General features: G+C 64.1%; 104 protein-coding genes, 7 tRNA genes and 1 pseudogene. 69 read left to right on the forward strand and 43 right to left on the reverse strand.

Annotated elements, in window-relative coordinates; genetic code table 11:
• Positions 1-257 precede the first annotated feature (257 nt).
• On the reverse strand, positions 258-2,849 hold the full coding sequence (locus tag FVF58_RS33895) for a DUF6600 domain-containing protein (protein WP_149674105.1): 2,592 nt from the start codon (positions 2,847-2,849) through the stop codon (positions 258-260).
• 205 nt (positions 2,850-3,054) lie between these two features.
• On the reverse strand, positions 3,055-3,768 hold the full coding sequence (locus FVF58_RS33900; RefSeq protein WP_149674106.1) for an ArsR/SmtB family transcription factor: 714 nt from the start codon (positions 3,766-3,768) through the stop codon (positions 3,055-3,057).
• A gap of 221 nt (positions 3,769-3,989) precedes the next feature.
• Between FVF58_RS33900 and FVF58_RS51685 the strand changes: the two genes are divergently transcribed.
• Positions 3,990-4,127 carry a hypothetical protein gene (locus tag FVF58_RS51685; RefSeq protein WP_188131002.1) on the forward strand — a complete coding sequence of 46 codons (138 nt, stop codon included), beginning with the start codon at positions 3,990-3,992 and terminating at the stop codon, positions 4,125-4,127.
• A gap of 180 nt (positions 4,128-4,307) precedes the next feature.
• Positions 4,308-4,814: an acyl-CoA thioesterase gene (locus tag FVF58_RS33905; RefSeq protein WP_149674107.1), complete on the forward strand. Its 507-nt coding sequence runs from the start codon at positions 4,308-4,310 to the stop codon at positions 4,812-4,814.
• Positions 4,815-4,980: 166 nt separating this feature from the next.
• On the opposite strand, the gene fumC is transcribed toward FVF58_RS33905, so the two are convergent.
• The 5 genes from fumC to FVF58_RS33930 form a co-directional block, all read right to left on the reverse strand.
• On the reverse strand, positions 4,981-6,381 hold the full coding sequence (gene fumC, locus FVF58_RS33910) for a class II fumarate hydratase (RefSeq protein WP_149674108.1): 1,401 nt from the start codon (positions 6,379-6,381) through the stop codon (positions 4,981-4,983).
• 15 nt (positions 6,382-6,396) lie between these two features.
• Positions 6,397-7,977, reverse strand: a complete 1,581-nt coding sequence (locus tag FVF58_RS33915; RefSeq protein WP_246217287.1) for a phospholipase D family protein — start codon at positions 7,975-7,977, stop codon at positions 6,397-6,399.
• Between the two features lie 372 nt (positions 7,978-8,349).
• Complete coding sequence (gene panS, locus FVF58_RS33920) at positions 8,350-9,309, reverse strand: ketopantoate/pantoate/pantothenate transporter PanS (RefSeq protein WP_149674110.1); 960 nt, start codon at positions 9,307-9,309, stop codon at positions 8,350-8,352.
• A gap of 427 nt (positions 9,310-9,736) precedes the next feature.
• Positions 9,737-11,149: an MATE family efflux transporter gene (locus tag FVF58_RS33925; RefSeq protein ID WP_149674111.1), complete on the reverse strand. Its 1,413-nt coding sequence runs from the start codon at positions 11,147-11,149 to the stop codon at positions 9,737-9,739.
• Between the two features lie 286 nt (positions 11,150-11,435).
• Positions 11,436-11,657 (reverse strand): RNA-binding S4 domain-containing protein, encoded by a 222-nt coding sequence (locus FVF58_RS33930; protein WP_149674112.1) that lies wholly within the window; start codon positions 11,655-11,657, stop codon positions 11,436-11,438.
• A 289-nt stretch (positions 11,658-11,946) separates the two neighbouring features.
• Here FVF58_RS33930 and FVF58_RS33935 point away from each other — a divergent pair, with 289 nt between their 5' ends.
• From FVF58_RS33935 to FVF58_RS33945, 3 genes are all read left to right on the forward strand, one after another.
• Positions 11,947-12,411 carry a hypothetical protein gene (locus tag FVF58_RS33935; RefSeq protein ID WP_149674113.1) on the forward strand — a complete coding sequence of 155 codons (465 nt, stop codon included), beginning with the start codon at positions 11,947-11,949 and terminating at the stop codon, positions 12,409-12,411.
• A 131-nt stretch (positions 12,412-12,542) separates the two neighbouring features.
• Positions 12,543-12,806, forward strand: a complete 264-nt coding sequence (locus FVF58_RS33940) for a hypothetical protein (RefSeq protein ID WP_149674114.1) — start codon at positions 12,543-12,545, stop codon at positions 12,804-12,806.
• 312 nt (positions 12,807-13,118) lie between these two features.
• The gene (locus FVF58_RS33945) at positions 13,119-15,248 is read left to right on the forward strand and encodes an ATP-dependent helicase (protein ID WP_149674201.1); all 2,130 of its coding nucleotides are present in this window, start codon (positions 13,119-13,121) and stop codon (positions 15,246-15,248) included.
• Positions 15,249-15,441: 193 nt separating this feature from the next.
• Here the strand turns inward: FVF58_RS33945 and FVF58_RS33950 are convergent, their stop codons facing one another.
• From FVF58_RS33950 to fdxA, 8 genes are all read right to left on the reverse strand, one after another.
• Positions 15,442-16,212: a DUF4088 family protein gene (locus FVF58_RS33950; RefSeq protein ID WP_149674115.1), complete on the reverse strand. Its 771-nt coding sequence runs from the start codon at positions 16,210-16,212 to the stop codon at positions 15,442-15,444.
• 415 nt (positions 16,213-16,627) lie between these two features.
• A complete protein-coding gene (locus FVF58_RS33955; protein ID WP_149674116.1) occupies positions 16,628-16,951 on the reverse strand; it encodes an AzlD domain-containing protein in 324 nt (107 codons plus the stop codon).
• The gene (locus tag FVF58_RS33960) at positions 16,948-17,709 is read right to left on the reverse strand and encodes an AzlC family ABC transporter permease (protein WP_149674117.1); all 762 of its coding nucleotides are present in this window, start codon (positions 17,707-17,709) and stop codon (positions 16,948-16,950) included. The genes FVF58_RS33955 and FVF58_RS33960 overlap by 4 nt, the downstream gene beginning before the upstream one ends.
• Positions 17,710-18,070: 361 nt before the next feature.
• Positions 18,071-18,901 (reverse strand): AraC family transcriptional regulator, encoded by an 831-nt coding sequence (locus FVF58_RS33965; protein ID WP_149674118.1) that lies wholly within the window; start codon positions 18,899-18,901, stop codon positions 18,071-18,073.
• Between the two features lie 99 nt (positions 18,902-19,000).
• Positions 19,001-19,477 carry a CreA family protein gene (locus tag FVF58_RS33970; protein WP_149674119.1) on the reverse strand — a complete coding sequence of 159 codons (477 nt, stop codon included), beginning with the start codon at positions 19,475-19,477 and terminating at the stop codon, positions 19,001-19,003.
• Between the two features lie 266 nt (positions 19,478-19,743).
• A tRNA-Asn gene (locus FVF58_RS33975) sits at positions 19,744-19,819 on the reverse strand.
• Between the two features lie 62 nt (positions 19,820-19,881).
• A tRNA-Asn gene (locus FVF58_RS33980) sits at positions 19,882-19,957 on the reverse strand.
• A 116-nt stretch (positions 19,958-20,073) separates the two neighbouring features.
• Positions 20,074-20,397 carry a ferredoxin FdxA gene (gene fdxA / locus FVF58_RS33985; protein ID WP_149674120.1) on the reverse strand — a complete coding sequence of 108 codons (324 nt, stop codon included), beginning with the start codon at positions 20,395-20,397 and terminating at the stop codon, positions 20,074-20,076.
• Between the two features lie 301 nt (positions 20,398-20,698).
• Between fdxA and pncB the strand changes: the two genes are divergently transcribed.
• The 5 genes from pncB to FVF58_RS34015 all read left to right on the forward strand — a co-directional run bounded on the left by pncB (position 20,699) and on the right by FVF58_RS34015 (position 26,712).
• Entirely contained in the window at positions 20,699-21,895 is a 1,197-nt protein-coding gene (pncB, locus tag FVF58_RS33995; RefSeq protein ID WP_149674121.1) for a nicotinate phosphoribosyltransferase, read from the forward strand.
• A gap of 164 nt (positions 21,896-22,059) precedes the next feature.
• Entirely contained in the window at positions 22,060-22,722 is a 663-nt protein-coding gene (locus FVF58_RS34000; RefSeq protein WP_149674122.1) for a LutC/YkgG family protein, read from the forward strand.
• A 70-nt stretch (positions 22,723-22,792) separates the two neighbouring features.
• Positions 22,793-24,223, forward strand: a complete 1,431-nt coding sequence (locus FVF58_RS34005; RefSeq protein WP_149674123.1) for a sodium:proton antiporter — start codon at positions 22,793-22,795, stop codon at positions 24,221-24,223.
• 54 nt (positions 24,224-24,277) lie between these two features.
• Positions 24,278-25,267, forward strand: coding sequence for a 2-hydroxyacid dehydrogenase (locus tag FVF58_RS34010; protein ID WP_149674124.1), 990 nt, complete (start codon positions 24,278-24,280; stop codon positions 25,265-25,267).
• Positions 25,264-26,712 (forward strand): DNA recombination protein RmuC, encoded by a 1,449-nt coding sequence (locus FVF58_RS34015; protein WP_149674125.1) that lies wholly within the window; start codon positions 25,264-25,266, stop codon positions 26,710-26,712. The genes FVF58_RS34010 and FVF58_RS34015 overlap by 4 nt, the downstream gene beginning before the upstream one ends.
• Before the next feature lie 45 nt (positions 26,713-26,757).
• Here the strand turns inward: FVF58_RS34015 and FVF58_RS34020 are convergent, their stop codons facing one another.
• The 6 genes from FVF58_RS34020 to FVF58_RS34045 all read right to left on the reverse strand — a co-directional run bounded on the left by FVF58_RS34020 (position 26,758) and on the right by FVF58_RS34045 (position 34,209).
• Entirely contained in the window at positions 26,758-27,258 is a 501-nt protein-coding gene (locus tag FVF58_RS34020) for a GNAT family N-acetyltransferase (protein WP_149674126.1), read from the reverse strand.
• Positions 27,258-27,533, reverse strand: a complete 276-nt coding sequence (locus FVF58_RS34025) for a hypothetical protein (protein ID WP_074764961.1) — start codon at positions 27,531-27,533, stop codon at positions 27,258-27,260. The genes FVF58_RS34020 and FVF58_RS34025 overlap by 1 nt, the downstream gene beginning before the upstream one ends.
• 68 nt (positions 27,534-27,601) lie before the next feature.
• Entirely contained in the window at positions 27,602-28,903 is a 1,302-nt protein-coding gene (gene moeA / locus FVF58_RS34030) for a molybdopterin molybdotransferase MoeA (protein WP_149674127.1), read from the reverse strand.
• Positions 28,904-28,963: 60 nt separating this feature from the next.
• The gene (mobA, locus tag FVF58_RS34035) at positions 28,964-29,590 is read right to left on the reverse strand and encodes a molybdenum cofactor guanylyltransferase MobA (protein WP_149674128.1); all 627 of its coding nucleotides are present in this window, start codon (positions 29,588-29,590) and stop codon (positions 28,964-28,966) included.
• Between the two features lie 11 nt (positions 29,591-29,601).
• On the reverse strand, positions 29,602-30,711 hold the full coding sequence (moaA, locus tag FVF58_RS34040) for a GTP 3',8-cyclase MoaA (RefSeq protein WP_149674129.1): 1,110 nt from the start codon (positions 30,709-30,711) through the stop codon (positions 29,602-29,604).
• Between the two features lie 195 nt (positions 30,712-30,906).
• The gene (locus FVF58_RS34045) at positions 30,907-34,209 is read right to left on the reverse strand and encodes an Rne/Rng family ribonuclease (protein ID WP_149674130.1); all 3,303 of its coding nucleotides are present in this window, start codon (positions 34,207-34,209) and stop codon (positions 30,907-30,909) included.
• A gap of 733 nt (positions 34,210-34,942) precedes the next feature.
• Between FVF58_RS34045 and FVF58_RS34050 the strand changes: the two genes are divergently transcribed.
• Genes FVF58_RS34050 through FVF58_RS34065 form a run of 4 tightly spaced genes read left to right on the forward strand, consistent with a single transcriptional unit; the run spans position 34,943 to position 38,054 of the window.
• A complete protein-coding gene (locus FVF58_RS34050) occupies positions 34,943-35,968 on the forward strand; it encodes an RluA family pseudouridine synthase (RefSeq protein WP_149674131.1) in 1,026 nt (341 codons plus the stop codon).
• On the forward strand, positions 35,961-36,620 hold the full coding sequence (locus tag FVF58_RS34055) for an HAD-IA family hydrolase (RefSeq protein ID WP_149674132.1): 660 nt from the start codon (positions 35,961-35,963) through the stop codon (positions 36,618-36,620). The genes FVF58_RS34050 and FVF58_RS34055 overlap by 8 nt, the downstream gene beginning before the upstream one ends.
• The gene (locus tag FVF58_RS34060) at positions 36,617-37,021 is read left to right on the forward strand and encodes a Rieske (2Fe-2S) protein (protein ID WP_149674133.1); all 405 of its coding nucleotides are present in this window, start codon (positions 36,617-36,619) and stop codon (positions 37,019-37,021) included. Before FVF58_RS34055 ends, FVF58_RS34060 begins: the two co-directional genes overlap by 4 nt.
• Positions 37,022-37,049: 28 nt before the next feature.
• On the forward strand, positions 37,050-38,054 hold the full coding sequence (locus tag FVF58_RS34065; protein WP_149674134.1) for a S49 family peptidase: 1,005 nt from the start codon (positions 37,050-37,052) through the stop codon (positions 38,052-38,054).
• Between the two features lie 92 nt (positions 38,055-38,146).
• Here the strand turns inward: FVF58_RS34065 and FVF58_RS34070 are convergent, their stop codons facing one another.
• Together FVF58_RS34070 and FVF58_RS34075 are read right to left on the reverse strand one after the other, a co-directional pair.
• Positions 38,147-38,866, reverse strand: coding sequence for an SAM-dependent methyltransferase (locus tag FVF58_RS34070; RefSeq protein ID WP_149674135.1), 720 nt, complete (start codon positions 38,864-38,866; stop codon positions 38,147-38,149).
• Positions 38,863-39,474, reverse strand: coding sequence for a Maf-like protein (locus FVF58_RS34075; protein ID WP_149674136.1), 612 nt, complete (start codon positions 39,472-39,474; stop codon positions 38,863-38,865). Before FVF58_RS34075 ends, FVF58_RS34070 begins: the two co-directional genes overlap by 4 nt.
• A 247-nt stretch (positions 39,475-39,721) precedes the next feature.
• Between FVF58_RS34075 and FVF58_RS34080 the strand changes: the two genes are divergently transcribed.
• The 22 genes from FVF58_RS34080 to nagZ all read left to right on the forward strand — a co-directional run bounded on the left by FVF58_RS34080 (position 39,722) and on the right by nagZ (position 59,904).
• Positions 39,722-40,366: a DUF177 domain-containing protein gene (locus FVF58_RS34080; RefSeq protein ID WP_149674137.1), complete on the forward strand. Its 645-nt coding sequence runs from the start codon at positions 39,722-39,724 to the stop codon at positions 40,364-40,366.
• Positions 40,367-40,467: 101 nt separating this feature from the next.
• A complete protein-coding gene (gene rpmF, locus FVF58_RS34085) occupies positions 40,468-40,647 on the forward strand; it encodes a 50S ribosomal protein L32 (protein ID WP_006051932.1) in 180 nt (59 codons plus the stop codon).
• A gap of 172 nt (positions 40,648-40,819) precedes the next feature.
• Positions 40,820-41,926: a phosphate acyltransferase PlsX gene (gene plsX, locus FVF58_RS34095; protein WP_149674139.1), complete on the forward strand. Its 1,107-nt coding sequence runs from the start codon at positions 40,820-40,822 to the stop codon at positions 41,924-41,926.
• Positions 41,926-42,915 carry a beta-ketoacyl-ACP synthase III gene (locus FVF58_RS34100; protein WP_149674140.1) on the forward strand — a complete coding sequence of 330 codons (990 nt, stop codon included), beginning with the start codon at positions 41,926-41,928 and terminating at the stop codon, positions 42,913-42,915. Before plsX ends, FVF58_RS34100 begins: the two co-directional genes overlap by 1 nt.
• 104 nt (positions 42,916-43,019) lie before the next feature.
• Entirely contained in the window at positions 43,020-43,955 is a 936-nt protein-coding gene (gene fabD, locus FVF58_RS34105) for an ACP S-malonyltransferase (protein WP_149674141.1), read from the forward strand.
• 103 nt (positions 43,956-44,058) lie between these two features.
• Positions 44,059-44,805, forward strand: a complete 747-nt coding sequence (fabG, locus tag FVF58_RS34110) for a 3-oxoacyl-ACP reductase FabG (RefSeq protein WP_149674142.1) — start codon at positions 44,059-44,061, stop codon at positions 44,803-44,805.
• Between the two features lie 154 nt (positions 44,806-44,959).
• Positions 44,960-45,199: an acyl carrier protein gene (acpP, locus tag FVF58_RS34115; RefSeq protein ID WP_004197638.1), complete on the forward strand. Its 240-nt coding sequence runs from the start codon at positions 44,960-44,962 to the stop codon at positions 45,197-45,199.
• A gap of 219 nt (positions 45,200-45,418) precedes the next feature.
• Complete coding sequence (gene fabF / locus FVF58_RS34120; protein ID WP_149674143.1) at positions 45,419-46,657, forward strand: beta-ketoacyl-ACP synthase II; 1,239 nt, start codon at positions 45,419-45,421, stop codon at positions 46,655-46,657.
• A gap of 14 nt (positions 46,658-46,671) precedes the next feature.
• On the forward strand, positions 46,672-47,157 hold the full coding sequence (locus FVF58_RS34125; RefSeq protein WP_342802424.1) for a protein YgfX: 486 nt from the start codon (positions 46,672-46,674) through the stop codon (positions 47,155-47,157).
• A gap of 101 nt (positions 47,158-47,258) precedes the next feature.
• The gene (gene rpoE / locus FVF58_RS34130) at positions 47,259-47,858 is read left to right on the forward strand and encodes an RNA polymerase sigma factor RpoE (protein ID WP_006051939.1); all 600 of its coding nucleotides are present in this window, start codon (positions 47,259-47,261) and stop codon (positions 47,856-47,858) included.
• Between the two features lie 83 nt (positions 47,859-47,941).
• A complete protein-coding gene (locus FVF58_RS34135; RefSeq protein ID WP_149674144.1) occupies positions 47,942-48,571 on the forward strand; it encodes a sigma-E factor negative regulatory protein in 630 nt (209 codons plus the stop codon).
• Between the two features lie 4 nt (positions 48,572-48,575).
• Positions 48,576-49,619, forward strand: coding sequence for a MucB/RseB C-terminal domain-containing protein (locus FVF58_RS34140; RefSeq protein ID WP_149674145.1), 1,044 nt, complete (start codon positions 48,576-48,578; stop codon positions 49,617-49,619).
• Positions 49,620-49,654: 35 nt separating this feature from the next.
• Positions 49,655-51,166 carry a DegQ family serine endoprotease gene (locus tag FVF58_RS34145; protein WP_149674146.1) on the forward strand — a complete coding sequence of 504 codons (1,512 nt, stop codon included), beginning with the start codon at positions 49,655-49,657 and terminating at the stop codon, positions 51,164-51,166.
• Positions 51,163-51,426, forward strand: coding sequence for a glutaredoxin family protein (locus tag FVF58_RS34150; RefSeq protein WP_149674147.1), 264 nt, complete (start codon positions 51,163-51,165; stop codon positions 51,424-51,426). Before FVF58_RS34145 ends, FVF58_RS34150 begins: the two co-directional genes overlap by 4 nt.
• A gap of 203 nt (positions 51,427-51,629) precedes the next feature.
• Complete coding sequence (lepA, locus tag FVF58_RS34155) at positions 51,630-53,423, forward strand: translation elongation factor 4 (protein WP_149674148.1); 1,794 nt, start codon at positions 51,630-51,632, stop codon at positions 53,421-53,423.
• Between the two features lie 18 nt (positions 53,424-53,441).
• Complete coding sequence (gene lepB / locus FVF58_RS34160) at positions 53,442-54,335, forward strand: signal peptidase I (protein ID WP_149674149.1); 894 nt, start codon at positions 53,442-53,444, stop codon at positions 54,333-54,335.
• 174 nt (positions 54,336-54,509) lie between these two features.
• Positions 54,510-55,739, forward strand: a complete 1,230-nt coding sequence (rnc, locus tag FVF58_RS34165; protein ID WP_149674150.1) for a ribonuclease III — start codon at positions 54,510-54,512, stop codon at positions 55,737-55,739.
• 54 nt (positions 55,740-55,793) lie between these two features.
• Complete coding sequence (gene era / locus FVF58_RS34170) at positions 55,794-56,693, forward strand: GTPase Era (RefSeq protein WP_149674151.1); 900 nt, start codon at positions 55,794-55,796, stop codon at positions 56,691-56,693.
• A complete protein-coding gene (gene recO, locus FVF58_RS34175) occupies positions 56,680-57,585 on the forward strand; it encodes a DNA repair protein RecO (RefSeq protein ID WP_149674152.1) in 906 nt (301 codons plus the stop codon). The genes era and recO overlap by 14 nt, the downstream gene beginning before the upstream one ends.
• On the forward strand, positions 57,582-58,346 hold the full coding sequence (gene pdxJ, locus FVF58_RS34180; protein WP_149674153.1) for a pyridoxine 5'-phosphate synthase: 765 nt from the start codon (positions 57,582-57,584) through the stop codon (positions 58,344-58,346). Before recO ends, pdxJ begins: the two co-directional genes overlap by 4 nt.
• Positions 58,347-58,372: 26 nt before the next feature.
• Entirely contained in the window at positions 58,373-58,804 is a 432-nt protein-coding gene (gene acpS / locus FVF58_RS34185) for a holo-ACP synthase (RefSeq protein WP_149674154.1), read from the forward strand.
• 71 nt (positions 58,805-58,875) lie between these two features.
• Positions 58,876-59,904, forward strand: coding sequence for a beta-N-acetylhexosaminidase (gene nagZ / locus FVF58_RS34190; RefSeq protein ID WP_149674155.1), 1,029 nt, complete (start codon positions 58,876-58,878; stop codon positions 59,902-59,904).
• Between the two features lie 112 nt (positions 59,905-60,016).
• On the opposite strand, the gene FVF58_RS34195 is transcribed toward nagZ, so the two are convergent.
• The 6 genes from FVF58_RS34195 to earP all read right to left on the reverse strand — a co-directional run bounded on the left by FVF58_RS34195 (position 60,017) and on the right by earP (position 64,407).
• Positions 60,017-61,411 (reverse strand): sigma-54-dependent transcriptional regulator, encoded by a 1,395-nt coding sequence (locus FVF58_RS34195; protein ID WP_149674156.1) that lies wholly within the window; start codon positions 61,409-61,411, stop codon positions 60,017-60,019.
• Positions 61,412-61,747: 336 nt separating this feature from the next.
• On the reverse strand, positions 61,748-61,954 hold the full coding sequence (locus FVF58_RS34200) for a CsbD family protein (RefSeq protein WP_149674157.1): 207 nt from the start codon (positions 61,952-61,954) through the stop codon (positions 61,748-61,750).
• Positions 61,955-62,043: 89 nt separating this feature from the next.
• Positions 62,044-62,184, reverse strand: coding sequence for a hypothetical protein (locus tag FVF58_RS51690; RefSeq protein ID WP_188131003.1), 141 nt, complete (start codon positions 62,182-62,184; stop codon positions 62,044-62,046).
• 54 nt (positions 62,185-62,238) lie between these two features.
• Positions 62,239-62,796, reverse strand: coding sequence for an elongation factor P (efp, locus tag FVF58_RS34205; protein ID WP_074764902.1), 558 nt, complete (start codon positions 62,794-62,796; stop codon positions 62,239-62,241).
• Entirely contained in the window at positions 62,793-63,038 is a 246-nt protein-coding gene (locus FVF58_RS34210) for a hypothetical protein (protein ID WP_149674158.1), read from the reverse strand. Before FVF58_RS34210 ends, efp begins: the two co-directional genes overlap by 4 nt.
• A 178-nt stretch (positions 63,039-63,216) precedes the next feature.
• Positions 63,217-64,407 (reverse strand): elongation factor P maturation arginine rhamnosyltransferase EarP, encoded by a 1,191-nt coding sequence (gene earP, locus FVF58_RS34215; protein WP_149674159.1) that lies wholly within the window; start codon positions 64,405-64,407, stop codon positions 63,217-63,219.
• 271 nt (positions 64,408-64,678) lie between these two features.
• On the opposite strand from earP, the gene uvrC reads away from it, so the two are divergent.
• The 9 genes and pseudogenes from uvrC (at position 64,679) to FVF58_RS34260 (ending at position 70,955) form a co-directional block, all read left to right on the forward strand.
• On the forward strand, positions 64,679-66,868 hold the full coding sequence (gene uvrC, locus FVF58_RS34220) for an excinuclease ABC subunit UvrC (RefSeq protein WP_149674160.1): 2,190 nt from the start codon (positions 64,679-64,681) through the stop codon (positions 66,866-66,868).
• A gap of 202 nt (positions 66,869-67,070) precedes the next feature.
• Positions 67,071-67,664, forward strand: a complete 594-nt coding sequence (gene pgsA / locus FVF58_RS34225; protein ID WP_149674203.1) for a CDP-diacylglycerol--glycerol-3-phosphate 3-phosphatidyltransferase — start codon at positions 67,071-67,073, stop codon at positions 67,662-67,664.
• Between the two features lie 222 nt (positions 67,665-67,886).
• Positions 67,887-67,962 (forward strand) — tRNA-Gly (locus FVF58_RS34230).
• Positions 67,963-68,024: 62 nt separating this feature from the next.
• A tRNA-Gly gene (locus FVF58_RS34235) sits at positions 68,025-68,100 on the forward strand.
• 112 nt (positions 68,101-68,212) lie between these two features.
• Positions 68,213-68,286: transfer RNA gene (locus FVF58_RS34240), tRNA-Cys, on the forward strand.
• 27 nt (positions 68,287-68,313) lie between these two features.
• Positions 68,314-68,733 carry a hypothetical protein gene (locus FVF58_RS34245; RefSeq protein WP_149674161.1) on the forward strand — a complete coding sequence of 140 codons (420 nt, stop codon included), beginning with the start codon at positions 68,314-68,316 and terminating at the stop codon, positions 68,731-68,733.
• Positions 68,734-68,803: 70 nt separating this feature from the next.
• Positions 68,804-69,289: pseudogene (locus FVF58_RS34250) on the forward strand (hypothetical protein); the annotation flags it as partial.
• Between the two features lie 260 nt (positions 69,290-69,549).
• Positions 69,550-70,299 (forward strand): TraB/GumN family protein, encoded by a 750-nt coding sequence (locus FVF58_RS34255; protein WP_149674162.1) that lies wholly within the window; start codon positions 69,550-69,552, stop codon positions 70,297-70,299.
• A 155-nt stretch (positions 70,300-70,454) separates the two neighbouring features.
• Positions 70,455-70,955, forward strand: coding sequence for a GNAT family N-acetyltransferase (locus FVF58_RS34260; protein ID WP_149674163.1), 501 nt, complete (start codon positions 70,455-70,457; stop codon positions 70,953-70,955).
• A gap of 84 nt (positions 70,956-71,039) precedes the next feature.
• Here FVF58_RS34260 and FVF58_RS34265 read toward each other — a convergent pair whose 3' ends face one another.
• The 3 genes from FVF58_RS34265 to FVF58_RS34275 are packed head-to-tail and all read right to left on the reverse strand — an operon-like array spanning position 71,040 to position 72,983.
• The gene (locus FVF58_RS34265) at positions 71,040-71,927 is read right to left on the reverse strand and encodes a cytochrome c oxidase assembly protein (protein WP_149674164.1); all 888 of its coding nucleotides are present in this window, start codon (positions 71,925-71,927) and stop codon (positions 71,040-71,042) included.
• A 9-nt stretch (positions 71,928-71,936) separates the two neighbouring features.
• Positions 71,937-72,398: a copper chaperone PCu(A)C gene (locus FVF58_RS34270; protein ID WP_149674165.1), complete on the reverse strand. Its 462-nt coding sequence runs from the start codon at positions 72,396-72,398 to the stop codon at positions 71,937-71,939.
• Between the two features lie 18 nt (positions 72,399-72,416).
• Positions 72,417-72,983, reverse strand: coding sequence for an SCO family protein (locus FVF58_RS34275; protein WP_246217288.1), 567 nt, complete (start codon positions 72,981-72,983; stop codon positions 72,417-72,419).
• A gap of 541 nt (positions 72,984-73,524) precedes the next feature.
• Between FVF58_RS34275 and otsB the strand changes: the two genes are divergently transcribed.
• Positions 73,525-74,274 carry a trehalose-phosphatase gene (gene otsB, locus FVF58_RS34280; RefSeq protein WP_149674167.1) on the forward strand — a complete coding sequence of 250 codons (750 nt, stop codon included), beginning with the start codon at positions 73,525-73,527 and terminating at the stop codon, positions 74,272-74,274.
• 55 nt (positions 74,275-74,329) lie between these two features.
• Positions 74,330-75,790: an alpha,alpha-trehalose-phosphate synthase (UDP-forming) gene (otsA, locus tag FVF58_RS34285; protein WP_149674168.1), complete on the forward strand. Its 1,461-nt coding sequence runs from the start codon at positions 74,330-74,332 to the stop codon at positions 75,788-75,790.
• 125 nt (positions 75,791-75,915) lie between these two features.
• On the opposite strand, the gene FVF58_RS34290 is transcribed toward otsA, so the two are convergent.
• On the reverse strand, positions 75,916-77,751 hold the full coding sequence (locus tag FVF58_RS34290; RefSeq protein ID WP_149674169.1) for an ABC transporter ATP-binding protein: 1,836 nt from the start codon (positions 77,749-77,751) through the stop codon (positions 75,916-75,918).
• Between the two features lie 694 nt (positions 77,752-78,445).
• Between FVF58_RS34290 and FVF58_RS34295 the strand changes: the two genes are divergently transcribed.
• The 3 genes from FVF58_RS34295 to FVF58_RS34305 all read left to right on the forward strand — a co-directional run bounded on the left by FVF58_RS34295 (position 78,446) and on the right by FVF58_RS34305 (position 81,236).
• Positions 78,446-79,510, forward strand: coding sequence for a glycosyltransferase family 4 protein (locus FVF58_RS34295; protein WP_149674170.1), 1,065 nt, complete (start codon positions 78,446-78,448; stop codon positions 79,508-79,510).
• Between the two features lie 254 nt (positions 79,511-79,764).
• Positions 79,765-80,619 carry a hypothetical protein gene (locus FVF58_RS34300; protein WP_149674171.1) on the forward strand — a complete coding sequence of 285 codons (855 nt, stop codon included), beginning with the start codon at positions 79,765-79,767 and terminating at the stop codon, positions 80,617-80,619.
• A gap of 152 nt (positions 80,620-80,771) precedes the next feature.
• Complete coding sequence (locus FVF58_RS34305) at positions 80,772-81,236, forward strand: DUF2214 family protein (RefSeq protein ID WP_149674172.1); 465 nt, start codon at positions 80,772-80,774, stop codon at positions 81,234-81,236.
• Positions 81,237-81,390: 154 nt separating this feature from the next.
• Here FVF58_RS34305 and FVF58_RS34310 read toward each other — a convergent pair whose 3' ends face one another.
• The 5 genes from FVF58_RS34310 to FVF58_RS34330 all read right to left on the reverse strand — a co-directional run bounded on the left by FVF58_RS34310 (position 81,391) and on the right by FVF58_RS34330 (position 85,956).
• Complete coding sequence (locus FVF58_RS34310; protein ID WP_149674173.1) at positions 81,391-83,271, reverse strand: ABC transporter ATP-binding protein; 1,881 nt, start codon at positions 83,269-83,271, stop codon at positions 81,391-81,393.
• Positions 83,272-83,687: 416 nt separating this feature from the next.
• Positions 83,688-83,762, reverse strand: a tRNA-Val gene (locus FVF58_RS34315).
• 48 nt (positions 83,763-83,810) lie between these two features.
• Complete coding sequence (gene dnaQ / locus FVF58_RS34320) at positions 83,811-84,545, reverse strand: DNA polymerase III subunit epsilon (protein WP_149674174.1); 735 nt, start codon at positions 84,543-84,545, stop codon at positions 83,811-83,813.
• A 98-nt stretch (positions 84,546-84,643) separates the two neighbouring features.
• Positions 84,644-85,090 (reverse strand): ribonuclease HI, encoded by a 447-nt coding sequence (gene rnhA, locus FVF58_RS34325; protein ID WP_149674175.1) that lies wholly within the window; start codon positions 85,088-85,090, stop codon positions 84,644-84,646.
• The gene (locus FVF58_RS34330) at positions 85,087-85,956 is read right to left on the reverse strand and encodes a class I SAM-dependent methyltransferase (protein ID WP_149674176.1); all 870 of its coding nucleotides are present in this window, start codon (positions 85,954-85,956) and stop codon (positions 85,087-85,089) included. The genes rnhA and FVF58_RS34330 overlap by 4 nt, the downstream gene beginning before the upstream one ends.
• A gap of 19 nt (positions 85,957-85,975) precedes the next feature.
• Here FVF58_RS34330 and gloB point away from each other — a divergent pair, with 19 nt between their 5' ends.
• From gloB to FVF58_RS34365, 7 genes are all read left to right on the forward strand, one after another.
• Entirely contained in the window at positions 85,976-86,767 is a 792-nt protein-coding gene (gene gloB / locus FVF58_RS34335; protein ID WP_149674177.1) for a hydroxyacylglutathione hydrolase, read from the forward strand.
• Positions 86,768-86,923: 156 nt separating this feature from the next.
• Positions 86,924-88,618: a transglycosylase SLT domain-containing protein gene (locus FVF58_RS34340; protein ID WP_149674178.1), complete on the forward strand. Its 1,695-nt coding sequence runs from the start codon at positions 86,924-86,926 to the stop codon at positions 88,616-88,618.
• A gap of 200 nt (positions 88,619-88,818) precedes the next feature.
• Entirely contained in the window at positions 88,819-90,060 is a 1,242-nt protein-coding gene (locus FVF58_RS34345) for an MFS transporter (protein WP_149674179.1), read from the forward strand.
• Positions 90,061-90,512: 452 nt separating this feature from the next.
• Complete coding sequence (gene carA / locus FVF58_RS34350; protein ID WP_149674180.1) at positions 90,513-91,667, forward strand: glutamine-hydrolyzing carbamoyl-phosphate synthase small subunit; 1,155 nt, start codon at positions 90,513-90,515, stop codon at positions 91,665-91,667.
• A 206-nt stretch (positions 91,668-91,873) separates the two neighbouring features.
• Positions 91,874-95,128, forward strand: coding sequence for a carbamoyl-phosphate synthase large subunit (gene carB / locus FVF58_RS34355; RefSeq protein WP_149674181.1), 3,255 nt, complete (start codon positions 91,874-91,876; stop codon positions 95,126-95,128).
• A 155-nt stretch (positions 95,129-95,283) separates the two neighbouring features.
• Complete coding sequence (greA, locus tag FVF58_RS34360; protein WP_149674182.1) at positions 95,284-95,760, forward strand: transcription elongation factor GreA; 477 nt, start codon at positions 95,284-95,286, stop codon at positions 95,758-95,760.
• Positions 95,761-95,779: 19 nt separating this feature from the next.
• Positions 95,780-96,289, forward strand: coding sequence for a DUF4149 domain-containing protein (locus tag FVF58_RS34365; protein ID WP_149674204.1), 510 nt, complete (start codon positions 95,780-95,782; stop codon positions 96,287-96,289).
• 152 nt (positions 96,290-96,441) lie between these two features.
• Here the strand turns inward: FVF58_RS34365 and FVF58_RS34370 are convergent, their stop codons facing one another.
• Entirely contained in the window at positions 96,442-96,969 is a 528-nt protein-coding gene (locus FVF58_RS34370; protein ID WP_149674183.1) for a YhbY family RNA-binding protein, read from the reverse strand.
• A gap of 190 nt (positions 96,970-97,159) precedes the next feature.
• Here FVF58_RS34370 and FVF58_RS34375 point away from each other — a divergent pair, with 190 nt between their 5' ends.
• The 11 genes from FVF58_RS34375 to phoR all read left to right on the forward strand — a co-directional run bounded on the left by FVF58_RS34375 (position 97,160) and on the right by phoR (position 109,477).
• Entirely contained in the window at positions 97,160-97,822 is a 663-nt protein-coding gene (locus FVF58_RS34375; RefSeq protein WP_149674184.1) for an RlmE family RNA methyltransferase, read from the forward strand.
• A 189-nt stretch (positions 97,823-98,011) separates the two neighbouring features.
• The gene (gene ftsH, locus FVF58_RS34380) at positions 98,012-99,901 is read left to right on the forward strand and encodes an ATP-dependent zinc metalloprotease FtsH (RefSeq protein WP_006051983.1); all 1,890 of its coding nucleotides are present in this window, start codon (positions 98,012-98,014) and stop codon (positions 99,899-99,901) included.
• Positions 99,902-99,983: 82 nt separating this feature from the next.
• Positions 99,984-100,901, forward strand: coding sequence for a dihydropteroate synthase (gene folP / locus FVF58_RS34385; RefSeq protein WP_246217286.1), 918 nt, complete (start codon positions 99,984-99,986; stop codon positions 100,899-100,901).
• A 6-nt stretch (positions 100,902-100,907) separates the two neighbouring features.
• Positions 100,908-102,266, forward strand: coding sequence for a phosphoglucosamine mutase (gene glmM, locus FVF58_RS34390; protein ID WP_149674185.1), 1,359 nt, complete (start codon positions 100,908-100,910; stop codon positions 102,264-102,266).
• A 397-nt stretch (positions 102,267-102,663) separates the two neighbouring features.
• On the forward strand, positions 102,664-103,695 hold the full coding sequence (pstS, locus tag FVF58_RS34400) for a phosphate ABC transporter substrate-binding protein PstS (RefSeq protein ID WP_149674187.1): 1,032 nt from the start codon (positions 102,664-102,666) through the stop codon (positions 103,693-103,695).
• Between the two features lie 136 nt (positions 103,696-103,831).
• Positions 103,832-104,833: a phosphate ABC transporter permease PstC gene (pstC, locus tag FVF58_RS34405; protein ID WP_149674188.1), complete on the forward strand. Its 1,002-nt coding sequence runs from the start codon at positions 103,832-103,834 to the stop codon at positions 104,831-104,833.
• A complete protein-coding gene (pstA, locus tag FVF58_RS34410) occupies positions 104,830-105,726 on the forward strand; it encodes a phosphate ABC transporter permease PstA (RefSeq protein ID WP_149674189.1) in 897 nt (298 codons plus the stop codon). The genes pstC and pstA overlap by 4 nt, the downstream gene beginning before the upstream one ends.
• Before the next feature lie 17 nt (positions 105,727-105,743).
• Positions 105,744-106,592: a phosphate ABC transporter ATP-binding protein PstB gene (pstB, locus tag FVF58_RS34415; RefSeq protein WP_149674190.1), complete on the forward strand. Its 849-nt coding sequence runs from the start codon at positions 105,744-105,746 to the stop codon at positions 106,590-106,592.
• Positions 106,593-106,620: 28 nt separating this feature from the next.
• A complete protein-coding gene (gene phoU, locus FVF58_RS34420) occupies positions 106,621-107,325 on the forward strand; it encodes a phosphate signaling complex protein PhoU (RefSeq protein WP_074764835.1) in 705 nt (234 codons plus the stop codon).
• A gap of 26 nt (positions 107,326-107,351) precedes the next feature.
• A complete protein-coding gene (phoB, locus tag FVF58_RS34425) occupies positions 107,352-108,053 on the forward strand; it encodes a phosphate regulon transcriptional regulator PhoB (RefSeq protein ID WP_149674191.1) in 702 nt (233 codons plus the stop codon).
• A 110-nt stretch (positions 108,054-108,163) separates the two neighbouring features.
• Complete coding sequence (gene phoR, locus FVF58_RS34430; protein WP_149674192.1) at positions 108,164-109,477, forward strand: phosphate regulon sensor histidine kinase PhoR; 1,314 nt, start codon at positions 108,164-108,166, stop codon at positions 109,475-109,477.
• Positions 109,478-109,579: 102 nt separating this feature from the next.
• Here the strand turns inward: phoR and ppk1 are convergent, their stop codons facing one another.
• Entirely contained in the window at positions 109,580-111,643 is a 2,064-nt protein-coding gene (ppk1, locus tag FVF58_RS34435; RefSeq protein WP_149674193.1) for a polyphosphate kinase 1, read from the reverse strand.
• Between the two features lie 202 nt (positions 111,644-111,845).
• Here ppk1 and ppx point away from each other — a divergent pair, with 202 nt between their 5' ends.
• Positions 111,846-113,471: an exopolyphosphatase gene (ppx, locus tag FVF58_RS34440; protein ID WP_149674194.1), complete on the forward strand. Its 1,626-nt coding sequence runs from the start codon at positions 111,846-111,848 to the stop codon at positions 113,469-113,471.
• 93 nt (positions 113,472-113,564) lie between these two features.
• Here ppx and FVF58_RS34445 read toward each other — a convergent pair whose 3' ends face one another.
• The 3 genes from FVF58_RS34445 to FVF58_RS34455 all read right to left on the reverse strand — a co-directional run bounded on the left by FVF58_RS34445 (position 113,565) and on the right by FVF58_RS34455 (position 115,338).
• Entirely contained in the window at positions 113,565-114,377 is an 813-nt protein-coding gene (locus tag FVF58_RS34445) for a GNAT family N-acetyltransferase (protein WP_149674195.1), read from the reverse strand.
• A gap of 200 nt (positions 114,378-114,577) precedes the next feature.
• On the reverse strand, positions 114,578-115,036 hold the full coding sequence (sixA, locus tag FVF58_RS34450; RefSeq protein WP_149674196.1) for a phosphohistidine phosphatase SixA: 459 nt from the start codon (positions 115,034-115,036) through the stop codon (positions 114,578-114,580).
• 225 nt (positions 115,037-115,261) lie between these two features.
• Positions 115,262-115,338: transfer RNA gene (locus FVF58_RS34455), tRNA-Pro, on the reverse strand.
• Positions 115,339-115,343: the final 5 nt, after the last annotated feature.

Genomic DNA, 115,343 nt, shown 5'->3' on the forward strand with positions numbered 1-115,343 from the left:
CCGTGTCGGCTGAACCACCTCCTGGACAACCTCGACTTCGTCCATCATGTACACCTGTCCATTTAAAATTTGAATGGACATGATCGTCGGGCTGCCCGGCTTGCCGTTCAAGATGCCTTCGCCGGGTGCTTACATTTGAGCGCGCGACGGCGGCCGGTTTCGGTCGTGCAACGAAAAAACCCGCGATGTGAATCGCGGGTTTTTTTATGCTGCCGTTCGCGTGCGCCGTTACGCGCGGGATCTTTGGTCGGCCGTGCTCAGCTCTTGTGATGCTCGTCGCGGTTGCCGCCGCCGGAATGCTGCTCGGCGTGTTGCTGCTGCGGTTGCGGACGCGGCTGCTGCACCTGCTGCGGACGCGGTTCGGGGCGCGGCTGTTGTACCGGCTGCGGCCGTGGTTCAGGACGCGGTTGCTGAACCTGCTGCGGTCGTGGTTCGGGGCGCGGCTGTTGCACCTGCTGCGGCCGTGGTTCAGGACGCGGTTGCTGAACCTGCTGCGGTCGTGGTTCGGGGCGCGGCTGTTGCACCTGTTGCGGCCGTGGCTCAAAACGCGGTTGCTGCTGTTGCACCTGTTGCGGCTGCGGCTGCGGCTCCGGCCGCGCCATCTGCATCGGTTGTGGACGAGGCGCCTCACGCCGCTGCTGTGCCTGCGTTTCAGCTTGCCGTTGCGCCTGCTGCCGCGCCTGAAACTCCTGCTCACGCGCCTGCTGCTGCATTGCCGGATTTTCCCCCGGACGCGGCACGGCATGCTGTTGCATTCCCGCGTTCGCCTGCACGTTGGGACCGGGCTGCTGGCCGAAACCTGGCCGCCCCGGCTGTTCCGGCGGACCGCCCCGCTGCTGCGCCATCGGCGCATGCGGCTGCGTCCAAACCGGCTCGTGGCCGCCATTCGCACCCGGCTGCCGACCCGCCTGCTGCGGCATCCCCATCCCATGCTCCTGCGCATAACCCGCCGGGTTGCCGCCACCCGCTTGCGGCGGCCGCGGCACACCATTCGTCGGATGCGCCATTTGGCCCGGCTGCTGCGGGCGCTGATTGCTGACCATCTGCGGTGGCATCCCCGGTCGAGCTTGCGGCTCGCCCGCATGCGGCACCTGACCGGCGCCAGCGCCTTCGCCCGGCCGCTGTCCCGCCTGCTGCATGGCATTGGGCGCACCAGGCATCGGTGCACCCGCCGCCGCGCCCGGCGGCCGTCCCGCGATATGCGACTGCACGACCCGCACGTTCTGCGCCGGCAGCGCGCCTGGCCCGCCCGCCATATGCGCGGGCACCGAGGTCCGCACGATAGGCTGACCGCCGCCCGGCACCCGTCCGCCGCTTTGCGCGAAACGCTGGGCGAGGCTGTCGTGATAAGCGGCCGGCATCGCGGGACTGCGCGTCGCCACCACCGGACGCGTGATCACGCCCGCCGGCGGCCGGTAATTCGCGTTGCGCAGACCCGGCCCGAAGCTCTCCCGCACCGGCGCGATCCCCGGCCCGCCCGGGTTGAACCGCGCGTTGTGCCATTGCCCCGGATCGACCTTCTGCGCGAAGCGTCCGACCGGCTGCCCGTGCACGAACGCCGTCGCCGGCACGGCAGTCAGGCCGCCGCGCGCGCGATAGTTGACGTACGTGTTGTGGATGTTCACGTTGCGGTTGTACTGGTTGACGAACGTGTTCCGGTTGACGCGGTTGTAGTAACCCTCGCTCCAGTGATCGTGGCCGCCCCAATGCGGATGCCACCGTTCGCCCGGGCCGAGCGGGAACCACGCGACGCCGGCCGCCACGATCCCGCCGACCGCCAGATTCACGCCCCAGTCGGGCACGCCACCGCCTTCGTCGTCGCCGACGAAGGCGACCAGGGCCGGCGCATAGACCGGCGGCGCGTCGGTTACGACCGGTCCCGGCACCCACGCCCACGTGTCGTCCATCTGCACCCAGCGGCCGTAGTGGTACGGCGCGAAGCCCCACGGCTGGTCGTCGACCCAGGTCCAGCCCCACGGCGCCTGCCAGACCCAATGGCCGTCATGATAGGGCGCCCAGCCGGCGGGCGTGGCGCGCGGCACCCATACTTCGCCGTATTGCGGGCTGCTGCGCCACGTGCCGTTGGCGTCGAGATCCTGATAGCCGGGCACGTCGCGCGACACATACTGTGCCGACACCGAGCGGTCCTCCGCGGCGTCGCGGCTCACGGCCCATTGATCGAGGCTGTCGAGGCCGGGCACCTGGTTGTCGGCAAGCTGTTGCAGGCTGGTGCCGCCGAAGCGTATCTGCCGGCCGGCCGTAACGGGCACCTCGCCGCTGTCGCCGTACACGGTCGCGCTGCCGCTGCGCACGGTGACGGTGGTGCTGCTGCCGTCCGGTGCGACGTCGACGCGGTAGTCGCCGGGCCCGTTCACGCCGAGCGCGATGTTCGGCGTGTCGATTTCATACGACGAACCCGGTGGCAGTTCGCGCACGCGGGTCGACAAGGTGCCCTGCGCGACTTTCAGCTGGGCGCTGTTGTCGTCGAGATTGAGCACGTCGAGGCTGGTGGACTCGCCGAGCCGCACCGCTGTCGAGCCGATGTGCATCTCGGAGCGCGCGTTCTGGTCGTTCCAGAGCTGGTCGCCGCTGGTGAGCGGGCGGTTGATCTGTGCGTAGGACCAGTCGGTGGCGCCGGCGGGCTCGGTGGTCACGGTGCCCGCCGTGTAGTTCAGCCGCGCGATGCGCCCTGGCGGGTCGGTATTCTGGCTGGTCGCGGCGTCCTGGGGCGCAGATGGCATGTCCTGCGCCAAGGTGGCTTGCGTAGCGCACAGCAGGACAGCGGCGGCGATCAGCGTGTAGCCCGGCAAGCGGTGCGTCGAAAGGGGGTGGGCGGTGACTGTTCTCATGACTTATCTCCAACGGACACAGCGATCTGCTCGGTCCGTAAGTCACTCTACCCGCGGCGTTTGTTTCAAGGCCCCCACTTTTGTAAGGCCGCGGCATCGGCGTGTAACAAAAAGTCTCGCGTCCGGCCGTCCGCCGGTTTTGATACGGCAGTTGACCCGATTCACGGCGCAACTGTCGGGGTCGCCGCTCGCACCGGCGGGCGACTCACGCCCCCAGAAACGCATCGAAATGACGGTGGCCCGCCGGCGTGACGCGCAGAATGCGCGGCCGCTCGGTCCGTTCGACCCAGCCGTGCATCGACCACGCGTCGAGCAACGCCGCGCCGAGCGCGCCGCCAAGATGCGGACGCCGCTCGCTCCAGTCGGGGCACGTGCACGCGAAGCGGCGCCGGCGGCTCCTCTGGGCGGACAGGTCGATGCCCCATTCGGCGAAGCGCGCGGCGCCGTCGGCGGTGGCCTCGAGCGTGGTGCCGTGCAGCGTCAGCAGACCGCGCTCGACCAGCCGCTCGAACACCTGCACCGACAACTCGCCCGCCATGTGGTCGTAGCAGGTGCGGGCGTAGCGCATGTCGAGCGGCACCGTGCGCGCCGGACGCGGCGTCGCGCGCTGCGGCGCGCTGACTTGCGCGACGTTGGCGAGCGCCTCGATCGACGCGGCAATGTCGGGCGATGCGATCCGGAAGTAGCGATGCCGGCCGCGCACTTCGAGCGCGAGCAGGCCGCCGTCGGTGAGGCGCGCGAGATGCGCACTGGCCGCCGACGGCGAGAGTCCCGCGATCATCGTCAGTTCGCCGGCGGGGCGCGCGCTGCCGTCCATCAGCGCCCACAGCATCGCGGCGCGGCCCGGATCGGCGAGCAGCGCGCCGATCCGGCTGAGGCCTGGAAAATGGTTCGGTTCGTCGGTGAGGGTGGCGGCCATCGGGCGTCTCCAAGGGCGGCGCGCGAAGCGCCATAGAGTCCACTGTAATGGGCTTCGCTATTCGATGTTTCAGCTTAGCGTGAACAATGGCATGCCGAGGCTACGAAAATCCGGCAGTGCTGGGCGGGGTTCGTATCGGCCTGGACTGCCGCGCTGCGCCGCGGCGTCGCGACCGCTTGCCAGGCTAGAATCGAAGTCTGTCTTTGCAGGAACACGTTGTCATGAAAACTTTTCTTGCCGTCGCCGCCGCGGTCCTGCTGTTCTCCGCCTGCGCGCTGGGCGGCGCCGGGTCCGGTGCCGGCTCCGGCAGCATCAACATGTACGGCACGATCGACGAAGGGATCAGTTTCCACAAATAGGCGCACGATCCAGCGCGAGCGCCGCTCACCTCAAGCGGAAATTTCATCGAAAGCTAGTCGAAAGACTCGCGCGCTCACCGGCAAAGATTCGGCGGCGCAGGCCGTCCAAAGCCGCCACGCCGTCAATATTGCGCTCGTATAATCGCCCCCTTTCAATGCATCCGATTGACCGGAGTCAAGATGAGCACCCCTCCTGTAGCGCCGCTGGACCGTTCGGAAACCACTTTCCGCTTTCTTGCCGAGCCGAGCTCGGTCAACTTCGGCGGCAAGGTGCACGGCGGCGCGCTGATGAAGTGGATCGACGAGACCGCGTATGCGTGCTCGGCGGTATGGTCGGGACGCTATTGCGTGACGGTCAGCGTGGGCAATATTCGCTTTCGCCGGCCGATTCTGGTCGGCAATCTGGTCGAATTACGCGCGCGGGTCGTGGCGACGGGCCGCACCAGCATGCACATTCACGTATCGGTGCAGGCGGGCGACCCGAAGGGCGGCGAACTGCTGCAAACCACCGATTGTCTGATCGTGATGGTCGCCGTCAACGAGAACGGCCAACCGGTGCCGGTACCCGCTTTCGTGCCGCAGAGCGAGGAGCAGAAACGCCTCGCAAAGTACGCGATAGACGTGAAGGAAGCGCTCGACGCCATCGTCGAACTGAAGCCGGACGAAGTGGCGCAGGGCAAGATTTAAGCGGCGCATTCGAGGGGCGCTGTTCCAAGGCCCCTGAAGGCCCGCGAGGGCCGCGCGAACCGTGGCGTTCGCGCAGCCGTTGATTCAACGTCATTTGCGGCGGGCGCGAAGCCCGCGCATGAGGGACCAGACCGTCACGCCGGCAGCGCGACGGCTCGCCCCGGCATCACACCGCCGAATTCCCAACCATATCCTTCGGCCGCACCCATTCGTCGAACTGCTGCTCGGTGACGAAGCCGAGCGCGAGCGCCGACGCCTTCAGCGTGGTGCCTTCCTTGTGCGCCTTCTTCGCGATCTGCGCGGCCTTGTCATAGCCGATGTGCGGATTGAGCGCCGTCACCAGCATCAACGACTCGTTCAGCAAAGTATCGACGCGCTCGCGGTTCGGCTCGATGCCCACCGCGCAGTTGTCGTTGAAACTGTGCGCGCCGTCGGCGAGCAGACGAACCGATTGCAGCACGTTGTGCGCGATCATCGGCCGGAACACGTTCAGCTCGAAGTTGCCGCTCGCGCCGCCGATGTTCACCGCGACGTCGTTGCCGAACACCTGTGAGCACAGCATGGTCAGCGCTTCGGACTGGGTCGGGTTGACCTTGCCCGGCATGATCGAACTGCCCGGCTCGTTCTCCGGAATCGACAGTTCGCCGAGCCCGCAACGCGGGCCGCTCGCGAGCCAGCGAATGTCGTTGGCGATCTTGTTCAGGCTCGCCGCGACGGTCTTCAACGCGCCGTGCGCGAACACCAGCGCATCGGCCGCGGCCATCACCTCGAACTTGTTCGGCGCCGACACGAACGGCAGGCCGGTCAGCTTGCCGATGGCGGCCGCCACCTTGTCCGCGAACTGCGGATGCGCGTTCAGACCCGTGCCGACCGCGGTGCCGCCTTGCGCGAGTTCGTACAGATGCGGCAGCGCCGATTCCACGTGACGGATGCCGTGCTCGAGTTGTGCGACGTAGCCCGAAAACTCCTGGCCGAGCGTGAGCGGCGTGGCGTCCTGCAAGTGCGTGCGGCCAATCTTGACGATATCGGCAAATGCCTTCGCCTTGCCGTCGAGCGTGTCGCGCAGCGTTTTCAGTGCCGGCAGCAGATGCTTGACGATCGCGTACGCGGCGGCCACATGCATCGCGGTCGGGAACACGTCGTTCGACGACTGGCCGCGATTCACGTCGTCGTTCGGATGCACCTTGCGCGCTTCGCCGCGCTCGCCGCCGAGCAGCTCGCTCGCGCGGTTCGCGATCACCTCGTTGAGGTTCATGTTGGTCTGCGTGCCGGAGCCGGTCTGCCAGACGGCGAGCGGAAATTCCTCCGGATGCTTGCCGTCGATGATCTCGTCGGCGGCCTGCATGATTGCGCGAGCCTTGCTTTCGTCGAGCACGCCGAGGCCGAGGTTCACCTCGGCGGCCGAGCGTTTAATGACGGCCAGCGCGGTGATCAGCTCGGGCGACTGCTTCTCGGTCGAAATACGGAAGTTCTGCAGCGAGCGCTGAGTTTGCGCGCCCCACAGACGCGCGTTCGGCACGGCGATTTCACCGAACGTGTCACGCTCCATTCGTACGTCTTCGGTCATGTTTCACTCCGCTTCTCAAAGTTCTGCGTTGACAGGCAATAGGGAGAATAGTCCCGTTAGCACGTTCCGGTATAACCCGGCTTGTGGATCGAAAATGTAGGTGCGGCGCGTGCCGTTCTCGACGTCGCTCCACACGAGCGGCGAGAGCGGCGCGCCGATCGAGCGCAAATAGGCGAGCTGGGCGTCGTCGGCCAGCGTGACGCGATAGCTTTCCTCGGGCGACGTGCCGTGCTCGAAGATGCGCGCGACCTGGTCCGCGAGCTGCGCACTATGGATCACCAGCGCCAGTTCGGTGTTCAGATGGGCCGAGCGGGGGTCGAGGTTCATCGAGCCGATCACCAGAATCTGGTGGTCGATCACGTAGGTTTTCGCATGCAGGCTGGCGCGCGAACGCGAGCCGGCGATGCCCGCGGTCGGGGTTTCCTGGCGCGGCTTGAATTCGTATAGCTCGACGCCTTGTTGCAGCAGCGGCACGCGATACGGACTGTAGCCCGCCTGCACGGCGACCGCGTCGGTCGCGGCGAGCGAGTTGGTCAGCACGGCGATGCGCACGCCACGGTGCGTGAGTTCGCCGGCCGCCTTGACGCCGGCATCGTGCGGCACGAAGTACGGCGACACGATCAGGAAGTCGTGGCGCGCGTCGTGCATCAATTCATGCAGCCGCTGCATCGGTGGACTGACGTAGTCCGGCGACGGATGCTCGATCTTTTCCGGCAGGTCCGCCTTGAATTCGGCGGGCGCCCAGATGAGGCCGAGTTGCTCGCTCGTGATCTGCGACGCGAGCGGCGTCGCGTTCAGGGGTTTCGCGTTGTACGGATCGGCGTTGGTGCGCCAGTGCTGGCGCAATTCGTCGCGTGTCTGATCGAGTTCCTTCGCGTCGAACTTCTGTTTGTTCAGCGCCCGCAGCGGATACGAAAGGCTGCTGTTCCAGTAGTCGTCGAAACTCGCCGAGATGTCGGCGGTGATCGGGCCGGCGGCCAGCACGTCGAGGTCGCGGAACTGCAGCGTTTCGCTCGCGCTGAAATACTCGTCGCCGAGATTGCGGCCGCCGACGATCGCCAACTGGTTGTCCGCGATCATCGCCTTGTTGTGCATGCGGCGCGTGAAGTGGCCGATCTGTGTGAACAGGTTCGTAGTGCGTTCGAACATGCCTTCCTGCGCGCTGCCGAACGGATTGAACACGCGGATCTCGATGTTGTCGTGCGAGTTCAGGCCCGCCATCACCCGGTCGATGTCCTTGAAGTTCAGATCGTCGACCAGCATGCGCACCCGCACGCCGTGATCGGCCGCGTACAGCGCGGCGCCGAGCAGCAGCTTGCCGGTGGTGTCCTCGTTGGCGATGTAGTACTGCATTTCGAGGGTTTGGGTCGCCGCGCGCGCGAGTGCGATGCGCATCTGCAACGCGTCGGTGCCGTTCGACAGCACACGAAAACTCGATTGCCCCGGATGCGCGGCTTCGAGCGGCGCGAGCGCGGTGCGCAGCGGGGTGGTCGCGGTGGCGGGCAGCGCGTGGGTGACCGGACGGTCGAACGCGGTGGCGGGCGGCTTGCTTGCGCAGGCGGTCAGTATTGCCGCCGCGCAGCACAGCAGGAAAATATGTCTCGTGGTCCCCCAGGGGGACTTCGTTCTGGGTGTGCTGAATGCGCGCTTGCCTTGTAGTGCGCTTCGGTTCTGTTCGTGATGCCCCGGCACGCTGTCGTCCCCTTGTTTGCAAGCTTCTCGTGACGGCAGCGCGGATGCTTGCTCACGTTGTCGAGAAAACCATTCTAAGGGGAATTGGGGGCAGGCGGTTTCGTGCTGCCGTGTGAGCGCGGTGACGGGACTTCTATGGCGGCCAGATTGCGCGGCGGCCTTTGCCGGCACGTGATGAGCGTGCCGACAAAGAGCGCAGTTGAGTCTATGCGCTCATGTCGAGCGCTGCCGCAACCGCCTTTTTAAACTGTGATCGCGGCGCGCGCCGCGTGCGCGTTAGCCGCGCCCGGCGTTCAACGCGTGCTCGCCGTCCGCATGCGTGGAGCCTTTCGCGGGACGTCCCGCCCAGTGGCCCGCGAGCAGCGAGCCGGACAGGTTGTGCCACACCGAGAACAACGCACCCGGCAAGGCTGCGATCGGCGTGAAATACAGCTTGCCGAGCGTCGCGGCGAGGCCCGAGTTCTGCATGCCCACTTCGATCGCGAGGGTGCGGCAGACGGCTTCGTCGAAACCGAGCAGACGCCCGCCCCAGTAACCGCCGAGTAGGCCGATGCCGTTATGCAGCACCACGCCCAGCATCACGACCAGGCCGACCGACGCGATGCTCTTCTGCGTGCCGCCCACCACCGCGCCGATGATCAGCACGATCGCGACCATCGAGACCAGCGGCAGGATCGGTTCGATCTTGCGCACCGTCTTGCTGAACAGATGGTTGATGATCAGGCCGACCACGATCGGCAGCGCGACGATCTGCAGGATGCTCATCAGCATGCCGTGCACGTCGACGGCGATCGACGCGTCCACGTAAAGACGCGTGAGAAGCGGCGTCGCGAACACGCCGACGAGCGTCGACAGCGCGCTGATCGTCACCGACAACGCGACGTCGCCGCGCGCCAGATAGATCATCACGTTCGACGCCGTACCGCTCGCGACGCTGCCCACCAGCACCATGCCGGCGGTCAGGTCCGGCGGCATGCGCAGGGCCTTGGCGATCACCCAGGCGGCGAGCGGCATCACGAGGTAGTGCAGCACGATGCCGGCGAGCACCGGCGCGGGCCGCGTGAAGACGCGCTGGAAATCGGCCACGGATAACGTGACGCCCATCGCCAGCATGATGATCGTGAGCAGCGTGGTGACGTGCGGCGCGATGCCCGTGAACGACGCGGGCGAGAAGTACGCGGCGATCGAAACGAGCACGGCCCAGAGCGGAAATAAGCGGGTGACGCGGGCAAGCATGACGGGTGGTCCTTGGTTATGTTTTATCGCGAGAATCGAGGGTGCGTCGAGCGGCCGAGTGGGCCAGCCGCAGCGGCGGCGTTCGGAAGTCCGCCGCGCGAACGCGGCGAACCGGGCGGGCAGTGGTGAGCCTGCGGGCGGCGCTGGCCTTTGTGGGGCGTGCCAAGCGGAATCCCGGCGCGTGGCGCGGGTGGGCGCCGGTGGGCCGGGATTGGCATTTTACCTATTGGCGGCCGGGCGGCTGTGGAGGACGGGTCGGTCCTTGTTGAGGGCGTTGCGGTGGCTGGATTGAATGAGGCGCTGGTGATGCTTCGTCGTTTGGATGTCTCGCGCGAACGAGTCGGCACGAGCGCATCCGAACTGGCAAACGGCAAACGGCAAACGGCAAACGGCAAACGGCAAACGGCAAACGGCAACCCGCCCGCGCTCAACCCGATCCAACAGGCGGCGTCACAGCCGCCGCCGGCACGCGCCGCAAGCTCAGCCTATGAAACCGCAGCGTCATCAGAAGCGCGACGCTCGCGAGGCCGGCCGCGAGCCCCCACCACAAACCGCGCGCGCCGAGGCCAAAGTGAAACGCCAGCGTATAGCCGGTCGGAAAACCGATCACCCAATAACCGAACGCCGCGGCGATCATCGGCACCCGCGTGTCCTTCAGCCCGCGCAGGCAGCCCGAACCGACCGTCTGCATGCCGTCGACGATCTGGAATATTGCCGCCACGCCCAGCAGCGAACTCGCCAGCGCGACGGTCGGCGCGTTGGCCGGGTCGTCGAGATGCAGATAGAGGCCGACGATCCAGTGCGGCGCGGCAATCAGCACGATCCCCGACAGCGTCATGAAGCCGACGCCCAGCGCCAGCGCGACGAAGCCCGCATGGCGCGCGGCCAGCGGCTGCCCGGCGCCGGCCCAGAAGCCGACCCGGACGTTGGCCGCCTGGCCGATCGCGAGCGGCACCATGAAGGCCACCGACGCGACGTTCAGCGCGATCTGATGCGCGGCCAGCTGCGACTCGCCGAGCAAGCCGACCATCAGGCCGGTGGCGAGAAAGAGCGTCGACTCGACGCCATAAGTGATCGCGACCGGCCAGCCGATGCCGAACAGTTCGCCCATCAAAGGCACGTTCGGCCGCGTCGCGACGACGAAATGGCGGAAGCGCGGCCGCAGATGGAGCAGCGCCATCAGCACGAGCGCGGTCAACCAGACGGTGATCGAGGTCGCGGCCGCCGAGCCCAGAAAGCCGAGCCGCGGCAGCCCATAGGCGCCGTGGATCAGCCCGTAATTCAGGAACGCGTTGACGCCGACGCTTACGATCGACACCCACAGCAGGCGTCGCGCCGCGCCGATCGCCGGCAGGAACGAGCGCATCAGGCCGACGCCGATCAGGCTGGCGGGCGCGCCCCAGCGCAGCACCGCCGCGTATTCGCCGACGTTGTGCGCGAGTAGGCCCGGCTCGCCGAACGCGAGCAGGATCCGCGACGCGAACGACAGCAGGATGAACGCCGGCACCGACAGCAGCACCGACAGCACGAAACCGGTCCAGTAGATATGCGGCACGCGGCCATCGTCCTGCGCGCCGCGCGCGTGCGACACGCTCACGCTGACGGAAGTCAGCACGCCCTGCAGCAGCGTCACCACGACGAAGAACAGGTTCGCGCCGAGCCCGCCGGCGGCGAGCGCATCGGGGCCGAGCGAGCCGAGCAGGATGGTGTCGGTGACGCTCATCGCCATTTGCGAGAGCTGCGCGATCGCGAGCGGCGCGGCGAGCCGGGCGGTGTCGGCCGCGTGGCGGGAGTAGGTCGGCGGCCGGGCGGCCACCCGGGTGAAGCCGGATTGAGTCATGAAGCGCTTGACGGCGGAAGTGGCGGCAGTGTCACGGGGCAGGCGTGCGGCGCGCGTCGCTCGCTTCGCCCGCTGGCGGCGGCGCGTTGCAGCGGCCGCGCGTTCAGCTGTGGAGAAGGAAAGCGCGCTGCGTTCGCGAGCCGCTCGTGCTGGCCAAAGGGTTTGTCTGTCGAAACCAACAGCTTATTGCGTCGCCCCGGCGATGTCGATGGAAGACGCACGATTCTGGTGCGCCCGGTGCTGCGAATTTCCGGACTGCCGGTGGGGCGGGGCGGTGGACGCAGCCTCAGTGGGCCTCGTGGACCGCGATCCGCGTATCGCCGAGCAGCACGACCTGGCCCGCGCGGATTTTGCAGGTCTTACGAGTCTCGACCTGTCCGTCGACGGTTACGGCGCCGTCCGCGACCATCATTTTGGCCGAGCCGCCGCTGTCCGCGAGCCCCGTTATCTTCAGGAGATTGTGCAGTTCGACGTAGTCGCCGGTGAGCGTGAAATCGAGGTTGGGCATGGCGTTTGCACCTTCAGGCAAAGGGTTCGCATCATAAGGCACAAGCTTGCCCTGGATGAAGCTCGCGGTGTGCGCGGCCCCCGCGCAAGCAAATGCAAGCAGTTGTTATCCGATTGTCGGAAAGTGAAACGTTGCGTAACACGGATCGTACATCGCAGAGTTCGCTCGTAAAGTGCGGAAACGTAGCAGAGATTGCTGGGTTTTCATCGAAACCCCCAGCGACCAGAAGACCGGGCGAGGTAGGCCGGACACGACGCCCGCGTTACGACAACCTTAGAGAGGATTAGCCATGACCCAGATTCGTTCGCTCCTGATCGGTACCGCCCTCACGGCTTTTGCCGCCACCGCCGCTGTGGCACAGACCGCGCAACCGGCAGCAGGGCTCGGTGGCCAGGCTCAGATGCAGACGCAAGGCGCCGATGTCGCGCCTGCCGCTCCCGCCGCGCAGGGCGTGCAGCCGGTGACGCCGGTGACGCCGGCGCCGACCCGCCTGACGGCGTCGGGTTCGACCGACCCGCTGGTGCAAAAGCGTGATGCCAACGCGAAGGCGAATGCGGAATATCGCGCGTCGAAGAAGGCGTCGAAGGCGGAAATGAAGGATCAGCAGAAGGCCGCCAAGACGCAGTACAACGAGCAGGTGCGCGACGCGAAGATCAATCAGAAGGCGGATAAGCAGGCCGCCAACAACGAAATGAAGATGAACATGGAAGGGCAGGCTGCGGCTCAGGCCGATGGCGCTGATGTGAAGCACTAAACCGGCGGCCACGCGGTGAAGCGTCGGGGTGGCGGGAGGCGTTCGCCGTCACGCCGTGCTTTCCTCTGGTCGGGATGCAACTGTCGGGCGGGGGGCGCAGCGCTTCGCACTACGTTTGAGGGAGGTGTCGGATGAGTATCACCAGGTCCACGAAGAACCGGATTTATGCCGCGTTGATTGCGGGTTGTCTGTCGTCGGTCGCATTCGCGCAGGCGAGCGACCCGGCGGCGGCGCCCGTCACCCACGCTGACAAGAAGGCCGCGAAGGAGCAGTCGAAGGCGGACAAAAAGGCCGCGGTCGCGCAGGCCAAGGCGGACAAGACGAAAACCGACGCTCAGGCCGACGCCGACAAGGCCAATGCCGATGCCAATCTGAAGGACGCGAAGAAGCAGTAGGTGTGCGCGCCGCAAGCTGGGAAGGTCGATGTCACGTCGTCCGCTTCGCTTGCGAAACAATGAACGGCCCGTGGCGCGAAAAGGCGCGCACGGGCCGTTTTCTTTCCGGGTCTGTGCCTCCGCGTGAAGTCCGACCTCGCGTACTTTGCCGCGACTCGCGCGGGGCCTATCCCCGTCGAGCCATCGCAGTTACAAGCCGGTTCGGCTCCGCTCCCAGATAGTCGTCAAAAAAAGGGTCGCTTGTCGCCGATGGTTGTATGGATATACAGTATGCGTCGCCATCCTGTATCCATCCAAACGTCCAGACCCACCGTGCTCTCCGTCGCCGAATCTCCGCCGCCGTCCGACACCGCCGCCTGGCTCGCGAAGCTCAACGACGCCCAACGCGAAGCCGTCGAGTATGGCGCCGACACGCCCAACGCGCCCCCCGGCGCGCTGCTGGTGATCGCGGGCGCCGGCTCCGGCAAGACCAACACGCTCGCGCATCGGGTCGCCAATCTGGTGGTCAAGGGCGCCGATCCGCGCCGCATCCTGCTGCTGACTTTTTCGCGCCGGGCGGCGCTCGAAATGACCCGCCGCGTCACGCGCATCGCCGGCGCGGCGCTCGGCGCGCGGGCCGCGCTCGCGCAGGGGCTCACGTGGTCGGGCACGTTCCACAGCGTCGGCGCGCGGCTGCTGCGCGAGTACGCCGATCTGATCGGTCTCGCGCCATCCTTTACGATCAACGACCGCGAAGATTCCGCCGATCTGATGAACCTGGTGCGCCACGAACTCGGGCTGTCCGCGAAAGAGCGGCGCTTCCCGGCCAAGGGCACGTGCTTTGCCATCTATTCGCGCGTCGTGAACACCGGGGCGTCGCTCGGCCAGGTGCTCGACAACGCGTTTCCGTGGTGCCGCGAATGGGAAGCCGACCTGCGCATGCTGTTCGCCGCGTATGTCGACGCGAAACAGAAGCAGAGCGTGCTCGACTACGACGATCTGCTGCTCTACTGGTCGCACATGGCCGCGGAGCCGGCCATCGCGGCCGACCTGTCGGCGCGCTTCGACCACGTGCTGGTCGACGAGTATCAGGACACCAACCGTCTGCAGGCGTCGATCCTGCTCGCACTGAAGCCGGACGGGCGCGGCCTGACCGTGGTCGGCGACGACGCGCAGTCCATCTACTCGTTTCGCGGCGCGACCGTGCGCAACATTCTCGATTTCCCCGCGCAGTTCGACCCGCCCGCACGGCAGGTCACGCTGGAGCGCAACTACCGTTCGACCGCGCCGATCCTGGCCGCGTCGAACGCGGTGATCGAACTGGCCAGCGAGCGTTACACGAAAAATCTGTGGACCGACAAGGCGTCGGCGCAACGCCCGCGTCTGGTCACGGTCGCCGACGAAGCCGACCAGGCCCGCTATATCGTCGAACAGGTGCTCGAAGCGCGTGAGCAGGGGATGAAGCTGAAGTCGCAGGCGGTGCTGTTTCGCGCTGCCCACCACAGCGCCGCGCTGGAGATCGAACTGACCCGGCGCAACATTCCGTTCGTCAAGTTCGGCGGACTGAAGTTTCTCGATTCGGTGCATGTGAAGGACGTGCTCGCGGTGCTGCGCTGGGCGGAGAATCCGCGCGACCGCGTCGCCGGTTTTCGCGTCGTGCAGTTGCTGCCGGGGGTGGGGCCGGCCACCGCGGCGAAGGTGCTCGACGAGATCGTTGCGCGCGCGGGCGGCGGCAATCCCGTCGACACCGCCGCGAGCGCACTCGCCGCGTTTGCCGCGCCCGCTCGCGCGCAGGAGGACTGGCATCCGTTCGTCAAGCTGATGTCGAGCGTGTACGGACGGCAGACGCCGTGGCCCGCCGAGTTCGAGATGGTGCGGCGCTGGTACGAGCCGCATCTCGAACGCAATCACGAGGACGCTGCGATCCGTCATGCGGACGTGTTGCAGATGGAAAGCATCGCGGGCACGTATGCGTCGCGCGAGCGCTTTCTGACCGAACTGACGCTCGATCCGCCCGATGCCACCAGCGACGAATCCGGCGTGCCGCTGATCGACGAGGACTACCTGATCCTGTCGACGATTCACTCGGCGAAGGGGCAGGAGTGGCGCAACGTGTTCGTGCTGAACGGTGTCGACGGCTGTATTCCGTCCGATCTCGGCACCGGCAGCGAGGATGAGGTCGACGAGGAACGGCGGCTGTTATACGTGGCGATGACGCGGGCGAAAGAGGATCTGCACATCGTGGTGCCGCAGCGCTTTTACGTGCACAACCAGACGCATATGGGTGATCGTCATGTGTGGGCGTCGCGCACGCGCTTCATTCCTGCGCATCTGATGCCGCTGTTCGACGCTTATGCGTGGCCGCGCGTGCCGGTGCCGAGCGCGCCGACGGCAGCGGGGCTCGCGGCGGCCGCGAAGGCGAAGGTCGAGATTGGCGCGAAGCTCAGGAAGATGTGGGATTGAAGCGCGAGGCGGGGGTTGGGGTATCGGGCGCAGGCGAAGTATGGCGTAAGCGCTTGCGTCGCAGAACCGGGGCGAGTTCTTTGGGCCGCGGAACCGCAGAACCGCAGAACCGCAGAACCGCAGAACCGCAGAACCGCAGAACCGCAACGCTGTAGCCCAGCCGATGTCCGCTGCCGCCCCCCCAAGCTCGAACTCAGCGCGACTGTCGTTGCTGCTGTTGCTGCGGCACGGGACGCGGCGGCACGAAGAAGTTGCGCAGCCACGCCGCGAGGCGTGAAAACACGTCATACGGCTCTTCGACGAAAATCTCCGGCTTGAGCAGGCGTAGATACTCCATGATCTGCTGCGCTTCCTGCTTCTGGAACGAGCCATGCGAGATGCCCAGCCGCAGCAGCCCGCGCAGTTCGCCGAGCTTCTCGCGCGCGGTGCTGCCCACGTTCGTCTCGCACGCCACTTTGGCCTCATAGACCCGCTGACGCAACGATTCCACCAGCCGCCATGCGGGCGTCTGCATGACTTCCTCGAGTGCCTGGATGTCCTGCGCCGCGCTTTTGATCTGCGCGGCGAGCGGGTCCACCAGCGCTGCATCGCCTTCCGCTTCCTTGACGATCGCCGCCGCCCAGTCGCGGCATTGCTTGGCCAACTCGTCCGGCGTCCATTCCGAGCGCGCTGCAAAGCCGAAACCGAACTCGCCCGCCTGCCGCATCAGAATTGCGACGACATCCGGGAATTCCTTGTCGAGCGTGCGCTTGGCCCATGCGTACTGGCCGCCCTGCAGCATCCGTTGGACCGCGTGTTCGGTCAGCGGCACCATGTTGTCGAGCAGCTTGGCGCGCAAGAAGTCCTCAAACGACGGCGTCGCGAACTGCGGGTCGAGCTTCAGCGAAACCCGCAGAAAAGCGTCGAAGTCCTTGCGCAGCGACGCAAGGGTCTCGTCCTTGAGCTTGAGGGTGATTTGACCCATGTGTTATCCCGTTTGGTCCTGCCGCACGGCCTCGTCACGTCGTCCGGCCGCGCGGACTTTGGGCGACGCGACGCCAGATGCCGACGCGGTTGATTCCTGCCTGTTGCCGCGTAACCAGCGGGATGAATCCCGATGCGCGGACCTCGACTTCTTATCGGCGGATTGGACGGAAACTTGAGGGGGTGCGGGTGGTGGCGGGGCGCATTAGAGGGATGCGTCGTTAGCTGGATGGGTCGCTTGCCGCGTGTCGCGGGTCACGCAAGCCGGCCGATGTGGGTGTTGAGGCCGTGCGGGCGGCGGGCGAAGGCTTTGGAGGGAGGGGAGGCGCCGCGAACTGGGTGCGTCGCTGTCGTGCGTAGCATGTGACGCGGGGTGGACGGCACATGTGTCGACGCCGCCGCGCGGCGGCACGTACCTAATTGAGCACGACGCATTGCCAGACAAAGAACACTGTCAGGCCGACCGCGATGGTCAGCAGTGGCCGCCGCGTCAGCGCGCTGACGACGACAGCGGCCAGCGCGCCGACCAGCTGCGGATTGCGCCAGCTCAGTTCGGCATGGGTGCCGTGCGGCGAAACCGCCATCGGCACGATGAGCGCCGTCAGCACGGTAACCGGCACGAAACCCAAGGCCGTGCGCACCAGTGGCGAAAACACCAGCCGGTCGCCGAGCACGAACACGGCCGCGCGGATCACCCACGTGATGACCGCCATGCCGAGGATCAGAACGACGTAGTTCATCGGGCGGCCTCCACGGTTTCGCGCGAGCCGCGCAGGTTGGGGCGCGACATCGACAGCAGCACGCCGACCGCCACGCCCGCGAACACCGCGCCGAGCAAGCCCAACTTGTACGGCCACGCCTGCCAGAAAAAGGCCAGCGTGCCCGCGGTCGCGGCGGCCGCGATGTAGCGCACCGCGACGAGTTGCGGTACGACGATCGCGATGAAGGTGGCGACCATCGCGAAATCGAGCCCGAGCGATTGAAGGCCGGGGAAGGCCGCGCCGAACAGCAGGCCGGCGATGGTCCACAGCTGCCAGTTCAGGTACATCGCGAGACCCGCACCGAAGAAATAGTGTGGACCGACCGTGCCGGGTTCGCGATGCCGGTAGTGTTCCCACGCGACCGCGAAGACCTCGTCGGTGAGCAGCGCGCCGAGCGCCCAGCGCCAGCGGGCCGGCAGATGCGCGACGTAGGGCGCGAGCGTCGCGCTATACAGCACGTGACGCAGATTGACGACGAGCGTGGTGGCCCAGACCACGGCGAAACTCGCGTGGCCGGCTATCAGGCCGAGCGCGATGAATTGCGCGGAGCCGGCGAACACGACGAGCGACATCAACTGGCCGTGCCACAGATGCAGCGGGCCGGATGCGACGAGCGTGCCGAAAATGACGCCGAACGGCGCGGCGCCGACCATCATCGGGATGATGTCGCGTGCGCCGGCCGTGAATTCCTTGATGTGGCCTGTGCTGACGGGCTGGCCTTGGGGTGAGTGGGTCAATCCTGCCTCCTTGATTTGGCAAGGATAGCCAAGGGGGGTAGGGCGGGCTTGTACGTTCTTGCGCTGAATGGGCGTGCGCGCGCGGTTCGGGGTGATGGTAGCGATGGGCGGCGGTGGCGAGGAATGGTGGAAGTGCGGCAAGCGGAGTGCGAGGGGCACGGGACGGGGGAAGAGGCAGGATGGGAGGCGAGAGGATGAGAGGCGAGGGAGCGAAGGCGAGGGAGCGAAGGCGAGGGGCGCAGGGCGGAGGAGCGGAGGCGAAGGGCGGGGACAAGCGGCAAGAGGGCAAGAGGGCAAGGGGCAAAAGCGCCGAAGCCAGCCCGCAACGCGTAGCGCCCCGCCCCCACGCTTCAACGCCGCCTCAAACCCCCTGCCACCGACCAGGCGGCACCCCGAACATGCGCCGGAAATGCCGCGTGAAATGGCTCTGATCGGTGAAGCCGCTAGCCGCGGCGACATCCGTTACCGAAACCCCCGCGCGCAATGGCGCCAGCGCGCGTTGCAAACGCACCTGATTGCGCCACGCGTGAGGCGGCAAGCCGGTCGCGCGGGTGAAAAGGCGCGCCGCGTGAAACGGCGACAACCCCGCTGTCCGCGCCACCTCCGCAAGCGTAACCGGCTCGACGAGATCGCCAGTCAGACGCTCCTGCATGATCGCGACGCGAGCATCATCGGCGGCGATATGCATGGCCGCCGGTTGTGTGCGCGAGTAGCGGACCAGCAGCGTGGACAGCGCGTCGAGCATCGCGGCTTCGGCGGCAAGCGCATCGTCGCCCGTCTCCAGCAGTCGATGCGCGCACGCGAGCCGCATTGCCAGATCGGGGTCGCGAATCACACCGGGCGCAAACCACGGCTGCGCCTGCGGCTTGCCGCCGACTTCATTGGCGAGGTCGTGGATGAAATCCACCGGCGCATACAGCACGCGATACCGCCAGCCCGCCTCGACCGCCTTCGAGCCCGTGTGCAGTTCGCCGGGATTGATGATCGGCACGCTGCCGGCCTCGGCGACATAGTCGGAACCGCGATATCGATAACCCTCCGCACCCGCGACGATCACCGGGATCGTGTATGCATCGTGCCAATGCGGCGTGAATTCGTGATCGTGATATTCGGCCGTGAGCAGGTCGGCGCCGGGCAGAAGCGGCGTGCGCCAGTAGCGGGCGGAATCTCGGAAACGATGGGCGGCTGTCATGATGAAGGTCCGGCTGGACCGGTCAGTGTAGCGCGTCGCGAGCGCTCGCGGCGTGGGCCATTTGCTTGCGCCGCGAGGCGTCTCGCCGTAAGCCGGCGCTTACTTGACGGGGATCGTTGTGCCGGACGGCATCGGCACGGCGCTCACGCTGTTTTTCGCGCTGCCGCTGACGACCCGGTCGCTATAGGTGAGGTACACGAGCGTGTTGCGCTTCGCGTCGACCACACGCACCACATGCAGCGACTTGAAGATCAGCGACATGCTCACGGAGAACACGTCGTCTTGCTGCTTCACCGGGCCGGTGAAATGAATCGCACCGACCTGGCGGCATGCGATTGACGCCTCGGTCGGATCTTCAGCAATCCCGAGCGTGCCCTTGACGCCGCCGGTGCGCGCGCGCGACACATAGCAGGTCACGCCTTGAACGATCGGATCGTCATAAGCCTCGACGACCACCCGGTCGGAGCCTGTGATGTGGAAGTTGGTATTGACGCTGGCGACTTCTTCGCTGTGTGCTGAAGACAGTAGCATGGCGGTGGCGGCTGCAAGCGCGATGCGCAATGAGATGGGTTTCATGGATTGCCTGCCGAGGTGAGCGCCTGGGTTGGGCGCGAGACGCGCCGGGATACCGCCATCGTATAACGGCATGCTCCGAAGAGGGTCGGGGCCTATGAGCCAGATGACGCACGCTGGCTCGCGGCCGGCTCATCAACAAGTTAGCGGGCGGCAAAAACGTCAGCGGCGAGCGAGTCACGCCGCGATCCGCCATCGAGAAATACGTGACGCGCAAAACTGACCGTGCAAAACAAAAGGCCCGCACGGATGCGGGCCTTTCAAAATTTTGGCTCCTCGACCTGGGCTCGAACCAGGGACCTACGGATTAACAGTCCGGCGCTCTACCGACTGAGCTATCGAGGAACAGCAGTACAACTTGATCTACATAAAAAAACCCGTCTTGGTTAACGGGCTTTTGCAATTCTTGGCTCCTCGACCTGGGCTCGAACCAGGGACCTACGGATTAACAGTCCGGCGCTCTACCGACTGAGCTATCGAGGAACAGAACAACAACAGCAGAGAAGCGAAATTGTAGGGGCAGCTTTTGCACCTGTCAATACCCTGCGTTCATCTCTATTTTGTCGGATTGCCGCGGGGCGTGCGACAGGCGGTTGCGCTCAGCGCGCGAGCAGCGCGAGCTTTTCCTTCACGTCCTTGAACTCGTCGGCTTCCGGCAGCGGCGCCTTGGTCTTGGTGATGCTCGGCCAGCTCTTCGCCAGATCGGCATTCAGCTCGATGAAGTCCTGCTGGTCGCCCGGCACATCTTCTTCGGCATAAATGGCGTTCACCGGGCATTCGGCTACGCACACGGCGCAGTCGATGCATTCATCGGGGTCGATCGCGAGGAAGTTGGGACCTTCGCGAAAGCAGTCCACCGGGCACACATCGACGCAGTCGGTATAGCGGCACTTGATGCAGCTTTCGGTCACAACGTGAGTCATTCAGGCAGCTCCTGCATGCGGAATCAGGGAAGGCGCAAACGCCAAAAGCGCTATTGTAACGTAACGTCAAGTGGCGCATGCAGCATCGGCCAACGCCTTTTATATGTTTTCGTGATTAGTTTATGACCCCCGGCAAGGGACTTTCTTCAGGCGCCCAGCTAGAGCCCGCCGGCGCGCTGAAGCCTGACGCATTCGGGTAACATGCGACAGGTCGGCGCATGGGTGCGCCACAGGCGCACGGGTGAGTCAGGCCTTTTGAGTCGGGCCTTTTCGTTTTTTCAGCGATCCAGTTCGCACCATCATGATTATTACTTCGCTGCTCGATACCGATCTGTACAAGTTCACGATGATGCAAGTGGTGTTGCATCATTTTCCCGCCGCGAACGTGGAGTACCGTTTCCGCTGCCGCACGCCGAATGTCGATCTCGTGCCGTATATCAGCGAGATTCGCGACGAAGTGCGCAAGCTCTGCGACCTGCGCTTCACCGACGACGAGCTCGACTACTTGCGGCGCATGCGCTTCATCAAGGGCGACTTCATCGAGTTTCTCGCGCTGTTCCATCTGAACGAGAAATACATTTCGATCGAACCGTCGCCGAAGGGCAATGGCGAAATCGACATCGAGATCAAGGGGCCGTGGCTGCATACGATCCTGTTCGAGATTCCGATGCTCGCGATCGTCAACGAGGTCTATTTCCGCAACACGCAGCAAACGCCCGACTACAGCGAAGGGCGCGGGCGTCTCGTCGAAAAGATGCAATTGCTGGGCGCGCGGTCCGAATTCGCCGACTGCAAGATCGCCGACTACGGCACGCGCCGCCGCTTCTCGAAGCAATGGCACGAGGAAGTGATCCTCACGCTGAAAGACGGTCTCGGCGAGCAGTTCGCCGGTACCAGCAACGTCTTCTACGCGATGAAGCACAATCTCACGCCGCTCGGCACGATGGCGCATGAATACCTGCAGGCCTGCCAGGCGCTCGGCCCCCGGTTGCGCGACTCGCAGACCTTCGGCTTCGAAATGTGGGCGAAGGAATATCGCGGCGACCTGGGTATCGCGCTGTCCGACGTGTACGGCATGCAGGCTTTCCTGCGCGACTTCGACATGTACTTCTGCAAGCTGTTCGACGGCGCGCGTCATGATTCCGGCGACCCGTTCGACTGGGGCGAGCGCCTGCTCAAACACTACGAGGCGAACCGCTGCGACCCGCGCACCAAGGTCCTCGTGTTCTCCGACGCGCTCGACATTCCGAAGGTGCTGCAACTCTACGAGCGCTTTCGCGGCCGCTGCAAGCTGGCCTTCGGCGTCGGCACCAATCTGACCAACGACCTCGGCTATAACCCGCTGCAGATCGTCATCAAGATGGTTCGCTGCAATGGTCAGCCGGTGGCGAAGCTGTCGGATTCGCCGGGCAAGAACATGTGCGAAGACAAGGCCTACCTCGCGTATTTGCGGCAGGTGTTCGGCATCGCCCAGCCTGACGAAGAGGCGGCGAAATAACGCGCTTCACGCGCTGCGCGGGTTCATGCAACGGCTAGCGTGGTCATCACTTTGAACGCGCGGGCGCCGCCTCGCAATATGCCGTTCGGCCAGGGTGTTCGCGCGAAGGTCGGCCGGTATAATCCTCGTCACTTCGCACGGCTGTCGACATGAGGATCTCGCATATGGACACATCGATTGCCCGCCGCAACATCCTGGCGCGCATCCGCGCCGCGCAAGGACGCGAGCCCGAGCCGTCGGCTGCCGAGCGCGACGCCGCGGCGGACTATCTCGAGCGTCATCCAGCCGGTCCGCGTCCGGAGATGTCGGCCGACCTGAGCGCTCGCTTCATCGAAGAAGCGCAGAAATTGGCGACCACGGTCGACACCGTTCAGACGCTTGCCGATGTGCCGGCCGCAGCGCATCGCTACCTCACGCATCACGGGTTGCCGCTCCAGGCTATCGCGTGGCAAACGCTGCAGGATCTGCAGTGGGCCGAAGCCGGCCTCACCGTTGAATTCCGCAAGCCGCAAGACGGTGACCTGGTCGGTCTCACCGGCTGCTTCTGCGCCACCGCCGAGACCGGCACGCTCGTGCTGCTGTCCGGGCCGCAAACCTACGCATCAGCCGGCCTGCTGCCGGAAACGCACATTGCCATCGTGCCGGCTTCGCGCATCGTCGCGGGGCATGAGGAAGCGTTCGGCCTGATCCGCAAAGAGCGCGGCGAACTGCCCCGCGCAGTCAATTTCGTCTCCGGGCCCTCGCGCACCGGCGATATCGAACAGACCATCGTGCTCGGCGCGCATGGCCCGTACCGGGTGCATGTGATCGTCGTGCAGGGTGCCTGAGCGAGTAGCGCGGCTACGCTCCAGCGCGCGTGGCCGCTCGCAATACTCGCAATAAAAGGAATTCAAGAATATGAAAGGGCATGCCGTGTGGGCGAGGATGTCGCTCGCCGCCGCACTGACGCTGGTTGCGTGGTCTCAACCGGTGTCTGCCGCGACGCTCGACGGCGCGAGCCTGTCGGCGCTGTGGGGCCTGCCATTCGCCGGCGTGCTGCTGTCGATTGCGGTATTTCCGCTGGTCGCGCCCGCGTTCTGGCATCACCATTTCGGCAAGATCGCGGCCGCGTGGGCGCTCGCGTTTCTCGTGCCGTTCGCGCTCAGCTTCGGTGTGCACGAGGCTTTCGGCGAGCTGGTGCATGCCATGCTTGCCGAGTACGTTCCGTTCATCCTCCTGCTGACGACGCTTTACACGGTCGCGGGCGGCATCTGCGTGCGCGGCAATCTGCACGGCACACCGCGCGTGAATACCGCGATCCTCGCGCTCGGCACGCTGCTGGCGAGCGTGATGGGCACGACCGGCGCGGCGATGCTGTTGATCCGTCCGCTGCTGCGCGCCAACGACAATCGCCGGCACGCGGTCCATGTGGTCGTGTTCTTCATTTTTCTCGTGGCGAACGTGGGCGGTTCGCTGTCGCCATTGGGCGACCCGCCGCTCTTTCTCGGCTTCCTCGAGGGCGTCAGCTTTTTCTGGACCACGGTGCACCTCGCGCTGCCGATGCTGTTCGTCAGCGCCGTGCTGCTGGCCGGTTTCTATGCGCTCGATTCGTACTACTTTCATCAGCGTGAAGAGGAGCGCTCGCGCTTTCTCGATCCGACGCCCGAGGGCGCGCCGCGCGGCATCGACGGCAAGATCAATTTTCTGCTGCTCGCCGCGGTGATCGCGCTCGTGCTGATGAGCGGGCTATGGCGGCCGGGGGTGTCGTTCGACGTGTTCGGTACCCAGGTGGCGTTGCAGAATGCGGTACGCGATGTCGCGCTGATCGCCGTCACGCTGCTGTCGCTCGCGCTGACGCCGCGCGCGGCGCGCGCGGGCAACGACTTCAACTGGGCGCCGATCGAGGAAGTGGCGAAACTGTTCGCCGGGATCTTCGTGACGATCGCGCCGGTCATCATGATGCTGCGCGCCGGCGAGGCCGGTGCGTTCGCGGGCGTCGTCCATCTGGTCAACGATCCTGCCGGCCAGCCGCGCGACATCATGTACTTCTGGGCGACTGGCCTGCTATCTTCGTTTCTCGACAACGCGCCGACCTATCTCGTGTTCTTCAACCTGGCCGGCGGCGACGCGCAGACGTTGATGACCACCGGCGCGACCACGCTCGCCGCGATTTCGGCCGGCGCGGTGTTCATGGGCGCGAACACGTATATCGGCAACGCGCCGAACTTCATGGTGAAAGCGATCGCACAGTCGCGCGGCGTTCGCATGCCGAGTTTTTTCGCTTTTATGGGCTGGTCCGGCGCGGTGCTGCTGCCGCTCTTCGCGCTCACCGGCTGGCTGTTTTTCTGACGCTGATTTCGACGCCGAGGCATTTCCGCTCGACGCGCCATACGGAGAATTGCAATGCAGAAAATCCTCGTCGCCCGTTCGATCTTTCCCGATGTGATTGAACGGCTCAAACAGTATTTCGACGTCGACAGTAACCAGGGCGACGTGCTGGCCGCCGACGAACTGAAGCGCCGTCTCGCGGATAAGGACGGCGCGCTGACCGCGGGCGAGCCGATCGACGCGAGCGTTCTGGCCGCGGCGCCGCGTCTGCGCGTGGTGTCGAACATGGCGGTGGGCTACAACAACTTCGACATGGCCGCGTTCAACGCCGCGAACGTGCTTGGCACCAACACGCCGGACGTGCTCAACGAGTCGACCGCCGACTTCGGCTGGGCGTTGATGATGGCCGCGGCGCGGCGTATCGCCGAATCGGAGCACTGGCTGCGCGCGGGCAAATGGCAGAAGTGGAGCTACGACGGCTTTCTCGGCAACGATCTGTACGGCTCCACGCTCGGCGTGATCGGCATGGGCCGGATCGGCCAGGCGCTGGCGCGTCGCGCGAAGGGCTTCAACATGCAGGTGCTCTATCACAACCGCTCGCGCGTGGCGCCGGAGATCGAGGCCGAGCTGAACGCGGAATATGTATCGAAGCAGGACCTGTTGCGCCGCGCCGATCATGTCGTGCTGGTCGTGCCGTACTCGAAGGAAAGCCATCACACGATCGGTGCGGCCGAACTCGCGCTGATGAAACCGACCGCTACGCTCACCAACATCGCACGTGGCGGCATCGTCGACGACGCGGCGCTGGTCGAAGCCCTGCGCTCGAAGCAGATCGCGGCGGCCGGTCTGGACGTGTACGAAGGCGAGCCGCATCTGAATCCGGGTCTGCTGAGTGTGCCGAACGTCGTGCTGACGCCGCATATCGCGAGCGCGACCGAAGCCACGCGCCGCGCGATGGCGAACCTCGCCGCGGACAACCTGATCGCCGCGCTGGGCGAAGGGCCGCGCGCCGGCCAGGCGCCGAATCCGATCAACCCGGATGTGATCGGCAAGGCGCGTTCATGATGATGATTCTGGTGGCGGCCGTCGCGGTGCTGGCGGTCGCATGGGTCATCGCGGTGGCGCTGCTGCTGCGCGTTCAGGGCCGCGCGGACGACCACGAACAGTTCGAACTGCTCAACGAACGTCTCGATGTTGCCGCGGACACGCAAGCGCACGCGTACGAGCGTCTCGAACGGCAACTGCGCAACGATATCGCCGAGACGGCGCGGGTGTCGCGCACCGAGCAGAGCAGCGGCTTCGCGCACTTTCAACAGACGCTCGCCGCGCAGTTCAGCAGCATGACCACGGTGCAGAGCGGCAAGATCGACGGTTTCGCGCAGCAGCTCGACGCGGTGCGTCACAGCCTGCAGGCGCAAGCCCAGCAGGCCCGCGACGAACAGGGCCGCACGCTCAAGCAGTTCGGCGACACGCTGAGCCTGCAACTGGGACACCTCACCGAGGCGAACGACCGGCGCTTCGCCGAAGTGCGCGCGACCATCGAACAGCGGCTGAAGGATATCGAGGCGAACAACTCGGCCAAGCTCGAGGAAATGCGCCGCACGGTCGACGAAAAGCTGCACGCCACGCTCGAACAGCGCCTGGGCGAATCGTTCAAGCAGGTGTCCGACCGGCTCGAACAGGTGCATCGCGGGCTGGGCGAGATGCAGACGCTGGCGGCCGGCGTGGGCGATCTGAAGAAGGTGCTCACCAACGTCAAGACACGTGGCACGTGGGGCGAAGTGCAACTGGAAGCGTTGCTCGAACAGTTGCTCACCGCCGATCAATACGCGAAAAACGTCGCGACGGTACCCAAGAGCGCGGAGCGGGTCGAGTTCGCGATCCGCTTGCCGGGACGCGCGGAGCAGGGCGCCGCGGCGGCGCCCGTCTGGCTGCCGATCGACGCCAAATTCCCGCGCGAAGACTACGAGCGTCTGATCGAAGCGCAGGAGCGCGCCGATCCGGTCGCGGTGGAAGAGGCGTCACGCGCGCTCGAAGCGCGGATTCGCGCGGAGGCGCGTGCGATCGCCGAGAAGTATGTGGCGCCGCCGCACACCACCGACTTCGCGCTGCTGTTCCTGCCGACCGAAGGCCTGTATGCGGAAGTGCTGCGCCGGCCTGGACTCACGGATCTGCTGCAGCGCGACTATCGCGTGACGATTGCGGGTCCGACCACCCTGACCGCGTTGCTCAATAGTTTGCAGATGGGCTTCCGCACGCTCGCGATCGAAAAGCGGTCGAGCGAGGTGTGGCAGGTGCTCGGCGCGGTGAAAACGGAGTTCGGCAAATTCGGCGACGTGCTGGCGAAGACCAGGGCGCAGCTGGAAACCGTCACGCGTTCGATCGAAGCGGCGGAAACACGCACCCGCGTGATGAGCCGCAAGCTGCGTGACGTCGAGGCGTTGCCGGGAGAGGAGGCGAGCGGCCTGCTCGGCGATGCGCTGTCGAGTGTGGACCCCGAGGAGCAATAAGGCTGCAACGAGGCTGAGCGTCGAGCGGGCGGCCCGGCGCGAAGCTTAGACGCCGTCGGCTCTAACCGCGCCCGCGGCCAACTGTTGAAGCGCATCGCCTGTCACCCGCACCACGCGCCAGTCCGGCAACACGGTCGCTCCCATCTTCTGATAGAAGTCGATCGCGGGCTGGTTCCAGTTCAGCACCGTCCACTCGAAACGCGCGCATTGCCGCTCCACCGCCAGGGCCGCAAGGCGCCGCAGCAACGCGGTGCCGAGGCCGCTGCCGCGTTGCGAGGGTTGCACGTACACGTCTTCCAGATACAGCCCGCGCCTGCCGGCGAAACTCGAATAATTATGGAAGAACAGGGCATAGCCGACGATGCGTCCGGCGTGTTGCGCGACCAGCGCTTCAATCGACGGCCGCGCGCCGAATAGCGCGTCGAAGAGACCCTCTTCGGTCGCGACAAAGACGTGCGTGAGGCTTTCGAATTGCGCCAGTTCGTACGTCAGCGCGAAGATGGCGCCGGTGTCCGCGGGCGCGGCGGCGCGGATCGTCGCGGGCATTACGCCTCTTCCGGCGCGTCGGTCAGATGAATTTCAATGCCGCCGAAGCGCGATGCAACCCAGTTGTACGCGTGACAGGCGATCCACAGCAGCACGAAGCCGAGGATCGCATTCAGCAACAGCGCGCTGAACACCGTGCTCAATTCCACCGAGCCGTAGCGAATGAACGCGACCAGCACGCCCAGCAGCACGATCGGCACCGAGAACGTCAGATACACGAGGATGAGCGCTTTGGCCGTCTGTCCAGGTGCAATGAACGAGATCTGTTTTTTCATGTAGGTCCAACCCGTGTGTCGTTGTGGTAATGAATGGGTAAAGCTGCAAACGGCCGCTCGCGCAAGCGTTATACGAGGCCGTCGAATAGCATGATCGCGACGCGTTCTCCCTCGGCAATCGCGCCTTCGTCGTGTCCGAGCACGATGAAGCAATTGGCTTCGCTCATCGAACTCAGCACGCCGGAGCTTTGCGAGCCGGTCGGCGTGACGCGCCAGTATCCGTGCGCGTCCTGCTCCGCGATGCCGCGCTGGAACTCGGTCCGGCCGGCGCGTTTGCGGATGGCCTGGCGGCTTTTCGCGTGAATCGTCGGCAGCGGGCGCGGCGTCGCGCCGGACATCAGCAACAGCACTTCCCGCACGATCTGATAGAACGCCACCATCACGGCGACCGGATTGCCCGGCAACCCGAAGAATAGCGCCGGCTGCCCGACGCCCGGCCGCGCGCCTGACCAGATCCGGCCAAACGCGAGCGGCCGGCCTGGCCGCATCGCCAGACTCCAGAACGCGACGTCGCCGAAGGTCTGCAGCAGTTGCCTCGTGAAATCAGCCTCGCCGACCGACACGCCGCCCGAGGTCAGCACCACGTCGGCGCTCGCCGCGGCGCTGCGCAACGCGGCGTCCAGCGCGGCGGGCTCGTCGCGCACCACGCCGAGATCGAGGGCGTCGACGTTCAGGCGCCGCAGCATCGCAAACAGCGTGTAGCGGTTGCTGTCGTAGACGGAGCCCGCATCGAGCGGCTCGCCAAGCGAGCGTAATTCGTCGCCGGTCGAGAAGAACGCGACGCGCAGGCGCCGCCGTACATTCACTTCGCCGATCCCGAGCGACGCCAGCAACCCGAGGTCCGATGCCTGCACGACGCGGCCGGCCCGTAGCGCGGCATGGCCGCGGGCGAGATCTTCGCCGGCGAGGCGGCGATTGGCGCCGGGCGAGACGGCGTCGGCCGCGAAACGGATCGTCGTCGCATCCGCGCTGCGCTCGACCAGTTCCTGCGGCACGACCGTGTCGCAGTCTGCGGGCATGCAGGCACCGGTCATTACGCGCACGCATTGGTTCGCCTCGACGCGGCCCGCGAACGGATGCCCGGCCAGCGCCTTGCCGACGATGGTCAGATCGATGGCGGATGCTTCCGTTGCCAGCGCCGCGCGCTTGAACGCGTAGCCGTCCATCGCGGAATTGTCATGCGAAGGAACGTTGATCGGCGACATGATATCGGCGGCGAGCACGCGGTCGAGCGCGTCGCGCAACGCCACGCGTTCGACGGCCGTGACCGGTGCGGCCCACTGGCGAACAATGGCCTGGGCAGCCGGAACGGGTAGCGCGTGAGGATCGTATTGCGCGACGCAGCGGGAAAATTCGTTAAGCGTGGTCATGAAGGGCTGGGCGTCGCGACCGGAGAAGGGCGCGGCTGTTGCCGTGCGGTCGGGCGGAGATCAACCGGGGCCTCGATCACCTTCGAGGTCGGCGAGTTCTTGTAACGAGTTGGCATTGTAAAACGCGCGCTCGTCGGTAAAGACGACTTCCACCGTCCTGTGGCGTGCGTACCACGCGCGGACTTTGCGCTCGCCGGCGTCCAGAAACTCCGAGAGGTCGTCCGCGAGTCCGGTGCGCAGCAGCGCGAAGACAGGGTGGAGGGACGTGTTGCCGTCGGCGTCGACGGTCGTGGCGGTGGCGATGTCGGCCTGGTTCGCGTTTAGCGCGTGCGCGAGGCGCGCGGCGAGATCGGCGGGCAGCCAGGGTGAGTCGCAGGGCGCGCTCAGCAGATAGGGGGTCGCGCTCGCGCGGAGCCCGGCGAGCAAGCCCGCCAGCGGTCCCGGGAAGCCGGGCAGCGTATCGGCCACGATCGCCGCGCCGAATGGCGCGCCGAGGGCGGCATAGGTGTCGGGATGGCGATTGGCGCTGATTACCAGCGCGCCGGCTTGCGGCGCCAGGCGCCTCAGCACATGGGCGGCCAGCGGCTCGCCGTGCAGTGTCTGCAGGCCCTTGTCGACCCCGCCCATGCGCATGCCGCGACCGCCCGCCAGCAGCAGGCCGGTGATCTGTTCGCGCGTGATTTGCATGCGTCGGCCGCTCAGCCGCCGATGTACGACATTTCGACGCGGCGGCCAGCGTGCTCGCGAGAGTCGGCCGGATAGCTGCCGCGCAGTTGTGAATAGCGGTCGCTGCGGCCCTGCCAGATTTCCGCGATGGCGGTGGCGATCTCGGCGTCGCTCGCGCCGCCGCGCAGTAACGCGCGCAGGTCGTGACCGGACGATGCGAACAGGCACAGGTACAGCTTGCCTTCGGTCGACAGCCGCGCGCGCGTGCAACTGCCGCAAAACGCGCGCGTGACGCTCGAAATCACGCCGATCTCGCCGCTACCGTCCACGTAACCCCAGCGCTGCGCGGTCTCGGCGGCGCTGTGCGCTTCGAGCGGCACGAGTGGGAACTGCTCGGCGATGCGCGTCACCACGTCGGCCGACGGCAATACTTCGGCCATGTTCCAGCCGTTCGATGTGCCGACGTCCATGTATTCGATAAAGCGCAGCACCGTGCCCGAGCCTTTGAAGTGGCGCGCCATCGGCAGGATTTCGCCGTCGTTGGTACCGCGCTTGACGACCATGTTGACCTTGAGCGGCGCTAGCCCCACCGCGTGCGCCGCGGCGATACCGTCCAGCACGTCGGCGACCGCGAAGTCGGCGTCGTTCATGCGGCGAAACAGCGTGTCGTCGAGCGCATCGAGACTGACGGTGACGCGGGTCAGTCCGGCGTCTTTCAGGCTCCGCGCCTTGCGTTCCAGCAGCGAGCCGTTGGTGGTCAGCGTCAGGTCGACTGGGCGGCCCGCCGGGGTGGTCAGTTGCGCGAGCCCTTCGATCAGGAATTCCAGATTTTTGCGCAGTAGCGGCTCGCCACCCGTCAGACGAATCTTTTCCACACCATGTGCGACGCTAAGTCGCGCCAGCCGTTCGATTTCCTCGAAGCTCAACAACGCGCTGTGCGGCAGAAATGCGTAGTCCTTGTCGAACACCGCGCGCGGCATGCAGTAGACACACCGGAAATTGCAGCGGTCCGTTACCGAAATGCGCAGGTCCCGCAGCGGACGCGACAACGCGTCGTGCAGCACGCCACGGGGCGTCTGCACAGGGCCGGCAATGACCGGCGCCGCGCTGAGATCGGCAACTGGGATGATGCGTCGGGACATGGCGTGCTTCTTCGGGTGCTTGAGTGGACGGCTAGATACTCATTCTATCGGAAATGCTTTTGACGACAGCTGGGAGCCGGGCCTCGTCGGGTATACAGGGAGCGGCATGTCACAGCGCGTCCGGCCTGCCGGTTGCACCCATAAAAGCAAAAAGCCCGCCGGGTAGGGCGGGCTTTTTGAGTGGGGCGGGCTAGCTTACTGCGGGTGCTTCCCCGTTTCCACTTGTTGCATCGGCGCGCTGTCGAGCGGTGGCAACGGCTTGCGCTCACGCACCACGCGGGTCGGCTTGGCGGTCTGCGCAGCGGCTTCCTGCGCGGCACGCCATTTTGCGGTGTCGGTGTTCACCCACACGAGACCGGCCTGTTCCAGCACCGGCTTTAGGGCTTCCGCCGACACGGCGCCGCGCGGCGCCTGCGCTGCTGCAACGACTGGTGCCGGTTCGATCGCAACGTGCTGCGCCGCAGCTTCGGCCTGGACCGGCGGCGCTTCGACGATCTCGGCTTGCGGCGCCGGCGTGGCCGCCGGTGCTTCGATCATCGCCGCCGGAGCCGCGGTCTCGATCGAAGCCGGAGCGGCCGGCGCTTCGACTGCCGGCGCTTCGCCATGCGCCGGTGCCGGAGCTTCGGCACGGGCGACCGGTTCGACCGGCGAAACCGTCTCGCTGGAGGCCGGAGCGGCTTTTGCCGCCGGCGCTTCCGCAACCGGCTCAACCGCTGCCGGCTCGACCGCAACCGGCTCGACCGCGACCGGCTCGATCGCAACCGGCTCAACTGCCGCCGGCTCAACCGCAACCGGCGTGACCGGCGCTTGCTCAACCGGGACCGTCGCTTCCGTCTTCGCAGCCATCTCGGCGGCGAGAGCCGGCGTTTCGGTTGCCGCGTGCAGTTCCGTCACGACGGCGGTTTCGGTCGCGACAGCCGCGACTACCACTTCCACCGGCGTCACTTCCTTCGCTTCGCTGACTTCCGCCTTGTGCTCGACCGGCTGTTGAGCCGTGCGCACCGGTGCGTCGTCGCTGACGCTGAGGTTGTCACCTTCGGCTTCCGCGACGTCCGCTGCGAGGTTGCCGTTCACGTCCTCTTCGCGCTCACGACGGCCACCGCGACGGCCGCGACGGCGGCGACGGCGCTCTTCGCCGTCACGCGCGACCGCTTCCTGATCGATCGGCGCGCCGTTTTCGCCCAGCGCGGCCTGGCTGCGCACCAGTTCGTCCACCGGTTGCGCTTCGGCTTGCGTGCTCAGTGCATCCGTGGTTTCCGCTTGCGGCTTGCGACGTTCGCCGCGCTCAGCACGCTCGCCACGTTCACGGCGCTCGCCGCGTTCCTGGCGTTCGCCACGCTCGGCGCGCGCTGCGCCTTCCACCGTTTCAGCGCGCTCAGCACCGCGACTATCGCGATCACGGTTTTCGCGACCCTCGCGAGCTTCACGCGGCTCGCGTGCTTCGCGCGGTTCACGGCCTTCGCGGGCCTCACGCGGCTCACGCGCTTCACGATTGCCACGCGGCTCGCGAGCCTCGCGGCCTTCGCGTGCTTCACGCACGTCACGGCCTTCACGCGGTTCGCGTTCTTCCCGACGCGGCGACGGCTGCTGGCCTTGAGCCTGACGGCCGCCGGCCGTGCCTTCGCCGCGGCCCGCCGTGCCGCCACGGCGATTGCGGTTGCGATCGCCGCCGCGTTCGCCGGTGCGCTCGCCGCGCTCCGTGCGTTCGCCGCGTTGCGCACGCGCCTGCTTCTCGGTTGCGGCCGGTGCGACAGGCGCCGGCGCAGCCGGCTGCATGCCGAACAGGTTTTTCAGCCAGCCGATGAAACCGCCGCTCGCCGGCGTCACAGCGACCGGAGCCGGGGCCGCCGCCGGGCGAACCGGTGCGCTCGGCGCCGGCTTTTCAGGCGTGATGCCCTTGACCGCCGCTTCCTGCTTCGGCTTGACTTCCTCGATGCGCTTGCTGTAACCGGTTTCCGATTCCAGTTCACGGGCCGCTTCTTCGGCCATCTTCCACGACGCGCGCGGGTCGTCGAGGCGCGCGTCGTCGTGACGCAGGCGCTCGAGCTTGTAATGCGGCGTATCGAGGTGCTTGTTCGGAATCAGGACGACATTGACCTTGAAGCGCGATTCGATCTTGTTGATTTCGGCGCGCTTTTCGTTCAGCAGGAAGGCGGTCACCTCGACCGGCACCTGGCAATGGATTGCCGCAGTGTTTTCCTTCATCGCTTCTTCCTGAATGATCCGCAGCACTTGCAGCGCGGACGATTCGGTATCGCGGATGTGGCCCGTGCCGTTACAGCGCGGGCAGGTCACGTGGCTGCCTTCCGACAGGGCTGGGCGCAGACGCTGACGCGACAGCTCCATCAGGCCGAAGCGCGAGATCTTGCCCATCTGGACGCGCGCGCGGTCGTGCTTGAGCGCATCTTTCAGGCGCTGCTCGACTTCGCGCTGGCTCTTGGCCGACTCCATGTCGATGAAGTCGATCACGATCAGACCGCCCAGGTCGCGCAGGCGCAACTGGCGGGCGACTTCGTCGGCGGCTTCGAGGTTGGTGCGCGCGGCTGTTTCCTCGATGTCCGCGCCCTTGGTGGCGCGCGCCGAGTTCACGTCGATCGCGACCAGTGCTTCGGTGTGGTCGATCACGATCGCCCCGCCCGACGGCAGCGGCACCGTGCGCGAGTACGCCGTTTCGATCTGGTGTTCGATCTGGAAGCGCGAGAAGAGCGGCACGTCGTCGTGATACCGCTTCACCTTGCTGACATTGTCCGGCATCACGATGTCCATGAAGGCGCGGGCCTGGTCATGGATTTCGGTGGTGTCGATCAGGATTTCGCCGATGTCCGGCTGGAAATAATCGCGAATCGCGCGGATCACGAGGCTCGATTCGAGATAGATCAGCATCGGCTGGCCGCTCGAACCGCTTTGCGACGCGGCTTCGATCGCGCGCCACAGCTGCATCAGGTAGTTCAGGTCCCACTGCAGTTCTTCGGCGCTGCGACCGATGCCGGCCGTGCGCGCGATGATGCTCATGCCTTCCGGCAATTGCAGTTGCGCCATGGTTTCGCGCAGTTCCTGACGGTCGTCGCCTTCGATCCGGCGCGACACGCCGCCGCCGCGCGGGTTGTTCGGCATCAGAACGAGATACCGGCCGGCGAGCGAGATGAACGTGGTGAGGGCCGCGCCCTTGTTGCCGCGCTCTTCCTTTTCGACCTGAACGATCAGTTCCTGGCCTTCCTTCAGCGCGTCCTGAATGCGCGCGGAGCGCATGTCGACGCCGTCGCGGAAATACTGACGGGCGACTTCCTTGAACGGCAGGAAGCCGTGGCGGTCTTCGCCGTAGTTGACGAAACAGGCTTCGAGCGAAGGCTCGATGCGGGTGATGATGCCTTTGTAAATATTGCCTTTGCGCTGTTCGCGGCCGGCGGTTTCGATGTCGATATCGATGAGTTTTTGCCCATCGACGATGGCGACGCGCAGTTCTTCCTGCTGCGTCGCATTGAACAACATTCGTTTCATTGAACGACTCCAGAGCGGCTTAGCCTGCCCTCCAGCAGCGCGGTTGTCAGTCGCGAGAGCGAAGAGGGCAGCGGCATGCCGCGCCTTATTGTGTTTTCACAAGCACGCTGGAGCGGGAAAGATGGCGGGAGAATTGCCTGAGAGGGCCCGGCCCCATTAAAAAATGGGCGCGGTGCCGCAGGGCACATGCGAACACGGCTTCAAATAACGACCCGACACGCCGCGGGTTCTGCCGGCAGACCTTCATAAGCCTTTGTCCCTCTCGCCGGTGCGCCAACTGGGCGCGTGACCGGAAGGTCGAAGGCTGCGGGTCTTGCCGCAGCGGGAAGTTCGCGCAGGCGGCGCGTCTTTTCCTGCTGGGGGTGTCTCGCCTCATTTTGACGTCGCCATGTCTTGTACTTTCTACAAGACGCCTCGGGCGCACGCCGTATTTTCGCAACCCGCAGCTTCGTACAGCAGGGCGTCAGACCGCCCGATTTCGAAGCTGAAGGTTAAATTCTTTTTTACCAAAATTCCGTTACCGTCGAAGCCGACCTTGACCGAACGCGCCTGTGGGCGCCGTCCCTGCCGGGTACTGACTTCGTGCGTGCAACTCGTTGCATCTCAAATTGAGGGTGAGCAACCAGACCCCGGCGCAAGTAAAATAACCGTTTATCGCTTGCACCTGCGCAATCCGCCCGAATTCCGGTCACTGCGCCGGCCGCCGCAGACTGCTGGGCAAATTATATTCAGAATGAAAGAGTTAGGCAAAATATCCCAGAAATCGGTCGCAAGCGACCAGGTCTCCGTCATCGAGATCGACGACAGCGCGGCCGGACAGCGCATCGACAACTTCCTGTTGCGCGTCTGTAAAGGCGTGCCCAAGAGCCATATTTATCGCATCCTGCGCAGCGGCGAGGTGCGCGTCAATAAGGGCCGGATAGATGCGCAGTACCGGCTCGAACTCGGCGATCTGGTGCGCGTGCCGCCCATCCGCGTCGCGCAACCGAACGAGGCGACCGCGCACGCGAGCGTGCCGAGCGCCAATTTCCACATCATTTTCGAAGACGATCACCTGCTCGTCATCGACAAGCCGGCCGGCGTCGCGGTCCATGGCGGCAGCGGCGTCGCGTTCGGCGTGATCGAGCAGATGCGCGAAGCGCGGCCGCAGGCCAAATTCCTCGAACTGGTGCATCGGCTGGATCGCGAAACCTCCGGCATCCTGATGCTCGCCAAGAAGCGTGCGGCGCTCGTCAATCTGCACGAGCAGATCCGCGAGAACAAAATGGACAAGCGCTACTATGCGTGCGTGCATGGCGAGTGGGCGAGCGACTGGGGACGCCGCCGCGCGGTCAAGGCGCCGCTGCACAAGTACCTGACCGCGGACGGCGAGCGCCGCGTGCGCGTGCAGGACGACGGTCTGGCATCGCATACCGTTTTCAATCTGATCGACAGCTGGTCCGACTATGCGCTGCTGGAGGCGGAGTTGAAGACCGGCCGCACGCATCAGATTCGCGTCCATTTGCAGCATCTGGACCTGCCGATCGTCGGCGACGCCAAATACGGCGATTTCGCGCTGAACAAGGCACTGGCGCGCGCCAACGCGAAGCCGGGTCTGAAGCGCATGTTCCTGCACGCATACCGGCTGAAGCTCACGCATCCGGCCACTGGCGCGCCGCTGCAGTTCGAGGCGCCCATGCCATCCGAGTGCCGCAGCTTCATCGCGCAGCTCAACGAACTACGAAATGGGTCCAACCCGGAGACGACACTGCATGGCTAGAGAGCAATTTGACCTGATCGTTTTCGACTGGGACGGCACGCTGATGGATTCGACCGCGCACATCACGCGCAGCATCCAGGCGGCCTGCCGTGATCTCGGCCTGCCGGTGCCCGCCGACGAGGCCGCGAGCTACGTGATCGGTCTGGGGCTGCGCGAAGCGCTGCAGATTGCCGCGCCCACGCTCGACCCGGTCGACTACCCGCGACTCTCCGAGCGTTACCGCTTCCATTATCTGGTGAAGGATCAGACCACCGAGCTGTTCGCCGGCGTGCGCGAGATGCTGCAGGATTTGCGCGATCAGGGCTACCTGCTCGCGGTGGCGACGGGCAAGAGCCGCGTCGGGTTGAACCGCGCGCTCGACCAGTCGCGCCTGATGAGCCTGTTCGACGGCACGCGCTGCGCCGACGAGACGTTCTCGAAGCCGCATCCCGCGATGCTTCACGAGCTGACGCGCGAACTGGGGCAGGATCCGGTGCGCACGGTGATGGTCGGCGATACCACGCACGATCTGCAGATGGCGATCAACGCGGGTGTCGCGGGGATCGGCGTGACTTATGGTGCGCATCCGGCGGGCGCGCTGAGCGCGCTATCGCCGAAATTCGTCGCTTCCAGCGTGAGCGCGCTATCCGGCTGGCTGCGAGAGAACGCATGAGCGCGGACCCGGCGGCAACGGCGGCGCAAGCCGTGCGCATTTGCGCTGCGGACGACCTGGTGGACGGCGGCGCGGGCGTACGCCGCGCCGCGCGGCTTGGCGGCGGCGATGCGGTGGTGTTTTTCGTTCGCTACGAGGGCCGTGCCTACGGTTATCTGAACCGATGCGCGCACGTGCCGATGGAGCTCGACTGGGCCGAAGGGCAGTTCTTCGAATCGTCCGGTTTATACTTGATGTGCGCTACACATGGCGCGATTTACGCGCCTGATACCGGCAAATGTGTCGGTGGTCCGTGCCGCGGCGGCAGATTGCGTCCCGTCCAGGTCGAGGAGCGGGACACGCCGGAGGGCCGCGCCGTGTTCTGGCTGCCTGACGGCGAACTGCATCCGGCCACGCTCTGATTTCTCCCTTCATCTTTCCACAGCCCGCATGTCCGACAATTTGACTCCCGAGCCGAAGGACCCCTCCCTGACCGGCCGCGCCCGCACGTCCGCCGATGAACCCGGTTGGGAGCGGGCGGCGCTCGAACGCATCGCGCTTGCGGCGATCGCCGAACAGCGCACGGCGCGGCGCTGGAAGATTTTCTTCCGCTTTCTTTTTCTGATCGTGCTGTTGCTGCTCGTATGGGGCGCCATCACTTTCTCCGGCGACCGGGTGACCGTCACCGGCCGTCACACGGCGATGGTGACACTTGACGGGGAAATCTCTGCCGATACCAATGCGAACGCCGAAGATATCAGCGCTGCATTGGATAGCGCGTTCGACGACTCCGGCACTGCCGGCGTGATCCTGCGCTGCAACAGCCCGGGCGGCAGTCCTGTGCAGGCGGGCATCATTTACAACGAAATCCGGCGTTTGCGGACCAAATATCCGTCAATTCCGCTGTATGTCGTGATCGGCGACATGTGCGCATCGGGTGGCTACTACGCCGCTGCAGCGGCGGACAAGATCTACGTGGACAAGGCGAGCATCGTCGGTTCGATCGGCGTGCTGATGGATAGCTTCGGTTTTACCGGTCTGATGGATAAACTGGGGATTCAGCGCCGGCTGCATACATCGGGTGAGAACAAGGGTTTTTTCGATCCGTTCTCGCCGGAAACGCCGAAAATGGACGAACATGCACAGCACATGCTGGATCAGATCCACGCGCAGTTCATCGACGCAGTGCGTCAGGGCCGCGGCAAGCGTCTGCATGAAACGCCCGATATGTTCTCCGGGCTTTTTTGGACCGGCCAGAAAAGCGTCGAGCTAGGCCTCGCCGACGGCTTCGGCGACACGAATTATGTCGCCCGTGAGCTGTTCAAGGCGCCAGATATCGTCGATTACACGGTGAAAGAGAGCATTACGGATCGCGTCGCGCGCAAATTCGGCGCGGCGGTAGGCAGCGGCGCCGTTCACGCGATGGCGCTGGGCGGGAAATACAATCTGCGTTGATCGGCTCTATGTAGTAGTAAAAAGCCCCGCGTAATCGTCATGGATTGCGCGGGGCTTTTTTCGCGGCCCCTATCTACCAAGCGGGCCTGCCGTCAAACCGCCAGCATGAGGAAGATGGCGGGCCGCTTGTGCAGGTCAATCGCGGGCTTCTTCTTCCAGTCGGCCACGCTGTGGCTGGCGATGGTTTCGGTCTCCAGCGTCAGGTCGACTGCCACGCACACGAGCGTGGACAGCGCGCACGTCGCCAGCAAGGTATCGAGCAATGGACGGTTCCGGTAGGGCGTCTCGATGAAAATCTGTGTTTGCTTGCCCTTGCGTGACTGCTGTTCCAGGTCGCGCAGACGCTTGGCGCGTTCGGCGGCGTCGACCGGCAGGTAGCCGTGAAACGCGAAGCTTTGCCCGTTCAGCCCCGAAGCCATCAAGGCCAGCAGAATCGAACTCGGGCCGACGAACGGCACGACCTTCACGCCGCGCTCGTGCGCGCGGCGCACCAGCAACGCGCCGGGGTCCGCGACCGCCGGACAGCCCGCCTCGGAAACAAGTCCAGCGTCGGTGCCTGCGAGCAGCGGCGCGAGCAGCTTGTCGATTTCGCCCGCCGGCGTGTTGACGTTCAGTTCCCGGATCTCGATTTCCTGGATCGGCCGCTGGGTGCCGACTTTCTTCAGGAATGCGCGCGTGGTTTTGGCGTTTTCGCCGATGTAATAGTGCAGCGATGCCGCGCGCGCCCGCACTGGGGCGGGCAGGACGGCGTCGAGCGCGGCGGCGTCGCCTTCGCCGAGCGTGTTCGGAATCAGGTAGAGCGTGCCGCTCATGATGCCCCCAGAAGTGGATAACCGGCCGCCAGCAACATGCGCGACAGTGCGATCAACGGCAGGCCGACAAGGGCGGTGGGATCGTCGGAATGGATGGCTTCGAGCAGCGCGATGCCGAGGCCTTCGGATTTGGCGCTGCCCGCGACGTCGTAGGGCGTTTCGGCTCGCAGATAGGCTTGGAGCGCGGCGTCCGGCAAGTGGCGGAACTGCACGCGGGTCACGACGTCGACGGTTTGCGCCGCGCCCGAGCTGGTATCGAACAGACACAGCGCGCTATGGAACAGCACTTCGCGGCCGCGCATCGCCTGCAATTGCGCCAGCGCGTTTGCGTGCGAGCCCGGTTTGCCGACCTGCAGGCCATCGTAAGTGGCCACCTGGTCGGAGCCGATCACCAGTGCGGCGTCGTCGAGTGAGCTCGCGACCGCGCGCGCTTTGGCTTCGGCAAGTCGCAAAGCGGTGACTTCGGGTGTTTCGCCGGCGAGCGGCGTCTCATCGATCGCTGGCACGACGACGTCGAACGGCACGCGCAGGCGTTCGAGCAACTCGCGCCGATACGGCGAACTCGACGCCAGAATGAGGCGTGGCGGGCGTTTGGGGGAATCTGGCATGATCAACCAACGGCTAGGGAGGCGGGGCGTACGGGGCTGCGCGGAGCTCGCGCGCGTACGGGCTTAAGTGTTTGACTCGAAAAGACAAAACGGATATGATTTCGGGCTTTTCATCGGTATGCCTTGCGCTAGGCGGGTCTTTGGTGTGTTCGATTGAGCACGCCGCTGAGGGCTCCGCGAACTGTCTTGCACACCGATTAACCTGGCGGTTTACCCCGGCGAAATCCTTGCCGACGCAGGAGCGCACATGACTCAACATCTTGGCAACCCTGCAGGTCTGCCCGACCCGCATGAGCTCGATCTGTTCGAATTTGCGCGGAGTGGGCGCCAGGCCGCGGGTGTCGTGCGCGTCTCGCAACTGCCGCGCATGTTAAACGAAGTCCCGGCAGAAGCGCCAGACCGCGATACCGCGTTCACCTGGCAAGCGGAAGGGGCGACGCAACCGGAATTGCAGGATGACGGCACCGAGGGTCCCCAGCCTTATTTGAGGATGGCGGTTCACGGCGCTGCATGGCTCGAATGTCAGCGGTGCATGACGCCGTATTCGCAGGCGTTCAACGTCGATGCAACTTACCGGATCGTCAACACTGAGGCGGAAGCCGAAGAGTTTCCGCTCGACGAGGATGAAGTCGAAGTGATCGTGGGCTCGCGCCAGTTCGATCTCATCGACTTGATCGAAGAAGAGTTGCTGCTTTCCTTGCCGCTCGTGCCCAAGCACGAAGTTTGTCCCGAAGTGCACGAGAGTCTCGTCTCTGGTGTGGCCGGTGCCGAAGGCGAGGGCGAAGAAGCCGCAGCGGACGAGGCTGGCGAAGGCGATGAGCCGCAGCGGCCCAATCCGTTCGCGGCGCTCGAAAGTCTCAAGCGCGGTGAGCCGGGCGACAAGAAGCACTGAACAGTTGCATTGGAGCGCGATGCGGGCGCATTGGCCATTTGGCCGATGGCGGAGACCGGGTCGGGCTGTGTTAGAATTCGGAAAATTTTTAGGAGTAAGTCATGGCAGTTCAACAAAATAAGAAGTCGCCGTCGAAGCGCGGCATGCACCGTTCGCACGATTTCCTGACGGCAGCGCCGCTGGCCGTCGAACCGAGCACGGGCGAAGTGCATCTGCGTCACCACGTTAGCCCGAACGGCTACTATCGCGGCAAGAAAGTCGTCAAGACGAAGAACGACTAATCGTTTCACTGCGTTGCGCCCTTTGGCGTTTCGCGTGGCGATCGGCTCGCTTGACATTTTCCCGGCTCGGCAAAAAGGCGGCATTCAACTGCCGCTTTTTTGTGTCGATCGCAGTTGGAGCTTTGGCGCTTGCTGCGATCCCATGCAGAGCGCCTGAAATTCGTCGCACTCCATGACAGTAAAGCTCACGATAGATTGCATGGGAGGCGACCACGGCCCGTCCGTGACCGTTCCCGCTGCCGTCAACTTCGCTCGTTCGCATCCCGACGCGCAGCTGTTGCTCGTCGGCATTGAAAGCGCGATTCGTGCGCAGTTGAAGAAGTTGAAGGCTCAGGACCTGCCGGCGCTGACCGTTGTGCCCGCTTCCGAGATCGTCGCGATGGACGATCCGGTTGAAGTCGCGCTGCGCAAGAAAAAAGATTCGTCAATGCGCGTGGCGTTGAACCGCGTCAAGGAAGGCGAGGCGCAAGCCTGCATTTCCGCCGGCAACACCGGCGCGCTGATGGCGGTCTCGCGCTACGTGCTAAAGACGCTGTCGGGCATCGAACGCCCGGCCATCGCGTCGGCGCTGCCCAATCCCAATGGCTACACGATGATGCTCGACCTGGGCGCCAACGTCGACTGCGAGCCGCAGCATCTGCTGCAGTTCGCGGAGATGGGGCACGCGCTCGTCTCCGCGCTCGAGGGTCGTGAGCGGCCCACCATCGGGCTGCTCAACATCGGCGAAGAAGTCATCAAGGGCAATGACACCATCAAACGCGCCGGCGAACTGCTGCGCGCGAGTACACTTAACTTTCACGGCAACGTCGAAGGTAACGACATCTTCAAGGGCACGGTCGACGTGATCGTCTGCGACGGTTTCGTCGGCAACGTCGCGCTGAAGACGTCGGAAGGTCTCGCGCAAATGTTGTCCAACATCATCAAGGAAGAGTTCGGCCGTTCATGGCTCACCAAGGTGATGGCGGTGCTCGCATTGCCGGTATTGATGCGTTTCAAGAAACGCGTCGATCATCGGCAATACAACGGCGCCGCGCTGCTCGGTCTGCGTGGGCTGGTGATCAAAAGCCACGGTTCCGCCGACGCCTACGGGTTTGAGTGGGCTATCAAACGCGGGTATGATGCCGTCAAAAACGGCGTGCTGGAGCGCCTTGCGCGAGCAATGGAAGAGAACGCAGGTTCTCTCGAACAGGCTGCGCGCGACGCTAGCGGTGCGGGTCACGCAAGCCCGATCGCAGGCCAGCCTGCCGAGCCCTACGCTGCGCAATCCTCGAAGGCATAATGGCTCAATCCACAATTTATTCCCGGGTGCTGGGTACCGGCAGCTATCTGCCGCCTAACCGCGTCACCAATCAGGATCTGGCTGAACGTCTCGCCAGCCAAGGCGTCGAGACGAGCGACGAATGGATCGTTGCGCGCACGGGCATCCATGCGCGCCACTTTGCCGAACCTGATGTCACGACCAGCGATCTGGCATTGATCGCGGCGCAGCGCGCGATCGAAGCGGCGAATATCGACCCGCAATCCATCGATCTGATCATCGTCGCAACATCCACGCCGGACTTCGTGTTTCCGAGCACGGCGTGCCTGTTGCAGAACAAGCTCGGCATCAAGAACCACGGCGCTGCGTTCGACGTGCAGGCCGTCTGTTCGGGATTCGCCTATGCGGTCGCGACGGCGGACAGCTTCATTCGCAGCGGCCAGCATCGCACGGCGCTCGTGATCGGGGCGGAGACCTTCTCGCGCATTCTCGACTTCAACGATCGCACCACCTGCGTGCTGTTCGGCGACGGCGCCGGCGCGGTGATCCTGCAGGCGTCCGAGCAACCGGGCGTGCTCGCGAGCGCATTGCACGCGGACGGCAGCCATTCGAACATTCTCTGCACGCCGGGCAACGTGAACGGCGGCGTGGTGGCCGGCAGCGCGTTCCTGCATATGGACGGGCAGGCGGTGTTCAAGCTCGCCGTCAACGTGCTCGAAAAGGTCGCGATCGAGGCGCTCGAAAAGGCCAATCTGAAAGCGGAGCAGATCGACTGGCTGATTCCGCATCAGGCCAACATCCGCATCATGCAAAGCACCTGCCGCAAGCTCGGCTTGCCGCAGGAACGCATGGTCGTCACGGTGGGCGAGCACGGCAATACGTCGGCTGCGTCCATTCCGCTCGCATTCGACGTCGCGGTGCGCGACGGCCGCATCAAGCGCGGCCAGAACGTGCTGATCGAAGGCGTCGGCGGCGGCTTCACCTGGGGCGCGTCGGTTATCCGCTTCTGATAGCGGCGACGCATCGAGAGGCGCTGCCCGGCAGCGCCCGCGCGCTGGCGTCCTGTCGACGCCGCGCGCCACCCACATCTGATTAAATCGATTTTGGGGACGATATGAAATTTGCGTTCGTTTTTCCTGGACAGGGTTCGCAGGCGGTCGGCATGCTCAACGCATTCGCCGATCACGCGATCGTGCGCGAGACGGTTCAGGAAGCGTCCGACGCGCTCAATCAGGACCTCGGCAAACTGATCGCCGAAGGCCCTGTCGAAGATCTGAACCTCACCGCCAATACCCAGCCGGTCATGCTGACCGCGGCCTATGCGATCTATCGCGCATGGCAGCAGGCGGGCGGCCCGAAGCCCGCGATCGTCGCAGGCCATAGCCTCGGCGAATACACCGCGCTGGTCGCGGCCGGCGCGCTCGCGTTTCGCGATGCCGTGCCGCTCGTGCGTTTTCGCGCGCAGGCGATGCAGACGGCAGTGCCGGTCGGTGAAGGCGGCATGGCCGCGATTCTCGGCCTCGACGACGACACGGTGCGCGCGGTCTGCGCAGAAGCGTCGGTGGCGGGTGTCGTCGAAGCGGTGAATTTCAATGCGCCGGCGCAAGTCGTGATCGCCGGCCACAAGGCCGCGGTCGAAAAGGCTTGCGAGGTCGCCAAGGCAAAGGGCGCGAAGCGCGCGTTGCCGCTGCCGGTGTCGGCGCCGTTCCACTCGTCGCTGCTCAAGCCTGCGTCGGATCAGCTGCGCGAGTATCTGGCGAGCGTCGATGTGCAGGTGCCGGCGATTCCAGTCATCAACAACGTCGATGTCGCCGTGGTCAACGAGCCGGCCGGGATCAAGGACGCGCTGGTACGCCAGGCGGCCGGCGCGGTGCGCTGGGTCGAAAGCGTTCAGGCGATGGCCGCGCAAGGCGTCACGCACGTGATCGAGTGCGGTCCGGGCAAGGTCCTTGCGGGTTTGACCAAGCGCATCGACGGCAACCTGGTCGGCGCGTCGGTGCTCGATCCGGCGTCGCTCGAAGAAACACTGAAGCTCGTGACGGCAGGCTGAAGCCTCGTCGTACCGCCAGCGCCGGAAGACCGGCGCTGAACGGTCGCCTCACGCAACGGCATCAGGAATCAATCAGCCCTCCGAAGGGCATTCGGACTGACAGATGGAAAAGACTCTCGACAAGCAGATCGCAATCGTGACGGGCGCTTCGCGCGGCATCGGCCGTGCGATCGCGATGGAACTGGCGCGCCAGGGCGCGACGGTGATCGGCACCGCGACCAGCGAAAGCGGCGCAACGGCGATCACCGAAGCGTTTAACGCAGCCGGCTTAAATGGCCGCGGCGCGGTGCTCAACGTGAACGACGCGGCTGCGGCGGACGCGCTGATCGACGGCACGGTGAAGGAATTCGGCACGCTGCATGTGCTGGTGAACAACGCCGGCATCACGCAGGACCAGCTCGCCATGCGCATGAAGGACGACGAATGGGATGCGGTGATCGACACCAATCTCAGGTCGGTGTTCCGTCTGTCGCGCGCGGTTCTGCGTCCGATGATGAAGGCGCGCGGCGGTCGCATCATCAACATCACGTCCGTGGTCGGCTCGTCGGGCAATCCCGGCCAGGCCAACTATGCCGCGGCCAAAGCAGGCGTCGCGGGTATGACGCGCGCGCTCGCACGCGAGATCGGCAGCCGTGGCATCACCGTGAATTGCGTCGCGCCGGGCTTCATTGATACCGACATGACCAAGGGCTTGCCGGCAGAGCAGCAGACCGCGCTGAAAACGCAGATTCCGCTGGGCCGTCTCGGCAGTCCGGAAGATATCGCGCATGCTGTCGCGTTCCTCGCGTCGCCGCAAGCGGGTTATATCACCGGCACGACCTTGCATGTGAACGGCGGAATGTACATGTAGTCACCAAATTCGGTTACTATCCGCGCCTTGACGCGTTTGCAAAAGCGTAAGGCGCATGCCTTGACAGGAACCCGATGCGCTGCTTTTTTGCCGGGTCAAACCTGATAAAATGCGCGCACCTGTATTTTTGAACTTCTTTTCCCTTGGAGGGGTAATGGACAATATCGAACAGCGCGTCAAGAAGATCGTCGCAGAACAACTGGGCGTTGCAGAAGCTGAAATCAAGAACGAAGCTTCGTTCGTGAACGACCTCGGCGCCGACTCGCTCGACACCGTTGAGCTCGTGATGGCCCTCGAAGATGAATTCGGCATGGAAATCCCGGATGAAGAAGCCGAGAAGATCACCACCGTTCAGCAAGCGATCGACTACGCTCGCGCGAACGTCAAGGCCTAAGGTCATTCGCGCCTGCGTTTCTGCGTTGGCGGCGTATGACGCCCTGTCGTGTCGGTTGCCGACGCCAGCAGGGTTGGCGCTTTTTGCCGTGCAGGAGCAAGCGATGTTGACAGCGCAACTTTTCGCGCGATTGCCGACTTAACAGCCACAGGGCACACAGGGCAGATTCCTGTGGCCGCTGTGGCTTTTGCTTTTGTCATCTATGAAAAAGGGGTTACCGTGAGCCGCCGTCGTGTTGTTGTTACAGGCCTGGGGCTGATTTCGCCTGTTGGCAATAATGTTGCCGACGGCTGGGCCAATCTGGTCGCCGGCAAGTCGGGTATTGCCAATATCACGAAGTTCGATGCGTCGAACTTCTCGACTCGTTTCGCCGGCGAGGTGAAGGGCTTCAATATCGAGGACTACATCCCCGGTAAGGAAGCGCGCCACATGGATACGTTCATCCATTACGGCGTGGCCGCAGGCATCCAGGCGATGCAGGACAGCGGTCTCGAAGTCACCGACGAGAATTCGGAGCGGATCGGCGTCGTGGTCGGTTCGGGCATCGGCGGCTTGCCGATGATCGAAGTGACGCAAACCGAGTTGCTCAATCGTGGTCCGCGCCGTATTTCGCCGTTCTTCGTGCCGGCGTCGATCATCAACATGATCTCCGGCCATCTGTCGATCAAGTTCGGCATCAAGGGTCCGAATCTCGCCATCGTCACGGCCTGTACCACGGGTCTGCATTGCATCGGCGAGGCTTCGCGCCTGATCGAATACGGCGACGCCGACGTGATGATCGCGGGCGGAGCGGAATCCACCGTGTCGCCGCTCGGTATCGGCGGCTTTGCGGCGGCGCGCGCGCTGTCGCAACGCAATGACGATCCGGCCACCGCGAGCCGTCCGTGGGACATCGATCGCGATGGTTTCGTGCTGGGCGAGGGCGCCGGCGTGATGGTGCTCGAAGAGTACGAACATGCGAAGGCGCGCGGCGCGAAGATTTACGCCGAAGTCGGCGGCTATGGGATGAGCGGCGACGCCTATCACATGACCGCGCCGCTGGAAGACGGCGACGGCGCACGCCGCTGCATGCTGGCCGCGATGAAAAACGCGGGCATCAATTCCGATCAGGTGAATTACCTGAACGCGCACGGCACGTCCACGCCGCTCGGCGACCTGGCCGAAACGACCGGCATCAAACGCGCTTTCGGCGATCACGCGAAAGACATGGTCGTGAACTCGACCAAGTCGATGACGGGTCACCTATTGGGCGGCGCAGGCGGACTGGAGTCGGTGTTCACCGTGCTGGCCGTGCATCATCAGGTGTCGCCGCCGACCATCAACATCTTCAATCAGGATCCGGCCTGCGATCTCGATTACTGCGCGAACACCGCGCGGGAGATGAAGATCGACGTCGCGCTGAAGAACTCGTTCGGGTTCGGCGGCACGAACGGCACGCTGGTCTTCAAGCGCGCCTGATCGCCTGATTGCGGGTGACGCGCCAGTCGACGACGCCGGCGTTGCCGGCGTTCCACCTTGAGCCGGAAACGTCCGAAAGAGCGACGCAGCGAATCGCGCTGCGTCGCTCTTTCGCCATGCGTGGCGCGTTGGGGATCTTCGTGCTGACGGCGACGTGGGCCGCCTATGCCTGTTTAGCGTCGCACCTGGGCGCGTGGCAGGCGCTTCCGTTGACGCTCGCCGTGGCCGCGTCGCTGATGCTCGGCGCGAGGCGGCACGAGCGTGCGCAGCCGGCCGCGCTGAAGATCGGGCAGGACGAGCTGTCCGTGTGGGGCGGGGCCGGCACCCTGCTGATACGGGGACGTATCACCGGTTGTTCGCAATGGAGCGGCCGCTTGCTGATCCTCGCGCTCCAGCCGGAAGCGGGGCGCGCGCGCAGCTTGCTGATTACCGCCGACGCGCTTCCCGCGCCCGTTTTCCGGCAACTTTCGGTGCTGGGCCGGCGCGCCGCCGGCGCCTGACTGTAACGACTGTAACCGCTGTTACCGGCGTAACGTGCCCCAAAGTTGGGGACGCTACAATGGTGCCCCGCCATGCGCCCTATAGTTAACGGATTTATCAGGTGAGCGAAAAAGAAATTGATCAGGTGCTGGTCGAACGCGTCCAGAAGGGCGACAAGGCCGCGTTCGAGCTTCTGGTCTCCAAGTACCACCGCAAGATTCTCCGGCTGATCTCGCGCCTCGTGCGCGACCCCGCCGAGGTGGAAGATGTCGCGCAGGACGCCTTCATCAAGGCCTACCGGGCGTTGCCGCAGTTTCGCGGGGAATCGGCGTTTTATACATGGTTGTACCGAATTGCGGTCAATACGGCAAAGAACTACCTTGCCACCCAAGGCCGGCGCGCGCCGACCTCGACCGAAGCAGATGCTGAAGAAGCTGAAACTTTCTCCGATGCCGACCAACTAAGGGATATCAACACGCCTGAGTCGATGTTGATGAGCAAGCAGATCGCTGAGACGGTCAATGCTGCGATGGCGGTTTTACCGGAAGAGCTGCGCACCGCCATTACTCTTCGTGAAATTGAAGGTTTGAGTTACGAGGAAATCGCTGAGATGATGGGTTGCCCAATCGGCACAGTCAGATCACGAATTTTCCGCGCTCGCGAAGCCATTGCGGCAAAATTGCGTCCGTTGCTTGACACACCTGAAGGCAAGCGCTGGTAAATACCCAGTCGGCCCACCGGGGCACGGGTGCAATATCTGGATTAGTGGTGTCACTACGGGGTATTTGTAAGATGGGGAGCATCATGGGGTCGGTCTCGATGCAATCGCAAGACGGTTCGCGCGGCGAGCGTCTGTCCGCTTTTGTCGACGGTGAGCTGTTCGGCGAAGAGCATCTGAATCTGGACAAGTTTATTTCTGGGCTGGACGGTGAAGATCGTTCCGCGTGGTCGCGCTATCACCTGATCGGCGACGCGCTGCGTTCCGACGACCTGGCAATCAGCGCCGCAACGAGCAGCGCGTTCATGGGCGGTTTCGCCGCGCGCCTGGAAAGCGAGCCGCACATGCTCGCGCCCGCCGCGATGCCGGTTGCGCGGCGCTTGCTCGCACTGCGCCGTCGCGTGGTGCCGGCTTTTGCCGTCGCTGCCGCCGCTGCTACGTTGACATGGATCGTCGTGCCGCAACTGCAAGGCGTGCCGGGCGGTCCGGGGGCGCAGATCGCGTCGCTCCAGGCGCGTGGCGATGCGGTGCAGCGCGTGGCAATGGCGTCGGTGCCGCTGGCAACGGCCCAGCCTATCGCGCAGGACGCGAACATCATCCGCGACGCAAGTCTCGATCAATATCTGGAAGCTCACCAGCAATTCGCGCAACAACCGGTCATGGCGGGCTCGATGCCGGTGATTCGCGCTGCCTCTGTCTCTACGCAAGGCCAATAGTTTGATGCAGACTCTGCGGTTGAATAAAACGACTATCTGGGGGCGGCTGCCGGCATTTCTGTTCTGCGCAGCCGTATTGTTGTCCGCTACACCGCGGGTCTTTGCTCAAACTACCGATCCGCTCGTCGCCCGTCGGACGGCTGCGGATCTGCTCGATCGGATCCATCAGGCTGCCCAGCAGCAGAACTACGAGGGCGCGTTCGTCTATCAGCGCGGTAACTTCGTTCAGACGTCCCGGATCGCGCACTACTCGACCCGTACTGACGGCGAATTCGAACAGCTCGAAAGCCTCGACGGCAAGCCGCGTAAAATGCTGCGTCATAACGACGACCTCTACACGTTCGTGCCGGAGCGGCGTCTGCTGGTGCTCGAGAAGCGTCAGAATAAAGACGCATTCCCGGCGCTGCTGGCCGTGAGCGGCGAGCAGGTCCTGTCCGTCTATGAACCCAAACTGCTCGGCGACGACCGCGTCGCGGGCGTCGACAGCCAGGTGATCGAACTCGATCCGAAAGACGCCTATCGGTTTGCCTATAAGCTTTGGGCCGACAAGAAGACCGGCTTGCTGCTGCGTGCGCAGACGCTCGATCCGAGCGGCCAGGTGCTCGAACAGTTGTCGTTTTCGCAAATCCGCATCGGCGTGCCGGTCGACAAGGCGGGCATCGTCAACGGCATTCGTAATACGGCAGGGTGGACCGTCGTGCGTCCGCCGGTCGAGCCGGTCGACATGACCGCGCAAGGCTGGCAGATCGCGCCGACGGTGCCGGGCTTTCGCATGATTCGACAATTGCGCCGGCCGATGGCCGCGCGCGAAGCGGGCCAACCGACCATTCCGGTGGACCAGGCGGTGTTCTCCGACGGCCTCGCGGCCATTTCGGTCTTTGTCGAGCCGGTCGAGAACAACACGCGCAAGGAGGGCTCCGGCAGCAGCGGCGCCACGCACGTGCTCGTCAAGCGGCGGGGCGACTTCTGGATTACCCTCCTCGGTGAAGTGCCCCAGACCACATTGCAGCAATTCGCCGCTGCCATAGAATACAAAGCTCCGAAGTAACCCTCCGAATCCTGAATCCCTCGGCTTGCTACGATATGACGACTCTCTCGGTGCGTAAATTCCTCGCGGCCGCGCTGGTAGCGGCGTGTTTGCCGCTCGCGCCGCACACGGCGTCGGCGGCCCCCGCCGCCAATCTGCCCGACTTCACTGATCTGGTCGACAAGGTCGGACCTGCGGTCGTCAACATTCGCACCACCACGCGCGTGTCGAACAGCGGTCCCCGCGGCGGCCTGCCACCGGGTATGGACGACGGCGACATGTCGGAGTTTTTCCGCCGCTTCTTCGGCATTCCGTTGCCGCAGTCGCCGCAATCACCGGGTTCGCCGCGTGGTGGCGACAATGGCGGCGGCAGCGGTGGCAGCCAGGACACGCCGGATAGCAACGATCCTGAACAGAACAGCGGTGTTGGCTCGGGCTTCATCATCTCGGCCGACGGTTACGTGATGACCAACGCGCACGTCATCGACGACGCTGACACGATCTACGTCACGTTGACCGACAAGCGCGAATTCAAGGCGAAGCTGATTGGCGTGGACGACCGGACCGACGTCGCGGTCGTGAAGATCAGCGCGGCCAATCTGCCGACCATCACGATCGGCGATTCGAACAAGGTGCGCGTGGGCGAATGGGTGGTCGCGATCGGCTCGCCGTTCGGTCTGGAGAATACGGTGACGGCCGGCATCGTCAGCGCGAAGGGGCGCGATACCGGCGACTATCTGCCGTTCATCCAGACCGACGTGGCCGTCAATCCGGGCAACTCGGGCGGTCCGCTGATCAACATGCAGGGCGAGGTGATCGGCATCAACTCACAGATCTACAGCCGCACCGGCGGTTTTATGGGCATCTCGTTCGCGATTCCGATCGACGAGGCGATGCGCGTGGCCGATCAGTTGAAGAGTTCCGGCAAGGTGGTGCGCGGCCGTATCGCGGTGGCGATCGGCGAAGTCACCAAAGACGTCGCCGACTCGCTCGGTCTGCCGAAGGCGCAGGGCGCGCTGGTCAGCAGCGTCGAACCGGGCGGTCCGGCGGACAAGGCCGGCGTGCAGCCGGGCGACATCATCCTGAAGTTCAACGGTCACTCGGTCGACACGGCAACGGACTTGCCGCGCATGGTCGGCGACACGAAGCCGGGCACCAAGTCGACGATCACGATCTGGCGCAAGGGGCAAACGCACGAGCTGCCAGTCACGATCGCCGAAATGCAGCCGGACAAGACGACCAAGGCGGATCAGAAGAAGCCGCAGCCGCCGAAGCAGCGCGCGACGAATGTGCTGGGCCTCGCCGTCAGCGACATCCCCGCCGATCAGCTGAAGGCATTGAAGCTTCACAACGGCGTGCAGGTCGACGCGGCGGACGGTCCGGCGGCTCGTGTCGGGCTGCAGAAGGGCGACATCATTCTGCGCGTGGGCGATACGGACGTCACGAGCGCGAAGCAGTTCGACGATCTGACCTCGCACCTCGACTCGACGAAGATGGTCGCGCTGCTGGTTCGTCGCGGTGAGAACACGCAGTTCGTGCCGGTCCGCCCGCGCAGCGTCCAGAAATGACGAAGGCGGCGCCCCTCACGCTCTATGGGCGCGCGTGGTGCCACCTTTGTGAAGACATGCGCGCCGCCCTCGAGCCGTTGCTGGCCGAATTCGGCGCGCAAGTCGACGTGATCGACGTCGACGCCGACCCGCTGCTGGAAGCCCGTTACAACGAACTGGTGCCGGTTCTGGTCTGCGACGGCGTCGAGTTGTGCCACTACCAGCTCGACGTAGCGCGGGTCCGTGCCGCATTGGCCGCACGTGTCGAGGCGGCCTCCTGAGATTGACCGGGACTTCGAGCAGCGCGCCGAACGGCCGCTGTTCACACCGGGTTTCACGCCTCTCCAAAGCCGTCTTTTCTCCCGGCCTTCGCAAGATGCGCCGGGCGATAGCCTTTTCGGCTAAAATAGATAGGTTTTTCACCTACTTACAAGGCGTGCTCCGCTATTGTCCGAGCGCGCCTTTTTTGCTTGATCGGCACTGAATGGATCATATTCGTAACTTCTCGATCATTGCGCACATCGACCATGGCAAGTCGACGCTCGCCGATCGCATCATCCAGATCTGCGGTGGTTTGTCCGACCGCGAGATGGAAGCCCAGGTGCTCGACTCAATGGATCTCGAGCGCGAGCGCGGCATCACCATCAAGGCACAAACCGCCGCTCTGACGTATCGTGCCCGCGACGGGCAGGTTTACAACCTGAATATGATCGACACGCCGGGGCACGTCGACTTCTCGTATGAAGTCAGCCGCTCGCTGTCCGCCTGCGAAGGCGCGTTGCTGGTCGTCGACGCGAGCCAGGGCGTGGAGGCGCAAACCGTCGCCAATTGCTACACGGCGATCGAACTCGGTGTCGACGTGATTCCGGTGCTCAACAAGATCGATCTGCCGGCGGCGAATCCCGAGAACGCGATCTCCGAAATCGAAGACGTGATCGGCATCGACGCGACCGATGCAACGCGCTGCAGCGCGAAGACCGGCTTGGGCGTTGAAGATGTGCTCGAAGCGCTGATCGCGAAAGTGCCGCCGCCGAAGGGCGATCCGGAAGCGCCGCTGCAGGCGCTGATCATCGACTCGTGGTTCGACAACTACGTCGGCGTCGTGATGCTGGTGCGCATCGTCAACGGCACGCTGCGTCCGAAAGACAAGATCCGCATGATGGCGACCGGCGCGCAGTATCCGGTCGAGCACATCGGCGTGTTCACGCCGAAGTCGAAGAATCTCGAATCGTTGTCGGCGGGGCAGGTGGGCTTCATCATCGCCGGCATCAAGGAGCTGGCCGCCGCCAAGGTGGGCGACACCGTCACGCTGCTGAACCGTCCGGCTGCCGAACCGCTGCCCGGCTTCAAGGAAGTGAAGCCGCAGGTGTTCGCCGGTCTCTATCCGGTCGAAGCGAACCAGTACGACGCGCTGCGCGATTCGCTCGAAAAGCTCAAGCTGAACGACGCGTCGCTGCAATATGAACCGGAAGTATCGCAGGCGCTCGGTTTCGGTTTCCGTTGCGGCTTCCTCGGTCTGCTGCATATGGAGATCGTGCAGGAGCGTCTCGAACGCGAGTTCGACATGGACCTGATCACCACGGCGCCGACCGTGGTCTACGAAGTCCTGCAGCGCGACGGCAGGACCATCATGGTCGAGAATCCGGCCAAGATGCCGGAGCCGTCGAAGATCGAAGAAGTGCGCGAGCCGATCGTCACCGTGAATCTGTACATGCCGCAAGAGTACGTCGGCTCGGTGATCACGCTGTGTACGCAAAAGCGCGGCACGCAGATCAACATGCAGTATCACGGCCGCCAGGTGCAGCTCACGTATGAAATCCCGATGGGCGAAGTGGTGCTCGACTTCTTCGATCGTCTGAAGTCGATCTCGCGCGGCTATGCGTCGATGGACTACGAGTTCAAGGAATATCGCGCGTCGGACGTCGTGAAGGTCGACATGCTGATCAACGGCGACAAGGTCGATGCGCTGTCGGTCATCGTGCACCGTTCGCAAAGCCAGTATCGTGGCCGCGAAGTGGCGGCAAAAATGCGCGAACTGATTCCGCGCCAGATGTACGACGTGGCGATTCAAGCGACCATCGGTTCGAACATTATTGCGCGCGAGAACATTAAAGCGTTGCGTAAGAACGTGCTGGCAAAATGCTACGGCGGTGACATTTCGCGTAAGAAGAAATTGCTGGAAAAGCAAAAGGCAGGCAAGAAGCGAATGAAGCAGGTGGGCTCGGTCGAGATTCCGCAAGAGGCTTTCCTCGCGATTCTGCGTGTCGAAGACAAATAAGTTGAACAACGGAACTCTATGAATTTTGCGCTGATTCTTTTTGTGCTCGTCATTTTGACGGGCGTCGCATGGGTCGCGGACAAACTGGTTTTCCTGCCGAAACGGCGTCGCGCGGCGGAAGCTGCGGTTGCCGAATTCGACCGTCAGCAGGAGCGCATCGGCGAACGTTTCGCCGACGAAAACGCGGCGCAGACGCGCGCGCGACTGCGTGACGACAAGCTGCGTCAACCGTGGTGGCTCGAATATTCGGCGAGCTTTTTTCCGGTGATTCTGGTGGTGTTCGTGGTGCGCTCGTTCGTGGTCGAGCCGTTCAAGATTCCTTCGGGTTCGATGGTGCCGACGCTGCTGGTGGGTGACTTCATCCTCGTCAATAAATTCGAATACGGCATCCGTTTGCCGATTACCAATACGAAGATCACCGAAGGCCGTGCGCCCGCGCGTGGCGACGTGGTGGTGTTCCGTTACCCGAAAGACGAATCGGTCGACTACATCAAGCGCGTGGTCGGTGTGCCGGGCGACGTGATCGAGTATCAGGACAAGAAGCTCACGATCAACGGCAAGCCGGTGCCGGAAGCGCCGCTGCCCGACTACCTCGATGAAGAACGCCTCGGTTACGCGAAGCAGTTCGAAGAAGATATCGACGGTCGCAAGAACGCGATTCTGAACAATCCCGCAGTGCCGCCGTTCATCGTCGGCGCCGAAGATTTTCCGTATCGGGACAACTGCACGTACAACGCACGCGGCGTGATCTGCAAGGTGCCGCCGGGCAATTACTTCATGATGGGCGACAACCGCGATAACAGCGCCGATAGCCGTTACTGGGGTTTTGCGCCGGACAGGAATATCGTCGGCCGCGCATTTTTTATCTGGATGAACTTCAGCGATCTCAAACGCATCGGCTCATTCCACTGAGTTGGTCCACGTCGATTGCCCACCACGCCGCGCAGTTGACCACGCTTCGGTCACGTCAGTCGCGGCGTGTTGTCACGCTACTTTAAGAACCCGCGGTAACGTCGCTTCACCACGCTTTTTCCGCAGGCCGGCCCGCGTTTTCGCCGGGTCAGGCGCCCGCGTTATACTCTGCCCATGCCCCTATCTCCGTTGGAAAGCCGTTTGCGCTACGAATTTCGCAATGCGGAATTGTTGCGCCAGGCTTTAACGCACCGTAGTCATAGTGCCACGCATAACGAACGGCTCGAGTTTCTCGGCGACTCCGTTCTAAATTGCGCGGTAGCTGCGCTTTTGTTCCAACGTTTCGGCAAGCTGGACGAGGGCGATCTGTCGCGCGTTCGAGCCAATCTGGTGAAACAGCAGTCGCTGTACGAAATCGCTCAGGCCCTCAATATTTCGGAAGGCTTGCGGCTGGGTGAAGGCGAGTTGCGCAGCGGCGGGTTCCGCCGGCCCTCAATCCTCGCGGACACGCTCGAAGCGGTGCTGGGTGCAGTATTCCTCGACGGCGGCTTCGACGCCGCCCAGACGGTCATTAAACGCCTCTACGTGCCGATTCTCGATCACATCGATCCGCGCACGCTCGGCAAGGATGCCAAGACGCTGCTGCAGGAGTATCTGCAGGGGCACAAGATCGCACTGCCCACCTACACGGTCGTCGCCACGCATGGTGCGGCGCACAATCAGCAATTCGAAGTCGAATGCACGGTGCCGAAACTGGACGTGAAAGTGTCGGGTTCCGGCGCGAGCCGCCGCGCGGCCGAGCAGGCCGCCGCCAAGAAGGCACTCGACGAAGTGATGGCCGCGGCGCCCGCGGTCGTCGCGAAACCCAAGCGCTCGAAAGGCGCTCGCGCGGCGAAAAACGCCGAGCCGGAGATCGTGCCCGGTGTTACCGGCGTGCAGACTGCGCTGGATTTGCGCAGTCCTGAGCGCAAGCACGAACGCGGTACGGCGCGTGGCGAGCCGCGCGCGGCCGCAGCGGCGGAGTCCGGCGCTGAAAGGGCCGCCGCCGAACGCGCCGGGTCGAGCGCCAGCGGCGCGCCGCTAGCCGTGATTCGCGCCGCGCACGTCGAATACAGCGGGCAGGACAAAGCCGAGCGCGCCGAGAAGACCGAGAAATCGGACAAATCGGCTGCGGACAAGGCGGGCGCGCACCCAAGCGACAAACCCGCCGACAAACCCGCAGCCGACAAACCGGCCGAAGCCAGAACCGAAGCCGCGCCGCTTCGCACCGCAGACCGCCAGCGAAGCCGCGAAGCCAACCCCGGTGCAGCCGGCGTAGTCACGCCGGGCGTCCCGGCGCCCACCGAACACGAACCCGGCGTAGCCGACGCGGTGCAAACGCGCGTCGCCGATGCGGGCCATTGATTGCCATCGGCGCGCCATTTCCGCGTGCCGATCTGAACTTGCCGTAGCCCGAATATGAACGCTCCCACTCCCACTGGTTTCCGCTGCGGCATGGTCGCGATCGTCGGTCGCCCCAACGTCGGCAAATCCACGCTGATGAACGCGTTGGTCGGCCAGAAAGTCAGCATCACGTCCCGCAAGGCGCAGACCACGCGCCATCGCATCACCGGCATTCACACGCTGGAAGACGCGCAGTACATTTTCGTCGACACGCCGGGCTTCCAGACCAAGCACAGCGGCGCGCTGAACCGGTCGCTCAATCGCGCGGTCACATCCACGCTGACTTCGGTCGACGCGATCCTGTTCGTGATCGAAGCCGGCCGCTTCGGCGCCGACGACCAGAAAGTGCTCGACCTGATCCCGCCGTCGGTGCCGACGCTGCTGATCGCGAACAAGCTCGACCGCGTGTCGGACAAGGACTCGCTCTTCCCGTTCATGCAGCAGGTCAGCGCGCTGCGCCAGTTCAACGAGATCGTGCCGCTGTCGGCCAAGCATCCCGACGACATCAAACGTCTGATGGCGACCGTCAAGCCGTTCCTGCCCGAAGGCGCGCCGATCTACGGCGAAGACGACCTGACCGATCGCAGCGAGCGCTTCCTTGCCGCGGAAATCCTGCGCGAAAAGGTGTTCCGCTGGACCGGCGACGAACTGCCGTACACGAGCACCGTGCTGATCGACAAGTTCGAAACCGAAGGACGCCTGCGCCGCATTTTCGCGACCATCATGGTCGATCGCGATACGCACAAGGCGATGATCATCGGCCAGAAGGGCGCGAAGCTGAAGCAGATCAGCACCGAGGCGCGCCTCGACATGGAAAAGTTGTTCGACGGACCGGTCTATCTGGAAACCTTCATCAAGGTAAAGAGCGGCTGGGCCGATAACGAAGCCGGACTTCGTGCGTATGGGTACGAATGACGCGTGGATGACGCTGAATTCCGACGCTGCGCCGGACGAGCCGGAACCGGCTGCGCCGGCGCGCGAGTCGTCCAAACCGGCGCGTAGCGCCAAAAAAACTTCCAACAAAGGCGCAGAAGGCGCCGAAGGCGAGCCGCGTAAAACACCGGCACGCCGCGCACCGCGCACCTCCGCTTCCGAATACCGGATCGCGGAGCAACCCGCTTTCGTCCTGCATAGCTATCCGTATCGCGAGACCAGTCTGATCATCGACGTGCTGTCGCGCGATCACGGCCGTCTCGCGCTCGTCGCGAAGGGCGCGAAGCGTCCGCACTCCGCGTTGCGCGGGGTGTTGCAGACGTTCCAGCCGCTCGCGCTGTCGTGGTCGGGCAAGTCCGAAGTGCGCACGCTGACCGGCGCCGAATGGGTCGGCGGCATGCTGCCGCTGACCGGCGACGCGCTGCTCTGCGGCTTCTACGTCAACGAGTTGCTGGTCAAGTTCTGCGCGCGCGAAGACCCGCATCCGCAACTGTTCCATCACTACGTCGTCACGATGACGCGTCTCGCTCACGACGAGCCGCCGGTGCAGGTGCTGCGTTCGTTCGAACGTGTGCTGCTGCGCGAAACCGGCTACGCGATGGCGCTCGATCGCACGGTCGCGCGCAAAGCGGTGCTGCCCGAAGGGCGCTACGTGTTCGATCCGGAGCGCGGCGTGCGCGAAGCATCCGACGACTGGCCCGCGCAATGGCCGGTGGTCGCGGGACAAACCTTGCTCGATATGGAACAGGACGATTACCATCGAGCGCAGACCGTGGCGCAAAGCAAAACGCTGATGCGCTTTCTGCTCAACACTTACCTTGGCGGCACGCCGCTCGCGACGCGCCAGATCCTGATCGACTTGCAGAACTTATGAGCTTCTTTCTTACGTCGCCGACTGTGATTGACCTGGGCGTGAACATCGATCATGTCGCTACGCTGCGCAACGCGCGCGGCACGTCTTACCCCGACCCGATCCGCGCGGCGTTGATGGCCGAAGAGGCCGGCGCGGATGTGATCACGCTGCATCTGCGCGAAGACCGCCGCCATATCGTCGACGCCGACGTGCGCAAGCTGCGCCCCCTTCTGAAGACGCGCATGAACCTCGAATGCGCGGTCACGCAGGAGATGCTCGACATTGCCTGCGAAGTGCAGCCGCACGACGTTTGCCTCGTGCCTGAAAAGCGCCAGGAGCTGACCACCGAAGGCGGCCTCGACGTGGCCGGCCAGTTCGAAGCGGTGCGCGCCGCGTGCAAACAGCTCGCCGACGCGAACTCGCGCGTGTCGCTCTTCATCGATCCGGATGAGACGCAGATTCGCGCTGCGCATGAAGCCGGCGCGCCGGTGATCGAGCTGCACACGGGCCGTTACGCGGAAGCGCACGATCCCGCAGAACAGCAGCGCGAGTACGAGCGCGTGGTGCGCGCGGTCGAATTCGGCATGACCCTCGGCATCAAGGTCAACGCGGGCCACGGGCTGCACTACACCAACGTGCAGCAGATTGCCGCGATCGACGGGGTCGTCGAACTGAACATCGGTCACGCGATCGTCGCGCACGCGATCTTCGCCGGCTGGGACAACGCGGTGCGCGAGATGAAGGCGATCATGGTCGCCGCGCGTCTCGGCGCGCGCGCCTGATGCGACCCGAGGCGGCGGACTCGCGCATGGCGATCTACGGCATAGGCACCGACATCGTTCAGGTCAGCCGCGTGGCCGCGGTGATGACACGCACCGGCGGCCGCTTCGCGGAGAAGGTGCTCGGCCCCGACGAGCTGCGCGTCTATCATGCGCGCCAGGCCCGCTCGGCGGCGCGCGGCCTCGCGTTCCTTGCTACGCGGTTCTCGGCGAAAGAAGCGTTTTCGAAAGCGATCGGCCTCGGCATGCACTGGCCGATGACCTGGCGCGCGCTGCAAACGCTCAACAAGCCGAGCGGCGAGCCGATGGTGGTGGCGTCCGGCGAGCTGGCCGACTGGCTCGACGCCCGCGGCATCACGGCGCGCGTCACGATCAGCGACGAGCGCGACTACGCGGTGTCGTTCGTGATCGCGGAGACGGCGCAAGCGGGCACAACGGACGCGCCGGGCACTGCCGGATAAAAAAACACATTGAGCGCGGTCCATGCCGGCCGCGTGCTCCTTTGCCCAATGATTTTTTCTAGCGGAATTCGATGAAAACCACTCCCGGACCGGTGATGCTCGACGTGGTCGGCAAAACGCTGAACCACGACGACCGACGCCGCCTTGCCCATCCGATGACCGGCGGCGTGATCCTGTTCGCGCGCCACTATGAGAGCCGCGCGCAGCTGATCGCGCTGACCGAATCGATCCGCGCGGTGCGCAAAGATCTGCTGATCGCCGTCGATCACGAGGGCGGCCGCGTGCAGCGCTTTCGCACAGATGGCTTCACGGTGCTGCCGGCGATGGGCAAGCTCGGCGCACTATGGGACAGCGATGTGCTGCACGCCACCAAGGTGACGACCGCGGTCGGCTATATCCTCGCGGCGGAGTTGCGCGCGTGCGGCATCGACATGAGTTTCACACCGGTGCTCGATCTGAACTACGGGCAATCGCAGGTGATCGGCGACCGCGCGTTCCATCGCGACCCGCGCGTGGTGGCGCTGCTCGCGAAGAGTCTGAACCACGGTCTCGCGCTGGCCGGCATGAGCAATTGCGGCAAGCACTTCCCGGGGCACGGCTTCGCCCAAGCGGACTCGCACGTCGCGATGCCCGTCGACGACCGATCGCTCGACGAAATCCTGCGCGACGACGCGGCGCCGTACGACTGGCTCGGCTTGTCGCTCGGCTCGGTCATTCCCGCGCACGTGATCTATCCGCAAGTCGATGCGAAGCCGGCGGGGTTCTCGCGGATCTGGCTGCAGGACATCCTGCGCAAGAAGCTGCGCTTCGAAGGCGCGATTTTCAGCGACGACCTGTCGATGGAAGCCGCGCGCCAGGGCGGCACGCTGACCGAAGGCGCCACCGCCGCGCTGCAGGCCGGTTGCGACATGGTGCTGATCTGCAATCAGCCGGCCGAAGCGGAGAAGGTGCTGGATGCGCTGCGCTTCACGCCGTCGAAGGAGTCGCGGCGCCGTATCAAGCGGATGCGGCCGCGCGGCAAGACGCTGAAGTGGAGCAAGCTGGTCGCCGACCCGCAGTATCTGGAAGCGCAGGCGTTGCTGCGCAGTGCGTTCGCATAGGGCGCCGAGGCCGGGCAAATAGGGCGAGCGGGCAGAATGAAAAACGGCGCGTTGATTTCGATCAACGCGCCGTTTTTTTGCGGGCTTTGGTTGGTGATCCGATCAACCAGACTCAGTTTAAGCGCATGCGTTGCAGCTTGTTGTACAGCGTCTTGGGGCTGATCCCCAGCAGCGACGCCGCCCGGTGACGCGTGCCGCCGACCGCATCGAGTGTCGCGCGAATCAGCATTTCCTCGACATCCGCGAGCGGCGTGCCGACCGTGACCTGCACGCGGCTGCCATTCAGATCGCGGCCGTTCGCCGACGCAGCCTCGTCGGCGCGCAACGACTCCAGCACGTCGCCCGACGCGTGATACGCGCGCCGCACGCGGTCCTGCAGCTCGCGCACGTTTCCTGGCCACTCGTACGCCAGACACTCGCGCAGGAAGTTCGGGCCAATCTGCTTGGCAACCTCGGACGTGCCGCGCGCGGCCGCTTCGCGAGCCACGTCGTGATTCAATTCGTCGACCACGGCCTGTGCGATCAGCGCCGGGTCGTCGCCGCGTTCGCGCAACGGCGGCAGCGTCACCGCGGCCGCTTCGAGGCGCAATGCCAGATCCTGATTCAGGCTGCCGTCGGCCACCGCCGCGCGCGCGGACTTGCGGGTCGACGCGATCAGCCGGAAGTCCGTCGCGACCTGATTGGTGCCGCCGACCCGCATGAACGTCTGCGAGTCGAGTGCGCGCAACAGCGCTTCCTGCTGCGCGCGGGGCAAGTCGGCGATTTCATCGATGAACAGCGTGCCGCCGCTCGCCTGCTCGAACAGGCCCGGCTCGCGCTGCTCGGCGCCGCCAAACGCGCCGCGTTCGTGACCGAACAGCAAACTGTCCAGCGAACGATGCGCGCCGACGCCGCCCGCGCCGCGGCAGTCGAACGTCACGAACGGACCTTTGCGGCGCCGGCTCATGTCGTGCAGCGTGCGCGCCGCGACCTGCTTGCCGGTGCCGGCTTCGCCGGAAATCAGCACGGCGGCTTCGGTTGGCGCGATATGTTCGATCGTGTCGTACACGTGCTGGATCGCGCCGCCGCGGCCGAGCATCGAGCCGAAGCGTCCGAGTTGCCGCAGCGACGCGCGCAGCGTCTGCACTTCCTCGGTCAATTCGTACGGACGCGGAATGCGTGCGAGCAGACTGCGCAAACGCGGGATGTTGACCGGCTTGAGCAGGTAGTCCCAAATGCCGTGCCGCAAACCCTCGATGGCGCTCTCGACCGTTGCATTGCCGGTCATCACGATCACGGGCAAGGCGCCGCCTGGCGGCTGCGCGGGCAGATGCTGCAACAGATCGAGCCCGCTGCCGTCCGGCAGATTCAGGTCGACCAGCACGACATCGGGAATGAAGCGCGTCAACGCCGCCCGGGCCTCGGCAATCGTGGTCGCGGTGTCGACGGAGAAGCCGTCGGCGGCGAGGATGGCGGACAGGCCTGAGAGGCTGTTGGGATCGTCTTCAACAATCAGGGCGTGTGGCATGGCGAGCGCAATTTTAGATGGATGGATACCCGCTGCGCCGCGCCGCTACTACCTCGGCTGGCGCGCGAAACGGGCGCGATGGCTGGCCGGTACGATCGCTCGGATGCCGCGCCACAAGGTCGGCGCATGCCATCGCGGCGCACCAGCGGCCGCCTGATTGGCATGAACGTAACACCTGGCCAGAAACAAGCCGGGCGGGGCGGGCGGCGATTCGATTCACGTAGTTCTGGTCCTTTGGTTTTACTGTGACGCGCCCACTGCGCGCCGTTTCATGACGACAACTCGCCACGTCAACAACTCGCGGGCGGGGCGCCTGTAGTTCTTGCATCCGGGCGGTCAGAAATCCTGGTTGCCGTCGAAAAACCGGCGCACTTCGAGTTCCGCCTGATCGCGGGTTTTGCCGTAGCGCTCCTGGATCAGGCCGGCAAGTTTGTCGGCGCGTCCCTCGGCCTTGGTCAGTTCGTCGTCCGTCAGTTCGCCCCATGCTGTTTTTGCCTTGCCGATCATCTGTTTCCACTTGCCTTCAGCAATGTCGTTATTCATGGTGCGTCTCCTGAGTCGAGAAAAATAAGCCGTACTGGCCTGTCTTCAATCGAAGCATGGAATGTGCCACGGACATTTGTTCAGGCTTATCAACGGTTTGTCAGCGGAGAAACGGCCACAGAAGATGGCGAAATGGCAATTTCGAGAACGGCGCCGGTAAAGTTTTCCTTAACCATACACGTCGGCTCCAAAAAGAAAAAGCGCCCAAATTGGGCGCTTTTCTTTGCCATTTTTTTCGCGTGGCCGATGTTGCGCCGGCGCGCGTTTTCAGGCTTGCAGGCGCGTCAAGCGCGGCTGCGGTACTCGTGCGTACGGGTGTCGATTTCGATCTTGTCGCCGATGTTGCAGAACAGCGGCACTTGCAGTTCGAAGCCGGTGGTCAGCTTGGCGTTCTTCAACACCTTGCCCGACGACGTATCGCCCTTGACAGCCGGTTCCGTATAGATGATCTCGCGAACCAGCGTGGTCGGCAGTTCGACCGAGATGGCCTTCTCGTTGTAGAACACGACTTCGCAAGCCATGCCGTCTTCGAGGTAATGAAGGGCGTCGCCCATCATTTCGCCTTCGACTTCGAACTGGTTGTAGTCGGCGTCCATGAACACGTACATCGGGTCGGCGAAGTACGAGTACGTCACTTCCTTGCGCTCCAGCACGACGACGTCGAACTTGTCGTCTGCCTTGTACACGCTTTCCATGCCTGCGCCGGTCAGCAGGTTCTTGAACTTCATCTTGACGACGGCGGAGTTACGGCCCGATTTGTTGTATTCGGCCTTTTGCACGACCATTGCGTCTGCGCCGATCATCACGACGTTGCCGGTGCGGAGTTCCTGTGCGGTCTTCATAAAACTGTCCTGTACGAAATAAGTAGCTTCAACTTTTGCTCAACGGCATACGGCGCAAGCGGCTTCGGCGCCTCGCTCACCGCGCGCCGCGCCGCATGGGAGCGGCACCGGGGCTTGAGTGCGATAAGCGCGGCCGGCTTGCCGCGGGACGGGCGGAAACAGGCCGCATTGCGCCGCTCTGTGATTTCCGCCATTTCCCACGATCCGTTACCTGCTTTTTTACCCTGTGCGGGCGTGTACACGAGTGGCGCCGAGCCACAACATACGTCCCTTTTTTGACATTTACACCGCCAGCCCGAAGGTTGGGGCGCGTCATGTATTTTTCGATGCCGGATTGGTCAGCGGGCCGACCAGCCGGATTGACCGGGCTCGTTGCTGCGATTCGGGCCGCGCTTGCGTCGTCGGCCGTTGGATAACCGCTTATTTTAACTGAGTTTTTGCGAACAAGGCCAGATTTCCGGCGAGGTCGCCCACTTCGGCCAGTTCGCCGGCCCATTCGGCCGCGCGCTGCTCGAACGCCGGGCAGTGGCGCAGGAATTCGGCCCATTCCGGCTGGCCTGCGCCGTTCCAGGCGTGCCAGAAGCGCGCGAGCGCGTCGCGCGCTTCGGCGGGCAGGGTGCGGGCGTAGTGCGCGAGCGCGGCGTCGAGCTTCGGCAGATGGGCGTCGTCGGCCTGCGGGTAGATGTGCCAGACGAACGGCTTCGCAGCCCATTGAGCGCGCACGAACGAATCTTCGCCTCGCACGAAATTGATGTCGCTCGCCCACAGCAGCGCGTCGTAGCCGGCTTGCGCGGTGAACGCGAGCGCATGCGCGCGGAGGTTGCCGCGCGCCGCATGCGAGCCCGCGGTAAATGACGGCAAGCCGAAAAAGCGCGCCACCGCGCCGGAAATGCGGCCCTCCGGCACCAGCAGCACGACCGGTGTGGCGCTGTCGCGCCATTGTTCGAGCAGACTGTCGACGGCGGGGTTTTCGTAGGCGAACAGCGAAACGACGGTCGCTTCGGCGGGCGGCGGCGCGTGGCCGGTGGTTTGCCGCCACCAGGCTTCGCGTGCCGCCGGCGACGCGTCGAAGGCCGCGCGCGCGGCGTCGAGATGCCGCTCCTTCAGCACGCCGCCCGTGCCGGGGCCGAGTCCCGGGAAAAAGAACGTCTTGGTCAGCGCATAGCGCGGATGAGGCGACGGCCGCAGATGAAAATCCGCGACCCAGTCCTCGGCGCTCAGATATTCGAGGTTGAACCAGACCGGCGCGCGCTCGCGCTCGGCCATCGCGGCGACGTAGATCGGCGGCAGTTCGCAGCCGAACGCCTCGATCACGACGTCGGCCACTTCGAGTGTGTCGCCCGCATGGGCCGGCTCGCGCCAGTGTTCGACGACGATCCCGCCGACCGTCTGGCGCGCGCGGTCCAGCGCGAGCGACGGGCACAGCTTCTGGAACGCATGCAGATCGTCGACGGACACGCGCACCTGCCAGCCGTGCTCGCTCGCGAGTTGGCGCGCGAGGCGCCAGCACACGCCGATGTCGCCGAAGTTGTCGATCACCGCGCAGAAGATGTCGCAGGCAATCGCGATAGGGGCAGCGGGCTGGTCGGTGCGGGGGGCAACGGTGGACATGGTGACCTGGGTGGCGGTGTCGAACGGTTGGCGCGGCGGCGGCGGTGCACGACGCCGCGGCGCCGGAACCCTCGCGGCGCTGCGTCGCGCCGTCATCCTCGCACGCGGCCGAAGCGTTGCCGGTTCGGCGCACAGCAGGGTTCGGACGTACGCGGAATGTTCTAAACTGGCGATTTTAAAGCCTCGACCACGATTGCGCGCGCCAGTTTCGCCGGGACGCGCGGCACGCGGCGCAAGGCCCCGCGAGACCGTCCCACCCAATCGACCCTGCATGACCGAACCCGAAGCAATCGACACTTTCGAGCCGAAAAAAGTGCTCGCCCAACTGCCGCATCTGCCCGGCGTCTATCGTTATTACGATACGCACGGCGCGGTGCTTTACGTGGGCAAGGCGCGCGACCTCAAGAAGCGCGTGTCGAGCTATTTCACGAAGACGTTGCTGTCGCCGCGCATCGCGATGATGGTGACGCGCATCGCGCGCGTCGAGACGACCGTCACGCGTTCCGAGGCCGAAGCGCTGCTGCTCGAAAACAATCTGATCAAGGCGCTCGCGCCGCGTTACAACATCCTGTTTCGCGACGACAAGTCGTATCCGTACCTCAAACTGACCGGTCACAAGTTTCCGCGCATGGCCTATTACCGGGGGGCGGTGGATCGCAAGAATCAGTACTTCGGTCCGTTTCCGAGCGCGTGGGCGGTGCGCGAGAGCATCCAGATCCTGCAGCGGGTCTTCCAGTTGCGCACTTGCGAAGATTCCGTGTTCAACAACCGCACCCGGCCCTGTCTGCTGCATCAGATCGGCCGCTGCACGGCGCCGTGCGTGGCGGCCATCAGCGAAGAAGACTATGCGCGCGACGTCGCCAACGCGTCGCGCTTTTTGCTCGGCCGCCAGGGCGAGGTGATGAACGAGCTCGAGCAGAAGATGCACGCGTTCGCGAGCGAGCTGAAGTTCGAGCAGGCCGCGGCGGTGCGCAACCAGATGAGTTCGCTGTCGACGGTGCTGCATCAGCAGGCGATCGAAGTCGGCAGCGATAGCGATGTCGACATTCTCGCGGTGGTCGCGCTGGGCGGGCGCGTCTGCGTGAATCTCGCGATGGTGCGCGGCGGGCGGCATCTCGGTGACAAGGCGTATTTCCCCGCGCATGTGGAAAGCGCGTTGACGGCGGATGAGGGCGGTCTGGAAGAGGGCGGCGGCGAAGCGCTGGTCGATGTCGAGGAAAGCGGTGCAAGTCCCGGTTCGGCGGTGGAGCAGCGTGCGAGTGGCGCAGACGAATCGGCCGATGCCGATGCTTCCGACGCGCTCGCGATCGCTCAAGACATGCCATCGGAAGACGAAGAGGCTGAAGATACGGAGAACTCCGACGCGAACCCCGCCGCCTCCGAACCATCGAAGCCGCGCAAAGGGCGCGCATCGAGCGGGATCGAATCCGAAGTGCTCGAAGCGTTCATTGCCCAGCATTACCTGGGCAATCGCGTGCCGCCGGTGCTGGTGGTCAGCCACGCGCCGGCCACGCGCGAACTGGTCGACGTGCTGATCGAGCAGGCCGGCCACAAAGTGACCGTGCTGCGTCAGCCGCAAGGGCAACGGCGAGCGTGGCTCGCGATGGCCGAACAGAATGCGCGGCTCGCGCTCGCCCGCCTGCTGTCGGAGCAAGGCTCGCAACAGGCCCGCACGCGCGCGCTCACCGACACGCTCGGCATGGAGTCCGAGGACCTCGCGCACCTGCGGATCGAGTGCTTCGACATCAGCCATACGATGGGCGAGGCGACGCAGGCGTCGTGCGTGGTGTATCACCATCACAAGATGCAGTCGTCCGAATACCGCCGCTACAACATCACGGGCATCACGCCCGGCGACGACTACGCGGCGATGCGCCAGGTGCTCACGCGCCGCTACGAGAAGATGGTCGCGCAAGCCGCCGCGAATGCCGCCGACGAAGCCGCCGAATTGCAAAGCGACGCCGCCGCCGATCCGTCGCTCGCGGCGGATGCCGCGCAGCCGGCGGCGGGCGGCATTTTGCCGACCATCGTGCTGATCGATGGCGGCAAGGGTCAGGTCGAGATCGCGCGCCAGGTGTTCACGGAACTCGGCCTCGATACCGGTATGCTGGTCGGCGTCGCGAAGGGCGAGGGCCGTAAGGTGGGTCTCGAAACCCTGATCTTCGCCGACGGCCGCGCGCCGCTCGAACTCGGCAAGGAAAGCGCCGCGCTCATGCTGGTCGCGCAGATTCGCGATGAGGCGCACCGCTTCGCGATCACCGGCATGCGCGCGAAGCGCGGCAAAACGCGCCAGACCTCGCGGCTCGAAGAACTCGAAGGCGTGGGTGCAAAACGGCGTCAACGGCTGCTCGCGCGCTTCGGCGGACTGCGCGGCGTGGTCGCGGCGAGCGTCGAGGATCTGGCGAGCGTCGAAGGGATTTCGCAGGCGCTGGCCGAGCAGATTTATCGGCAGTTGCACTGAATAGGGCGGAGCGGCTCATCGGTTGGGGAGCGGCCGATGAGCGGCTAACAGGTGGCCGGCAAGCGGCCACGCCGCGCCCGGCAAGCGCCCGCCAAAGCACACCCGCGCCGCCCGCACGCCAACGCCCGCGCGCCGCGTTGCTTGTGGCAGGCCTTGCGACACGGCACAATTGCATCTCACTCGTCAGACGCTGCGCCTGCCCATGCCGTTCAATTTCCCGATTTTCCTGACCTGGCTGCGGATCGTCCTGATTCCGCTCGTCGTCGGCGTGTTCTATCTGCCCGACATCATGATGAGCCCCGCGCACCGCAATCTCGCGGCCGCGACGATCTTCATTCTGGCGGCGCTCACCGACTGGTTCGACGGCTATCTGGCCCGCAAGTGGAATCAGACCTCGGCGTTCGGCGCGTTTCTCGATCCGGTCGCCGACAAGCTGATGGTGACGGCGGCGTTGCTGGTGCTCGTGCAGCTCGCGCGGATCGACTCGGCGATTGCGCTGGTAATCGTCGGACGCGAGATCGCGATTTCGGCGCTGCGCGAGTGGATGGCGCAGATCGGCGCGTCGAAGAGTGTCGCGGTGAATTCGCTCGGCAAGTTCAAGACCGTCTGCCAGATGGTGGCGATTCCGATGCTGCTGTTCTACGGACCGTTGCGGTTCGGCGGCGGCGTGGTGGTCGACACGCGCGTGTGGGGCCTGTGGCTGATTTATCTGGCCGCGTTCCTGACGATCTGGTCGATGCTCTACTACATGAAGCTCGCGTGGCCGCAGATCCGCGAGCGCGGCGGCGTCGCGTGATCGTTGTCGACGGCCGTCGCGACGGCGTTCGCAAGACCGCGCGAGCGTGCGCGAAAGTCGTCGAAGCACGAGCGAAAACTTTTCGTTAAAGACATTCGCAAAAGGGGTTGACACGTTTCAGCCGTTTCTCCATAATCTCGTTTCTCCGATGCACGCAGTTTGAAGCGACGGACGCAGTAGCAGAGTAGTTGCAGTAAATAAGGCAGTAGTTAGCAGCACAATGCGGGAGTAGCTCAGTTGGTAGAGCGCAACCTTGCCAAGGTTGAGGTCGCGAGTTCGAGCCTCGTCTCCCGCTCCAGTTTTTGAAGCACCGCGTTGTTTGGCGAAGTAAAAGTGCAGCGCGTTGTGAAGCAGTGCAATGCGGGAGTAGCTCAGTTGGTAGAGCGCAACCTTGCCAAGGTTGAGGTCGCGAGTTCGAGCCTCGTCTCCCGCTCCATACATAAGGGGAAGCAGCGCTTCCCTTTTTGTTTGGTGGGCCGATCGTTCCGATTGTTCGATTGTCCGCCGGACAAATCTGCGAGCCTGCAGCTAGGTTCCAGTCCGCTTGCGGCGCGATAGCAAAGCGGTTATGCAGCGGCCTGCAAAGCCGTTTAGGCCGGTTCGACTCCGGCTCGCGCCTCCAGTAGTTGATGTAAAGAAAAGCCCCGACTTGTTGGGGCTTTTCTTTTTTCCGCGGCACTTTTGTCGATGCAAGCGCGTGCGCTGGGCAGCGTTTCGCGACGACGTTGAAGCGCTGTACCAGCGATTCGCTTCGTCGCGCACATCGATGCGCTTCTCGTTGCGAGGAGATCGCTGTGCGCGATCGCTCGTCGGCGACTTAAAAAAAGGGATTTCTGAATTGATCGCCTGCACTGCACGCGTGATGCAAGTGCGCGCAGTCCCGATGGCATGTCGTTTTACCAATGGTTTTTCAAGGGCTTTCTTTCGTCCATGTTTAATTGGCTTTCGACTTGATTCTATTGATTATTTAGTGCGTCGAACGACGCATGGAGCGTCACTATTTTATGGTCGGCGAGGTAAAGTACCGAGCGGGCATGCCACGCCGAAATTACTGAACTTCGACCAATGAAAAAAACCATAACCGCCGCCGCGCTGTTGACCCTTGGTTTGCCCTTGCTGGCAAGTGCGCAATCGGCACCGGCTCCGACTGGAGCCGCGAGCGCAGCGTGAATGGCGCGGAAGTGGTCGTCAACCGGCCGTTTGCGTTTCCGTTGTCGCCGGGCAAAACCTGGAGCGTCGACTACACGGAACTGCACCCGAACAAGATGTTCGCGTCGCAGAAGTGGAACTCGCAATACAAGGTGGTGGGCACGGAAACCGTCGAAGTGCCGGCCGGAAAATATCAGGCGATCAAGATCGAAGCGGAAGGCAACTGGATTGCGCAGATCGAGCCGACGCGGACCGTCACGCAGTCCATGCAGATCCAGCAGGGCGACACCGCGATGATGACTCGGGCACAAAACGTCGGCCCGGTTCAATCGACGGGGCGCACTTATAAAGCCTTCTGGTATGTGCCCGAAATTGGGCGGTGGGTGAAATCGGTGGAAGAGTATTACGGCAGCAACGGCGTGCGAAACGAGCGTTATACGACCGAACTGGAATCGTTCAAAAGGAGCGCTGAATAATCGGTCTGCCTGCGAGAGCGGACATGGATTGGCCGCGTTGCTGTGGCTGACCCGCGAGCAGGGTTGATAGGCCGCGTAACTCACGACGGATGCGGCGCACAATGCATGGTTAGCGCCGCATCAGCCGAACCGGATGGAACTGCATTTTTCGCCGATCGCCTTTCTACCGTCCGACGCGTTCACGATGCCGCGCGTGATTAATCCGATTGCAGAACTGCACGCGCACTTTGTGCGTGATTGCCCGTTCATCCCGAGGCCGCATGTACCTACAACTCACCGGCACCCATGTGCGCCTGCTCGGCTCGATGCATCTGTTTCCCTCGACGAGCCGCAGAACGCCGCCATGGGTTGCCGAAGCCTATGACTGGGCCGAAGCGCTGGTCTTCGAATCCGATCCGCCAACCATCCTGCCGTTTCTGAAGGCGGACGCGCGGCACGGCGCCGCGCAACTCCTGCCGTTGTTGTCGGCCGACGCATGGAGCCAGCTACAGGCAGTGTGGCCCGTCGAAGGAGCATTGGCGCCGCTCGTCGAACTGCGCCCGTGGGCGGCGCTGATCGTTGCGCCGACGCTGTTTCAGCAGGTCGTCGAAGGCGTCGAGCCGCGCATGCTGCGCTCCGCGATCGCGCAAGCCAAGCCCTTTAGCTATCTGGAGACTGCGGAGGACGTGGCAGCGGCGCTCGAAACGATTCCTCTGGAAGCCGTCGGCGCGGCGCTCGGCTTGCTGATGGCCGATCGCGAGGAACCGCAGCGCACGCTGGAGCGGATGCACGACGCCTGGCTGGATGGCGATCTGCAAACGGTGCAGCGGATCGCGATCGAATCGCCGATGTTCAATCTGCCGGGCATCCGTCACGCCATTCTCGATGCGCGCAATCGCGCATGGGCCGCGCGATTGAAGGAACGGCTCGACGAGCGCGAGCGGACGTTGGTGGTCGTCGGCGCGCTGCACCTGTGCGGCCCCGGCAATTTGATCGAGTGTCTCGCCCATCCTGTCGAGGCGGTTTTCTGAGCGTGCGGAGCCTGGGTAGTGAGCTTGCCGGTGCCAAGCGGGCTGCGCGGCATCGCACATGGCGTCCCCACACGTGGCATGGCTCAAGGTCGTCGCGCGCGGCATAATTGCGCATCGTCGCCCGCAACGTGGCACCTCTTTTCTGAAACCACCTGATGACCGCTTCGCAATCAATTGCCGCCATGCGGCTTGCACAACTCGAATGGCGTTGGAAAACCTTCGCGGACCTCACGAATATCGAAGTCTATGAGATGCTGGCCGCGCGCAGTGCGGTGTTCGTCGTCGAGCAGAACTGCGTGTACGGCGATATCGACGGGCTCGACATGCAAGCCTGGCATCTGCTGGCCTATGGTGCTGGCGTCGGCACTGCGCCGCCGCCGCTGGCGGGTTATCTGCGCGTGCTGCTGCCCGATGCCGACGATACCGACGTGCGCATCGGACGCGTACTGACCACGGCGGAATTCCGCGGCATCAAGTTGGGCAACGCCATGCTCGAACGCTCGATCGCGCAGATTCGCGCACAGTGGCCCGGTACGCCGATCCGTCTGCACGCGCAGGCGCATCTGCAAGGCTTCTATGGCGCGTTCGGCTTCGCGCCGGTCTCGGAGATTCACGACGAGGACGGCATCCCGCACGTGTGGATGCGTTCGGCCTGAGTTTGTCGTAAGGCGCCGGCGCCGGTGCCGGCGCGTTTCGCGTCAAGCGCTGCGCTTCAAACGACCAGCTTCAAACGACCAGCTTCAGCGCTGCCCGCGCGCGCCGGCTGCAGACGCGCTATGCGCCACGCCCCGAGCCGTCGTCGCACGCCGTTCGGTGCGCAATCGTCCGCGTGCCGACAGCCGCATCCAGTGACGCAGCGCGATCAGCGCGCCGATCACGCTCATCATCGAACCCGGAATCCACAGCAACAGCCCGCCGATCTGCTGATCGCGCATCGGGCTGAGCCACGTGAACGCGCGGCCGCAGATCGAGTAGATCGGATACAGCTCGTGCGTCGTGAAAAAGATAAACGCCCCGAGGACGATCTGCGGCGGAATCGCGGCGATCACCACCAGCACACGCTTGCCCGGCGACAAACGCGCGGGCGGCGCCGGCCGCGGATCGAGCACGAGCCACCAGAACAACAGGCCGTCGATCGCCATGCTCCAGTTCATCACGCGATAGAGCCGCCAGTCGAGCATCGCGACGAAATGAATCGGCGACAGCAGCCAGAAGTAAATCAGCCCGACGAACAGCGTGACCGCGACGACCGGATGCATCACGACATCGAGCAGCTTGCGCACCACCGGCGTCTGTAGCGCGGGCCGCACGAAGCGCTGGCGCCACGCGAACGGAATGCCGGCGCGCAATGCCGCGCCCGGATAGGACAGCGCGATGAAGAACGGCCCCAGGTGATGCAGCACCAGATGCTGCAAGCGATGCATGAAGAACTCATGCTCGAAGAAATAATCGAGCCGCGTGTGCAGCACCACGTACAACGCCAGCAGCCCGAACCAGAAGGAGATGCGCCGCGCGAGCGACAGCTTCGCGCGCCGCGCGCCGCGCGCGAACAGGATCGCCGGCACCAGCAGCGCGATCACGACGGTCGGCGAGAACTCCCAGGGATCGAGCCAGTAGAGCAGATTCATCGCGGCACGTTACTTGGTCTGGGCCGGCGACTTGACGACGAACGGCGTGTCGAGCGTTTCACCGTCGGAGAACTTCAGCGTCAGATGCACGGTGTCGCCCGGCGCGACCTTGTGCTTCGCGTCTTCGAGCATCACGTGATAGCCGCCCGGTGCGATCGACACCTGGCCGTGCGCGGGTACGGTCAGCTTGTCGACCATCACCATCTTCTGCGACGAACCGTTCGAGACGGTTTGATGCAGCATGGCGTCGCCGTAGTCGTTGCTCGAAATATCGACGAGGTCGACCGGCTTGTCGCTTGCGTTCACGAGGGTTGCGTAGCCGGCGGCGGGCAGATTGTTCGGCAGCCAGCGGACCCATGCGTCCTTGACGCTGATCGCGGTGGGACCAGCCGCATGCGCGGCCGCGGCGAAACCGAACGAAAGGGCGAGCGCGCAGCTCAGTGAAGCGAACGTTTTGATCTTGATCGACATGAATGGACTCGGGAAAGGTCAGGAACGGTCATCAATGATACGGCGCAGGTCTTGCGCGATCGTATCGGGCGTGTCGTGATCGGTGGCCAGCAGGCGCGCGTGGCCCTGGCTGTCGAACACGTAGACGGCGGAACTGTGAGTGACTTCGTAGTTGCCGTTGGGGTCGCGTTTCTCCATCTGATAGGCAACGCGATAACGCTTGGCGAGCGACTCGATCTGCCGGTCGCTGCCGGTCAGGCCTTCGGCATGCCGCGCGTCGAACGCGCCGACATAGTCGTGCAACGCCTGCGGCGTGTCGCGCGCGGGATCGACGGTGATGAACAGGATGCGCACCTTCTGCGCGTCGGGGCCGAGCTTGCCGAGCACCTGCATCAGCCGGCCCATCGTCTCGGGACACACATCCGGACAGTGCGTATAGCCGAAGTAGACGAGCGCCGTGCGTCCCTTGAACGAATCGCCGTTGACGGGGCGGCCATCGTCGCCGGTCAGCGTGAAGTCGAGATCCGGCAGATGGCCGGTCACATTGGTCAGCTGCCACGGTTCGGCGCGCTGTGTGCAAGCGGCCAGCGCGGTCAGCGCAACCATCGTTACCGTCAGCGCGAACCGGCGCACGGGTTGGCCCACGGGTTGGCCCGCGGACTGGCCGGTGTAGCGAGGCCCGCACGGTGCAGCGGCTTTCGGCAGCGGGCGACGCGATGAGATGAGCGGGAACAAAGGAGGGTTCAATGACTCGATTGAAGAGCGGCGCATGGGGTAGGCAATGGCGGGCACTGGCCCCCAATCAACGGTCCAGCCGGATTTCCTGGTTCTCGTACGGCGCGTGGCGCGCCATAGTGTGCAAATATGGGCTCACGGCGGGGCGTCTGCGTGGCTGCGACTGTAGCGCAAAATCGCCGACGGCGTCGCGCAACGGCCGTGGCGCACGGTTTGCGAGGCAATTTGACGCAGCCCGCTGAAAGCTCGCTGAAGCCGGATTGTTCTCTTTTTGAACGCGATCGTCGCGAGCCCGGGCGCGCGGCGTCCCGCGGGCCGGGCACCGCAGCTTACTTTCTCGAAAAATTGACGGATGCGCGGTAAGATGCGCACACTTTTCCAGCCGCAGAAGGCTGAAAGGCGAACCCAGGCGATGCAAGCACTTCCAGCTGTTCTGTCTCCGAGCGAGACGGCATTTTTCTTCGATTTCGACGGCACGCTCGTCGAACTCGCACCCACGCCGGACGGCGTGCTGGTGCAACCGCGCGTGATCGATCTGCTGGCCGAATTGCGCAACCTGACGAACGGCGCGCTGGCGATCGTGTCGGGCCGCGGCATCGACAGCATCGACGCTTTCCTCGGCATGCCCGATCTGCCGATTGCCGGTTTGCACGGCGCCGAGCGGCGCGACGCGAACGGCGACACACAGCGCATCGGCTTCCATGACGAGCGGCTCCTGCGCATGGAGCAGGTGCTCGCGCAGGTCGTCAACGAACACCCTGGCATGCTGCTGGAGATCAAGGGCGCGGCGCTCGCGCTGCACTACCGCAATGCGCCGGACCGCGAGCCGGTCGCGCGTGAAGCGACCCAGCGGCTGGTGGCCGACTATCCCGGCTCGTATGTTCTGCAGCCCGGCAAGATGGTCTACGAAATCAAGCCGAAGGACGTCGACAAGGGCCGCGCGATGCGCGCGTTCCTCGACGAGCCGCCGTTCGTCGGACGCCAGCCGGTGTTTGCCGGCGACGATCTGACCGACGAGAAAGGCTTTGCCGTCGTCAACGAGCGCGGCGGGCTGTCGATCAAGGTCGGCGCCGGCGAGACCATGGCGCATACCCGGATCGACTCGGTGCCGGCGCTGCTCGACTGGCTGGAATCGATCGTCGCGGCGGCGCGCGCAGCATGAACGCCGTGCCGCATCGCATTACGCTAACCACGCACTGCATCGGGAATCGCGCTTCATGAGCCGACTGATCATCGTATCGAACCGGGTTGCGCCCATCTCGGAGGGCGGTCCGGCGGCGGGCGGTCTGGCGGTCGGCGTGTACGACGCGCTGAAGGAAACCGGCGGCATGTGGTTCGGCTGGAGCGGCGATGTGCTCAGTTCGGGCCAGCCGCAGATCAAGGTCGAGGAACGCGGTCCCGTGACGTTCGCGACCGTCGCGCTGATGCGCCGCGACTACGACCAGTACTACCGCGGCTTCTCGAACGCCACGCTGTGGCCGGCGTTCCACTATCGCGCCGACCTGCTGCAATACGACCGGCACGATTTCGAAGGCTACTGGCGGGTCAATGCGTGGCTCGCGCAGCAACTCGTGCCGCTGTTGCGCGAAGACGATGTGATCTGGGTTCACGACTACCACCTGATCCCCTTCGCGCAGGCGCTGCGTGCAGCCGGCGTGAAGAATCGCATCGGTTTCTTTCTGCATATTCCGTTTCCGGCTTCACAGGTGCTGCTCGCGGTGCCGCCGCATCGCGAGCTGGTCGAGGCACTGTGTTCGTTCGATCTGCTCGGCTTCCAGACAGCGCCCGATCTGCGCGCGTTCTGCGATTACATCGTCAATGAGGCGGCGGGCACGGTCGACACGGGGGCCCGCGGCCCGCTGACCATCCACGCGTTCGGCCGCACGTTGCGCGCGGCGGCTTATCCGATCGGCGTCTATCCGGACGAGATCGCCGAACTCGCGAAAGCGGGCGAGCGCGGCAAGCCGGTGCGCACGATGAAGGCGACGCTGCATTCGCGCAAGCTGATCATGAGCGTCGACCGGCTCGATTATTCGAAGGGGCTGGTCGAACGTTTCCGCGCGTTCGAGCGGCTGCTCGAACATGCCGCCGCACAACGCAACAAGGTGTCGTTCCTGCAGATCGCGCCGCCGACGCGCGCCGACATGCACGCGTACCAGGACATCCGCTTGCAGCTCGAAGGCGAGTCGGGACGCATCAACGGACGCTTCGCCGAACTGGACTGGACGCCGATCCTCTACATTCACAAGCAGTACGAGCGCTCGGTGCTGGCCGCGCTGTTTCGCACGGCGCACGTCGGCTACGTCACGCCGTTGCGCGACGGGATGAACCTCGTCGCCAAGGAGTATGTGTCGGCGCAGGACCCGGACAATCCCGGCGTGCTCGTGCTGTCGCGCTTCGCCGGCGCGGCGCAGGAACTGGAAGGGGCGCTGATCGTCAATCCGGTCGACATCGACGGGATGGCCGAGGCGCTTGCTGAAGCGCTCGCGATGCCGCTTGCGGAGCGTCAGGCGCGTTATCGCGACATGATGGTGCAGCTGCGCGAGAACAACGTGTCGGTGTGGCGCGATAACTTCATGCGCGATTTGCAGAGCGTGGAGAGCGCGAAGGCCAGCAGAAGCAGGAAGGTGCGGGCAGGCTCGGGTAGGCAGACTGCGCGTGAGAGTCTGACGGAGTAGGGGGCATTGAGGTCGCTGCGACGCTATCGCCGGTCCGTCTGCTTCAGGCAGGACGTCTGAAAAACGAAAGCCGCTCACAAGAGCGGCTTTTGTCATTGGCGCACAACTTCCCCGTGGCGCGCCGTTCAGACCACGTGCTGTTCGTCGACCTTCTTGCCGCCGATGTGCAGCGTGGTGCCCTTGCCGTACTGCTTCGAGAGCAGGTCGCGATACAGGCCCGGACGCTGGCGCAACTCTTCCGGGCTGCCGTCGTCGATGACCTTGCCGGCGCTCATCACAATGATCCGGTCGAAATTGTTCAACGTCGACAGCCGGTGCGCGATCGCGATCACGGTGCGGCCGACCATCAGCCGGTCGAGCGCCTTCTGGATCGCCTCTTCCGACGCGCTGTCGAGCGCGGACGTGGCTTCGTCGAGCAGCAGAATCGGCGCGTTCTTCAGGATTGCGCGCGCAATGGCGATCCGCTGACGCTGGCCGCCGGACAGCTTCACACCGCGGTCGCCGACGATCGTGTCGAAGCCTTCCGGCATCGCTTCGATAAAGTCCGAGCAACGCGCTTCGCGCGCGGCCGCGATCACTTCTTCGCGGCTCGCTTCGGGACGGCCGTAAGCGATGTTCTCGTACACCGTGCGATGGAACAGCGAGATATCTTGCGGCACCACCGCGATCGTATGGCGCAGGCTGTCCTGAGTGATCGACGCGATGTCCTGGCCGTCGATCTTGATCGCGCCGCCCTGCGTCTCGTAGAAGCGCTGCAGCAGCGCCAGCACGGTGGATTTGCCCGCGCCCGACTTGCCGATCAGGCCGACGCGCTGGCCGGGCTCGATATGCAGATCGAAGTGATCGAGAATCGCCCGGCGGCGCGGATAGGCGAAGGTCACGCCTTCGAAATCGACCCGGCCGCCTTGCGGCACGAGTTCGGTCGCGCCGTCGCGGTCCGGCATGCCGTGCGGCTCCAGCAGCGTGCGGACCGCTTCCGCGAGCCGCGCCACATGCTGCGTGACGTCGACGAGCGCGACGGCCAGATCGCGTGTGCCGTGCAGAATCGTGAAGCCGAGCGAGCTGACCAGCACGATGTCGCCGGAGGTCGCCTTGCCCTGGTCCCACAGCCACAGCGCCCAGCCGAGCAGGCCCGCCGAGAGCAGCGCGGTGATCACCGCGTGCAGCAGGCGCAGCTTTTCCAGATACAGCAGGCTCTGCTGGCGCGCGTCCATCTCGGCCTTGACCGTCGCACCGAACCGTTGCTGTTCGCGAAACGTCATGCCGAACGCGCGCACGAGGCCCATGTTGCTGATCACGTCGACCAGTTCGCCGTCCACCGACGCCGCCTTGGTGGCGAAATGATGATGGCGCGCGGAGCCTCGCCCCGCGAGTTTGTACAGCACGACCGACAGAATCGCTGAACACAGCATCAAGCCGCCGGCCATCAGCGGATTCACCGCGACGATCATGACGATTGCGCCGAGCACCGCGATGCACGGCGGCAGTACGTTCCAGGCCGTGGTGTTCTCGGCCGTGTAGACCGCGTTCGAGGTCGCCGTGATCCGGCTCGCGAGCATGCCGGGCTGTTTCTCGGAGAAGTAGGTCGGCGAATGTCCGCTCAGATACTTGAACAGGTCGCGGCGCAGGTCGCCGGTGACGGCGACGAACGTGTGCGCGGCGACCCAGCCGCCGACCCGCCACAGCATGTTGTCGGCGGCAATCAGGCCGACCAGGATGGCGAACGCCCCCCACAACGGGCCGGGATGATGCCGGCCTTCGCCGAGCACGTCGATCAGATGCTTGATCGCGTATTGCGAAGCGAGCGCACAGCCCACGGCCGCAAACACGCTGCACAGCACGGTCGCATGCGCGAGCGGATGGCGGCGGATAAAGCGGAAGAGAAACGCAAGCGGCCGGTGCGCATAGCTCGCGAGCTTTGCGTCCTGGGCGTTACGCTGGGCGATGGTTAAGTGTTCCAATTGATCGTGAGGTCGAGGTGTTTCGGGTTGTGCATGCAAAGCGCGGGCCCACGGAAAATGGGTTCGCCGCGAAGCCGATGCTTCGCATTGTAAACATGCAAAAGCGATTGCGCCCTGTGTATCCGGGCGTTGACGCGACTGATTTCGCGATAGACCTCCGCGACCTTCACTTGCTCGACTCACCGTCGGGCAAGTGGTTCACACAGGACGCGGATAATTTCGGGATATAATTACAAATTGCATTCAACTGCACTGCGGCAATTCTTCAACGCTTGCCGGCAAAGTTGACGCACGAGCTTACAGATGCCCGCTTGGCGGTCATCGCCGCGAGCCAGTTGCCACTGTAGAACTAGCTTATAAAACAAGGGTTTGCAAAGTGTTTCGCGTTTGTAACAACGTAAAGACTTTGAAATGTTGTGGTGCAGCGAGAACGCCGGCACCGATAATGCATGCCTTGTAGGCCCGCGGAAATATTTGACAGTTGTCAACGCAGATGTTGCATATGCGTTTACTCGCACATGCGCAGATGGCGGTCAGCCAGTCTGGGCTCATACCCCAAGCGATCCATCGCAGGATTTCTCGAAAGAATCAGGCCCGCGCCGGCGTGTCCGGCCAGACTGCCCTGGCGAGCAAAGCGAGTCGCTTTTACCCAACGCAGTACTTTTGCCTGATTTTTTACTAGGAGTTCTTCATTATGCGAATCGCTCAAATCGCTCCGTTGCACGAGGCGGTTCCTCCCAAGCTGTATGGTGGTACGGAACGCGTGGTGTCCTATCTGACCGAAGCGCTGGTCGATCAAGGCCACGACGTCACACTCTTCGCGAGCGGCGATTCGCAGACCTCCGCCAAACTCGAAGCCTTCTGGCCGCAGGCGTTGCGTCTGGACCCGACGATCCGCGACGTGATGGCGCCGCACATGCTGCTGCTCGAAGAAGTGCGCCGCCGCGCGGACGAATTCGACGTGCTGCATTTCCATATCGACTACTATCCGTTCTCGCTGTTCGCGCGCCAGCCGGTGCCGTTCGTGACGACGCTGCACGGCCGTCTCGATCTGCCGGAACTGCAGCCGATCTTCAAGACGTTCAGCGACGTGCCGGTCGTGTCGATTTCGGACAACCAGCGCATTCCGCTGCCGCAGGCGAACTTCCTGCAAACCGTTTATCACGGTCTGCCGGAAAACCTGCTCACGCCGATCAAGGATGTCGAGCCGGGCTATCTCGCCTTCCTCGGCCGCATTTCGCCGGAAAAGCGTCTGGACACGGCAATTCGCATCGCCCAGCAAGCCGGCATGAAGATCAAGGTCGCCGCCAAGCTCGACAAGGCTGACCGCGCGTACTACGAGGAAGTCATCAAGCCGCTGATGTCGCTGCCGCATGTCGAATACATCGGCGAAATCAGCGAAGCAGAAAAGACCGAGTTCCTCGGCAACGCGCATGCGCTGCTGTTCCCGATCGACTGGCCGGAGCCCTTCGGTCTGGTGATGATCGAGGCGATGGCTTGCGGTACGCCGGTGATCGCGTTCAACCGCGGTTCGGTGCCGGAAGTGATCGAAAACGGCGTGTCGGGCTTCGTCGTCGAAGACGAAATCAGCGCGGTTGCCGCTGTGAAGCGTCTGCACACGCTGCCGCGCGCCAACGTGCGTAAGGCGTTCGAGTCGCGCTTCTCGTCGAAGGTCATGGCGAAGAACTACGTGGCCACCTACGAAGAACTGCTGCGTCAGAAGCACCGCACGGTGCTGCGCGAAGTCAACGCGAGCTGATTGGCCACTTGATTGCCGCAGGTCGGGCAGTCAAGCCGGCTGAACGGGCGCTTTTCGGGCGCCCGCTAGCGCCGCCAGCAACGCCCCGTGAGCACTCCGCTCACGGGGCGTTGTTGCTTGCGCGCCGCGTTTTTTGCGCCGCGTGGCCGAAAGTGTGGAATTCCGCCGGTCAAGAATCGGCCACTCTCGGTAATATCCCTATAATGGCCGTGCCGCAAATTTGGCTGCGGCGCCGCCGACGACAGGAGGATGCCTTGGCGAGAACGAAAGAGACGCGTGCGAACGCCGCGCCTGGCGCCGGAACGATTTTCGCGTTGCGCGCCATCGGTCTCGTGCTTGTCGCTCGCTGGCTTTTCTCGATGGCGCAGATGGACCTGGGCGCCGCGCTGTCGGCGATGGTGTCCTCGCCGTGGGCGTGCATCAACCTGGTATTCCTGTTCCTGCTGATCTTCCTGCCGGGAGCGCGCGCCGTGGCCGAGCGCCCATTTCATCCGCTGCCGCAATGGCTGCGGCAGGCGCTGCGTCTGTTTGCCTTTCTCGGTTTGGTGTTTGCGCTCTGGTCGGTCGGCGCGTTTGTGGCGAGCGCCGGCTGGCGCCGCGCCGCGCAGGCCGTGGCGGCTACCAACGGCTGGCTGCTGGCCGCGCCGGCTTTGTACGCGGCCGTCATGTGGATCTGCCGGCCGCGCCCGCTGTGGCGAACCAATATCGCCGCGCGGCGTTTTGCGATCGGCCGCTATGCGGTGGCGCTCGATCCGGCCACGCGCACAGTGATCGTATGGGCCGAGCGCCGCAAGGTCGGCCAATACGATGCGCGTGAATTGTCGGTGCGCTGGGCGGCCGGGCAGGATGTCCGCGCTACGCCGGCGCCGACTCCCGCGATCGCCTTCGGTGCGGCGGGCGAGCACGGGGCACCGGCCGTGCCGATGGGGTCGGGCGCGGCGCCAGCGCTCGTGCACGGCATATTGAGCCGCCGTCCGAAAGTCGAGTTGCTGTGGGATTCGCCGGCTGCGGCGGGCCACAATCGGCAAACCGTATTCAGCGCGACCCTGACGACCGAAGGCGATCGGGTGGCGGCCCGCGCACTTGACACAACGCTGCGGCAAGTCTGAAGCCGCACGCTTTGTGCATTCGACCACACCGCGTGGCCGATGAACACGTCGTATATCGAGCCTTACCCGATAATGAAGTCATGGCGCCCGGCCGTTGAACGCGGGCGAGTGGGACCTACGTCGATCGTGTCGCGTCTTTCGCAGGAGTCGCTATGCTGGTTCGCTGGTTGCTTGCCGCCCTTCATCTGCTCGCTTACGGTTTTGCGCTCGCGTCGATTCTGCGGCGCACCTGGGCGCTGCGCCGCGCGTCCGTGCCCGCCGCGCTGCGCTCCGTGTTTCGCGCGGATACCCGGTGGGGCATTTCCGCACTGGTGTTGATCGTCACCGGCTTGATGCGCGTCTTCGGCAGTTATGAGAAGGGCGCGGACTACTATCTCCACGAGCCGCTCTTTCACGTCAAGATGACGCTGCTCGTGTTGATCCTGATCCTCGAAGTCCCAACCATGCTCGAGCTGATGCGCTGGCGCGCGTCGATTCGCAAAGGCGCTGTGCCGAATCTGAAAAAGGCGCGTTTCTATGCGCGCTATAGCGTGATCCAGACTGTGTTGCTCGTGCTGATGGTGTTTGCGGCGACGGGGATGGCGCGTGGCATCGGGTTGCCGGCCGGCGTGGTGTAGTTGGGCGCCTCGGGCGGTGAAGTGAAGTTCTCGAGGACGCTCGCGGTTTCGTTCGCGTCACGTGCGCCAGCAGGGAGGGTGCAACGAGCGCGCGCAATGCCGGCAGAGCGCGCGCTCAAGCGCTCCACCGGACATTCCACACGTTCGCTGCGCTTTATTTCCCCACCAGCAAGCTCGAGTCGTCCACGCGATCCGCCTTGCCGCCAGCGGTCTCGCGCATCAACTCGGGCTGCTCGCTGAAGCCCTTGATCAACTCCAGCGCCTGACGCTCGAACAGGCGCCGATACAGGCCGTTCTCGCGCCGGATCAGCGCGTCGTGGCTGCCTTCCTCGATCACCTTGCCCTTGTCCAGCACCAGCAGTCGGTCCAGCGCGCGCACGGTGGACAGGCGGTGCGCCACCACCAGGGTCGTGCGTCCCACCATCAGCCGCTCCATCGCCTGCTGGATCAGCACTTCGCTTTCGCTGTCGAGACTCGATGTGGCTTCGTCCAGAATCAAAATCGGGGCGTCGGCGAGGAATGCCCGCGCGATCGCTACCCGCTGACGCTCGCCGCCCGAGAGCTTGACGCCGCGTTCGCCCACCAGGGTGTCATAGCCGTTGGGCAGCGCCGTAATGAAGCCGTGCGCGCTCGCGAGCCGCGCAGCGTGCTCGATCTCGGCGCGGCTCGCACCCGGCCGCGCATAGGCGATGTTCTCGGCAAGCGAGCGGTGAAACAACACCGGCTCCTGCTGAACGATGGCGATCTGACTGCGCAACGACGCTTGCCGCACCTGCGCGATGTCCTGGCCGTCGATCGTGATCCGGCCGCCCGAAACGTCGTAGAGACGCTGGATCAGCTTGATGAAGGTCGTCTTGCCCGAACCCGAATGCCCGACCAGCCCGACGCGTTCTCCCGGCGCGATGCGCAGGGAGAAGTTGTCGTAGAGGGGCCGGTCATGCGCGCCATAGTGGAAAGTGACGTGCTCGAAACGGATTTCACCCCGGCCGATCGCGATCGGGCCCGCGCCGGGGCGGTCCTCGATCCCGAGCGGCTGCGCCTCCAGCGACACCAGTTCCTCCATGTCGTTGACCGAGCGTTGCAGATTGCGGATGTGCATGCCGACATCGCGCAGATAGCCCTGCAACATGAAGAACATCGTCAGCGCGAAGGTGATGTCGCCGACGCTCGCCTGGCCGCGCGCCCATAGCACCAGCGCCGCGCCGAGAATGGCGGCCTGGATCGCCACCAGCATGCCGCCCTGCACGCCGCCGTTGATCGTGCCGCGCACCCACGTGCGGCGCGTGCGGTGCGCCCACTTGCCGATCACGCGCTCGAGCAGCGTTTCCTCGCGTTCCTCGGCGCCGAAGGCCTTCACCACGCCGTTGCAGCTGACCGCGTCGGCGAGCGCGCCGCCCATGCGCGTGTCCCAGGCGTTCGCGAGGCGCGCGGCCGGCGCGACAATGCCGAGCGAGATGGTCACGGTCACGGCGATATACAGCACCGAGCCGACGCCGACCACCGCGCCCATCATCGGCCAGCGCCAGCCGAGCAGCGCCGTCGCGCCGGTCAGCATCGCCAGCGACGGCAGCAGCGCGATCAGCAGCGTGTCGTTGAGCAGGTCGAGCGCCCACATCCCGCGCGTGATTTTGCGCACCGTGGAGCCGGCAAAGCTGTTGGCGTGCCAGTCGGTCGAAAAGCGCTGCACGCGATGAAACGCATTCGCGGCGATCTCGCTCATCATCTTCAGCGTGAGCCTGATGATGTTGAAGTACACGCCCTGGCGAAGCAGCGTGGCGCCGAGGCCGAGTGCGGCCAGCACGCAGAACGCCGTGAGCGCCGCGTGCCATGCGCCGCGATCGGCGGCCGGGCCGGAGGCGATCGCGTCGACGAGGCGGCCGGCGAACATCGGCGTGAGCACGTCCGCGAGGGCCGAGCACAGCGCCAGTGCAGCGATGGCGACGATGCGCCACGGCTGTTGCGCCCAGTGACGGAAGGTGAAGCCGAGGACATCCCTGAAGGCCTGTCCGCGAAAGTCGAGTTTCTTGTTAGCCATTTGCGACGAACCGGCCACGCGTGAGCGCACCGAGGTTCCGATCAACAGCGAAAGGACGAGACAGTCGAAGCGTGCCGGAATACGGCCGGCAATGGGACTACGGACTGTCGTGGATTGGGGCGGCACGCTCGTGGGAGCAGGGTCCGCCTGAGCGACGACCTGACGACTTTAAGGTCGGGGCAGCGGTCGCGAGACCATGCGAGGGAGAGCGATATGCACTGCGAACATGACGCCTCCCTGTGGTCGAGTGACTGGAGAAGATGGCCGGAGCGAATGCCCAGAGAGGCGACTATAGCAGCAGCGCCGGGCGCTCGCAATCGAACCCAAAACGAACCTGAAACGAAACCAAAACGGAAAAGGGCTTACGCATTGCTGCGTAAGCCCTTTGATCTTCGGTGATCGACACACCAAAATTCTGGTGGGTAGTACTGGGATCGAACCAGTGACCCCTGCCGTGTGAAGGCAGTGCTCTACCGCTGAGCTAACCACCCGAAGAGAGCCGAATTATGTCAGGGATTTTCGGGCTCGTCTAGTCCTTTTTAAGTAGTTTGCTCATCCGCGGTCGTCGCAGGCTCGACGCGCCATACGCTGGTGCCTTTGATCGCCTTGTCGAGGCCGTCGAGCACGGCATCGTGCGCGGCGACTTCGTCGTCGGACGCGGCGATCACGATCAGGTCCAGCGAGTCGAGCGCGACGCGCGGCGCGTGCGCGTTGCCGCCCGCATGCGATTCGCCGAGCATGTCGATGACGAGGCTTTCCTGGCCGCGCGTCATCGCCAGGTAGACTTCGGCGAGCAGTTCCGAGTCGAGCAGCGCGCCGTGCAGCGTGCGGTGCGCGTTGCTGATGCCGAAGCGGTCACACAGCGCATCGAGCGAATTGCGCTTGCCGGGGAACATCTGTTTCGCGCGCGCGAGCGTGTCGATGATCTCGCCGCAATGACTGCTCACCGGCGGCAAGCCCAGCAACGCGAACTCGACGTCGAGAAAGCCGATATCGAACGGCGCGTTGTGAATGATCAGGTCCGCGCCCTGGATGAAGTCGCGAAACTGATCGGCGATTTCGCCGAACTTCGGCTTGTCGCTTAGAAATTCCGTGGTCAAGCCGTGCACGGCCAGCGCGCCCGGATCGCTATCGCGTTCCGGGTTGATATAGAAGTGCAGGTTGTTGCCGGTGAGCCGGCGGTTCACCAGCTCGACACAGCCGAGTTCGAGAATCCGGTCGCCGGTGCGGGCATTCAGGCCGGTGGTTTCGGTATCGAGGATGAGTTGACGCATGGGGGATTAGCTTGCCTCAGAGAATTGCAGCGAAAAGAACAGCGCGGAAACGGCGCGGGACGGGCGCGAGGCGTGGGCCGCGCGCAGTGCGGCGGCCCTCAGGCTTGCGCGAGCGATGCGACGCCGCGGTTGGCCAGCTGGTCGGCGCGCTCGTTTTCCGGATGCCCGTTGTGCCCGCGCACCCAGCGCCATTCGATTTCGTGCTGCGCGACGAGCGCGTCGAGCCGCTTCCACAAGTCGGCGTTCTTCACCGGCTGTTTGGCGGCGGTAATCCAGCCTTTTTTCTTCCAACCGTGAATCCACTCGCTGATGCCTTTCTGCACGTACTGCGAGTCGGTGTGCACGACCGCCTTGCAGGGGCGCTTCAGTGCCTCGAGCGCGGAGATCACCCCCATCAGCTCCATGCGGTTGTTGGTCGTGTTGGCTTCGCCGCCGAACAGTTCTTTTTCCTGGTCGCCGAAGCGCAGCAGCGCGCCCCAGCCGCCGGGGCCGGGATTGCCCTTGCAGGCGCCGTCGGTATAAATGTCGATGAGATCGGGAGTCATTGAGTGTGGTTGCGTGTGTTCGGGGTGGCGGCGGGCGCGAGGCCCGGGGCGAGCACGGGTTTTTTCACTTTCAGCGGACCGACGAGGCGCATGCCGCGCACGCGCTTGATCGCCTTGATCATGTAGGTGGCGCCGAAGATCGGCCACCAGCGGTCGCCGGCGGCTTCCATGAAACCGTAGCGGGAGAGCCACTGCTCGCTGTCGAGCGGCGGACGATAGCAGCCGAAGCGTCCGCGTTCAAGGTCGAAGCCCAGCAGCTTGATCCAGTCCTTCAGGCGCGTGAACGCGATCAGGTCGACCGCCGCGGGCACGAACGGCCGGCCGGTCACCTTGCCGACCGACTGCCGCGCGCCCCACAGCGACAGCGAGTTGAAGCCGAGAATGATCAGCTGGCCTTCGGGCATCAGCACGCGCTCGGCCTCGCGCAGCAGCCGATGCGGGTCGCTCGTGAATTCCAGCGTGTGCGGCATCACGATCAGATCGACGCTCTGCGCTTCGAACGGCAGGTCCAGCAGGTCGCACCAGAGCGCGCTGCGGCCGGCCGGCGCGGGCAGGCTCGCCGGGTTGCTTTGTGCTGCGCCGTTGCCCGGACCACCGCTCGATCCCTTGCGATTGCCGCCATGCGCCGCGCCGCGCGGAAATTCGTAGGGTGCGCTGGCTCCGCTGGCGGCATCGAGCACGAGGCCGCGGCACGGCATGCGGTTTTCGCGCAACGCATCGAGCTGCGGCAGGCCGAGTTGCAGCGCATGATAGCCGAACACGTCCGACACCACGCGGTCGAGCTGGGTCTGTTCCCAGTCGAGCACATAGCGGCCAGGCGGTGAGCCGGTCCAGGCGGGCCAGTCTATAATCGCTCGATCAGTCATATCAAAGAATGCGTCGCCTATGAATGCGCTCGAGTACGTACCGGTCCCGGCGTTTGAAGACAATTACATCTGGGTCGTTTCCGACGGTCACCACGCGGTGGTCGTCGATCCGGGTGAGGCTGCCCCCGTGCGTGCCTATCTGGCAAAACGCGGATGGCGGCTGAGCGCTATTTTACTCACGCACCATCATCAAGACCACGTCGGCGGGGTGGCCGATCTGCTGAACGGCCAGGCCGTGCCGGTCTACGGCCCCGCGGGTGAAGCGATCGAGCATCTCACGCACCGTCTCAAAAATGGCGATCACGTGACAATTGCGGCGCCCGCACTCGAATTCAGCGTGCTCGACGTACCGGGTCACACGAGCGGACACATCGCGTATTTTCAGGCGGCCGACCCGCGCGGCACGCCGCACGTCTTTTGCGGCGACACGCTGTTCGCGTGCGGCTGCGGCCGGCTGTTCGAAGGCACGCCGCGGCAGATGCTCGCGTCGCTGGACGCGCTCGCCGCGCTGCCCGGTGCGACCGAAGTGCATTGCGCGCACGAGTACACGTTGTCGAATATCCGTTTCGCGCTCGCCTGCGAGCCGGGCAACGTCGAACTGCAAGCCTGGCGCGACAAGGCGAGCGAACTGCGAGCGCGCCATGTGCCGACGCTGCCGACCACCATCGCGCACGAGCGCGCGGTGAATCCATTCCTGCGCGCAGCCAGCCCGGCGGTGCAGGCGGCCTTGCAGGAGCAACTGCACGAAAAGGTATCCGACCGCTTGACGGCTTTTACATTGATGCGAGAATGGAAGAACCGCTTCCGTTAGTCCAGACCGCATTAAGCTCTCTTCACGCGAACAATCGGGAAGATTCGCCAAGCCCAAGATTTCCTTGATTTTTTTCGACATTTTCCGATTGACGTAAACGTTGCCGTTTCGTACTATCGGCTGCAAATTCCAGCCCTTTTGGAAGCCGAGACGTTCATGCGATTTATCTTAAGTGCGTTATTGGTCCTGACACTCGCCGCTTGCGCGAGTCAAGGGCCAACAACGGGCAGTTCCACCACCGCAACCAATCCCGCCACCCAGCAAGCCGTAGCCGACGCCCTTCGCAAGACAGCCACCGCCAAAGAAACGATCAACGTAGACCAGGGTTCGGTCAGTCAGCTCACCAGCGCGGACGCCGATCTGTGGGGCCGTATTCGCCGTGGTTTCCAGATGCCGGACCTGCAGACCGACCTCGTCGACATGCAGGTCAGCTGGTACGCGCAGCGTCCCGATTACGTGCAACGCATGACCGAGCGTTCGCAGAAGTACCTGTATCACATCGTCGAAGAACTCGAGGCGCGCCATATGCCGACCGAGCTCGCGTTGCTGCCGTTCATCGAGTCCGCGTATAGCCCGCAGGCGCTGTCGGTCGCGAAGGCCGCCGGCATGTGGCAGTTCATGCCGGGCACCGGGCGCACCTACAACCTCAAGCAGAACATGTGGCAGGACGAGCGCCGCGACGTGCTGGCCTCGACCAGCGCCGCGCTCGACTATCTGTCGCGTCTGCATGACATGTTCGGCGACTGGCAGTTGGCGCTCGCGGCGTACAACTGGGGCGAAGGCAACGTGCAGCGGGCGATCGCGCGCAACGAAGCGGCGGGGCTGCCCACCGACTACCTGAGCCTGCGCATGCCGAACGAGACGCGCAATTACGTGCCCAAGCTGCAGGCGGTCAAGAACATCGTGATGAACCCGCAGATGTACGGGCTCACCTTGCCGTCGATCCCGAACCACCCGTATTTCGTCACGGTCACTACCTCGCACGACATCGACGTGGAGATGGCCGCCAAGCTCGCGAATCTGTCCACGGACGAATTCCGCTCGCTGAACCCGTCGTTCAAGAAGCCGGTGATTCTCGGCACGACGCAGCCGCAGATCCTGCTGCCGTTCGACAACGCCAGCGCGTTCGAGCGCAATCTGAAAGCGTATTCCGGCTCGCTGTCGTCGTGGACCACGTACACGGTCGACCAACGCGCGACGCCGGCGGCGATCGCGCAGAAGATCGGCGTCGACGCCGACACGCTGATGGAAGTGAACAAGATTCCGGTCGGCATGCGTCTGAAGCCCGGCTCGACGATCGTGGTGCCGCGCGGTTCGGACGACGACGAAGACATCAGCGCCGATGTTGCCGAAAGCGCGGTTCTGGCGATGGAGCCGGACGTCCCCGATACCCGCAAGATGCTGATCCGCGTGCGCCGCAATCAGACGATGGCGGCCATCGCCGTGCGTTACGGCGTGTCGATCGGCCAGTTGAAGGCGTGGAACCGCACGCATCGCGATACGGTTTCGCGTGGCCAGGTGATCGTGCTGCACGTGCCGGTCGGCAAGGCGGTGCCGAGCGAGCCGGGTCCCGAGCGGATCGCGACCGACGTGCAGGGCGGCGGCGTCGAGAAGATCGGCACGCGCGTCGCGGACACGCATCGCGAATCGCGCTACGATAAAAAGAACGGTCGTGGCCGGTCGGCCGTGGTGAAAGTCTCCGAACCGGTAGGGAAAGTCAGCAAGCCGACTGCGTCCAGCGCCAGCAAGGGCAAGGTGACGAAAGTGTCGGTTTCCACGTCCAGCAAGGCGTCGAAGGCTGCGGCAGAGAGCCGCCCAAAGACCGCGGCCAGCGCGAAGAAGGGTAAGTAGACCAATAGCGGCTTCCACGGTAGTGACCACATGCGCTGCGGGGGCAGCGCATGGATTGCGCTCCGATCACGCACCGTGTTTTTTTCAACGCCGTCACCTGTGGTGACGGCGTTTTTCATATGCGGGCCGTTGCGGGCGACACGGGCGTATTTCCTTTATCTTTTGTGCTTTGGCCACGTTGGCCTCCCAACGCAAAACTTATGTCGTCGACCCAACTGCGCGTTTTTTTGCTGTTTTCCGCGGGCTATTTCGTTTCCTACCTGTTTCGCGGCGTCAACCTCGGATTCGCGCCGTTCATCACGCACGATCTCGGCTTGTCGGCCACCGATCTGGGCTTGCTGACCAGCCTGTATTTCCTCGGTTTCGCGGGCGCGCAGATTCCGGCTGGTGTGTTGCTCGATCACTTCGGCGCGCGGCGCGTAACGGCCGGCACGCTGTTGTTCGCCGCGCTGGGCATCTGGGTGTTCGGCGCCGCGCAGAGCCTCGGTGTGATGATGGTCGGGCGCCTGTTGATCGGGGTTGGCGTGTCCGTGTGCCTGGGCGCCGCATTCAAGGCGCTGGCGCAGCACTTCGCGAGCGCGCGGCTGCCGTTGATGAACGGGCTCGTGATGGCAATCGGCGGGTTCGGCGGCGTGATGGTTGGCTCGCCGCTCACGTGGGTGCTAGGTTTCGCGAGCTGGCGCGCGGTCTGCGTCGGGCTGGGTCTGCTGACCGTGCTGGTAGCGCTCGCGCAGTGGACGCTCGCGCCCGACTCGAAGGAAACTCACCACCAGGCGAGTCTCGGCGGGCAGTTCAAGGGCACTTTGCATATCCTGCGCAGTGCGGCGTTCTGGAAAATCGCGTCGTTCTCAGTCGTGACGCAAGGTGTCTTTTATGCGATGCAGTCGCTGTGGGTCGGCGCGTGGTTGCGCGACGTGCAGGGTTTCGAGCCGCGCGAAGCGGCCGCGCTGGTGTCGATTCTCGGCTTCGCGATGATGGCCGGCTGCGTCGGTTTCGGCGCGGCGGCGCGCAGTCTGGAGCGGCGCGGCGTCTCGCTGTATGCGTTTTGCGGCATCGGCATGGCGTTGCACGTGCTGACCCAGTTGTTGATCATGTTCCAGGCACCGCTGCCCGCGGGGCTGTTGTGGGCGGCCTATGGGATTTTCGGCGGGACCGGCATTCTCAGTTACGCGGTAATGGCCCGGCATTTCCCGGCACAGATGATCGGCCGGGTGAACACCACGCTGACGCTGATCATTTTCCTGCTGATATTCGGTTTCCAGATCGGCGTCGGCGCGGTGTTGTCGCATTGGCCCGCGAGCGGCGGGCATTATCCGCCGGCCGCGCATCTGAGCGCGTGGGGAATTCTGGTGACGCTGCAGGTGTTGAGCGCGATCTGGTACATGTTGCCGAGCCGCAAGACATCCCGCGCGACCAAAGTGCGCGCCGAGCAGGAGGCCTGAGCGAGCGCGCGCGGCGGTCCGCACGCCGCCGCCGATTTGCCGGCGCAAGGCCGGTTCGCAACTTGCAAATTTTTGTTGTCCGGCTCCGAGGCCAGCACTGGCAAGGCTTGGACCGCGGCGCAGGCCCGCATTGCCAAGCCGGCGCGCTATCTCGGATTTGGAGGGAAGGGCCGTTTCAGGCTATAATTTCAAGGTTTGAGCTTATCAACCCGCACCCTAGCGCCTACCTCTCCCATACCGTTCATCCGCCGCGCGCCATTGGCGTAGCAAGAAGGGCCCCGCACCCAGCCGATCCGTCTACACAATGGACACATTGGACACGTCGCGCGCCCCTTGCAACGTCAACTGCAGGTCGCGAGCGAGTCTGCGCGCGCATCCCATGGATGTGCTTCGCTGCGGCTCGCAGTCGGATAGGCTGGTCGGCAACAGGGTGTTCCCCCAAGGAGTCTCCCGTGTTGCCGTCATTTTCTCCCGCTCTGCTCGCGCTCGCCGACGGCACGGTCTTTCGTGGTTACTCGATCGGCGCCCCCGGGCATACCATCGGCGAAGTCGTGTTCAACACCGCTATCACCGGCTATCAGGAAATCCTGACTGACCCGAGCTACGCGCGTCAGATCGTGACCCTCACGTATCCGCATATCGGCAACGTCGGCGTGAACGCCGAAGACGTCGAAGCTACGAAAGTCCATGCCGCTGGTCTGATCATTCGCGATCTGCCGGTTCTCGCGTCGAACTTCCGCATGGAGCGCACGCTCCCGCAATACCTGCAGGACGAAGGCGTGGTCGCCATCGCCGGCCTCGACACCCGCAAGCTGACCCGCGTTCTGCGCGACAAGGGGGCGCAGAACGGCGCGATCCTGGCCGGCTCGGACGACGAAGCCAAGGCCATCGAACTCGCCCGCTCGTTCCCGGGCCTCTCGGGCATGGACCTCGCGAAAGTGGTGTCGACGAAGGAAACCTACGAGTGGACCCAGACCGAATGGCGTCTGGGCACCGGCTACGGCAAGCAGAATGCGCCGAAGTACCGCGTGGTGGCGTTCGACTACGGCGTGAAGTACAACATCCTGCGCATGCTGGCCGAGCGCGGCTGCCACGTTACCGTGCTGCCGGCGCAGGCCAGCGCGGCCGACGCGCTGGCGCTCAACCCGGACGGCATCTTCCTGTCGAACGGCCCGGGCGATCCGGAACCGTGCGACTACGCTATCGCGGCGACTAAAGAACTGATCGAGCGCGGCATTCCGACCTTCGGCATCTGTCTCGGTCACCAGATCATGGGCCTCGCGGTTGGCGCCAGGACCATGAAGATGAAGACGGGGCACCACGGCGCGAACCATCCGGTGAAGGATCTGGACGACGGCCGCGTGGTGATCACGTCGCAGAACCACGGCTTCGCGGTCGACGCCGACACGTTGCCGGCCAACGCCCGTGCCACCCACGTTTCGCTGTTCGATGGCACGCTGCAAGGCTTCGCGCTGACCGACAAGCCGGCGTTCTGCTTCCAGGGCCACCCGGAAGCGTCGCCTGGTCCGCACGATATCGCGTATCTGTTCGACCGCTTCACCGCGATGATGGACGCGCAGAAGAGCGGCAAGAGCGCAGCGGCATAAGGCAGGCACAGCCGGCACAGCGGCTCGGCTCAACGGGCTTGCCTGCAGGGTGGCCCGGCGGCATGCGACTCGCCACGCGATAGGCGCACCCGGCGTACCGGACCCCCGAAGGCGAGCCGCACGGAACCGGGCCAAGCAAAGCGCGCGCAACGCAACAACGACGCGCGCCGACGGAAAGAATTCAGGAATACATTAGCGAGAGCGTTATGCCCAAGCGGACAGACATCAAGAGCATCCTCATCATCGGCGCGGGTCCGATCATCATCGGCCAGGCGTGCGAGTTCGACTACTCGGGCGCGCAGGCATGCAAGGCGCTGCGTGAGGAAGGCTACAAGGTCATTCTCGTCAACAGCAATCCGGCGACGATCATGACCGACCCGAACACGGCCGACGTGACCTACATCGAGCCGATCACGTGGGAAGTGGTCGAGCGCATCATCGCGAAGGAGCGCCCGGACGCGATCCTGCCGACGATGGGCGGTCAGACCGCGCTGAACTGCGCGCTCGATCTGCACGCGCACGGCGTGCTGGAGAAGTACAAGGTCGAGCTGATCGGCGCGTCGCCGGAAGCGATCGACAAGGCGGAAGACCGCCAGAAGTTCAAGGACGCGATGACCAAAATTGGCCTCGGTTCGGCCAAGTCGGGCACCGCGCATTCGATGGAAGAAGCGTTGCAGGTGCAGGCGAAGATCGCCGGGGAAACCGGCAGCGGCGGCTACCCGGTCGTGATCCGTCCGTCGTTCACGCTGGGCGGCTCGGGCGGCGGCATCGCATACAACCGCGACGAATTCGAAGAGATCTGCAAGCGCGGCCTCGACCTGTCGCCCACGCGCGAGCTGCTGATCGAAGAGTCGCTGCTCGGCTGGAAAGAGTACGAGATGGAAGTGGTCCGCGACACCAAGGACAACTGCATCATCGTCTGCTCGATCGAAAACCTCGACCCGATGGGCATCCACACCGGCGACTCGATCACCGTCGCGCCCGCGCAAACGCTGACCGACAAGGAATACCAGATCCTGCGTAACGCGTCGCTCGCGGTGCTGCGCGAGATCGGCGTCGACACGGGCGGCTCGAATGTGCAGTTCTCGATCAATCCGAAAGACGGCCGGATGATCGTGATCGAAATGAACCCGCGTGTGTCGCGCTCGTCGGCGCTCGCGTCGAAGGCGACCGGCTTCCCGATCGCCAAGGTCGCGGCCAAGCTGGCCGTCGGCTACACGCTCGACGAACTGAAGAACGAAATCACCGGCGGCCAGACCCCGGCATCGTTCGAACCGACGATCGACTACGTCGTCACCAAGATTCCGCGTTTCGCGTTCGAGAAATTCCGCGAAGCCGATTCGCGCCTGACCACGCAGATGAAGTCGGTCGGCGAAGTGATGGCGATCGGCCGCACCTTCCAGGAGTCGTTCCAGAAGGCGCTGCGCGGTCTGGAAGTTGGCGTCGACGGTCTGGACGAAAAGACCGATAACCGCGACGAAATCATCCGCGAGATCGGCGAAGCCGGTCCGGACCGCATCTGGTACGTCGGCGACGCGTTCCGTGTCGGCATGACGGCCGAAGAGATTTTCGAAGAGACCGCGATCGATCCGTGGTTCCTCGCGCAGATCGAACAGATCGTCCTGAAGGAAAAGGCGCTGGCCGGCCGCACGCTCGCGAGCCTCTCGAAGGAAGAACTGAAGTATCTGAAGCAAAGCGGCTTCTCGGACCGGCGTCTCGCGAAGCTGCTGGGCGCGAAACCGGCGGAAGTGCGTGCGCGCCGTATCGAGTTGAACGTGCGCCCGGTGTACAAGCGCGTCGACACCTGCGCTGCCGAATTCGCGACGAAAACCGCGTACATGTACTCCACGTACGAGGAAGAGTGCGAAGCGAATCCGACCAACAACAAGAAGATCATGGTGCTGGGCGGCGGCCCGAACCGGATCGGCCAGGGCATCGAGTTCGACTACTGCTGCGTGCATGCCGCGCTCGCGATGCGCGAAGACGGCTATGAAACGATCATGGTCAACTGCAACCCCGAAACCGTTTCGACCGACTACGACACATCCGATCGTCTGTATTTCGAATCGCTGACGCTCGAAGACGTGCTCGAAATCGTCGACAAGGAAAAGCCGGTCGGCGTGATTGTGCAATACGGCGGTCAGACGCCGCTGAAGCTCGCGCTCGATCTCGAAGCGAACGGTGTGCCGATCATCGGCACGTCGCCGGACATGATCGACGCCGCCGAAGACCGCGAGCGTTTCCAGAAGCTGCTGCAGGACCTCGGCCTGCGTCAGCCGCCGAACCGCACCGCGCGTGCCGAAGACGAAGCGCTCAAGCTCGCCGACGAAATCGGCTACCCGCTGGTGGTGCGTCCGTCGTACGTGCTCGGCGGCCGCGCGATGGAAATCGTCCACGAGCCGCGCGACCTCGAGCGCTATATGCGCGAGGCCGTGAAGGTGTCGAACGATTCGCCGGTGCTGCTCGACCGCTTCCTGAACGACGCGATCGAATGCGACGTGGATTGCATCTCGGATGGCGAAGCCGTGTTTATCGGCGGCGTGATGGAGCACATCGAACAGGCGGGCGTGCACTCGGGCGACTCGGCCTGCTCGCTGCCGCCGTATTCGCTGTCGAAGGAAACTGTGGCTGAACTCAAGCGCCAGACAGGCGCGATGGCGAAGGCGCTGAACGTGGTCGGCCTGATGAACGTGCAGTTCGCGATTCAGCAGGTTCCGCAGGCGGACGGCTCGAAAGAAGACATCATCTACGTGCTCGAAGTGAACCCGCGCGCATCGCGCACGGTGCCGTACGTGTCGAAGGCGACCAGCCTTCCGCTCGCGAAGATCGCGGCGCGCGCGATGGTCGGCCAGAAGCTGGCGCAGCAAGGCGTGACAAAGGAAATCGAACCGCCGTACTTCAGTGTGAAGGAAGCGGTGTTCCCGTTCGTCAAGTTCCCGGCAGTCGACCCGGTGCTCGGACCGGAAATGCGTTCGACCGGTGAAGTGATGGGCGTGGGCCAGACCTTCGGCGAGGCGCTCTTCAAGTCGCAGCTCGCGGCGGGTTCGCGCCTGCCGGAGTCGGGCACGGTGCTGTTGACCGTGATGGACGCCGACAAGCCGAAGGCCGTCGAAGTCGCGCGCATGCTGCACGAACTCGGCTATCCGATCGTCGCGACCAAGGGCACGGCTGCCGCGATCGAAGCGGCAGGCGTGCCGGTGAAGGTCGTCAACAAGGTGAAGGATGGCCGTCCGCACATCGTCGACATGATCAAGAACGGCGAGATCGCGCTGGTCTTCACGACCGTCGACGAAACGCGCGCCGCGATCGCCGATTCGCGTTCGATTCGCATGAGCGCGCAGGCGAACAAGGTCACGTACTACACGACGATGTCCGGCGCGCGGGCTGCGGTGGAAGGTCTGCGTTATCTGAAGAACCTGGAAGTCTATGATTTACAAGGGCTCCACGCTCGCCTAAACTAAGGCTTCGAATATCTGTCCAGGATGTAAGTGCCGCGGTTAAGCGGCGTTCCGCAGTAGCTGGGGCCACGGGTTATGCCCCGTGGCGCTGGTTCCTGCGGGATGCACTTAACCGCGGTGATTTTTTTTACGGCCGTTTTTTGCCTCTAGAGTTGTTTATGAGCACTATTCCATTGACTAAGCGCGGCGCAGACATGTTGCGCGATGAATTGCAGCGTCTGAAATCGGTTGAACGTCCGGCCGTGATCAACTCGATCGCGGAAGCGCGTGCGCAGGGCGACCTGTCGGAAAACGCGGAATACGACGCGGCGAAGGAAAAACAGGGCTTTATCGAAGGCCGGATTGCCGAGATCGAATCGAAGCTGGCCGGCGCGCAGGTGATCGACCCGGCAAAGGTGGACGCAGACGGTCGCGTGGTGTTCGGCGCGACGCTGGAACTGGAAGACCTGGAGTCGGGTGCGTCGGTCAAATATCAGATCGTCGGCGACGACGAAGCCGACATCGACCACGGTCTGATCTCGATCAGCTCGCCGATCGCGCGCGCCTTGATCGGTAAGTCGGAAGGCGACGTTGCGTCGGTACAGGCACCGGGCGGCGTGCGCGAGTACGAGATCATCGCGGTTAGCTACATCTGAGGGTGACAGGGTGTCGCAAATTCCACATCGGGTTTTCCGTCTTTTGACTGTGGTGTGGGTCGGTAGTCTGCTGACTATCGGCTACGCCGTCGCGCCCGTGCTATTCACGTCGCTCGACCGGATGACGGCGGGCGCCGTCGCGGCGCAGCTGTTTCGCGTGCAGGGCATCCTGGGTGTGGTGTGTGGCGTTTTGCTGCTCGGTCTCGCGAACCTGCTGGTTCGTCGCGGCAGCGAGGCTTATCGCCGTTTGCGCTGGCTCATCGCCGGCATGCTGGTGTGCGTGCTGGTCGGTTACTTCGCGCTGCAGCCGTTCATGAATGCGATGCGCGTGGCCGCGCTCGAAGCGGGCAGCGATGTCGGGCATTCGGTCTATGCGACGCGCTTCGGCATCCTGCATGGCGTGTCGAGTCTGTTCTATCTGATCGAAAGCCTGCTGGGCCTGGGGCTCGTGTGGATGCTGCCCGCGGGGTCCGATATCGCGGTGGCGGAGCGGGGTGCTCGCGGTGCCGCGGAGAAGATGGCGGGCTGAGGCGCTGGGATCGAACGGTTTCTGTTTGCTTATCCCCGTCTTTCCGCTGTCAGCGGATCTCTTTAAGCGCCTCTGCGGGCATTCAGCCTCTCGTTTTCAAGCCGGCCTGTTGCCAAGGTGCGGACTTCTTCGCCGCACGTCCCGTCACTCGCTTATTTCGACGATTGATGCGAGCGCTTTGCGCTGGTTTGGCGCTTCTTCGCGCGCTTGATGTTGCCGCCTTGCGTGACGCGTTCATTGCCGCGCACCACGACCGCTTTTGCCTTCGGCTTGCGCATCGGAATTTCGCTGGGTTTCACCACCTTGACGACGCGCGGTGCGCGGCCCTTGCCCGGTTTGGCTTCGACGGCCGCTTCGCGGGCGCTCGGCAGTGCGCCACGCTTCGTTTTCACCGCCGGTTGAGCCGATTCCGGCTTCCAGATCACCAGCAGCTTGCCGATGTGCTGGATCGGCGCAGCATTGAGCGTGTCGCAGATCTGTTCGTAAATCGCGATGCGCTCTTCGCGATCGTCGCCGAACACGCGAATCTTGATGAGCTGATGGGCGCCAAGGTGGACCTTGATCTCGGAGAGCACAGCGTCGGTCAAGCCTTCGGCGCCGACGAGCACGACCGGTTTGAGCGGATGTGCCTGGGAGCGCAACTCGGCGCGTTGGTCGGAAGAGACTTTGAGGGCTGGCATGGAAAGTGGAAGACTCGACTAAAATGGCGGCACCTGCGTTCCCGATCGATTTGCTCGATCGGTTGATTCAACAGGGCGGCGCGTCAGAACAACAGAATCGCGGATGACCGTCAGTTTGGCGGTGGCCGCGCGAATTAACCGCGTATTATCCCCTAAAGCGCGACACCACGCAGCAAGAGTTCAATCTTTAATGGCAAAAAACAAGTTCAACACCGCGTGGCTGCATGACCACATCAACGACCCGTACGTGAAAATGGCGCAGCGGGAGGGCTATCGCGCCCGCGCGGCCTACAAGCTCAAGGAGATCGACGAGCAGGACAAGCTGATCCGTCCGGGGCAGGTCATCGTCGACCTCGGCTCCACACCGGGCAGCTGGAGCCAGTACGCGCGCAACAAGCTCGCCAAGGGCTCGCAGCGCGACGCTGAGCGCGAAGGCGGGATCGACGGTACGATCATCGCGTTGGACATCCTGCCGATGGAACCGGTGGCCGACGTCCATTTCATTCAAGGCGACTTCCGTGAGGATTCGGTGTTGGGCCAGTTGGAAGAATTGGTCGGAGAACGCCAGGTCGACCTTGTAATTTCGGATATGGCGCCCAACCTGTCAGGAGTGGCGGTGGCGGATGCCGCGCGAATCGAGCATTTATGCGATCTCGCGCTGGAATTCTCACAAAATCACCTGAGACCGGATGGTGCCCTTTTAGTCAAATGTTTTCACGGCAGTGGTTACAGCCAGATTGTCGAAAAGTTCAAGCGTCAGTTCAAGGTGGTGGCGGCCCGTAAGCCAAAGGCTTCGCGGGATAAATCGTCAGAAACGTTTATTTTGGGTAAGCATCTCAAGCGCCCCGCGTAGGGCCGCTGCAGGACGGTTCCGCATCTGCCGATAAAGTGCTCATGGCGCCGGAAATTGACGCTTTAATGGCCGGCTACGCTATTTATGTGGTAGCGAAACGTTATGGCAGGGGTTTGCGGACTGGATTAGAATGCTTTCGTGGTGCCGCAAGGCAAATGTAGGCGCCCGTCTAAGTGAAGGAGTGGTGCTTTGAACAACAATATGTTTTCGAAGGCAGCAGTGTGGCTGGTTATCGCACTGGTGCTGTTTACGGTGTTCAAGCAGTTCGACAAGCCCCGTGTCCAGGAAGGCGTTTCGTATTCGCAGTTCATGGACGACGCGAAGAACGGCAAAGTCAAGAACGTCATTGTCCAGGGGCGGAACCTCACGGTCACTCCAGCAGACGGCCAGAAATACCAGATTGTGTCGCCTGGCGACATCTGGATGGTCGGCGATCTGATGAAGTATGGCGTCCAGGTGAGCGGCAAGGCTGACGACGAACCGAATGCGCTGGTCTCCGCGCTGTACTACCTTGGGCCGACGATTCTGATCATCGGCTTCTGGTTCTACATGATGCGACAGATGCAGGGAGGCGGTAAAGGCGGTGCATTCTCGTTCGGCAAATCGCGCGCTCGCCTGATTGACGAGAACAACAACGCGATCAATTTCACCGACGTCGCCGGTTGCGACGAAGCGAAGGAGGAAGTGTCCGAACTGGTCGACTTCCTGCGCGATCCACAGAAATTCCAGAAGCTGGGGGGCCGCATTCCGCGCGGCGTGTTGCTGGTCGGGCCGCCGGGAACCGGTAAGACGCTGCTGGCGCGCGCTATCGCCGGTGAAGCGAAAGTGCCGTTCTTTAGCATCTCGGGTTCGGACTTCGTCGAAATGTTCGTTGGTGTCGGCGCGGCTCGCGTGCGCGATATGTTCGAGCAGGCGAAGAAGCACGCACCGTGCATCGTGTTCATCGACGAAATCGACGCGGTCGGTCGTCATCGCGGCGCCGGTATGGGCGGCGGCAACGACGAACGCGAGCAGACGCTGAATCAGATGCTGGTCGAGATGGACGGCTTCGAAGCGAACTCGGGTGTGATCGTGATCGCTGCAACGAACCGTTCGGACGTGCTCGACAAGGCGTTGCTGCGCCCGGGCCGCTTCGATCGCCAGGTGTACGTCGGTCTGCCGGACATTCGCGGCCGCGAACACATCATGAAGGTTCACTTGCGCAAGGTGCCGATCTCGAACGATGTCGACGCGGCAGTCATCGCACGCGGCACGCCGGGCTTCTCGGGCGCCGATCTCGCGAACCTGGTCAACGAAGCTGCGTTGTTCGCGGCTCGGCGCGGCAAGCGCATCGTCGAAATGACGGACTTCGAAGACGCAAAGGACAAGATCTTCATGGGTCCGGAGCGCAAGTCGGCCGTGATTCGCGAAGAGTCGAAGCGCGCCACGGCGTACCATGAGTCGGGCCATGCGGTGATCGCGAAACTGCTGCCGAAGGCCGATCCGGTGCACAAGGTCACGATCATCCCGCGCGGCCGTGCGCTGGGCGTCACGTGGCAATTGCCGGAGCACGACAACGAAACGTATTCGAAAGACTACCTGCTGGATCGTCTCGCGATCCTGTTCGGCGGCCGGGTCGCGGAAGAGTTGTTCCTGAACCTGATCAGCACGGGTGCATCGGACGACTTCAACAAGGCGACGCAAACGGCTCGCGCGATGGTGGCTCGCTTCGGTATGACGGATGCGCTCGGACCGATGGTTTACGTCGACGATGAAAACGACGCAACGCCGTTTGGCCGTGGCTTCACACGCACCATTTCGGAAGCGACACAGCAGAAGGTCGACGCGGAAATCCGCCGCGTGCTGGACGAGCAGTACAACCTCGCGAAGCGTCTGCTTGACGAAAACCGCGACAAGGTCGAAGCGATGACCGCCGCGCTGATGGAGTGGGAAACGATCGACGCCGATCAGATCAACGACATCATGGCTGGCCGTCCGCCGCGTTCGCCGAAGAGTTCGCCGCCGTCGGCAAGCGACGCCTCGTCGGGCGGCAGTCCGGGCACCGAGGTCAAGCCTGGCAGCGCGACTGCGCCGGCCTGATAGGCGATCAGCAGAAAGTGCGGGCCGGTGTGCTTCACACCGGCCCGTTTGCATTTATCCGTCTTATGTGAAGCATCGTTACGTGTCGAAAGCCGCTCTCTCTTCTCTTGCCATCCCGGCGCCGCTTCAATGCGGCCGCTTCAAGCTGACCTTTGAACGCCCATTGGTCATGGGTATCCTGAACATCACGCCGGATTCGTTTTCCGATGGCGGTAAATTCGCGACCCGCGACGATGCGCTGCGCCAGGCCGAGCGCATGATCGCCGAAGGTGCGGATATCATCGACATCGGCGGCGAATCGACCCGGCCGGGGGCGCCGCCGGTGCCGCTCGACGAAGAACTGGAGCGCGTGATTCCACTTATCGAGCAACTGCGCGGGGTGAACGTGCCGTTGTCGGTGGATACATACAAGCCGGAGGTGATGCGCCACGCATTGAGTGCGGGCGCCGATCTGATCAACGACATCTGGGGCTTCCGGATGCCCGGCGCGATCGACGCGGTCCGCGATAGCGCATGTGGTTTGTGTGTGATGCATATGCTGGGCGAGCCGCAGACCATGCAGCTCGGCGAGCCGGCCTATGAGGATGTGGTGAGCGAGGTTCGCCACTTTCTCGAAGAGCGGGTGGCCACGCTGCAGCAAGCAGGTATTGCGCGTGAGCGCATCAGCGTCGACCCGGGTTTCGGCTTCGGCAAGGCGGTGGTCGAGCACAACTACGCGTTGCTTGCGTATTTGTCGGACACCGCGCCGCAGGCCGAGCCGCCTTACCCGATTCTCGCGGGCATGTCGCGTAAGTCGATGGTCGGCGCGGTGGTTGGGCGTCCGCCCGCGGAGCGCATCGCCGGCAGCATCGCCGCGGCTGTGTGTGCGGCCGAAAGGGGTGCGGCGATTCTGCGCGTGCACGATGTCGCGCAAACGGTAGATTCGTTGAAAATATGGGCAACAATGCGCGACGCGGCGAATCACGGCCGCGCGCGATTGAACCCAAAGCAAGGGAGCTAGTAAAACATGGCACGTCGTTACTTCGGAACGGACGGGATTCGGGGCAAGGTCGGTGAAGGGCCCATTACACCGGAGTTTGTGCTGCGGCTGGGTTATGCGGCCGGCAAGGTACTCGCGGGTGCGGATCGCCGGACCAAATCGAGCACCCGGCCCACGGTACTGATCGGTAAAGACACGCGGGTGTCGGGCTATATGCTCGAAGCCGCGCTCGAGTCGGGCTTTTCGGCGGCCGGCGTGGACGTGATGCTGGCCGGCCCGATGCCGACTCCCGGCATCGCCTACCTGACGCGCGCGCTGCGGCTCGCCGCGGGCGTAGTGATTAGCGCGTCGCACAACCCGTACTACGACAACGGCATCAAATTCTTCTCCGCCGACGGCAACAAGCTGCCGGACGACGTCGAAGCGCAGATCGAAGAGCAACTCGATCTGCCGCTCGCCTGCGCGGCGTCCGAGCAGCTCGGCAAGGCGCGGCGCCTCGATGATGCGGCGGGCCGCTATATCGAGTTCTGCAAGAGCACGTTCCCGGCTGCGTTCGACCTGCGCGGGATGAAGCTGGTCGTCGATTGCGCGCATGGCGCCGCGTACGACATCGCGCCGCACGTGTTCCACGAACTCGGCGCCGAGGTGATCCCGATCGGCGTGGCGCCGAACGGCTTCAATATCAACGACGGTGTGGGCGCCACCGCGCCCGACGCGCTGGTGCGCGCGGTGTGCGCGAATCACGCGGATCTCGGCATCGCGCTCGATGGCGACGCCGACCGTCTGCAGGTAGTCGACGCGGCCGGCCGCCTGTACAACGGCGACGAGCTGCTGTACGTGCTGGTGAGGGACCGCATCGCGACCGCGGGCAAGGTGGATGGCGCGGTCGGCACCTTGATGACCAATATGGCGGTTGAAGTTGCGCTGCAGGAGGCGGGCGTGAAGTTCGTCCGCGCGGCGGTGGGCGACCGCTATGTGCTCGAGCAGTTGCGCGAACACGGCTGGCAACTAGGGGCCGAAGGCTCCGGCCACATCCTCTCCCTCGACCGCCATTCGACCGGCGACGGCATCGTCTCCGCGTTGCTGGTGCTGGCGGCGATGCAGCGCAGCGGCAAATCGCTCGCCGAGCTGCTTGACGGTGTCACGCTGTTCCCGCAGAAGCTGATCAACGTGCGGATGAAGCCGGACGCGGACTGGAAAGGCAGTGACACGATCCGTCGCGCGATCGGCAAGGCGGAGGATGCGTTGAACGGCCGCGGCCGCGTGTTGATCCGCGCGTCCGGCACCGAGCCGGTACTGCGCGTGATGGTCGAGGCGGAGAACGTCGACGACGCGGTTCGTTATTCGGAGTCGATTGCCGACGCGGTGAAGCGGGCCACGACGTAAGGCGCGCTTTTTCACGTTTTTTTGCGCAGCGGCGGGACGACAGGGTGTCGTCCCGCCGCTTGCATCTTGCTCTCACTCTGAACCGGTGCAACGCGCCAGATCCGCCGGCCCCGGCGGTCTATTCCCACCGTACTCCATCCCTGCGCCTTTGCTCACCCTTAGCGACGCGCCTCTCGCGTCCGCACGCAAACGTTCGCGCCCCATCTTTTTCGCCTAATCTCAAGAGCGTAACGGCCAACCTCGCCAGACCGCCGATTCATCCGGGCCAGCGACCCTTTCAGTCGGTAATCAAACTGTCACATGTGTTTCATCATCAGTCACGTTACTGTCACAAAGAGACCCTAAGCTTCGCGGTGTTCGTGTTACTCGCTCACACCGCTCACACCTTGGAGGTCTCATGAAATTGATGCAAACCGTGTTCGCTGGCGTCGCTGGCGCGCTTTTCGCAATCGCAGCGCAAGCAGCAGACATCACCGGCGCGGGCAGCACCTTCGCAGCACCGATCTACACGAAATGGGCTGACGCCTACCAGAAGTCCGGCGGCGGCAAGGTGAACTACCAAGGTATCGGTTCGTCGGGTGGCGTGAAGCAGATCGTCGCGAAGACCGTCGATTTCGCGGGCTCCGACGCTCCGATGAAAGACGACGAACTCGCCAAGGAAGGCCTGTTCCAGTTCCCGACGGTGGTCGGCGGCGTGGTGCCGGTCGTCAACGTGCCGGGCGTGAAGCCGGCTGAACTGACGCTGTCGGGCGAAGTGCTCGGCGACATCTACCTGGGCAAGATCAAGAAGTGGAACGATCCGGCGATCGTCGCGCTGAATCCGAAGATCAAGCTGCCGGATACCGACATCGCCGTGGTGCGCCGCGCCGACGGTTCGGGCACCAGCTTCATCTGGACGAACTACCTGTCGAAGGTCAACGCGGACTGGAAGTCGAAGGTCGGTGAAGGCTCGACGGTCAACTGGCCGACCGGCACGGGCGGCAAGGGCAACGACGGCGTCGCGGCGTTCGTGCAACGTCTGCCGGGCGCGATCGGCTACGTGGAATGGGCGTATGCGAAGCAGAACCACATGACGTATGTCGCGCTGAAGAACTCGTCGGGCGCCGTGGTCGAGCCGAAGACGGACACCTTCAAGGCAGCGGCAGCGGGCGCGGACTGGTCGAAGTCGTTCTATCAGATCCTGACGAACGAGCCGGGCAAGAACGCATGGCCGATCGTCGGCGCAACCTTCGTGCTGCTGCACACGGCGCAGGACAAGCCGGCGCAAGGCACCGAGACGCTGAAGTTCTTCGACTGGGCGTTCAAGAACGGTACGCAGGCCGCGAACGATCTGGACTACATCTCACTGCCGGATTCGGTGGTGTCGGAGATCCGCACGCAGTGGAAGCAGAAAGTGAAGGACGCTGCGGGCAAGTCGATCGCCGACTAAGCTTTGCGGTAAGCAACAGCATCGCGTAACACGTTGGCCGTCCTCATCCGAGGACGGCCAATGGCATTAACCCCGAGCATTACTGGCCGTGCGACACGTGTCATACGGCAACTGGAAACAGCTCCATCAGGCTCTCATGTCCGATATCCATCTAGCGTCCGGCGCAAGCAGGGCCACCCCGCCCGGCAGCACGTCGCAGCAGAAGGCGCCCAGCCGCGCCGGCGACGTGATCTTCGGCGGACTGGCGCGCCTCGCCGCCATTGTCACGCTGCTGCTGCTCGGCGGCATCATCGTTTCGCTGATCATCGCTTCCATGCCGTCGATCCGGGAGTTCGGTCTGAGCTTCCTGTGGACCGCCGAGTGGGATCCGCCCAGCAAGCAATTCGGCGCACTGGTGCCGATCTACGGCACGGTCGCCACGTCGATCATTGCGCTCATCATCGCGGTGCCGGTCAGCTTCGGCATCGCGCTTTTCCTGACCGAACTCTCGCCCGCGTGGCTGCGCCGGCCGCTCGGCATCGCGATCGAACTGCTCGCCGCGATCCCGTCGATCGTGTACGGCATGTGGGGTCTGCTGGTGTTCGCGCCGATCTTCGCGACATGGTTCCAGAAACCGCTCGGCGTGGTGCTCGGCGGCATTCCGTTTGTCGGCGCGCTGTTCCGCGGCCCGCCGATCGGCATCGGCATTCTGTGCGCGGGTGTGATTCTCGCGATCATGATCATTCCCTACATCGCATCGGTGATGCGCGACGTGTTCGAAGTCACGCCCGTGCTGCTGAAGGAATCGGCGTACGGCATCGGCTGCACGACGTGGGAAGTGATGTGGAAGATCGTGCTGCCCTTCACCAAGAGCGGTGTGATCGGCGGCGTGATGCTCGGCCTCGGCCGCGCGCTCGGCGAGACGATGGCGGTCACGTTCGTGATCGGCAACACCAATCTGCTCGACAACATCTCGCTGTTTTCGCCGGGCAATAGCATCACGTCGGCGCTCGCCAACGAATTCGCGGAAGCCGACCCTGGACTGCACACGTCGGCGCTGATGGAGCTGGGTCTGATTCTGTTCGTGATTACCTTCATCGTGCTGGCGATTTCTAAGATGATGCTGCTGCGCCTCGAGAAAGGGGAGGGCGCGAAATGAGCCAGCCCACTTTGAACATGCCGGGTTCGCACGACGCGGCCGCGCTCGAAGCAATGCGCGTGCGTCTGCAAAGCCGCCGCCGCATGACCAACGCGGTTGCGCTGACGCTCTCGCTCGCGGCGATGGCATTCGGTCTGCTGTGGCTCATCTGGATTCTCTATACGACGCTGCGTCTGGGCATCGGTGGTTTGTCCATCGAGCTGTTCACGCAATCGACCCCGCCGCCGAACACCGATGGCGGCGGTCTCGCCAACGCCATCGTCGGCAGCGCCATGCTGGTCGGCCTCGCGACTTTCGTCGGCACGCCGATCGGCATTCTGGCGGGCGTGTATCTCGCCGAATACGGCCAGAAAGGCTGGCTTGCCAACCTGACGCGCTTCATCAACGACATCCTGTTGTCGGCGCCGTCGATCGTGATCGGTCTGTTCGTGTATGCGCTGGTGGTCGCGAAGATGGGTCACTTCAGCGGCTGGGCGGGCGTGTTCGCGCTCGCGCTGCTGCAGATTCCGATCGTGATCCGCACCACCGAAAACATGCTGAAACTGGTGCCGAACGCACTGCGTGAAGCGGCCTTCGCGCTCGGCACGCCCAAGTGGAAGATGGTGCTGTCCATCACGCTGAAGGCGTCGATTGCCGGCATCGTCACCGGCGTGCTGCTCGGGGTCGCGCGGATCGCCGGCGAAACCGCGCCGCTGCTGTTCACGGCGCTGTCGAATCAGTTCTTCTCGGTGAACATGGGCCAGCCGGTCGCGAACCTGCCGGTCACCATCTACAAGTTTGCGATGAGCCCGTTCGCGCAATGGCAATCGCTCGCGTGGGCCGGCGTCTTCCTGATCACGCTCGCGGTGCTGGGACTGAACATCCTCGCGCGCACGATCTTCTCGAATAAGTAAGGGCGGAGTGTAATCCGATGAATATGGCAGAAACTCAACTCAATCCGACCGCGCGTCCCACCGCGCCCGCCAGCTCCGATCCCGTACAGCGCGGCCAGGCGTTATCGCCGTCGCGTCCGAAGATCGAGGTCAACGACCTGAACTTCTTCTACGGCAAATATCACGCGCTGAAGAACATCAACCTGCAGATTCCCGAAGGCAAGGTGACCGCGTTCATCGGCCCGTCGGGCTGCGGCAAGTCCACCTTGTTGCGCACCTTCAACAAGATGTACGCGCTCTATCCGGAACAGCGCGCCGAAGGCGAGATCCTGATGGACGGCGAAAACCTGCTGACGTCCAAGCGCGATATCTCGCTGCTGCGCGCGCGGATCGGCATGGTCTTCCAGAAGCCGACGCCGTTTCCGATGTCGATCTACGACAACATCGCGTTCGGGGTGAAGATGTTCGAATCGCTGCCGCGCTCGGAGATGGACGACCGCGTCGAATGGGCGCTCACCAAGGCCGCGTTGTGGAACGAAGTGAAGGACAAGCTCGGCCAGAGCGGCTACGGTTTGTCCGGCGGCCAGCAGCAGCGTCTGTGCATCGCGCGCGGCATCGCGATCCGTCCTGAAGTGCTGCTGCTCGACGAGCCGTGCTCGGCGCTGGACCCGATTTCGACGGGCCGCATCGAAGAGCTGATCGCGGAATTGAAGAGCGATTACACGGTGGTGATCGTCACGCACAACATGCAACAGGCGGCCCGCTGTTCGGACTACACTGCCTATATGTATCTCGGCGAGCTGATCGAATTCGGCGACACCGAAAAGATCTTCATCAAGCCGGTCCGCAAGGAAACCGAAGACTACATCACGGGCCGCTTCGGCTGATTCGCCGAACAAAACAACGGAGTACGACATGTCCGATAAACATCTGTCCAGCCAGTTCGACGCCGACCTGAATCTGGTTTCGTCGAAGGTGCTCGAAATGGGGGGCCTCGTCGAATCGCAGATCGTCAACGCAATGCAGGCGCTCAACGAGTTCGACCTCGACATCGCCGAGCAGGTGATCGCCGCCGAAGATCGCCTGAACAAGATGGAAGTCGACATCGACGAGGAGTGCAGCAACATCATCGCGCGCCGTCAGCCGGCCGCGCGCGATTTGCGCCTGTTGATCGCGATCTCGAAGACCATCACCAATCTCGAACGCGCCGGCGACGAGGCGGAAAAAATCGCCAAGCGCACCAAGCGTTTGATGGAAGACGGCGCGTCGCGCACCATCAATATCGCCGAGATCAAGCTGTCGGGCGAAATGGCGGTGTCGATCCTGCGCCGCGCGCTGGACGCGTTCGCGCGCCTCGACACGGTCGCCGCCGCGCAGATCGTGCGCGACGACAAGGCGATCGACGAGGAATTCCGCGCGTTCGTGCGCAAGCTGATTTCGTACATGACCGAAGATCCGCGCTCGATTTCGGTGGGCCTCGATTTCCTGTTCATCGCCAAGGCGATCGAACGGATCGGCGACCACGCGAAGAACATCGCGGAGTTCATCATTTACATCGTGAAGGGCACCGACGTGCGGCACAAGTCGCGCGACGCGCTCGAACGCGAAGCGCTCAGTTAATCCAGATAAAAGGACCAGAGGTGCCGATGCCTAGCAGCATTCTCGTCATTGAAGATGAGCCCGCAATTTCCGAACTGATTTCGGTCAATCTTCAACACGCCGGACACTGCCCGATTCGCGCATACAACGCGGAGCAGGCGCAGAACCTGATCAGCGACGTACTGCCCGACCTCGTCCTGCTCGACTGGATGTTGCCGGGAAAATCGGGCATCGCGTTCGCCCGCGATCTGCGCAACAACGAGCGCACGAAGCACATTCCGATCATCATGTTGACCGCCCGCGGCGATGAGCAGGACAAGGTGCTCGGCCTCGAAATCGGCGCGGATGACTACGTCACCAAGCCGTTCTCGCCGAAGGAACTGATGGCGCGCATCAAGGCGGTGTTGCGCCGCCGTGCGCCGCAGCTGACCGAAGACCAGGTCGCGATCAACGGCCTCAAGCTCGACCCGGCGACGCACCGCGTGGCCGCGCATGCCGAAGGCAGCGAGATCAAGCTCGATCTCGGCCCGACGGAATTTCGTCTGCTGCATTTCTTCATGACGCACCCGGAGCGCGTGCATAGCCGCACGCAACTGCTCGACCAGGTGTGGGGCGATCACGTGTTCGTCGAAGAACGCACGGTGGATGTGCATATCAAGCGTCTGCGCGCCGCGCTCAAGCCGGCCGGGTGCGATGCTATGATTGAGACGGTACGCGGCAGCGGCTACCGGCTTGCGAAGAGCGCCTGACCTCGGACGGCGGCGCTCGCGCCGCAGCGGTTCACGCACGTCACATTCGCAACGCCACGCGCCGCAATCTGCGTCGCTGCGCGTGTGCTTTTCTCTTCGATCGCTAGACCATGAACATCATCTGGGCGCGCTCCATCGTGTCGGTCGTGCTGCTCGCTGTTCTGTGCGTGGTGGTCGGCGCACTCGTGAACGTGAAGGCAGGACTCGTTCTCGCGATTGTCATGCTGCTCGCGCAAAGCTTCTTTGGCACCTTTCACAAACAGCGCCTGTGGCGTTTGCTCGACGCGCCGGTGTACGGCGAAGTGCCGAGCGCGCCAGGCATCTGGGGCGAAATCTACTACCGTCTGCATAAGCTCGCGAAGCGCTGGCACGCCCAGGTGCGCCAGGTCGAGCAGCAGCACTCGCGTTTCATCCAGGCGATCCAGGCGTCGCCGAACGGCGTCGCGATGCTCGACGACCACGATCAGATCGAGTGGTGCAACGCTATTTCGGAGAGCCACTTCGGCCTCGACGCGAAGCGCGATCTGCGTCAGCACATCACGCATCTGGTGCGTCACCCCGACTTTGTCCGCTACCTGAACTCGCACCGGTACGAGGAAATGCTGATCATGCGCGGCATGGGCGAGAAGCGCCAGAACGTGCTGTCGGTGCAGGTGTTTCCTTATGGCGAGAATCGCAAGCTGGTGTTGTCGCAAGACATTACGGAGCTGGAGCGGACCGACGCGATGCGGCGCGACTTCGTCGCCAACGTGTCGCATGAGTTGAAGACGCCGCTCACCGTGCTCTCCGGGTTTCTGGAAACGATGCGCGAGTTGCCGTTGGGCGAGGCCGAGCGCGCGCGCTATCTCGAACTGATGGAGCAGCAGGCGTCGCGCATGCGCCATATCGTCAACGATCTGCTGGTGCTCGCGAAGCTCGAGGGCGACAACAAGCCGCCGAGCGATCAGATGATCGACATGCGCGCGGTGTTGCGGCACCTGCACGACGACGCGCAGAGTCTGTCGAGCGATCATCACAAGATCGTGTTCGACGCCGACGAAGGGCTGACGGTGACCGGCGTCGAAACCGAAATTCTCAGCGCGCTCGGCAATCTCGTGACGAACGCGATCCGCTACACGCCGGACGGCGGCGCCATCAAGGTAAGCTGGCACGCGCAAGGCGCGCACGCGGTGTTCTCCGTTACGGATAGCGGCCTCGGCATTCCCACTGCGGACATTCCGCGGCTGACCGAGCGCTTCTATCGCGTCGATCGCAGCCGTTCGCGCGACACCGGCGGCACGGGCCTCGGCCTCGCGATCGTCAAGCACGTGCTGCAGCGGCACGATGCGCAGCTCGACGTGAAGAGCGAAGAGGGGCGGGGCAGCACGTTCACCGTCCGCTTTCCGGTGTACCGCACCGCGCGACGGCAACCGGCGCCAGTTTGACGAGAGCTTGATAAAAGCGCCGGCATGAAAAAAACCGCCTGAATAAGGCGGTTTTTTCATGCGTGTTCGGAAAGCTCGTTAATACGGCGAGCCTCGCCCGCTTCACGGACAGAACTTCCCAAGCAAACTCATCTGCGCATTGCGCGACGACTTGCCCGGCCGCCGCCGGCGATAGTGGCCGTCGCTTTGCATCAGCCACGCGGACTGATTGTCGCCGAGAAACGCCGACAGACCCTCGGCGATCACGCGCCGCTTCAGACGCCGGTTGTTGATCGGGAACGCGACTTCCACGCGCCGGAAGAAGTTGCGGTCCATCCAGTCGGCGCTCGACAGATAGACCTGCTCCTTGCCGCCGTCGTAGAAGTAGAAGATGCGATGGTGTTCGAGAAAGCGCCCGACGATCGAGCGTACCGTGATGTTCTCCGACAGTCCCGGCACGCCCGGCTGCAGCGAGCACACGCCACGCACGATCAAATCGATCTTCACGCCCGCCCGCGATGCTTCGTACAACTCGGCAATCACGGTGGGTTCGAGCAACGCGTTCATCTTCGCGACGATGCGCGCCTTCTGGCCGGCACGCGCGTGCTCGGCTTCGGCGCGGATCGCGTCGATCAGTTTCGGGTGCAGCGTGAACGGCGACTGCCACAACTCATGCAGCCGCAGCTCGCCGCCGATGCCGGTCAGTTGCTGGAACACGTGGTGCACGTCTTCGCAGATTTTCTGGTCGCCGGTCATCAGGCCGAAGTCGGTATAAAGGCGCGCGGTGCGCGGATGATAGTTGCCGGTGCCGAGATGCGCGTAGCGCTTGAGCATGGTCTTGCCGCCTTGCGACACGCGCCGCACGATCAGCATCATCTTCGCGTGGCACTTGTGGCCCACCACGCCGTACACGACGTGCGCGCCGACCGCTTCGAGTTGCGAGGCCCAGTTGATGTTGGTTTCCTCGTCGAAGCGCGCCAGCAGCTCGACCACCACCGTGACTTCCTTGCCGTTGCGCGCGGCCTGCATTAGCGCGTCCATCAGCGGCGAGTCGGTGCCGGTGCGGTAGATGGTCTGCTTGATCGCCATCACGTTCGGATCTTTGGCCGCCTGCAACAGCAGTTCGAGCACAGGCTGAAAGCTCTCGTACGGATGATGCAGCAAAACGTCGCCCTGATCGATCACATCGAACAGGCTGGCGCTGTTGGCGATCTGCGGCGGGGTCGCGGGAATGTGCGGCACGAACTTCAGATCGGGCCGGTCCACCATCTCCGGCAACTGCATCAGCCGCACCAGATTCACGGGGCCGTTCGCGTAATAGCAGTCCTTGTTGGACAGGCCGCTTTCGTCGAGCAGACGCCGCACCACATGCGCGGGCGTTTCCGCCGACACTTCGAGCCGCACCGCATTGCCCAGATGCCGCGCCGGCAATTCGCCCTGCAACGCGACGCGCAGATTGGTGATTTCGTCCTCGTCGACGAACAGTTCGCTATTGCGCGTGATACGAAACTGATTGCAGCTGCGCACCACCAGGTTCGGAAACAGCTCGCCGACAAAGCGTTGCAGCAGCGAGCTGAGCAGCACGAAGCCATGCGGATAGCCCGACAGCTCCTGCGGCATGCGCACGAGCCGCGGCAGCGCGCGCGGCGCCTGCACGATGCCCATCATCGCCTGGCGGCCGAACGCGTCCTTGCCTTCCAGTTCGACGACGAAGTTCAGGCTCTTGTTGAGCACGCGCGGAAACGGATGCGCAGGATCGAGGCCGATCGGCGTGAGCACCGGCAGCAACTCGTCGAAGAAGTAATTGCGCGCCCATTCGGTCTGCGCTTCGTTCCATGCTTCGGTGCCGTGAAAATAGATCCCTTCCGCTTCGAGAGCGGTCAGCACCGTATCGTGCAGCATCGTGTACTGACGATGCACGAGCTTCTGCGCGCGCTCGACCACGAGGTCGTACACATGCTGCAGTGACATGCCGTCAGGCGACAGCGCGCCCGGGTTGTCGCGCATCTGTTCCTGCAGTCCGGCCATGCGGACTTCGAAGAATTCGTCGAGATTGCTACTGGTGATGCAGATGAAGCGCAGACGTTCGAGCAAAGGGACGGCTGGGTCGGCAGCTTGTGCCAACACACGCTCGTTGAAACCCAGAATGCCCAGTTCGCGATTCAATAAGGGATAGCGGATGGACATCGGCAGCGAGAATGGTATGTCAGGAAGGGAGGCAGAAAGACGCTCGGAAATTCTCACAGTATGATTACGTTCTTATGACACTCTCGATATCTTAAATTCTACGCCGGATTCGCCGCGTGTCGTCAATATGACGCAATGTATATGGGACCATAGCGCACCCCCATCGTTGCGAGGTGACATCGTGAGGCCCGGTACGCTTAGAATGGCGTCTTTGAACAGCGCGGCCGGTCACAAGGCGCCCAGAGCAGCGGGTGGACCCGCGGGGCCCGCCGCAGCCACCGCCGCCGCGCTCGCGCGCATGGAGTCCGCTTACCCGATGGTCAATACTCCCCAACTTCTCGCCGCCGTCGATCTCGGTTCGAACAGCTTCCGGCTGATCGTCGGCCGGGTGGAGGAAACCGACGCGGGCAGCCAGATCTACCAGGTCGACGCGTTGCGCGAGCCGGTGCGTCTTGCCGCCGGCCTGTCGCGCGACAAGATGCTCGATCGCGCGTCGCAGGTGCGCGGATGGGACGCGCTCAAGCGCTTCGGCGAACGGCTGCGCGACTTTCACCCCGATCACGTTCGCGCGGTCGCCACCAACACGTTGCGCATCGCCAAGAACGCCGGTGAATTTCTCGGCGAGGCGCAGGCCGCGCTCGGCTTCCCAATCGAAGTGATCGCCGGGCGCGAGGAAGCGCGCCTCATTTATGCGGGCGCCGCGCACTCGGTGCCGGCCAGCGCGGGCAAGCGCCTCGTGGTCGATATCGGCGGCGGGTCGACGGAATTCATCATCGGTTCGCACTACACGCCGATCAAGATGGAAAGCCTCTATATCGGCTGCGTGAGCCATAGCCGCGCGTTTTTCCCCGCCGGCAACGTCGACGAATACACGATGCGCCAGGCCGAACTCGCCGCGAGCCGCGAAATCCAGATCATTTCCGCCGAATACAAGAAGACCGGCTGGGAACAGGCGATCGGTTCGTCGGGCACCGCACGCGCGTTGGCCGAGCTGGTCGAGGCGAACAATTTCAACGATCCGGGCGTCACGCATGGCATCTCGCGCGGCGGGCTCGAACGGCTCAAGCGCGCGTTGATCAAGGCGGAGAACGTCAATCGGCTGAAGCTGGTCGCGTTGAAGGCCGACCGCATTCCGGTGCTGGCCGGCGGCCTGTCGATCATGATCGCGGTGTTCGACGAACTCGGTGTCGATTACGTCGACACCACCGACGGCGCGCTGCGCCTCGGCGTGATGTACGACCTGCTCGGCCGTTCGCAGCACGAAGATATGCGCACGGTGACGGTGGAAGGCTTTATGCGCCGGTATGGCGTGGATCGCGCGCAGGCGGGGCGGATCGGCGATCTGTCGGTGAGCTTCTACGACCAGTTCGCGGAGCCCGACGAAGAACGCCGTCTGGAAAACCGCATGTTCATCGGCTGGGCGGCGGCGCTGCATGAGATCGGGCTGTCGATTTCGCACAGCGCCTATCACAAGCACTCGGCCTACATCGCCAGCAACGCGGACATGCCGGGCTTTTCGCGCACCGACCAGGCGCGTCTCGCCGCGCTGGTGCTCGGTCATGCGGGCAAGCTCGGCAAGCTCTCGCAAACGCGCGAAGTGGAATGGCCGTTGCTGTTCTGTCTGCGGCTCGCGGCGCTGCTGTGCCGCCGCCGTGCGGATGTCGGCTTGCCGGGGATCACGGTCGCGCAGGCCAATGGCGGTTACGAGGTGCGCTTGCCGAACGAATGGGTGACCAATAATCCGTTGACCGATTACAGCCTGATCCAGGAAGCGGCGGAATGGGAAAAGGTCGGCATTCCCTATCGTGTCGTGTATACGGACGATTGATGTGCGGCCCTTCGTGATGCACGCGTAAATGGATGAATGAAAAAGCCCGGCGATTGCCGGGCTTTGCTTTTGCGTCCATCACCCGATGTGCACTTAGCGCGGCAATGCATCGCCCAGAAAGTGGCGGGCGTAGCGCGCATTGATATCGGACAGACGGAACAGCGTCAGAAAGTCCGCGGTGTTGAAGTCGGGGTCCCACGCCGGCGCGCCGCAAATCTTCGCACCGAGTCGCAGATAACCCTTCACGAGCGGCGGCGGCGCGACGTTGGCGCCCGTCTGCAATTCATCGACCGGCAGCGGCGTGTGCGCGAACGCGCGATACTCCGGCGCCGTCAGCGCGTTCTCGCGCAGCGAGCAATACAGATTCGCCGCATAGTGCCCGCCGTCGACCATCGCGACGCTCGCGCAGCCGAGCATCGTCTCATAGCCGTTGTGCTTCATGTACGCGGCGAGCCCGGCCCACAGCGACATGATCACCGAGCCGCTGCGATAGTCCGGATGCACGCACGAGCGGCCCACTTCGACCATTTTGGCGCGCAGGTGCGTGAGACGCGACACGTCGAATTCGCTTTCCGCATACAGCCGGCCGATGCGCGCGGCCTGATGCGGCGGCAACGCGCGATACGTGCCGACCACTTTCAGCGTGTCGAGATCGCGCACCAGCAGGTGATCGCAATAGGCATCGAATGCATCGACGTCGAGACCGGCGGGGCCCGTCAGACGCGCGCCCATTTCGTCGGCGAACACGCGATAGCGTAGACGCTGTGCTTCGCGCAATTCCTCGTCGGTGCGCGCCCATGTGACTTGCAGGCGATGCTGCGCGGTGACCGTTTCCTCGGGGCGCGGCAGACGACGCGTCTCGAAGATCGAAGCGAGGGGCAGGGTGGGCGTCGGCAGTTCTCGCATAGGGCGTCCTGGTCGAAAAAAGGGAGAATTCTTTTTTCGCCAATGTAGTAACGCCTGGTGACGCTCGCATGGCAAAGCCGTGACGATTGGATGACTGCCCGTAAGCCGCGTGCGCGCGGGTTGTAATGTGGGGCGGCAGTCGCGCGAACGTTGTATTCGCGCGACCGGCGGGGACCTGTTGGGGTTTCAGGCGCTCCGGCTCAGACCAGATCGGGGCTGATCGCCGCGCGCAACACGGCCTGTTCGCCGCCGTCGCGTTCGCGGCTCGCAATCCACCAGACGCCGGCTTTCTTCAGCGGCCAGCTAGCGTTGCTGTTGCCGAGCAACTGCGCGGCGACGTGGCCGAGCGTCGGTTGATGGCCGACGATCACCACGGTCTGCGCAATGCCATTGGGCCAGCCGGCCGCCTCGAGCACGTCGGCCGCGCTTGCGTTGGGCGCGAGTTCGCGTACCACGCGATACTGGTCGCTCAGGGTTTCGGCGGTCTGGATGGTGCGCGTGGCCGGGCTGGCGAGCACTACGGCGTCATCCGGCAGCCGCGAGCGCAGCCACTTCGCGACGTTCTGGGCCTGCTTGCGGCCGCGCGTGGTGAGCGCGCGGGCGAGGTCGCTGGCGGCGAAATCTTCGGCTTCGGCGTGACGCCAGAGAATCAGATCCATGTGTGTCTCCTTGACTCTGGTTGCGGCGGATGAGCTGCGCGGGTTTTCGCTCACTGTCGCATGCGGGCCTGGTTATTCGCAAGCCGAGGCTTTGGGGAGGTGGCTGGCGGCTTCGCAGTGAAGCATGCAGCGAACCACGCATGCGTGCGACGCGTACTGGAAGCAAAGGCAAAAAAGCAAAAACCCGCGAAGCCGGAGGCTACGCGGGTTTCGTATTGCTTTTCGTGGTCGGAGCGAAAGGATTCGAACCTTCGACCCTCTGATCCCAAATCAGATGCGCTACCAGGCTGCGCTACGCTCCGACGAA

Source organism: Paraburkholderia panacisoli (assembly GCF_008369935.1).
Taxonomy (GTDB): Bacteria; Pseudomonadota; Gammaproteobacteria; order Burkholderiales; family Burkholderiaceae; genus Paraburkholderia; species Paraburkholderia panacisoli.

Coding starts and splice junctions, on each gene's coding strand:
- lepA (WP_149674148.1), top strand. CDS start 51,630: ATGGATCATATTCGTAACTTCTCGATCATTGCGCACATCGACCATGGC.
- FVF58_RS33935 (WP_149674113.1), top strand. CDS start 11,947: ATGACCCAGATTCGTTCGCTCCTGATCGGTACCGCCCTCACGGCTTTT.
- mobA (WP_149674128.1), bottom strand. CDS start 29,590: ATGCAAATCACGCGCGAACAGATCACCGGCCTGCTGCTGGCGGGCGGT.
- rpmF (WP_006051932.1), top strand. CDS start 40,468: ATGGCAGTTCAACAAAATAAGAAGTCGCCGTCGAAGCGCGGCATGCAC.
- gloB (WP_149674177.1), top strand. CDS start 85,976: ATGAATGCGCTCGAGTACGTACCGGTCCCGGCGTTTGAAGACAATTAC.
- FVF58_RS34010 (WP_149674124.1), top strand. CDS start 24,278: ATGCAGAAAATCCTCGTCGCCCGTTCGATCTTTCCCGATGTGATTGAA.
- FVF58_RS34265 (WP_149674164.1), bottom strand. CDS start 71,927: ATGAATCTGCTCTACTGGCTCGATCCCTGGGAGTTCTCGCCGACCGTC.
- FVF58_RS34345 (WP_149674179.1), top strand. CDS start 88,819: ATGTCGTCGACCCAACTGCGCGTTTTTTTGCTGTTTTCCGCGGGCTAT.
- pstC (WP_149674188.1), top strand. CDS start 103,832: ATGTCCGATATCCATCTAGCGTCCGGCGCAAGCAGGGCCACCCCGCCC.
- FVF58_RS34370 (WP_149674183.1), bottom strand. CDS start 96,969: ATGCCAGCCCTCAAAGTCTCTTCCGACCAACGCGCCGAGTTGCGCTCC.
- efp (WP_074764902.1), bottom strand. CDS start 62,796: ATGAAGACCGCACAGGAACTCCGCACCGGCAACGTCGTGATGATCGGC.
- uvrC (WP_149674160.1), top strand. CDS start 64,679: ATGACCGAACCCGAAGCAATCGACACTTTCGAGCCGAAAAAAGTGCTC.
- panS (WP_149674110.1), bottom strand. CDS start 9,309: ATGCTTGCCCGCGTCACCCGCTTATTTCCGCTCTGGGCCGTGCTCGTT.
- ppx (WP_149674194.1), top strand. CDS start 111,846: ATGGCGTCTTTGAACAGCGCGGCCGGTCACAAGGCGCCCAGAGCAGCG.
- FVF58_RS34330 (WP_149674176.1), bottom strand. CDS start 85,956: ATGACTGATCGAGCGATTATAGACTGGCCCGCCTGGACCGGCTCACCG.
- FVF58_RS34255 (WP_149674162.1), top strand. CDS start 69,550: ATGTACCTACAACTCACCGGCACCCATGTGCGCCTGCTCGGCTCGATG.
- FVF58_RS51685 (WP_188131002.1), top strand. CDS start 3,990: ATGAAAACTTTTCTTGCCGTCGCCGCCGCGGTCCTGCTGTTCTCCGCC.
- FVF58_RS34080 (WP_149674137.1), top strand. CDS start 39,722: ATGACTCAACATCTTGGCAACCCTGCAGGTCTGCCCGACCCGCATGAG.
- FVF58_RS34000 (WP_149674122.1), top strand. CDS start 22,060: ATGGACACATCGATTGCCCGCCGCAACATCCTGGCGCGCATCCGCGCC.
- FVF58_RS34340 (WP_149674178.1), top strand. CDS start 86,924: ATGCGATTTATCTTAAGTGCGTTATTGGTCCTGACACTCGCCGCTTGC.
- FVF58_RS34050 (WP_149674131.1), top strand. CDS start 34,943: ATGAAAGAGTTAGGCAAAATATCCCAGAAATCGGTCGCAAGCGACCAG.
- FVF58_RS34025 (WP_074764961.1), bottom strand. CDS start 27,533: ATGAAAAAACAGATCTCGTTCATTGCACCTGGACAGACGGCCAAAGCG.
- FVF58_RS33940 (WP_149674114.1), top strand. CDS start 12,543: ATGAGTATCACCAGGTCCACGAAGAACCGGATTTATGCCGCGTTGATT.
- FVF58_RS34140 (WP_149674145.1), top strand. CDS start 48,576: ATGCAGACTCTGCGGTTGAATAAAACGACTATCTGGGGGCGGCTGCCG.
- FVF58_RS34045 (WP_149674130.1), bottom strand. CDS start 34,209: ATGAAACGAATGTTGTTCAATGCGACGCAGCAGGAAGAACTGCGCGTC.
- earP (WP_149674159.1), bottom strand. CDS start 64,407: ATGTCCACCGTTGCCCCCCGCACCGACCAGCCCGCTGCCCCTATCGCG.
- pgsA (WP_149674203.1), top strand. CDS start 67,071: ATGCCGTTCAATTTCCCGATTTTCCTGACCTGGCTGCGGATCGTCCTG.
- phoB (WP_149674191.1), top strand. CDS start 107,352: ATGCCTAGCAGCATTCTCGTCATTGAAGATGAGCCCGCAATTTCCGAA.
- plsX (WP_149674139.1), top strand. CDS start 40,820: ATGACAGTAAAGCTCACGATAGATTGCATGGGAGGCGACCACGGCCCG.
- FVF58_RS33965 (WP_149674118.1), bottom strand. CDS start 18,901: ATGACAGCCGCCCATCGTTTCCGAGATTCCGCCCGCTACTGGCGCACG.
- FVF58_RS34100 (WP_149674140.1), top strand. CDS start 41,926: ATGGCTCAATCCACAATTTATTCCCGGGTGCTGGGTACCGGCAGCTAT.
- phoU (WP_074764835.1), top strand. CDS start 106,621: ATGTCCGATAAACATCTGTCCAGCCAGTTCGACGCCGACCTGAATCTG.
- recO (WP_149674152.1), top strand. CDS start 56,680: ATGGGTACGAATGACGCGTGGATGACGCTGAATTCCGACGCTGCGCCG.
- FVF58_RS34305 (WP_149674172.1), top strand. CDS start 80,772: ATGCTGGTTCGCTGGTTGCTTGCCGCCCTTCATCTGCTCGCTTACGGT.
- FVF58_RS34270 (WP_149674165.1), bottom strand. CDS start 72,398: ATGTCGATCAAGATCAAAACGTTCGCTTCACTGAGCTGCGCGCTCGCC.
- moeA (WP_149674127.1), bottom strand. CDS start 28,903: ATGACCACGCTTAACGAATTTTCCCGCTGCGTCGCGCAATACGATCCT.
- FVF58_RS34260 (WP_149674163.1), top strand. CDS start 70,455: ATGACCGCTTCGCAATCAATTGCCGCCATGCGGCTTGCACAACTCGAA.
- FVF58_RS33950 (WP_149674115.1), bottom strand. CDS start 16,212: ATGGGTCAAATCACCCTCAAGCTCAAGGACGAGACCCTTGCGTCGCTG.
- FVF58_RS34275 (WP_246217288.1), bottom strand. CDS start 72,983: ATGGTTGCGCTGACCGCGCTGGCCGCTTGCACACAGCGCGCCGAACCG.
- FVF58_RS34195 (WP_149674156.1), bottom strand. CDS start 61,411: ATGCCACACGCCCTGATTGTTGAAGACGATCCCAACAGCCTCTCAGGC.
- era (WP_149674151.1), top strand. CDS start 55,794: ATGAACGCTCCCACTCCCACTGGTTTCCGCTGCGGCATGGTCGCGATC.
- FVF58_RS34060 (WP_149674133.1), top strand. CDS start 36,617: ATGAGCGCGGACCCGGCGGCAACGGCGGCGCAAGCCGTGCGCATTTGC.
- acpP (WP_004197638.1), top strand. CDS start 44,960: ATGGACAATATCGAACAGCGCGTCAAGAAGATCGTCGCAGAACAACTG.
- glmM (WP_149674185.1), top strand. CDS start 100,908: ATGGCACGTCGTTACTTCGGAACGGACGGGATTCGGGGCAAGGTCGGT.
- rnc (WP_149674150.1), top strand. CDS start 54,510: ATGCCCCTATCTCCGTTGGAAAGCCGTTTGCGCTACGAATTTCGCAAT.
- sixA (WP_149674196.1), bottom strand. CDS start 115,036: ATGGATCTGATTCTCTGGCGTCACGCCGAAGCCGAAGATTTCGCCGCC.
- carB (WP_149674181.1), top strand. CDS start 91,874: ATGCCCAAGCGGACAGACATCAAGAGCATCCTCATCATCGGCGCGGGT.
- acpS (WP_149674154.1), top strand. CDS start 58,373: ATGGCGATCTACGGCATAGGCACCGACATCGTTCAGGTCAGCCGCGTG.
- FVF58_RS34020 (WP_149674126.1), bottom strand. CDS start 27,258: ATGCCCGCGACGATCCGCGCCGCCGCGCCCGCGGACACCGGCGCCATC.
- FVF58_RS34015 (WP_149674125.1), top strand. CDS start 25,264: ATGATGATGATTCTGGTGGCGGCCGTCGCGGTGCTGGCGGTCGCATGG.
- FVF58_RS33970 (WP_149674119.1), bottom strand. CDS start 19,477: ATGAAACCCATCTCATTGCGCATCGCGCTTGCAGCCGCCACCGCCATG.
- fabD (WP_149674141.1), top strand. CDS start 43,020: ATGAAATTTGCGTTCGTTTTTCCTGGACAGGGTTCGCAGGCGGTCGGC.
- otsA (WP_149674168.1), top strand. CDS start 74,330: ATGAGCCGACTGATCATCGTATCGAACCGGGTTGCGCCCATCTCGGAG.
- moaA (WP_149674129.1), bottom strand. CDS start 30,711: ATGTCCCGACGCATCATCCCAGTTGCCGATCTCAGCGCGGCGCCGGTC.
- pstS (WP_149674187.1), top strand. CDS start 102,664: ATGAAATTGATGCAAACCGTGTTCGCTGGCGTCGCTGGCGCGCTTTTC.
- pncB (WP_149674121.1), top strand. CDS start 20,699: ATGATTATTACTTCGCTGCTCGATACCGATCTGTACAAGTTCACGATG.
- FVF58_RS34445 (WP_149674195.1), bottom strand. CDS start 114,377: ATGCGAGAACTGCCGACGCCCACCCTGCCCCTCGCTTCGATCTTCGAG.
- nagZ (WP_149674155.1), top strand. CDS start 58,876: ATGAAAACCACTCCCGGACCGGTGATGCTCGACGTGGTCGGCAAAACG.
- lepB (WP_149674149.1), top strand. CDS start 53,442: ATGAATTTTGCGCTGATTCTTTTTGTGCTCGTCATTTTGACGGGCGTC.
- FVF58_RS34070 (WP_149674135.1), bottom strand. CDS start 38,866: ATGAGCGGCACGCTCTACCTGATTCCGAACACGCTCGGCGAAGGCGAC.
- pdxJ (WP_149674153.1), top strand. CDS start 57,582: ATGAGCTTCTTTCTTACGTCGCCGACTGTGATTGACCTGGGCGTGAAC.
- fdxA (WP_149674120.1), bottom strand. CDS start 20,397: ATGACTCACGTTGTGACCGAAAGCTGCATCAAGTGCCGCTATACCGAC.
- FVF58_RS33895 (WP_149674105.1), bottom strand. CDS start 2,849: ATGAGAACAGTCACCGCCCACCCCCTTTCGACGCACCGCTTGCCGGGC.
- ppk1 (WP_149674193.1), bottom strand. CDS start 111,643: ATGTCCATCCGCTATCCCTTATTGAATCGCGAACTGGGCATTCTGGGT.
- otsB (WP_149674167.1), top strand. CDS start 73,525: ATGCAAGCACTTCCAGCTGTTCTGTCTCCGAGCGAGACGGCATTTTTC.
- greA (WP_149674182.1), top strand. CDS start 95,284: ATGAGCACTATTCCATTGACTAAGCGCGGCGCAGACATGTTGCGCGAT.
- FVF58_RS34145 (WP_149674146.1), top strand. CDS start 49,655: ATGACGACTCTCTCGGTGCGTAAATTCCTCGCGGCCGCGCTGGTAGCG.
- FVF58_RS34055 (WP_149674132.1), top strand. CDS start 35,961: ATGGCTAGAGAGCAATTTGACCTGATCGTTTTCGACTGGGACGGCACG.
- FVF58_RS34005 (WP_149674123.1), top strand. CDS start 22,793: ATGAAAGGGCATGCCGTGTGGGCGAGGATGTCGCTCGCCGCCGCACTG.
- fabG (WP_149674142.1), top strand. CDS start 44,059: ATGGAAAAGACTCTCGACAAGCAGATCGCAATCGTGACGGGCGCTTCG.
- fumC (WP_149674108.1), bottom strand. CDS start 6,381: ATGACCGAAGACGTACGAATGGAGCGTGACACGTTCGGTGAAATCGCC.
- FVF58_RS34075 (WP_149674136.1), bottom strand. CDS start 39,474: ATGCCAGATTCCCCCAAACGCCCGCCACGCCTCATTCTGGCGTCGAGT.
- FVF58_RS34295 (WP_149674170.1), top strand. CDS start 78,446: ATGCGAATCGCTCAAATCGCTCCGTTGCACGAGGCGGTTCCTCCCAAG.
- FVF58_RS34065 (WP_149674134.1), top strand. CDS start 37,050: ATGTCCGACAATTTGACTCCCGAGCCGAAGGACCCCTCCCTGACCGGC.
- FVF58_RS34135 (WP_149674144.1), top strand. CDS start 47,942: ATGGGGTCGGTCTCGATGCAATCGCAAGACGGTTCGCGCGGCGAGCGT.
- FVF58_RS34200 (WP_149674157.1), bottom strand. CDS start 61,954: ATGAATAACGACATTGCTGAAGGCAAGTGGAAACAGATGATCGGCAAG.
- dnaQ (WP_149674174.1), bottom strand. CDS start 84,545: ATGCGTCAACTCATCCTCGATACCGAAACCACCGGCCTGAATGCCCGC.
- FVF58_RS34150 (WP_149674147.1), top strand. CDS start 51,163: ATGACGAAGGCGGCGCCCCTCACGCTCTATGGGCGCGCGTGGTGCCAC.
- pstB (WP_149674190.1), top strand. CDS start 105,744: ATGAATATGGCAGAAACTCAACTCAATCCGACCGCGCGTCCCACCGCG.
- pstA (WP_149674189.1), top strand. CDS start 104,830: ATGAGCCAGCCCACTTTGAACATGCCGGGTTCGCACGACGCGGCCGCG.
- FVF58_RS33905 (WP_149674107.1), top strand. CDS start 4,308: ATGAGCACCCCTCCTGTAGCGCCGCTGGACCGTTCGGAAACCACTTTC.
- FVF58_RS33925 (WP_149674111.1), bottom strand. CDS start 11,149: ATGACTCAATCCGGCTTCACCCGGGTGGCCGCCCGGCCGCCGACCTAC.
- phoR (WP_149674192.1), top strand. CDS start 108,164: ATGAACATCATCTGGGCGCGCTCCATCGTGTCGGTCGTGCTGCTCGCT.
- FVF58_RS51690 (WP_188131003.1), bottom strand. CDS start 62,184: ATGGCAAAGAAAAGCGCCCAATTTGGGCGCTTTTTCTTTTTGGAGCCG.
- FVF58_RS33900 (WP_149674106.1), bottom strand. CDS start 3,768: ATGGCCGCCACCCTCACCGACGAACCGAACCATTTTCCAGGCCTCAGC.
- rnhA (WP_149674175.1), bottom strand. CDS start 85,090: ATGACTCCCGATCTCATCGACATTTATACCGACGGCGCCTGCAAGGGC.
- FVF58_RS34375 (WP_149674184.1), top strand. CDS start 97,160: ATGGCAAAAAACAAGTTCAACACCGCGTGGCTGCATGACCACATCAAC.
- FVF58_RS33955 (WP_149674116.1), bottom strand. CDS start 16,951: ATGAACTACGTCGTTCTGATCCTCGGCATGGCGGTCATCACGTGGGTG.
- FVF58_RS34310 (WP_149674173.1), bottom strand. CDS start 83,271: ATGGCTAACAAGAAACTCGACTTTCGCGGACAGGCCTTCAGGGATGTC.
- FVF58_RS33930 (WP_149674112.1), bottom strand. CDS start 11,657: ATGCCCAACCTCGATTTCACGCTCACCGGCGACTACGTCGAACTGCAC.